110 protein-coding genes (2 of these 110 only partly in view) are annotated in these 112826 nt (G+C 64.4%); 46 read left to right on the top strand and 64 right to left on the bottom strand.

Features of this window, described 5'->3' with window-relative positions; translation table 11 throughout:
* Positions 1-722 carry the 3' portion of an aspartate/glutamate racemase family protein gene (locus tag EHH60_RS05935; RefSeq protein ID WP_124158540.1) on the top strand. It extends 28 nt beyond the left edge of the window, so 722 of the gene's 750 nt are visible here — the last part of the coding sequence; the start codon falls outside the window, past its left edge; the stop codon is at positions 720-722.
* Here EHH60_RS05935 and EHH60_RS05930 read toward each other — a convergent pair whose 3' ends face one another.
* Complete coding sequence (locus tag EHH60_RS05930; RefSeq protein ID WP_124158539.1) at positions 723-2111, bottom strand: amidase; 1389 nt, start codon at positions 2109-2111, stop codon at positions 723-725.
* Between the two features lie 88 nt (positions 2112-2199).
* Between EHH60_RS05930 and EHH60_RS05925 the strand changes: the two genes are divergently transcribed.
* From EHH60_RS05925 to EHH60_RS05910, 4 genes are read left to right on the top strand one after another with little or no spacing between them, the layout of a single operon-like run.
* Positions 2200-3294, top strand: a complete 1095-nt coding sequence (locus EHH60_RS05925; protein WP_124158538.1) for an ABC transporter ATP-binding protein — start codon at positions 2200-2202, stop codon at positions 3292-3294.
* 30 nt (positions 3295-3324) lie between these two features.
* The gene (locus EHH60_RS05920) at positions 3325-4371 is read left to right on the top strand and encodes an ABC transporter substrate-binding protein (protein WP_124158537.1); all 1047 of its coding nucleotides are present in this window, start codon (positions 3325-3327) and stop codon (positions 4369-4371) included.
* A gap of 19 nt (positions 4372-4390) precedes the next feature.
* Positions 4391-5254 (top strand): ABC transporter permease, encoded by an 864-nt coding sequence (locus EHH60_RS05915; protein WP_124158536.1) that lies wholly within the window; start codon positions 4391-4393, stop codon positions 5252-5254.
* Positions 5254-6069, top strand: coding sequence for an ABC transporter permease (locus tag EHH60_RS05910; protein ID WP_199751323.1), 816 nt, complete (start codon positions 5254-5256; stop codon positions 6067-6069). Before EHH60_RS05915 ends, EHH60_RS05910 begins: the two co-directional genes overlap by 1 nt.
* Here the strand turns inward: EHH60_RS05910 and EHH60_RS05905 are convergent, their stop codons facing one another.
* On the bottom strand, positions 6070-6405 hold the full coding sequence (locus EHH60_RS05905; protein WP_199751322.1) for a hydroxyisourate hydrolase: 336 nt from the start codon (positions 6403-6405) through the stop codon (positions 6070-6072).
* A gap of 26 nt (positions 6406-6431) precedes the next feature.
* Between EHH60_RS05905 and EHH60_RS37945 the strand changes: the two genes are divergently transcribed.
* Positions 6432-7394: an MFS transporter gene (locus tag EHH60_RS37945; RefSeq protein WP_124158534.1), complete on the top strand. Its 963-nt coding sequence runs from the start codon at positions 6432-6434 to the stop codon at positions 7392-7394.
* Between the two features lie 129 nt (positions 7395-7523).
* Here EHH60_RS37945 and EHH60_RS05895 read toward each other — a convergent pair whose 3' ends face one another.
* Positions 7524-7778, bottom strand: a complete 255-nt coding sequence (locus EHH60_RS05895; protein WP_124158533.1) for a hypothetical protein — start codon at positions 7776-7778, stop codon at positions 7524-7526.
* On the bottom strand, positions 7775-8629 hold the full coding sequence (locus tag EHH60_RS05890) for a helix-turn-helix domain-containing protein (protein WP_124158532.1): 855 nt from the start codon (positions 8627-8629) through the stop codon (positions 7775-7777). Before EHH60_RS05890 ends, EHH60_RS05895 begins: the two co-directional genes overlap by 4 nt.
* A 455-nt stretch (positions 8630-9084) precedes the next feature.
* Between EHH60_RS05890 and EHH60_RS05885 the strand changes: the two genes are divergently transcribed.
* The 6 genes from EHH60_RS05885 (at position 9085) to EHH60_RS05860 (ending at position 15667) form a co-directional block, all read left to right on the top strand.
* Positions 9085-10962, top strand: coding sequence for an ATP-binding protein (locus EHH60_RS05885; RefSeq protein WP_245454408.1), 1878 nt, complete (start codon positions 9085-9087; stop codon positions 10960-10962).
* On the top strand, positions 10959-11630 hold the full coding sequence (locus tag EHH60_RS05880) for a response regulator transcription factor (RefSeq protein ID WP_124158530.1): 672 nt from the start codon (positions 10959-10961) through the stop codon (positions 11628-11630). Before EHH60_RS05885 ends, EHH60_RS05880 begins: the two co-directional genes overlap by 4 nt.
* 106 nt (positions 11631-11736) lie before the next feature.
* Positions 11737-12114: a response regulator transcription factor gene (locus tag EHH60_RS05875; RefSeq protein WP_124158529.1), complete on the top strand. Its 378-nt coding sequence runs from the start codon at positions 11737-11739 to the stop codon at positions 12112-12114.
* A 120-nt stretch (positions 12115-12234) separates the two neighbouring features.
* On the top strand, positions 12235-14157 hold the full coding sequence (locus EHH60_RS05870) for an FUSC family protein (RefSeq protein ID WP_245454407.1): 1923 nt from the start codon (positions 12235-12237) through the stop codon (positions 14155-14157).
* The gene (locus tag EHH60_RS05865; protein WP_124158528.1) at positions 14154-14357 is read left to right on the top strand and encodes a DUF1656 domain-containing protein; all 204 of its coding nucleotides are present in this window, start codon (positions 14154-14156) and stop codon (positions 14355-14357) included. Before EHH60_RS05870 ends, EHH60_RS05865 begins: the two co-directional genes overlap by 4 nt.
* An 11-nt stretch (positions 14358-14368) precedes the next feature.
* On the top strand, positions 14369-15667 hold the full coding sequence (locus EHH60_RS05860) for an HlyD family secretion protein (RefSeq protein WP_124158527.1): 1299 nt from the start codon (positions 14369-14371) through the stop codon (positions 15665-15667).
* 343 nt (positions 15668-16010) lie between these two features.
* Here the strand turns inward: EHH60_RS05860 and EHH60_RS05855 are convergent, their stop codons facing one another.
* From EHH60_RS05855 to EHH60_RS05815, 9 genes are all read right to left on the bottom strand, one after another.
* Positions 16011-16946, bottom strand: a complete 936-nt coding sequence (locus EHH60_RS05855) for an acyltransferase domain-containing protein (RefSeq protein ID WP_124158526.1) — start codon at positions 16944-16946, stop codon at positions 16011-16013.
* 9 nt (positions 16947-16955) lie between these two features.
* Entirely contained in the window at positions 16956-17906 is a 951-nt protein-coding gene (locus EHH60_RS05850) for an AEC family transporter (protein ID WP_124159053.1), read from the bottom strand.
* Complete coding sequence (mdcB, locus tag EHH60_RS05845) at positions 17903-18784, bottom strand: triphosphoribosyl-dephospho-CoA synthase MdcB (protein ID WP_124158525.1); 882 nt, start codon at positions 18782-18784, stop codon at positions 17903-17905. The genes EHH60_RS05850 and mdcB overlap by 4 nt, the downstream gene beginning before the upstream one ends.
* A complete protein-coding gene (mdcG, locus tag EHH60_RS05840; RefSeq protein WP_124158524.1) occupies positions 18781-19461 on the bottom strand; it encodes a malonate decarboxylase holo-[acyl-carrier-protein] synthase in 681 nt (226 codons plus the stop codon). Before mdcG ends, mdcB begins: the two co-directional genes overlap by 4 nt.
* Positions 19436-20158: a biotin-independent malonate decarboxylase subunit gamma gene (gene mdcE, locus EHH60_RS05835; protein WP_124158523.1), complete on the bottom strand. Its 723-nt coding sequence runs from the start codon at positions 20156-20158 to the stop codon at positions 19436-19438. Before mdcE ends, mdcG begins: the two co-directional genes overlap by 26 nt.
* Positions 20145-21083 carry a biotin-independent malonate decarboxylase subunit beta gene (locus EHH60_RS05830; RefSeq protein WP_199751321.1) on the bottom strand — a complete coding sequence of 313 codons (939 nt, stop codon included), beginning with the start codon at positions 21081-21083 and terminating at the stop codon, positions 20145-20147. The genes mdcE and EHH60_RS05830 overlap by 14 nt, the downstream gene beginning before the upstream one ends.
* A complete protein-coding gene (gene mdcC, locus EHH60_RS05825) occupies positions 21080-21397 on the bottom strand; it encodes a malonate decarboxylase acyl carrier protein (RefSeq protein ID WP_124158522.1) in 318 nt (105 codons plus the stop codon). The genes EHH60_RS05830 and mdcC overlap by 4 nt, the downstream gene beginning before the upstream one ends.
* 9 nt (positions 21398-21406) lie before the next feature.
* Positions 21407-23053 (bottom strand): malonate decarboxylase subunit alpha, encoded by a 1647-nt coding sequence (gene mdcA / locus EHH60_RS05820; protein WP_124158521.1) that lies wholly within the window; start codon positions 23051-23053, stop codon positions 21407-21409.
* A 173-nt stretch (positions 23054-23226) separates the two neighbouring features.
* Positions 23227-24012 carry an alpha/beta hydrolase gene (locus EHH60_RS05815; RefSeq protein WP_124158520.1) on the bottom strand — a complete coding sequence of 262 codons (786 nt, stop codon included), beginning with the start codon at positions 24010-24012 and terminating at the stop codon, positions 23227-23229.
* Positions 24013-24741: 729 nt separating this feature from the next.
* On the opposite strand from EHH60_RS05815, the gene EHH60_RS37075 reads away from it, so the two are divergent.
* From EHH60_RS37075 to EHH60_RS05785, 5 genes are read left to right on the top strand one after another with little or no spacing between them, the layout of a single operon-like run.
* Complete coding sequence (locus EHH60_RS37075; RefSeq protein WP_158626716.1) at positions 24742-25269, top strand: hypothetical protein; 528 nt, start codon at positions 24742-24744, stop codon at positions 25267-25269.
* Between the two features lie 20 nt (positions 25270-25289).
* The gene (locus tag EHH60_RS05800; protein WP_124158518.1) at positions 25290-26462 is read left to right on the top strand and encodes an efflux RND transporter periplasmic adaptor subunit; all 1173 of its coding nucleotides are present in this window, start codon (positions 25290-25292) and stop codon (positions 26460-26462) included.
* Complete coding sequence (locus EHH60_RS05795) at positions 26459-29602, top strand: efflux RND transporter permease subunit (RefSeq protein ID WP_124158517.1); 3144 nt, start codon at positions 26459-26461, stop codon at positions 29600-29602. The genes EHH60_RS05800 and EHH60_RS05795 overlap by 4 nt, the downstream gene beginning before the upstream one ends.
* A complete protein-coding gene (locus tag EHH60_RS05790) occupies positions 29589-30047 on the top strand; it encodes a thioesterase family protein (protein ID WP_124158516.1) in 459 nt (152 codons plus the stop codon). The genes EHH60_RS05795 and EHH60_RS05790 overlap by 14 nt, the downstream gene beginning before the upstream one ends.
* Positions 30048-30104: 57 nt before the next feature.
* Positions 30105-31586 carry a sensor histidine kinase gene (locus EHH60_RS05785; RefSeq protein ID WP_124158515.1) on the top strand — a complete coding sequence of 494 codons (1482 nt, stop codon included), beginning with the start codon at positions 30105-30107 and terminating at the stop codon, positions 31584-31586.
* Between the two features lie 11 nt (positions 31587-31597).
* Here the strand turns inward: EHH60_RS05785 and EHH60_RS05780 are convergent, their stop codons facing one another.
* Positions 31598-33889, bottom strand: coding sequence for an FdhF/YdeP family oxidoreductase (locus EHH60_RS05780; protein ID WP_124158514.1), 2292 nt, complete (start codon positions 33887-33889; stop codon positions 31598-31600).
* Between the two features lie 250 nt (positions 33890-34139).
* Here EHH60_RS05780 and EHH60_RS05775 point away from each other — a divergent pair, with 250 nt between their 5' ends.
* Positions 34140-35387 (top strand): cupin domain-containing protein, encoded by a 1248-nt coding sequence (locus EHH60_RS05775; protein ID WP_124158513.1) that lies wholly within the window; start codon positions 34140-34142, stop codon positions 35385-35387.
* 102 nt (positions 35388-35489) lie between these two features.
* On the opposite strand, the gene cydB is transcribed toward EHH60_RS05775, so the two are convergent.
* The 12 genes from cydB to EHH60_RS05715 form a co-directional block, all read right to left on the bottom strand.
* Positions 35490-36476, bottom strand: a complete 987-nt coding sequence (gene cydB / locus EHH60_RS05770) for a cytochrome d ubiquinol oxidase subunit II (RefSeq protein ID WP_124158512.1) — start codon at positions 36474-36476, stop codon at positions 35490-35492.
* A 2-nt stretch (positions 36477-36478) separates the two neighbouring features.
* Positions 36479-37879 carry a cytochrome ubiquinol oxidase subunit I gene (locus EHH60_RS05765; protein WP_124158511.1) on the bottom strand — a complete coding sequence of 467 codons (1401 nt, stop codon included), beginning with the start codon at positions 37877-37879 and terminating at the stop codon, positions 36479-36481.
* 19 nt (positions 37880-37898) lie between these two features.
* Positions 37899-39437, bottom strand: coding sequence for a malate dehydrogenase (quinone) (gene mqo / locus EHH60_RS05760; protein ID WP_124158510.1), 1539 nt, complete (start codon positions 39435-39437; stop codon positions 37899-37901).
* Positions 39438-39487: 50 nt separating this feature from the next.
* Positions 39488-39892 carry a cupin domain-containing protein gene (locus EHH60_RS05755; protein WP_124158509.1) on the bottom strand — a complete coding sequence of 135 codons (405 nt, stop codon included), beginning with the start codon at positions 39890-39892 and terminating at the stop codon, positions 39488-39490.
* A gap of 14 nt (positions 39893-39906) precedes the next feature.
* A complete protein-coding gene (gene fumC, locus EHH60_RS05750; RefSeq protein ID WP_124158508.1) occupies positions 39907-41331 on the bottom strand; it encodes a class II fumarate hydratase in 1425 nt (474 codons plus the stop codon).
* Between the two features lie 141 nt (positions 41332-41472).
* Positions 41473-42147: a YoaK family protein gene (locus EHH60_RS05745; RefSeq protein WP_245454406.1), complete on the bottom strand. Its 675-nt coding sequence runs from the start codon at positions 42145-42147 to the stop codon at positions 41473-41475.
* Between the two features lie 22 nt (positions 42148-42169).
* Positions 42170-43006, bottom strand: a complete 837-nt coding sequence (gene fdhD, locus EHH60_RS05740) for a formate dehydrogenase accessory sulfurtransferase FdhD (protein ID WP_124158506.1) — start codon at positions 43004-43006, stop codon at positions 42170-42172.
* Positions 43003-43401 (bottom strand): HdeD family acid-resistance protein, encoded by a 399-nt coding sequence (locus tag EHH60_RS05735; RefSeq protein ID WP_245454405.1) that lies wholly within the window; start codon positions 43399-43401, stop codon positions 43003-43005. The genes fdhD and EHH60_RS05735 overlap by 4 nt, the downstream gene beginning before the upstream one ends.
* Before the next feature lie 183 nt (positions 43402-43584).
* Complete coding sequence (locus EHH60_RS05730; RefSeq protein WP_124158505.1) at positions 43585-44211, bottom strand: histidine kinase dimerization/phosphoacceptor domain -containing protein; 627 nt, start codon at positions 44209-44211, stop codon at positions 43585-43587.
* Between the two features lie 32 nt (positions 44212-44243).
* Positions 44244-44744 carry a Dps family protein gene (locus EHH60_RS05725; RefSeq protein WP_199751356.1) on the bottom strand — a complete coding sequence of 167 codons (501 nt, stop codon included), beginning with the start codon at positions 44742-44744 and terminating at the stop codon, positions 44244-44246.
* 110 nt (positions 44745-44854) lie between these two features.
* Positions 44855-45418: a cytochrome b gene (locus EHH60_RS05720; RefSeq protein WP_124158504.1), complete on the bottom strand. Its 564-nt coding sequence runs from the start codon at positions 45416-45418 to the stop codon at positions 44855-44857.
* A complete protein-coding gene (locus EHH60_RS05715) occupies positions 45415-46467 on the bottom strand; it encodes a catalase family peroxidase (protein WP_124158503.1) in 1053 nt (350 codons plus the stop codon). The genes EHH60_RS05720 and EHH60_RS05715 overlap by 4 nt, the downstream gene beginning before the upstream one ends.
* Positions 46468-46890: 423 nt before the next feature.
* Here EHH60_RS05715 and EHH60_RS05710 point away from each other — a divergent pair, with 423 nt between their 5' ends.
* Entirely contained in the window at positions 46891-47133 is a 243-nt protein-coding gene (locus EHH60_RS05710) for a hypothetical protein (RefSeq protein ID WP_124158502.1), read from the top strand.
* Positions 47134-47366: 233 nt separating this feature from the next.
* Positions 47367-47600 (top strand): hypothetical protein, encoded by a 234-nt coding sequence (locus tag EHH60_RS05705; protein ID WP_124158501.1) that lies wholly within the window; start codon positions 47367-47369, stop codon positions 47598-47600.
* Positions 47601-47920: 320 nt separating this feature from the next.
* On the opposite strand, the gene EHH60_RS37070 is transcribed toward EHH60_RS05705, so the two are convergent.
* From EHH60_RS37070 to EHH60_RS05670, 7 genes are all read right to left on the bottom strand, one after another.
* A complete protein-coding gene (locus EHH60_RS37070) occupies positions 47921-48631 on the bottom strand; it encodes a hypothetical protein (protein WP_158626715.1) in 711 nt (236 codons plus the stop codon).
* On the bottom strand, positions 48628-49914 hold the full coding sequence (locus tag EHH60_RS05695) for an efflux RND transporter periplasmic adaptor subunit (RefSeq protein WP_124158499.1): 1287 nt from the start codon (positions 49912-49914) through the stop codon (positions 48628-48630). Before EHH60_RS05695 ends, EHH60_RS37070 begins: the two co-directional genes overlap by 4 nt.
* Positions 49911-53093, bottom strand: a complete 3183-nt coding sequence (locus tag EHH60_RS05690) for an efflux RND transporter permease subunit (protein ID WP_124158498.1) — start codon at positions 53091-53093, stop codon at positions 49911-49913. Before EHH60_RS05690 ends, EHH60_RS05695 begins: the two co-directional genes overlap by 4 nt.
* Before the next feature lie 64 nt (positions 53094-53157).
* Positions 53158-54192, bottom strand: a complete 1035-nt coding sequence (gene rpoH, locus EHH60_RS05685) for an RNA polymerase sigma factor RpoH (RefSeq protein WP_124158497.1) — start codon at positions 54190-54192, stop codon at positions 53158-53160.
* A gap of 147 nt (positions 54193-54339) precedes the next feature.
* Entirely contained in the window at positions 54340-55764 is a 1425-nt protein-coding gene (locus EHH60_RS05680) for a sensor histidine kinase (protein ID WP_124158496.1), read from the bottom strand.
* 17 nt (positions 55765-55781) lie between these two features.
* Positions 55782-56459: a response regulator transcription factor gene (locus EHH60_RS05675; RefSeq protein ID WP_124158495.1), complete on the bottom strand. Its 678-nt coding sequence runs from the start codon at positions 56457-56459 to the stop codon at positions 55782-55784.
* A gap of 74 nt (positions 56460-56533) precedes the next feature.
* Entirely contained in the window at positions 56534-56713 is a 180-nt protein-coding gene (locus EHH60_RS05670) for a hypothetical protein (RefSeq protein ID WP_124158494.1), read from the bottom strand.
* A 231-nt stretch (positions 56714-56944) separates the two neighbouring features.
* On the opposite strand from EHH60_RS05670, the gene EHH60_RS05665 reads away from it, so the two are divergent.
* Complete coding sequence (locus EHH60_RS05665; protein ID WP_124158493.1) at positions 56945-57190, top strand: hypothetical protein; 246 nt, start codon at positions 56945-56947, stop codon at positions 57188-57190.
* A gap of 300 nt (positions 57191-57490) precedes the next feature.
* On the opposite strand, the gene EHH60_RS37420 is transcribed toward EHH60_RS05665, so the two are convergent.
* Positions 57491-57730 (bottom strand): hypothetical protein, encoded by a 240-nt coding sequence (locus EHH60_RS37420; protein WP_199751320.1) that lies wholly within the window; start codon positions 57728-57730, stop codon positions 57491-57493.
* A 316-nt stretch (positions 57731-58046) separates the two neighbouring features.
* On the opposite strand from EHH60_RS37420, the gene EHH60_RS05655 reads away from it, so the two are divergent.
* Positions 58047-58907: an alpha/beta hydrolase gene (locus EHH60_RS05655; RefSeq protein WP_502697394.1), complete on the top strand. Its 861-nt coding sequence runs from the start codon at positions 58047-58049 to the stop codon at positions 58905-58907.
* A 123-nt stretch (positions 58908-59030) separates the two neighbouring features.
* On the opposite strand, the gene EHH60_RS05650 is transcribed toward EHH60_RS05655, so the two are convergent.
* The 10 genes from EHH60_RS05650 to EHH60_RS05605 all read right to left on the bottom strand — a co-directional run bounded on the left by EHH60_RS05650 (position 59031) and on the right by EHH60_RS05605 (position 69950).
* Positions 59031-59363 (bottom strand): Rieske (2Fe-2S) protein, encoded by a 333-nt coding sequence (locus tag EHH60_RS05650; RefSeq protein ID WP_245454404.1) that lies wholly within the window; start codon positions 59361-59363, stop codon positions 59031-59033.
* Complete coding sequence (locus EHH60_RS05645) at positions 59356-60060, bottom strand: ABC transporter ATP-binding protein (protein WP_199751319.1); 705 nt, start codon at positions 60058-60060, stop codon at positions 59356-59358. Before EHH60_RS05645 ends, EHH60_RS05650 begins: the two co-directional genes overlap by 8 nt.
* The gene (locus EHH60_RS05640) at positions 60053-60835 is read right to left on the bottom strand and encodes an ABC transporter ATP-binding protein (RefSeq protein WP_199751318.1); all 783 of its coding nucleotides are present in this window, start codon (positions 60833-60835) and stop codon (positions 60053-60055) included. The genes EHH60_RS05645 and EHH60_RS05640 overlap by 8 nt, the downstream gene beginning before the upstream one ends.
* Positions 60835-61881, bottom strand: coding sequence for a branched-chain amino acid ABC transporter permease (locus EHH60_RS05635; protein ID WP_124158487.1), 1047 nt, complete (start codon positions 61879-61881; stop codon positions 60835-60837). The genes EHH60_RS05640 and EHH60_RS05635 overlap by 1 nt, the downstream gene beginning before the upstream one ends.
* The gene (locus EHH60_RS05630) at positions 61878-62750 is read right to left on the bottom strand and encodes a branched-chain amino acid ABC transporter permease (protein ID WP_199751317.1); all 873 of its coding nucleotides are present in this window, start codon (positions 62748-62750) and stop codon (positions 61878-61880) included. The genes EHH60_RS05635 and EHH60_RS05630 overlap by 4 nt, the downstream gene beginning before the upstream one ends.
* Positions 62751-63030: 280 nt before the next feature.
* Complete coding sequence (locus tag EHH60_RS05625; RefSeq protein WP_124158486.1) at positions 63031-64185, bottom strand: ABC transporter substrate-binding protein; 1155 nt, start codon at positions 64183-64185, stop codon at positions 63031-63033.
* A 71-nt stretch (positions 64186-64256) separates the two neighbouring features.
* Positions 64257-65444: a xanthine dehydrogenase family Fe-S subunit gene (locus EHH60_RS05620; RefSeq protein WP_124158485.1), complete on the bottom strand. Its 1188-nt coding sequence runs from the start codon at positions 65442-65444 to the stop codon at positions 64257-64259.
* Entirely contained in the window at positions 65441-66277 is an 837-nt protein-coding gene (locus EHH60_RS05615) for an FAD binding domain-containing protein (protein ID WP_124158484.1), read from the bottom strand. The genes EHH60_RS05620 and EHH60_RS05615 overlap by 4 nt, the downstream gene beginning before the upstream one ends.
* Positions 66274-68565: a xanthine dehydrogenase family protein molybdopterin-binding subunit gene (locus EHH60_RS05610; RefSeq protein ID WP_245454403.1), complete on the bottom strand. Its 2292-nt coding sequence runs from the start codon at positions 68563-68565 to the stop codon at positions 66274-66276. Before EHH60_RS05610 ends, EHH60_RS05615 begins: the two co-directional genes overlap by 4 nt.
* 107 nt (positions 68566-68672) lie before the next feature.
* Positions 68673-69950 (bottom strand): amidohydrolase/deacetylase family metallohydrolase, encoded by a 1278-nt coding sequence (locus EHH60_RS05605; RefSeq protein WP_124158482.1) that lies wholly within the window; start codon positions 69948-69950, stop codon positions 68673-68675.
* Between the two features lie 185 nt (positions 69951-70135).
* Here EHH60_RS05605 and EHH60_RS05600 point away from each other — a divergent pair, with 185 nt between their 5' ends.
* Both EHH60_RS05600 and EHH60_RS05595 read left to right on the top strand, forming a co-directional pair.
* Positions 70136-70630 carry a MarR family winged helix-turn-helix transcriptional regulator gene (locus EHH60_RS05600; protein ID WP_245454402.1) on the top strand — a complete coding sequence of 165 codons (495 nt, stop codon included), beginning with the start codon at positions 70136-70138 and terminating at the stop codon, positions 70628-70630.
* A 264-nt stretch (positions 70631-70894) separates the two neighbouring features.
* Entirely contained in the window at positions 70895-72313 is a 1419-nt protein-coding gene (locus tag EHH60_RS05595; protein ID WP_199751316.1) for a cytosine permease, read from the top strand.
* A gap of 27 nt (positions 72314-72340) precedes the next feature.
* Here EHH60_RS05595 and treZ read toward each other — a convergent pair whose 3' ends face one another.
* Positions 72341-74170: a malto-oligosyltrehalose trehalohydrolase gene (gene treZ, locus EHH60_RS05590; protein WP_245454401.1), complete on the bottom strand. Its 1830-nt coding sequence runs from the start codon at positions 74168-74170 to the stop codon at positions 72341-72343.
* Positions 74171-74356: 186 nt separating this feature from the next.
* On the opposite strand from treZ, the gene EHH60_RS05585 reads away from it, so the two are divergent.
* From EHH60_RS05585 to EHH60_RS05570, 4 genes are all read left to right on the top strand, one after another.
* Positions 74357-74632 carry a DUF3606 domain-containing protein gene (locus tag EHH60_RS05585; RefSeq protein ID WP_124158480.1) on the top strand — a complete coding sequence of 92 codons (276 nt, stop codon included), beginning with the start codon at positions 74357-74359 and terminating at the stop codon, positions 74630-74632.
* A 20-nt stretch (positions 74633-74652) separates the two neighbouring features.
* Positions 74653-76890, top strand: coding sequence for a glycogen debranching protein GlgX (gene glgX, locus EHH60_RS05580; protein WP_124158479.1), 2238 nt, complete (start codon positions 74653-74655; stop codon positions 76888-76890).
* Positions 76891-77090: 200 nt separating this feature from the next.
* Complete coding sequence (locus tag EHH60_RS05575) at positions 77091-77327, top strand: DUF3551 domain-containing protein (protein ID WP_124158478.1); 237 nt, start codon at positions 77091-77093, stop codon at positions 77325-77327.
* Between the two features lie 69 nt (positions 77328-77396).
* Positions 77397-78374, top strand: coding sequence for a patatin-like phospholipase family protein (locus EHH60_RS05570; RefSeq protein ID WP_124158477.1), 978 nt, complete (start codon positions 77397-77399; stop codon positions 78372-78374).
* 41 nt (positions 78375-78415) lie between these two features.
* Here EHH60_RS05570 and EHH60_RS05565 read toward each other — a convergent pair whose 3' ends face one another.
* From EHH60_RS05565 to EHH60_RS05550, 5 genes are all read right to left on the bottom strand, one after another.
* Positions 78416-79276: an SIR2 family NAD-dependent protein deacylase gene (locus tag EHH60_RS05565; protein ID WP_124158476.1), complete on the bottom strand. Its 861-nt coding sequence runs from the start codon at positions 79274-79276 to the stop codon at positions 78416-78418.
* Between the two features lie 50 nt (positions 79277-79326).
* Entirely contained in the window at positions 79327-79764 is a 438-nt protein-coding gene (locus tag EHH60_RS05560; protein ID WP_124158475.1) for an NUDIX hydrolase, read from the bottom strand.
* Positions 79765-79844: 80 nt separating this feature from the next.
* The gene (locus EHH60_RS05555) at positions 79845-80630 is read right to left on the bottom strand and encodes a succinate dehydrogenase iron-sulfur subunit (RefSeq protein ID WP_124158474.1); all 786 of its coding nucleotides are present in this window, start codon (positions 80628-80630) and stop codon (positions 79845-79847) included.
* Between the two features lie 14 nt (positions 80631-80644).
* Complete coding sequence (locus EHH60_RS37415) at positions 80645-80809, bottom strand: hypothetical protein (protein ID WP_199751315.1); 165 nt, start codon at positions 80807-80809, stop codon at positions 80645-80647.
* A complete protein-coding gene (locus EHH60_RS05550; protein WP_124159048.1) occupies positions 80781-81287 on the bottom strand; it encodes a DUF2243 domain-containing protein in 507 nt (168 codons plus the stop codon). Before EHH60_RS05550 ends, EHH60_RS37415 begins: the two co-directional genes overlap by 29 nt.
* 967 nt (positions 81288-82254) lie before the next feature.
* Here EHH60_RS05550 and EHH60_RS05540 point away from each other — a divergent pair.
* Complete coding sequence (locus tag EHH60_RS05540) at positions 82255-82437, top strand: hypothetical protein (protein WP_124158472.1); 183 nt, start codon at positions 82255-82257, stop codon at positions 82435-82437.
* 39 nt (positions 82438-82476) lie between these two features.
* On the opposite strand, the gene EHH60_RS05535 is transcribed toward EHH60_RS05540, so the two are convergent.
* The 4 genes from EHH60_RS05535 to EHH60_RS05520 all read right to left on the bottom strand — a co-directional run bounded on the left by EHH60_RS05535 (position 82477) and on the right by EHH60_RS05520 (position 86186).
* Positions 82477-82947, bottom strand: coding sequence for a metallophosphoesterase family protein (locus EHH60_RS05535; RefSeq protein ID WP_124158471.1), 471 nt, complete (start codon positions 82945-82947; stop codon positions 82477-82479).
* Between the two features lie 175 nt (positions 82948-83122).
* Positions 83123-84889: an SDR family oxidoreductase gene (locus tag EHH60_RS05530; protein WP_124159047.1), complete on the bottom strand. Its 1767-nt coding sequence runs from the start codon at positions 84887-84889 to the stop codon at positions 83123-83125.
* A 73-nt stretch (positions 84890-84962) separates the two neighbouring features.
* A complete protein-coding gene (locus EHH60_RS05525; protein WP_245454400.1) occupies positions 84963-85883 on the bottom strand; it encodes a hypothetical protein in 921 nt (306 codons plus the stop codon).
* Positions 85884-85898: 15 nt separating this feature from the next.
* Positions 85899-86186 (bottom strand): hypothetical protein, encoded by a 288-nt coding sequence (locus EHH60_RS05520; RefSeq protein ID WP_124158470.1) that lies wholly within the window; start codon positions 86184-86186, stop codon positions 85899-85901.
* Positions 86187-86512: 326 nt separating this feature from the next.
* On the opposite strand from EHH60_RS05520, the gene EHH60_RS05515 reads away from it, so the two are divergent.
* The 16 genes from EHH60_RS05515 (at position 86513) to EHH60_RS05440 (ending at position 102582) form a co-directional block, all read left to right on the top strand.
* Complete coding sequence (locus tag EHH60_RS05515; protein WP_124158469.1) at positions 86513-87613, top strand: inositol-3-phosphate synthase; 1101 nt, start codon at positions 86513-86515, stop codon at positions 87611-87613.
* Entirely contained in the window at positions 87613-88209 is a 597-nt protein-coding gene (locus EHH60_RS05510) for a histidine phosphatase family protein (RefSeq protein WP_124158468.1), read from the top strand. The genes EHH60_RS05515 and EHH60_RS05510 overlap by 1 nt, the downstream gene beginning before the upstream one ends.
* A complete protein-coding gene (locus EHH60_RS05505; protein WP_124158467.1) occupies positions 88206-89309 on the top strand; it encodes a CgeB family protein in 1104 nt (367 codons plus the stop codon). The genes EHH60_RS05510 and EHH60_RS05505 overlap by 4 nt, the downstream gene beginning before the upstream one ends.
* A 2-nt stretch (positions 89310-89311) precedes the next feature.
* Positions 89312-90112, top strand: coding sequence for a nucleotidyltransferase family protein (locus EHH60_RS05500; protein WP_124158466.1), 801 nt, complete (start codon positions 89312-89314; stop codon positions 90110-90112).
* Positions 90109-90876 (top strand): TIGR04290 family methyltransferase, encoded by a 768-nt coding sequence (locus tag EHH60_RS05495; RefSeq protein WP_124158465.1) that lies wholly within the window; start codon positions 90109-90111, stop codon positions 90874-90876. The genes EHH60_RS05500 and EHH60_RS05495 overlap by 4 nt, the downstream gene beginning before the upstream one ends.
* Positions 90873-91823 carry a glycoside hydrolase 5 family protein gene (locus tag EHH60_RS05490; RefSeq protein ID WP_124158464.1) on the top strand — a complete coding sequence of 317 codons (951 nt, stop codon included), beginning with the start codon at positions 90873-90875 and terminating at the stop codon, positions 91821-91823. Before EHH60_RS05495 ends, EHH60_RS05490 begins: the two co-directional genes overlap by 4 nt.
* The gene (locus tag EHH60_RS05485; RefSeq protein ID WP_124158463.1) at positions 91811-93016 is read left to right on the top strand and encodes a phosphopentomutase; all 1206 of its coding nucleotides are present in this window, start codon (positions 91811-91813) and stop codon (positions 93014-93016) included. The genes EHH60_RS05490 and EHH60_RS05485 overlap by 13 nt, the downstream gene beginning before the upstream one ends.
* 196 nt (positions 93017-93212) lie before the next feature.
* Positions 93213-94325: an NAD-dependent epimerase/dehydratase family protein gene (locus EHH60_RS05480; RefSeq protein ID WP_124158462.1), complete on the top strand. Its 1113-nt coding sequence runs from the start codon at positions 93213-93215 to the stop codon at positions 94323-94325.
* Positions 94325-95386, top strand: coding sequence for an SDR family NAD(P)-dependent oxidoreductase (locus EHH60_RS05475; protein WP_124158461.1), 1062 nt, complete (start codon positions 94325-94327; stop codon positions 95384-95386). The genes EHH60_RS05480 and EHH60_RS05475 overlap by 1 nt, the downstream gene beginning before the upstream one ends.
* On the top strand, positions 95383-96669 hold the full coding sequence (locus EHH60_RS05470) for a TIGR04295 family B12-binding domain-containing radical SAM protein (RefSeq protein WP_124158460.1): 1287 nt from the start codon (positions 95383-95385) through the stop codon (positions 96667-96669). Before EHH60_RS05475 ends, EHH60_RS05470 begins: the two co-directional genes overlap by 4 nt.
* The gene (locus tag EHH60_RS05465; RefSeq protein WP_124158459.1) at positions 96666-97778 is read left to right on the top strand and encodes a glycosyltransferase family 4 protein; all 1113 of its coding nucleotides are present in this window, start codon (positions 96666-96668) and stop codon (positions 97776-97778) included. The genes EHH60_RS05470 and EHH60_RS05465 overlap by 4 nt, the downstream gene beginning before the upstream one ends.
* Positions 97775-98908, top strand: coding sequence for a CgeB family protein (locus EHH60_RS05460; protein ID WP_124158458.1), 1134 nt, complete (start codon positions 97775-97777; stop codon positions 98906-98908). Before EHH60_RS05465 ends, EHH60_RS05460 begins: the two co-directional genes overlap by 4 nt.
* Positions 98905-99993, top strand: coding sequence for a CgeB family protein (locus tag EHH60_RS05455; protein WP_124158457.1), 1089 nt, complete (start codon positions 98905-98907; stop codon positions 99991-99993). Before EHH60_RS05460 ends, EHH60_RS05455 begins: the two co-directional genes overlap by 4 nt.
* A complete protein-coding gene (locus EHH60_RS05450; protein WP_124158456.1) occupies positions 99990-101114 on the top strand; it encodes a CgeB family protein in 1125 nt (374 codons plus the stop codon). The genes EHH60_RS05455 and EHH60_RS05450 overlap by 4 nt, the downstream gene beginning before the upstream one ends.
* An 11-nt stretch (positions 101115-101125) precedes the next feature.
* Positions 101126-102184 carry a UDP-glucuronic acid decarboxylase family protein gene (locus EHH60_RS05445; RefSeq protein ID WP_124158455.1) on the top strand — a complete coding sequence of 353 codons (1059 nt, stop codon included), beginning with the start codon at positions 101126-101128 and terminating at the stop codon, positions 102182-102184.
* A 194-nt stretch (positions 102185-102378) separates the two neighbouring features.
* The gene (locus tag EHH60_RS05440) at positions 102379-102582 is read left to right on the top strand and encodes a hypothetical protein (protein ID WP_245454399.1); all 204 of its coding nucleotides are present in this window, start codon (positions 102379-102381) and stop codon (positions 102580-102582) included.
* A 28-nt stretch (positions 102583-102610) separates the two neighbouring features.
* Here the strand turns inward: EHH60_RS05440 and EHH60_RS05435 are convergent, their stop codons facing one another.
* The 10 genes from EHH60_RS05435 to EHH60_RS05390 all read right to left on the bottom strand — a co-directional run bounded on the left by EHH60_RS05435 (position 102611) and on the right by EHH60_RS05390 (position 111776).
* Entirely contained in the window at positions 102611-103612 is a 1002-nt protein-coding gene (locus tag EHH60_RS05435) for a formate dehydrogenase subunit gamma (protein ID WP_124158453.1), read from the bottom strand.
* Positions 103613-103652: 40 nt separating this feature from the next.
* A complete protein-coding gene (fdh3B, locus tag EHH60_RS05430; RefSeq protein WP_027571966.1) occupies positions 103653-104249 on the bottom strand; it encodes a formate dehydrogenase FDH3 subunit beta in 597 nt (198 codons plus the stop codon).
* A 13-nt stretch (positions 104250-104262) separates the two neighbouring features.
* Positions 104263-107205, bottom strand: a complete 2943-nt coding sequence (locus tag EHH60_RS05425; RefSeq protein ID WP_124158452.1) for a formate dehydrogenase subunit alpha — start codon at positions 107203-107205, stop codon at positions 104263-104265.
* A gap of 14 nt (positions 107206-107219) precedes the next feature.
* On the bottom strand, positions 107220-107429 hold the full coding sequence (locus tag EHH60_RS05420) for a twin-arginine translocation signal domain-containing protein (protein ID WP_124158451.1): 210 nt from the start codon (positions 107427-107429) through the stop codon (positions 107220-107222).
* Between the two features lie 29 nt (positions 107430-107458).
* On the bottom strand, positions 107459-108238 hold the full coding sequence (locus EHH60_RS05415) for a molecular chaperone TorD family protein (RefSeq protein ID WP_124159045.1): 780 nt from the start codon (positions 108236-108238) through the stop codon (positions 107459-107461).
* Positions 108239-108369: 131 nt separating this feature from the next.
* Positions 108370-108987 (bottom strand): DUF3306 domain-containing protein, encoded by a 618-nt coding sequence (locus EHH60_RS05410; protein WP_124158450.1) that lies wholly within the window; start codon positions 108985-108987, stop codon positions 108370-108372.
* A complete protein-coding gene (locus EHH60_RS05405; protein WP_124158449.1) occupies positions 108984-109499 on the bottom strand; it encodes a DUF3305 domain-containing protein in 516 nt (171 codons plus the stop codon). The genes EHH60_RS05410 and EHH60_RS05405 overlap by 4 nt, the downstream gene beginning before the upstream one ends.
* Positions 109496-110503, bottom strand: coding sequence for a DUF6352 family protein (locus tag EHH60_RS05400; RefSeq protein WP_124158448.1), 1008 nt, complete (start codon positions 110501-110503; stop codon positions 109496-109498). The genes EHH60_RS05405 and EHH60_RS05400 overlap by 4 nt, the downstream gene beginning before the upstream one ends.
* Positions 110500-111039, bottom strand: a complete 540-nt coding sequence (locus EHH60_RS05395; protein WP_124158447.1) for a DUF6505 family protein — start codon at positions 111037-111039, stop codon at positions 110500-110502. Before EHH60_RS05395 ends, EHH60_RS05400 begins: the two co-directional genes overlap by 4 nt.
* A complete protein-coding gene (locus EHH60_RS05390; protein ID WP_245454398.1) occupies positions 111036-111776 on the bottom strand; it encodes a biotin/lipoate--protein ligase family protein in 741 nt (246 codons plus the stop codon). Before EHH60_RS05390 ends, EHH60_RS05395 begins: the two co-directional genes overlap by 4 nt.
* A 164-nt stretch (positions 111777-111940) precedes the next feature.
* Here EHH60_RS05390 and EHH60_RS05385 point away from each other — a divergent pair, with 164 nt between their 5' ends.
* Positions 111941-112826 carry the 5' end (the start) of a 4Fe-4S binding protein gene (locus tag EHH60_RS05385; protein WP_124158446.1) on the top strand. The gene runs 1085 nt beyond the window's last position, so the window shows 886 of its 1971 coding nt (coding positions 1-886); its start codon is at positions 111941-111943; its stop codon lies off the right edge, out of view.

Genomic DNA, 112826 nt, shown 5'->3' with positions numbered 1-112826 from the left:
CCAGTGCCGAGGTCACGCACCTGATGATGGATGTCGGGCAGCGCGCGGTCTCGCCCGGGACGGAGCTGATCCCTTGCACCGCGACCCGCGGCGTGCCCTATATCGCGACGCGCACAGAGGCGCAGATCGGCGGGGCGATAGCGCTGGAGATGCTGGCCGAGCAACACAGGACGGTCGATGCCGCGATCATCGCGGCCTTCGGCGATCCCGGCTTGTTCGCCGCGCGCGAGACCTTCGACATTCCCGTGGTCGGCATGGCGGAAGCGGCCATGCTGACTGCCTGCATGGCCGGGCGCCGCTTTGCCATCGTCACCTTCGCCCAGGCGCTTGGTCCCTGGTACGAGGAGTGCGTCCGCGCCCATGGACTTTGGGAGCGCTGCGCCGGCATCCGCATGCTCGATACGCCTTTTCAGGCGATCTCGGAGGTCGGCACCGAGAAGGAGGACGTGCTGGTTGATCTCGCCCAGCGCGCCATCGTCGAGGATGAGGCCGATGTGCTGATTTTTGCGGGCGCCCCGCTCTCCGGCCTCGCCGAGCGCGTCGCCGACCGGATTCCCGTTCCCGTGGTCGATCAGGTCGTCGCCTCTGTGAAGCAGGCCGAAGCGCTGGTTGCCTTGCACCTGCGCAAGGCAGCAGCGGGAACGTTCCGCCGGCCCGCCGCCAAACCGACCCTCGGTCTCGCCGCTGCGCTCGCCGCCCGGATCGAGCATCGCGACAGCTGATCAGAGAGGCGGCCGACGATGCGAAAAGCCCAATTCGTGCTCGAGAACACGGCCGAAGGCAAACAAGCGGAATTCGCATCCCGGGGGCGCGACGATCTGGATGCCGAAGGGCAGATCGCTCGCTTCTCGTCGTACTGGCATGGTCAGGACCGGAAAGCCGACCAGGGACACGATGAAAGTGACCGCGAGATAGTCGATCGCCGTCTCCAATGCCGCCCCGTCAATTGCGGTAACATCGCTGATCTCGTTCGGCCAGGGGAAGACGGATGCGGCCGGCGCAATCAGGAAATCGATACGGGTGAACAGCTCGCGAAAGCTGCGGTAGATGGCGGTGCGACGCCGTTCTGCATTGAGGTAGTCCTGCGCAGACAGTTTCGTGCCGGCCTCGATGTTCCAGATCACCGTCGGAGTGAGCTCCGCACGCCGGGTCCTCAGCAACTCGCCATAGCTGTTGGCGATATGCGCGGTGCGCAGCGTGCGGAAGGTTTCGACCGCGCCGATACAATCGGGCGAGGACGGCACGACGTCGGCAACCCTGGCCAGCGCCTCACATGCGGTGGTGAAGCGCGCGCGAACGTCGCGTGCGACCGGTGCAACACCGAAATGGGGTGTTACGGCGATCCTCGGACGTCCCGCGTTCGACCAATCGTCGCTGCCGATACCGATCGATACGGGGTCGCGCACGTCGCTTCCCTCGCATACGGACAGCGCGAGAGCGAGGTCATCGACACCGCGGGCCAGGAAACCGTGGGTGGCGAGCATGTCCCAGCCGAGCGGCCGGCGCGGCGACGGAATGCGGCCGGGCGTCGGCCGGATCGAGGTGACGTCGCAGAAGCTTGCGGGCGTGCGCACCGAGCCGCCGAAATCGGTGCCATGCGCCAGCGGCACCATGCCGGCCGCGACCGCGACGGCAGAGCCGCCGGACGATCCGCCGGAGGTCAGTGCGGAATCGTAGGGATTGCGCGTCGGCCCGCACAATCGGTTGGTGCAGACCGCGCCGAAGCCGAACTCCGGCGTGTTGGTCTTGCCCAGAATAATCGCACCGGCGCGGCGCAGCCTCGCGACCACCAGATCGTCCTCACCCGGGAGGTGATCGCGAAACAGCATCGATCCATAAGTTGTCTTAAGCCCGCGGGTGTCGGTGAGGTCTTTGATCCCGAGAGGCGCACCGTGCAGCGGACCGAGCGGCTCCGATGCCGCATCGCAAATCTGCGCGGCACGGCGAGCACCGTCCACATCGACCGTCACGAACGCCGCCAACTGACTGTCGAGACCCGCAATCCGCGCAAGATGCGCTTCAACGGCCTCACGCGAGGACAGTTCGCGCCTCGCAATCGCGCGGGCAAGCTCCGTGGTTGTGAGGTCGCAAACCGATCGATCAGTCTTCATCGGGCCACCATGCCAAAACCCGCGCCGAAAAGCGACAGGCGCGGGCACGAGACTTGCTTACTGCTCTGGGGCAACGGGAGGCAACACCATGGCTGATGCGCCAAGCGGGCGTTCGCTCGTCGTCGACGCGGTCACACACCGCTATCCGAGCGGCTCACTCGCGGTCGAGGACATCAATCTCGACATCAAGGGCGGCGAGATCATCGCCCTACTCGGTCCGTCCGGCTGCGGCAAGACAACGCTCCTGCGCATCATCGCGGGCTTCATCGCGCAGACGCAAGGGAGGATCATCATCGGCGACGACATCGTAGACATGCTGCCGCCGAATCGCCGCTCGGTCGGGATCGTGTTCCAGAACTACGCGCTGTTTCCTCACCTGTCGATCAGTGAGAACGTCGCTTACGGCCTCGCCGCCCGCGGCATCGACAAGGCGACGCGCCAGCGCGAGGCGCAGCGCCTGCTGGATCTGGTGCAGCTGCCCGCAATGGCCGAGCGGCTGCCGCGGCAGCTCTCCGGCGGCCAGCAGCAGCGCGTCGCGCTCGCCCGAGCGCTCGCGATCAAGCCGTCGATCCTGCTCCTCGACGAGCCCTTTGCCGCGCTCGACAAGAATCTGCGGCTCGACATGCAGATCGAGGTCAAGCGGCTGCAACGTGTTTCCGGCATCACCACGCTCATCGTCACTCACGATCAAGAAGAGGCGCTGTCGATGGCCGACCGGGTCGCCGTGCTGAGCCACGGCAATCTCGAACAGTTCGGCACACCATCCGACGTCTACGACCGGCCCCAGACCTTGTTCGTCAACACCTTCGTCGGTTCGACCAACCGCATGCCCGGCGTGGTGGTCTCGGCGGACCGTACTGCCGCCAAGATACGCCTCGACGCCGGCACGGAGATCATCGCGCGGCCCGTCGGCGGGGCGCTCAGCGAAGGTGGCCGCGTCACCGTCTGTATCCGTCCCGAGCATCTGCAATTCGTCGGCGACGAGACCGGCTTTGCCGGCGTCGTCGGCATGTCGCTGCCGCTGGGAGCCACTGTCGTGCACGAAGTCACCACTGCCGACGGCTCCGGCGTCAAGGTCTCCCAGGCGCGCATCGGCGAGACGCGCGCGCTAGAGAACGGTGCCGCGGTGCGTCTCGCACCGCTCGCGCCGTCGCTTGCCAACGCCTTTCCCGCAACGCTTTGAAATTCAGACATAGTCCAAATGGAGTTCGACATGATCCTCAACCGCCGAAGCCTGCTGACCACCGCCCTCACACTCGGCGCCGTGAAAGCGTTTCCCGGACTGAGCTTCGCCCAGGCCCGCCCACTGGTGTTTGCGACCTTCACCGGAAGTTGGGAGGAAGCGCACAAGGCGGTGCTGATACCGGCCTTTCGCAAGGCGAACGCGGACGCTGCGATCGTGCTCGACCCGATGCTCTCGGTCGACCAGATCGCGAAGGTCAACGCCGCCAAGGCCAATCCGCCGATCGACGTTATGCTGCATGATCCCGGTCCTGCTCTCGTCGCCATCGGCCAGGACCTGGTCGAGTCCTATCCCGTCGAGAAAAGCGCCTACTACAAGGACCTGATCGCCGAGGCGCAGGAGCCGATGGGTCCCGCCCCGTTCTTTCAGGTCGTCGGCCTCACCTACAATCCAGAAGCCGTCAAGACGCCACCGACGTCGTGGGCCGATCTCTGGAAGCCCGAGTTCAAGGGCCGCGTCGGCATCACCAACCTCAACTCGACACTCGGCACCGGATGGCTGGTCGAGATTGCCAAGATGCGCGGCGGCTCCGAAGCCAATGTCGATCCCGGCTTCAAGGCGTTGGAAGAGCTCAAGCCCAATCTCGCCGCGGTCGCCGCCAATCCTGGCGCGCTCGCGACCCTGTTCCAGCAGGGCCAGATCGATATCTCGCCAGGCAATTTCAACGCCATCCAGATCCTGAAAGCGCGCGGCGTGCCGGTCGAGTTCGTGGCGCCGAAGGAAGGCGCCATCGCCTTCAAGACCACGATCCACATCGTCAAGAACTCGCCCAACCGCGAGCTCGCCTTCAAGCTGATCGAGGCCGCGCTGACGCCCGAGGTGCAGACCACACTGATGAACCCGCCCTATCTGATCGTGCCGACCAATTCCAAGGTCACGATGGGCGGCGAGATTGCGCGCGTGCTGGCCAAGGACACCGCGGAGCTGAAGAAGAAGTTCGTGTTCCAGGACTGGAAGAAGATCAACGAGCAGCGCTCGGCCTGGATCGAGCGCTTCAACCGCGAAATCAAGATCTAAGACTTTGAAGGTTTGAATCATGGGTGCAGCACCGGCATCACGCGATGTGACGTCCTACGGGATGGGATTGGCAGCGCCGCTGGCGCTGTTCTTCCTCCTCTTCTTCGTCGCGCCGCTGCTGCAATTGTTCTGGCTCTCGCTGCACAACGACACGGCCGGGCTCCACTGGGGGCTCGGCCAGTACCTGCACTTCCTCACCGATCCATTCAGCCTGGGCGTGCTCGGCTCGACGCTGCTGCTGGGCGCCGAGGTAACCGCCGTCTGTCTCGTGCTCGGCTTTCCCATCGCGTGGCTCTATCAACGGGTCGGACCAAAGCTTCAGACCATCATCATCCTGATCGTGCTGCTGCCGCTTCTGACCAGCGTGGTCGTCCGCACCTTCGCCTGGATCGTCATCCTGGGGCGTCAAGGCATCATCAATGCGGCACTGCAATCGCTCGGGATCATCGATACGCCGTTGAAGCTGCTTTACACACAGTTTGGCGTCGTGATCGCTCTGGCACAGGTGCAGATGCCCTTGATGACCCTACCGCTGATCACGGCTCTCGGCCGCATCGATTCCAATCTCGACGATGCTTCCTGCTCGCTCGGCGCCGGAAGCTGGCGCACCTTTTTCAGGATCGTGCTGCCGCTGTCGCTCCCCGGCGTGATCGCCGGCTGCACGCTGACCTATGCCGCCGCGATCACCGCCTTCATCACCCAGTCGCTTGTCGGCGGCGGGCAGATGCTGTTCATGCCGATGTATCTGTATCAGCAAGCTTCCACGCTCCAGAACTGGCCGTTTGCGGCGGCGATCTCCATCATCTTCCTGCTCGCCGTGCTCGCGGTCGTCTCCGTCTTCACCACGCTCGGCCGCCTGTCGCGCGGCCATGGAGGGGCGTGATGAGCGGCCGCAGGCGCACCCTGGAGGCCCTGAGCTTCGAGCTGGTCATGACCGTGATCGCGCTGATCGCGCTGATCATCATCATCGCACCGTCGCTCGTGGTCCTGATCGTCTCCTTCACCAGCGGCTTCTCGCTGCGGTTTCCGCCGCCCGGCTATTCGCTGCGTTGGTATGTCGAGCTTTGGAATGCCTGGCAACTGCATTTTGCGGCCAAGAACAGCCTGATCGTGGCGCTGTGGGCGACGGGCCTATCGGTCGTGCTCGGGGTTGCGGCAGCGCTCGCGATTTCGCGGTCGCGGACGCTGTCGACACGTCTGCTCGATTCCCTCTTCATGTCGCCGCTGGTCTTGCCGGCGCTCGCCTTCGGTCTTGCTGCCCTAATGCTGTTCTCCCTCGTCGGCCTGCCGGTGTCACCGCTGACGCTGGTGATCGGACATACCGTGGTCTGCGTCCCCTATGTCGTGCGCAACACGGTCGCGGCCCTCGCCCAGCTCGAGCCGACCCTGCTCGAAAGCTCAGCCGTGCTTGGGGCAAGCCGTCTCTACACGTTCCGCCGCATCGTGCTGCCGCTGATCCGGCCCGGCATCATCGCGGGCGCCTTCATCGCCTTCATGTCGTCCTTCGACAACGTGCCGGTGTCGCTGTTCCTGCGCGATGCCGCGACCGACATGCTGCCGATCCGGATGTGGCAGGATCTCGAAGGCAAGCTCGACGTTACCATCGCCGCGCTCTCCGGCGTGCTGATCATGGCCACCGTCGCGTTGGTCGCGGTCATGGAGCGTGTGACCGGCCTGTCGCGGCGGCTGACGAACTGATCAGGCACCGCGAAACAGCGAGTAGCCCCAGCGCGTGAATTTCAGCGGCAGATGAAAATGCTCGTCAACATCCTTGATGCGGAAGCGGAACGGCGTCACCGTGAGAAAGCCGTCGCGCTCGCCAAAGAACTCGCCGAGATGAAACAGCACCTCGTACGCGCCTTCCGTTACACCGGCACCTTGCACAACGGCATGATCGAGCACGCCGTTGGCGCCGAGCCGCCCGTCGGCGATGCGCGCGGAGTCCGGATCGATCCGCCAGATCTCGACGCGCAGCCCCTGCGCCGGCCGCCCGCTCGCCACATCGACCGCGTGAATGGAAATACCGCCTGCCACAATGTTCCTCCCATGAGCAAGCCGCCATGGTAGACGGAAACGCGGCCGTTCGACCAGCACCCGCATTGTTGCCGGCCCTTGGCTCGATGACCTCGCTGCAGGCCCTCGTTGCGCTTGCCCTGTTCGCGCCTGGCGTGGTCGCGCCGCGCGCCCATATCGAGGTCTGGCAGCTCTCGATGTTCTCCTGCGCCGTATTCGCCGTCGGCATCCCCGCATCGTTCTGGGGCGGCGGCTTGATCGCGAGGGTCGGCTCGCTGCGGATCGCGAGCCTGTGCGCGGCGGCCATTGTGATCGGCATGGCGCTGGCCGCGCTCGGATCGACCGCCGCCCTGCTGGCCGCGGGTCTCTGCATCGGCCTCGCCATGGGGCCCGAGACGCCGGCGAGCGCCGCGCTGCTGGCGCGGCTCGTGACCGCCGAGCGTCGCGCCTTCGTGTTCTCGGTCCGCCAGACCGGTAACCAGATCGGCGCGATCTGCGGCTCGCTGGCCCTGCCCGCGATCGCCATCGCGTTCGCACCGGCAGAGGATGCGATCATGCCGCTGCAGCATGCGGGCCTCGCGGCACTCCACGGCGATAGCTTTCGCAAGGATCCGACTGTCTTGGATCCTGACATCGCCAAGCAGATCGAGCGAGGTCTCTCCTGGTCCGGTGTGGACGTTGCGGCAGCCTTGCTCGCGAGCACCGCGATCGCCAATGCCTTCCCAGCGTTCTTCACTGAGGTTGACCTGCTGCTGGCGCCGACTGTCCCGTGCGTCGCCTGGCCGCTGACGCAGCTCGGCCCTGATATGATCGGCGGAAAACCCGCAAGCCCGCGGGCCCACGCGGTGTTCACGCCGTTCGTCAATCATGCCCACCTGCCGGCGATTTCGATTCCGTGCGGAACGGATCGGTGCGGACTTTCATTCGGCCTTCAGATCATCGCCGCGCGCGGACAAGACCGCTCGCTGCTCGGAGCAGCGCAAGAGATTGAGACCATCCTGCGGGTGTAAATCCTGCCGTCATTGAGCGGCACGTCGACCTTGAACACCTGCTCGCCATGCGCATCTCGGATCGCTCGGCCATAGTGGGCCGGTCGAGCCGACTGCGGAACCGCTCGTCTCAGTCCAATGCCTTCTGTTTCAAGCCTGCGGGACCGCCGCCTCGATCGACCGGTCCACCAACGCAGAGTGTGCGATGCCTCCGACAATAGTCCTGCAGAAGTTCAGAGTGAAGCGACCGTAAAGAGCGCCTAACCCGGATCCCGAGGATGCAAAGCGATAGGAGGCACCAAGGACACGCGCGATCTCGAACAATCCCATGAGCTCATGGTACACCAGCGCCGACTGAATGGCGAGCAGCGGCAGCGACAGGGCCTGCATACCGATGCCGTTCATGACGCCCTCGCTTCTGGGCGCGGCAGCGGCAGGAATTGCGCACGATGAGCACTCCTCCATTGATATGGCGTATTGCCGGCGAAGCGCTTGAACACTGTCGTGAAATGAGCCTGCGTCTGAAACCCGACGGTCAAGGCGATGTCGACGAGCGAGACGTCAGCCCGCTGCAGCAATTCCTGGGCTCGCTCGATCCGCCGCTTCAGCAAATACTCGTGCGGCCGCATGCCGACGGCCGCCCGGAACTGCGCGGCGAAGTGCATCCGGCTCAGGCCGGCAACGGCGGCCAGATGCTGCAAGGTGACCTTCGCCTCCAGATTGTCGTCGATGTATTGCATGACGCGCTTGAGGCGCCATTTTTGCAGCGACCGCACCGCCCGGCAGGCGTGCCGTTCGCGGTCACTCTCGGCCGACTCGGACTGGCCTCGTCCGACCGTCGTCCCCCCGCTGGCCTTGCGGGTCAGAATGGCCAGGCGCAATGCGTCGACGAGAATGGCGGAATGGGGATTGTGCATGGCTTTGGTGGCCGCGAGTGCATCCGAGAGGCGCCTCATCACCGGGTCCGCGCCCTCCTCCGCACCCGTCTCCCGATCGGACTCTGCGGACGCGTGCGCAAGACGTTTCGCGGACACCCTGAAGCTCGGCCCGTGATTGGCAGATCCTCGCACGTCCGAAGCAGGCGGCTCGATGGCCAGCGCAACATCCAGATGCACGAGGGAGAGCATCACTGCCTCCTCGCCGGAGCGTGGCGAACGTCTCGATGGCCGCAGCCGCTGGCCGTCGATGGGCGAGACGTCGATTGCGGCGGCGACATGATCCTTGGCAATTTGCGAGTGTGATATCTGCAGCGACATCGTCGAACCTCCTTGTCCCGTTTCGCATCGGCAACGCCTGGCCGGCTTGTCCGAATGCGATGGGAGCAAAGTAGTTCGGCGATCCGCGCGCTCCATTCTACGCGCGGGTGCATGGATAAGGTCTCGGGTTAACCGCGTTATACGTAAGTATGATCGTGGGCGAGAGGGCGAGCGGAACACTTCGCCTGCATCTACCCGAGGCCTGCAGCTCCGCCCGCCTGCGGTAAGTTGACGCGCCCGCGACCGGCAAAATCACCGATAAGCCTCGTTCCGCTGGGGAATCTCCGTGCCGGCGCCCACGCCGGATCGACTATCGACGAGGTCTTCCAAGAGAGCACGAAAATCAGCAGACGGGATATTGTGGGCGCGATCAAATCGCGGCATCAACGAGGCTGCAATGAGAAGAAGCCCCGCCTGCGACGATGACGAACTTTGATCGGCCCACTGGTTCATCCATGAGCCGCGCCGGTTTGCGGTTCTGGTCCGCCGTCCTCGCCCTTGCGGTCTTCATGGTCGACGTGCTGACGCCGCTCGAGGGCGCGGTCGCGGTTCTTTACGTCGTTGCGATCCTGCTCGCAGCGAGGACGAACCGGCGCAACGACATCGTCGTCGCCGCGATCGGCTGTGCCGCCCTGACGATCACGGCGTATCTATTGTCGCATGATCACGAGCCCATCGGCTCGCCGGCCCTTCGTGCTTTGGTGAGCCTCGCGGCCATCGCCATCACCACGCTGCTCGCGCTCCAGAATCATGCCGCAACCAATCGCCTGGCGGCGCAGGCGCGCCTGCTCAACCTCTCGCATGACATGATTTTCGTCCGCGATCGCGCGGGCGTGATCAATTTCTGGAACAGGGCCGCGGAACAGACTTATGGCTGGTCGGCCGACGAGGCGCTTGGGCAGCTCGCCGACAAGCTTCTGCGAACCAGCTATTCCGACCGGAGGGAAGTCATCGAGGCCACCCTGCTCGACACGGGGCGATGGGAAGGCAGGGTTGAGCAGCGCACGAAGGCCGGCGCCACCCTCGCAGTCGATGCCCGCTGGGCCCTGCAACACGACCTTCTCGGCAAACCCGTTGGAGTGCTCGAAACGCACACCGACGTCACGGACCAGGTCGCGGCGCACAGCGCACTCGTGCAGAGCGAGCAGCGATACCGCCGAATGTTCGACGCAAGCCGGATCGGCGTCGTCGAGGAAGACTGGAGCGGACTGCGGACCGCGCTGGATTCGCTACCTCCCCGTGGCGCGGACCTGCGCGATTATCTGGCGCGACATCCCGATTTCGTCCGCTATGCCCGCGGACTTGCCAAAATCACCGACGTCAATCCTGCCCTGCAGAAGATGGCGGGGGCAAGCAGCTCTGCGGCCTTCATCCAGAACGTGGACAAGCTGCTGGGCGAGAACGATCGCAGTTTCCTCGACGCGCTGGTGGCATTCGCGGAAGGAGAGCGGTTCCACGAAGGGGAAACCGAGCTCGTGCGCCTCGACGGACGCAAGGTTCCCGTGCTGTTCACGATCACCTTTCCGCCTCAATCCGACGAAGATCATAACGTGCTCGTCTTCGTCGTCGACATTACCGAGCGCCGGCAGGCGCAGGATGCGCTGCTCGCGGCGCAAGCCGAGCTCGCTCATGCCGCGCGCGTTGCAACCCTCGGCGAGCTCAGCGCGTCGATTGCGCATGAGGTGAACCAGCCGCTCGCGGCAATCGTCACCAGCGGCGAAGCCGGCTTGCGGTGGCTGCGGCGCGACGTACCCGACCTCAAGGAGGTCACGACGTCGATCGGCCATGTCGTCGCTCAGGGGCGCCGCGCCAGCGAGATCGTGACCCGCATCCGCACCTTCCTGAAGAAGGCCCTGCCCCAGCGGGATATGCTGCAAATCGGCGAGATCATCGAAGAGGCGACTGCACTGGTCGCGCGCGAACTCGCCAAGGACAGGGTTACCCTCACCGTCGAATCGCAGCCCGGCCTGCCACCGATCCGCGGCGATCGGGTCCAGCTGCAACAGGTCCTGGTCAATCTTCTGATCAACGCCGGCCAGGCCATGGCAGGCCAGCCCGGTTCCCGCACGATCACGCTGCGCGCCGGCAGCGAGGACAGCGAAACCCTCACGATTACGGTACAGGATAGCGGCCCAGGCATCCAGCCGGAGGATCTGCCGCGCCTGTTTGATCCGTTCTTCACGACGAAGGATGGCGGAATGGGCATGGGGCTTGCGATCTGCCGAACCACGGTGGAAGCTCACGGCGGCCGATTGTCGGTGGCGAGCACCCTGGGAGCGGGAACGACATTCCACCTGACGTTGCCATTTAGCCAAGAGCACGCCTTGCCATGACACGACCAGACCAGGCGCAGCCGCCGGCCCGGCCTTCCAACGCAATCGTCATTGTCGTCGACGACGACGCAGCGATCCGCGCCTCGCTCGACAGCCTGTTCCGATCCGTCGGCCTCCAGACGCGCCTGTTCGGCTCGCCCGCCGAATTGCTTGCCGGCTCGCTGCCCGACGGTCCCGGCTGCATCGTGCTGGACGTCCGCCTTCCCGGTGTGAGCGGGCTCGATCTGCAGAGCCAGTTCGTCCGGCAGGGCATCAGCTATCCAATCATCTTCATGACCGGCCACGGGGACATTCCGATGTCGGTACGTGCCATGAAGGCCGGCGCCGTCGACTTCCTTTCCAAGCCGTTCCGCGACCAGGACATGCTAGATGCCGTGACCGCGGCGCTTGAGCGCGATGCGCAGCACCGTGCCGAAGCCGCGGCCAAGGAGGACATCCGCGCCCAGTACGAAACCCTGACGGCGCGCGAGCGTGAGGTGATGGGCCATGTCACCGCCGGCCTGATGAACAAGCAGGTGGCAGCCCTGATCGGCCTCAGCGAGATCACGGTCAAAATCCACCGAGGGAACGTCATGCGCAAGATGGGGGTTAGGTCACTGGCCGACCTCGTTCGCAAGGCCGAGGCGCTCGGAGTTTCCCAAACCCGCAGGACTACGGACCAAACCTGAGTATAATTTCGGCGGTCCGGCCACAGGGTGCATAAGGCGTCATGGGCCGCGCAACGGGAGATATCCTCCTTGCCTTGCGGAACACCGCCGTCAGGATTGTGCGCAAATGGCCAAGACTCCTGTGATTGCGATTGTGGAGGACGATGAAGGGGTTCGCGCTTCGCTTGCGAGCCTGGTGCGTTCGCTCGGCTACGAGGCCGATGCCTACGAGTCCGGCCTGGACTTCCTGCGGAATGCGCCGGGAGACGATCCGGCATGCATGATCACCGACGTGCAGATGCCGGTCATCACGGGCGATGAGTTGCAGGCTCAATTGATTGCCGCCGGCCGCCGCTTTCCGATCATCTTCATGACCGCATTTCCAAGCGAATCCGTGCGCCAGCGTGTGATGGCCGCGGGCGCGCATTGCTATCTCGGCAAGCCCTCCAGCGGCGATGAGATCATCCGCTGCCTCGAAGAGGCGCTGGCAGGCCACGCGCCCTAATCCGTCTATTAGTCCCTCGCGCAAGGCCCTCCTCCCCAACCACACGTGCATTCCGGCAACTGGGTTGATGGACCGGAAATACCGGCAGGCCCTGCAAATCTCATAGTCGGCCTCGACTTTATGGGCTTCGGCCGGGCGGCATGCTCTGCCGAGAACGGAAGGGGCAGGATTCCCGTGAACACCACCAGGGCTGCCGCGCCGTCTGCGCTGGTCTTCGCCGGCTTCCCGGCGAGTTCCTGGGCCTTTGCGCTGCGGGTATGGCTGGCGATGATGCTCGCACTCTATGCGAGCTTCTGGCTCGAGCTCGAATCCCCGTCGTCGGCGGCCTTGACCGTGGCGATCCTGGCCTTACCGACACGCGGTCAGGGCATGGAAAAGGCCGGCTACCGGCTACTCGCGACGGCGATCGGGGTCGCGGCATCGATTGCGATCGCCGGCGTGTTTTCTCAGACCGACGGCCTTCTGCTCGCCGTGCTCGGCATCTGGGTCGGGCTCTGCGTCTATTTCGCCACCATGCTGGACGGCAATCGTGCCTATGCAGCGGCGCTCTGCTGCATCACCGTCGCCCTGATCGCCATCCAGCAGATTGACACGCCGCTTCAGGTGTTTCCGACCGGCATCGCGCGCGGTGCCGCCATAGGCATCGGCGTCCTTGCGGTAGCGCTGGTCAACGATGTGCTGGCCGCGCCGGACTATCATCCGGTGCTGGCAGGCCGCATTGAGGCGCTTCACCGCCGGGTCACGGACCTCGAGCAAGGTATCGAGCATGCCTCCGCAGCGGCCGCGGCGATCCTGCTGCACGACATCGCGGCGGTGCGTCCGGAGATCGCCAGCCTTGCGACCGAATCGAGCATCGGAACGGCGAGATCCGCGGCCGCGCGTACCGCGTTGGTCGACCTCGTCAGCGCATTTTCTCTCGGCCGCATGCTCGCGGCGCTTCCCGCCACCTCCACCGCGTCGCCACACGCAGCTGAGCTGATAGCGGCTGCCCGATCCTGGCTCCGGGCCGAGGTCAGCCGAAAGAACGCGCAGGTGCGTAGCAGCCTCGATGCACTGCATGAAGGGAAGCGGCCGTATCATGCATGGCGCGCGCCGCTCTATCGCTCGCGCCGCATCGCGGCGGAAACCGCCGCACGATCCACGATCTCGTTTACGCTGATCGCGCTTTTCTTCGTGCTGACAGGCTGGCCCTCCACCGAGCTCTGCCTCACGCTCGTGGCGGCGATCATCGGCCTCGGCTCCACGACGCCTGCGCCACGCAGCTTCGCGATGGTGACGCTGACGGCGATGCCGATCGCCTGCGCGCTGGCAGGCATCCTGAAATACCTCGTTTTCAACGGTGTATCCGAATTTCAATTGCTGGCGATCGGCCTTGCGCCTGTCGTCATCGGTCTCGCGCTGCTGATCTCGTTGCCGAACCCGATGCTGTCGTCCCTCGGCCGCCTCATCCTGGTGTTCGCGATCGCCGTCCTCGCACCGACCAATCCGCAGAGCTACGACCCCGAGGTGTTCCTGGTGACGAGCTTCTTCGCCTGCCTGTCGGCGGTGCTCGTGTTCGCCGCGCAGTTGCAGCTGCCTCCATTGTCGGGCGAGCAGCGAGTTCGTCTGCTGCTGCGAGAGGCTGGGGGCGAGCTGCGCGACCTCGACCGCTGGCGAGCTCGAGATCTCGCGCCAGAGGAAGCAGCATTTCGCGACGCAGCGCGGATCGAACAGATCCTAACCGCAAACGCCGCCTCGGCTCTCAATGGTCAGATCGCGGCCAACGCGATGCGCTGTTTCGACCAGGCTGAGAGCTTGCGGCGCTGCTGCACCGAACTGCAGCGGCTGACACAGGATCCACTCGCCCGAGTGGTGCAGGACGCGCGAGAGGCCCTCGCGCACCGCGACGGTGCCGCGATCCTCGCTGCTGCCGAGGCGATACGCCAAATGGCATCGCGAAACAACCTGTCCGCCAATTCGGCTATCGCCGTGCTGGTTACGGCAAGCACCGTAATTGCACCATCGCAGTCTCCAACCGCCACCAGCCAAGGCAAACAGTCATGACGAACACTTATCGGGAGCTCGTCGTCGGTGGCGTGCTCATTGCCCCCATCGTCTCCTATGCCGCAATCGCGCTGGCAGCGTTCCTGATGCTTCGCCCGCTGCTGCGATTGATCGGCTTCGCGAAAGTCTTCAGCAACCCGTCGCTGGCCGAACTTTGCCTCTACGTCGCGATGTTCGGCACGCTCGCGCTGTTCTTCTAGGGAGAAGTGCCATGGAAGCTACCCTGCGTCGGGACGCCGCTCCCCTTCGTGGCGAACCAACAGCCAAAGCACCAGTCGATGCCACCACAGACGCCGTGAACGGTACAAACGCGCTGGAGACCGTGGCGCGTGACACCAGTGATCGCGCACCGGACAGCGTCAGACCTTCGGTATCGGCGACGCCCGCCGCGAGGCCACTGCGCGAATCGGTCGGCCGTTTCATGCGCCGTGCCGGCAAGCACCTTGCGACTCTCGGCATCGCGTTGGTCGCAATTCTCATAGCGGCTTCAACCTGGCAGCACTACGTCACTGCGCCCTGGACGCGGAACGGCACCGTCCGCGTCCAGGTCGCCAACGTGGCGCCGCAAGTAGCGGGCAAGATCGTGGAGCTTCGGGTCGCCGACAACCAGTTCGTCCACAAGGGCGACGTTCTATACGTGATCGATCCGTTCGACTTCGAGGTGGCCGTCCGGGTCGGCAAGTCTCTGGTCGACCAGCGGGCGGCGGACCTCGTGGTGAAGCAGGCCGAGTTCGATCGTCGGCAGCACCTGTCCGATCTTGCAACGACGCCCGAAGAACAGCAAATCTATGCAGGCAGCGCGGCGCAGGCGAAAGCTGCCTACGAGGCTGCGGCGCACCAGCTCGCGCAGGCGGAGCTGAACCTGAAGCGCACGAGCGTGGTCAGTCCCGTCGATGGCTACGTCACCAACCTCTTGTTGCGCGCGGGAGACTATGCCGTCACCGGCGTCAGCAACGTTTCCGTGATCGATTCCAACAGTTTCTGGATCGACGGCTACTTCGAGGAAACCAAGATGGCGCGGGTTTGCATTGGCGACCGCGCCGAAGCACAACTGATCGGCTATCCTAAGCCGATACTGGGACATGTGAAGACCGTGACGCGCGGGATCAGCGTGTCGAACGCCGCCGCTGGCACACAGGGCCTGCCCGCCGTGGACCCGATCTACACCTGGGTGCGGCTCGCGCAGCGCGTACCGGTACGCCTCGCCATCGACACTGTGCCTCCCGATGTGCCGCTCGTCTCCGGCATGACAGCGACAGTGACGATCCGGCAGCCCGCCGCGGGCGAAGGCCAAACCTGGCTCGACCGGTTCCGCGCGAACTTCGTCGATCCCCTCTCCGATCTGTTCGGCGCAGGCCGCCCGCCTCGCCCGGACTGCCTGCAGACGACATCGCAGCAGCGCCCCGAAGTGGAAGTACTTCCCTATATGCGCGAGCCCGCGGTTCCTCCGGCAGAGACGATCGCGCCCGGCCTGACCCCCGGCATCGATGCCTCGCCACGCCTGCACTGACACGCGCGCGCTGGCACAGAGCCACCCGGAACGCGTCGAGCGCCGGCATATTCTCGGGCGGCGGGCTGACGTCGGAACGCAAGAGCCCCATCTCGCGTGCTGCGCACGGGCCCGTCGTGAATCATGCGAAATGAGAAACGGCGGGGGTTCATGAAATACTCTCGCTGCGGGATCGGCGATGGTGTGCATGTTGAGTGACTGAGACCCCCAAGTCACGGCTCGAGCCTCCCTCCTCCCTAGGCGTACGAGCATTCTAGGGGCCGTCCTCCCCCAAGGGACGGCCCTTTTTTTCGACAGCACAAGTCCCAATCGAGGGCACCGTCCCGATCGGGACTTGCCGGCGCTAGAGGTTGACCTGACGCGTGAGCCAGGTGCGGACACCCTCAACGCTCCGGAAATCATCCAGCGCGTGCGCCGGAAGTCCGGGCGCGATGTCCGCAACCATGCCGCTCAGCGCATGTCCCGGCCCGAGCTCGAGAAACCCCGTCGCGCCCGCTTCGACGCAGGCTTGCAGGCAATCGGCCCATTGCACGGTCTGCGAGATCTGCGCTGCAAGTTTGTCGAGACCCGTCTCGCGCACGACGACCGGAGCGGCATCGATTCCGCTCAGAATGCGCGCACCGCTCCGCGGCGGGAATATCACCGATGCCTCGCGCAGGGCCTCACGAAACACGGCAGATGCCGGGGAGAGGCGTTGGCTGTGGGAGGCGACCTCGACCGGCAACGCGACGATCCTTGCATGCATAGCCCGCGCGTCTCGGGCAAACCCACTTAGCGCCTCACGACCGCCGCCGATGACAAAGGCATCGCCTGGATTGACGATGGCGACCGCAGTGCCATGACGCTCGCAAACGCGATCGACCTCGTCCCGGGAAAGACCGCGGACGAAGATCAGTCCGTCACCGGCGCGCGTTGCCGCATCCATGGCCTCCGCGCGGCGCGCCACCAGATTGAGCGTTGCGGTCGCATCGAACAAGCCGCCGACACCCCAAGCCGCGACCTCGCCGACACTATAGCCGGCGATGATGACGCCATGCGGAATGACATCTGCGAGCGCACACGCCGCAGCGAGCGGATGCAAGGTGCAGAGAATCTGGCCGGCACGGTTGCGGTGCAGAACCTCGTCGGCTTCGTCGCGAACGAACTCGCGTGGATCCCTGCCACCGAGCAATGCCGCCGCATGCGCAAACAGGGGCGCGGCCTCCGGTGCATCGCCCGTGAGGGCGAACATGTCGCGCTGCTGCCTGCCCTGCCCCGAACAAAGAATTGCCAATGTCATGATCGCGCCCTAGTGCGGAAAGAGCAGCGCAATCACAATCGCCAGCGTCGGGACGCTGAATGCGGTGCTGGCGATAACCATGGACCCCACCCTTGCGGAATCCAGCCGGTAGTTGACCGCGAACAGGATCCCGAAGAAGCCCGACGGAACGGCCGCGAGCAGAATGGCCGTCTTCGCTGCATCCTGCGAGATCGGAAGGACGACAATGACCGCAACGGCCAACAACGGGCGGACGATGTCCGAGGCCACCGTTGCAGCGCTGATCTTCCAATCCAGCCGAAACGATTGCGCCGACAGAATGGCTCCGGTGAGGAACAAGGCGACGCCGGAAGCCGAGCTTCCGATCAGGGCGAGGCTCGCATGAGCCAGCGCGTCGAGGCTCACATCCGACAATGAGAACACGATGCCGAGCGCGGGCGCGAGCACCACCGGCTTGGTGATCGCACGGCGGACTGCCGTCAAGATCTGCCGCGCCGCCATCTCTTCGCCACGAGCCTTGGCGGCACCCATTTCCGCGACGATCAGGGTCAATGGGCTGATGAGGATCGAGCCCGCCGCCAATGCAACGGCAACCGGAACGGTGCCGGTTGGACCCACGACTGAGGTCATGATCGGAAGACCCACCCCGGCGAGATTCGGGAAGCCAATCGTCAGCGCCTGCAGGGATGCCTCGGACTGGGAGAGCTTGGAGAGCCGACGGGCGGCGAAATACCAGCCAAGATAGAGCAGCAGCATCGTGACGCCGAGCACCAGGAAGAGCGAGGCCTGGTCGACCATCTCACGGCGCGACGCTGACGCGGTCGCGGCGAACAGCGAGGCGGGCAGCGCAAAATCCATCACCAGCGCGTTGAGAGCGTCGACATGAAGATTGTCGACGACATGAAGTTTGCCGGCGGCGTATCCCAGCAGCAGCACGAAGAAAACCGGCACGAGCGCCATCAGGATTGCATTGGACATCATCGGCATGGGCTTTCATGAGCATCGACAAAGAGCGTCATTGCAAGCAGATCGGCCGATCCACCCGGGCTGAGACGACGGGCGACGAAGCTGTCATGGATCGACTGCGCCCGCTTACGCCAGCCAGGCGCGCTGACGCCGCCAACGTCGATGAAGCGACGCGCCGCATCATGCGCAAAGCGAAGGCCGTCGAGCCCACCGCGATGCAGGAGGTTGGTGTCCTCCACAAAGGCGATCAGGGCAAAGCATGCCTCGACCCGGGCCGATTCCTTATCTTCCGGCACGGCACGCGTCGCTCTGCGCAGCGCCGGCAATCCGATCCGATAGACGCTGGGAAATCCCTTCGCGGCCTCGGTACACGCACCACCGGCGCGAAAGCGGCGCCGGGCCGCGCTGCCGTGGCTGTGCAACAGCACCGGACCGTCGATGATGCTCTCGCCCCACAGGCGCCTCACGACCTCACCAAGCGAAAGCTCAGCATCGACCAACCCGCCGGCCCTCGCACCGGCCGCCGCACACAGCAGGCCGAGTCCGAAGATCGCGCCGCGATGCGTGTTGACGCCTGAGGTCGCTGCAAACATCGCACGCTCGGCCTCGAGGCCGATGATCCGCAGCCGCCCCATGCCGCAACCACTCGCGCCCGCATCGGCCAGGCGCTGAAGATGAGGCTTGATGGCCGCGGCGCTGCGACGGAACGTGCCGGCATCCATATCAACGTGACTGCCATTGTCGATATGACTTACGAGTCCCGGCTTCGGCCATGTTTCCAGCTCCTCGACGAGGCAGCGGGCAGCGATGGCGCCGATCGCGGAAACATCGGGCCCGATGCGCGCCCGATGCTGAACCGACCTTTCGAAACCTCGTACAGCCGCGGTGATCATGATCCCCTCGCTCCCGAAACGAATCGATTCCTGTCGAGCAGGATCACGCTCTCGATGCTCTTCACCAGAAGCTCGCGCGCGCCGCCGTAGAGCTCACGCCAGTTCACGGCAGCACCATCGGCGCGCATCAGTTCACCATCGAGCCGCATCGGTGCTTCGATCTCGATCGCAGCCACATCGGCGACGAAGCGATTAATGTCGGTTTCATGGCGAAACTCGAACAGCACATCGAGGTCCGATCGGTCCGTCACATAGTCGAGCCCGGTTAACGATTGCCAGGCCAGGCTGCCAAAGACGCGCGCATCCACCGAGTGACGAAGCTCCAAGCGGTTGAGCCGATCGAGCGTGGGCCACCAATTCCGCGGCGCGTAGGCCCGCGCTTGCCGCAGCGACGGCGGCCTCGCGACCGAGACGACGTGGTGGATATCAGCCAGGAGGCAGATCCGCTTCTTACCGGCCGAAGGCGGCAAGGGCAGGCCCAGAGCAAGACCGGCGTCCTCGCCTGGCAGAGCGCGCCGCCTGATCGCCGGCCAGCCCATTTTGGACCAACGTGCGACCAACGCATCGGTTGCGAGATCGCCGCGCGCTTCCAGCATCGCGCGCCACCCCGCCGGGCTGACGAAGACGAGGTCATGACGACCCGGTGAAGGCTCACCGTGCTTGCAGGGCCAGGTCACGAACACGCTCCGCAATGTCAGCGGCCTTCAGCCGGCCACCACGCGCCTTACCAAGCGCATCCCGTTGGTCTCGCGCGGCCGGCATGTCGGCCAGCAGCGCCTCCAGCTGATCGGCGAGAGAGGAGTCATTGCTCCACGTCGTGTGAACCGCGCCCATCTGCACGAGATTGGACAGCCCCGGCGCGAACACCGGTGTGGACTTCGCCTTCTCCTCGAGCGCTTCCATCGACAGCTTGGTAACCTTCGCCATCGACGGCAGGTCCATCACTGCGGGGTGTGCGCCGGGCAATCCAACCAGCACGCGGGTTGCAAGTCCCGTCGCAAGCAGAGCGCCCGCCGCCGAGTGACCGTAGAGCAGGCCGATGGTCGGGCGGCCGTTGATGTCCGCGTGGATCAACACTTTCGCCAGATGCGCGAGGAATTCGTTCAGCCCGAGCAATTCGTCGCGCTTGCTCATGCGCTGGCTGTCGCTGTCGACGAGCACCAGGATCGGGCCAGAGGCCAGGCCGATCGACTCCAGGACATGGCCGGACAATCTGATCGCCTCGTCAACGCCCAGTGCGGTTCGATCCGCGACACCGAGGACGAGCATTTTGTCGCCGCGTCGCAGCGTCGCCGAGCCGAGCAGGACGCCTTTGTCGTTCCTGATCTCGTGGCCCTTGGGGAAGAGCGAGGCGAGAATGTCATCGAGCGTCACGGTTGGTCCTCCCGATCCTTTCGGCGAGCGTAATGAACTGATCGGACGGCAGCTCCGGAACCGATTCAGCATGCGCGATGCCTTCCGCCGCCCATATGTCGACGGCATCCAGGCAGGCACCGTAGCGGCTTAGCCGGTCGGCAAGCCGCTCCTGCTCTGCCTTCAAGCTGTCGAGGCCGAAAGGTCCGATCAGACCCAGCAGCTCCAGCGCGGCCTCGCGGAAATCCTGCACGTTGTCATCGGCAAAGACGTCGGCGGCGCCGAGCAGTCGGCGATGCTTACCGCCCATGGTGCGCCAGACCAGCGCGCGGTCGCGGGAGTCGAACTCCTCGACGCCGCGATTGGTCTCGATGACCTCGGGGCCGGACACCGCAATGCGCCCGGGTTCAGACACGGCGAGCGCCGAGCAGCAGCCTGCGGTCAACCCACCTCCGCCGTAGCATCCGGACCGGCCGCCGATCAGGCCAACCACCTTCACGCCGGCGCTGCGCGCCTCCATCACCGCCCGCATGATCTCGGCAATGGCGAGCTCGCCGGCATTGGCTTCCTGCAGCCGGACGCCGCCGGTGTCGAACAGGATCAGGACGGGGATCGATGCGATCTGGCGCGCCGCGCGGAGCAACCCGGTCAGCTTGGCGCCATGCACCTCGCCGAAGGCGCCGCCCATGAAACGTCCCTCCTGTGCGGCGACGAACACCGGCGAGCCATCCAGGCGGCCATGCCCGACGACGATGCCGTCGTCGAACTGCTCGGGCAGATCAAAAATCTTCAGATGCGGGCTGACCTCGCGCTGCTCCGGACCGATGAACTCGACGAAGCTGCCGGCGTCGAGCAGCAACTCCAACCGCGTGCGGGCCGAAGATTCGTAGAAGCTGGTGCTGCAGGCGCGCTCGGTCAGTGTGATGTCCTTGAATGGTGCCGTCATTGGCCGTTCTCCGTGATCGATCGCACCGCCTGCGCCAACCGAAGTGAGACCGTATCGGGGCGCGCGCCGCCGTCGTTGATCGAGAATCTCAGCCCGCCGGGCGAATAGCGGTCGACGAAATCGCCGATTACGGCGGTCCAGACCTCGCCGAAGCCGACCGCCGCGGTCCTGATCTCGATGGCGCATTCCGCATCCGGCAGGACGCGTTCCACCAGCACCTCCAGATTCCCCGAGGCGACAACGCCGACGATCGCGCTCTGCCTGGTGCCGCCGGCCCTGGTGCGAACGCTGTGCTCAAACCTAAGATCTTCCATGATCCGTCCTCACCAGTTCCTGAATTTCGACGGCGGCGTGTAGAGTCCGCCAGACCAGCGCACGAGGTCCTTGATCGAGCGCGCTGCGAGCAGGCTGCGATCCGCATCGAGCGGATTGATGCCGATATCCTCCGGGCGGCGGATCACCCCGCGTTCGCGCAAGTGCGCGACCATGCCGTGATCCCGCCGACGGCCGACATCGGTGTAGCCGGCAACGCCCCGGATGGCCTGCTCACGCTCCTGCGCGGTACGGCACAATAGGAGATTGGCTACGCCCTCCTCGGTGACGATGTGCGTGACGTCGTCGCCATAGATCATGATCGGCGCGAGCTCGAGCTCGAGCTTCTCCGCGAGCTCGATGGCATCGAGCTTCTCGACGAACAGCGGTACATTCTTGTCTCCGAACGTCTCGCCGATCTGAACGACCAGCTTGCGGCCGCGGCGCATCAGGGGAGAGCCGTCGGGATCGGACTCCGCCCCGGCCTTCAGCCAGGGCTCACTCGGATGACGCCGGCCGCGCGCATCCGCCCCCATGTTCGGTGCACCGCCGAACCCGGCGATGCGGGAGGTGGTGACGGTCGACGAATTTCCCTGCAGATCGATTTGCAAGGTGGAGCCGATGAACATGTCGCAGGCATAGAGCCCGGCGGTCTGGCAAAAGGCGCGGTTGGAGCGCAGCGAGCCGTCGGAGCCAGTGAAGTAGACGTCGGATCGGGCGCGGATGTAGTCGTCCATGCCGACCTCCGAGCCGAACGAGTGGATCTGCCGGACCCAGCCGGATTCGATCGCGGGAATGAGTGCGGGATGCGGGTTAAGAGCAAAATGGGTTGCGATCTTGCCTTTGAGACCGAGCCGCTCGCCGAAGGTCGGCAGCAGGAGCTCGATCGCGGCCGTACTGAAGCCGATGCCGTGATTGAGCCGCTGCACGCCATAGGGCGCATAGATACCCTTGATCGCAAGCATCGCGGTCAGGATCTGTCCCTCGGTGATCGCGGCCGGATCGCGCGTAAACAGCGGCTCGACGAAGAACGGCTTGTCGGACTTGACGACGAAGTGGACGCGATCCGCCGGGATGTCGACCCGCGGAACATGCTCGACGATCTCGTTGACCTGTGCGATCACGATGCCGTCCTTGAAGGCCGTTGCCTCCACCACGGTCGGCGTGTCCTCGGTGTTCGGACCGGTGTAGAGATTTCCGTCATGGTCGGCGCTGACGGCAGCGATCAGCGCGACGTGCGGCGTCAAGTCGATGAAGTAGCGTGCGAATAGTTCGAGATAGGTGTGGACTGCGCCCAGCTCGATCTTGCCGCCGAACAGCATGCGCGCGATGCGGGCCGATTGCGGCCCGGAATAGGCATAGTCCAGCCGCTTCGCGATGCCGCGGTCGAACAGATCCAGATGTTCTGGGAGAACGACGCCCGACTGCACCATGTGCAGATCGTTGACCCTGGAGAGATCGACCGCGAGCAGCGCACGACTGAGCAGATCGGCCTGCTTCTGGTTGTCGCCTTCCAGGCAGATCCGATCGCCCGGCCGAATCACAGCCTCGAGCAAGCGCGTGGCATTGCCTGCTTCTACGACTTTGCCGCGGGCAAGCACGGCTCCTGCAGCGATGCGAGCATCACGCCTAGCGCGGTTGTTCTGCCAGCTCGTCATGGCCTTTGCTCCTGGGCGCGTCTCACCGTCACGGTCCGGTCCGCTAATGGTGCTGATCGTCTCGATCAGGTTGATGGAACATTCCGGATGGGACAGTCAGGCCGGCGGGAGTGCTGCCTCTCCCGCCGATCCTCTGTTCACCGGCCGTGCGTTAGGACCGGCAAAATGCGGCGTCAGCGGGTGACCGGTTGATCGATGCTGCGCGCTGCGCGCGCGATGACAGCGGCCACTTCCTTGGGATGTGACTCGTAGACCGAGTGGCTCGCGCCCGGGATCACCGTGGTGTGGCTCTTGGCACGCTCGTAATACCAGCGCTCCAGATCGGGATTGATGATCTGGTCGTCGCCAGCAACGATGCCCCAGCTCGGCTTGGTCTTCCACGCAGCCGCCGTCAGTGGGGTGCTGAACACCTGTACCGCGGCCAGGACCTGAGAGCGTGCCACGAACTCGGCGCGCTCACGCGGCAGATCGGGCGCAAACAGTTTCGGGAATTGCACAGGATCGAGATAGGTGAACTTGTCCGGCGTGACCTTGATGACGCCTTCGGTCTTTCCAAGCACGCTCGGCGTCTTCTTGCCGAGCGCCGATTCATCCTCGCCGACGTCTGGGGCGTGCGCGGCGACGTAGACGAGGCCGGCTACTTTGGGATGGACGCCGGCCTCGGTGATGATCGAGCCGCCATAGCTGTGGCCGACGAGGAGTATCGGGCCATCCTGGAGATCGATAATCCGCTTCGCTGCCGTGACGTCGTCGGCGAACGACGTTTCCGGCTCCTGCACCATGGTCACGCGGAAGCCTTCCTTGCTCAGGATTTCGTAGACCGGCTTCCAGCCTGATGCATCGACCCAGGCGCCGTGGACCAGGACGATGTTCTTGACGGGTTCCGCACGCGCCGGGGCGATGCTCGCGAACAGGGAAAGGGCTGCAGCAAAGGCGAGACCTGCGTTGAGGTGTTTCATGTCGAGATCACTCGGGTTGGAACGATGCGATAATAAGTTGGCCGCTTGCCTGCGTATTTCAGCAAACAACGACCCTTCCCACTTCGCACGCCGGGAATTATCGGCCGCAGCTCTGATCCAGCTTACGCTCCGGTTTCTCTGATGGCACGATCTCGTGCGCATGCAAAGCAGCCGACGTTCGCAAGCGAAAGACGGCGCGTATCGGTCCTGTCAGTCGAGACCACGTTCGCTATCACACGAGAGGATCGACAATGACATCGAATTCACTCATCCGGATTTCAGCCGCCACTATAATCCTCCTGCAGGCGGCATCCCCGGCTCGTGCTGCGTCCTGCGAGGATTCGATCGGGCATGTCCAGGCACAGGCGGACGCCGCGATTGAGAAGAATGCCGGCGCACATGGCTGGAGCTCTGAGAGCCTTGACGCACTGCGCAGTCATCAGCCGACGCCGCGATCGGTGGCGCAGGCGGCAGGCGCGAGCGGAGTGCACCTTCGACTCGCGCTCGATGCCCTCGACCGCGCACGCGCCGCGAACCGTTCCAGCGACATCGCGACGTGCCGCCGGGAGCTGTCCGAGGCAAAGCGACTGCTTCGGAAGGGGCCCCAATGATCCCGGGGGCGGATGGCTTTCGATCGTGCGGCCAGACAGCGGGACGTGCATTCAGGGAATACCGGCACGCCAGCCGCTCCCTATCGTTCCGCACAAATGAAAGAACCCGGAGCAGCCCATGCGAGAACAGCTCTCATCGAACAGGTTCAGATGCCGCCGATTTGCATCGATGCATCTGGGTGTGGCGCTCGCAACTTGCCTGATATGGCTGATCCCGGCCGCGGCGAATGCGCAGATGACGCTGCCGACGACGTTGCCCCCTGTCGGCATGTCTGCAACCTCGCCGCTCAACCTGGGCGCCACGCGGCCTGAAGGCATTCCGCTGGGCTCAACCGAAATCGCCACGCCCGGCGTATCCCCGATCAATCCTTCGCAAGCAATGACGAACTGCTCCCAACCAGGGAATACCGGATCGTCGGGGGCCTTGTTTGACGGCGGCGAGCTCTCCGGAATCCCGTCACTCGGCTGCCCCGACGGCACGACAACCCAATCCGCCTTGCCTCCCTCGACATCGACGGTCGGACGCGTCGGGATTCCGCTCGGATCCACCGAGCTCGGCGGCGCCGGAATCAGTCCGTCCCTGCCGGTGCCCGGTCCTGCCTCCATGGGCAGCACGACTTCAGTCAGCGGTTCCGGCAATCCCTGAGATCGAGAAGGACCATCACCGTGAAACGGAACCTCACCATTGCACTGGTTGCTCTCGCCGTGATCCTGATAGGCGCACGCCTCTGGTTCTACGGCACCGACCACAGGCCGGCCGTGGCGGCCGCGCCGGTGCCCGCTGCCGTGCCGGTCGTCGCAGCCACCGTCACCGGCAAGGACGTTCCGATTTACCTGCGCGGCATCGGCACCGTGATCGCGTACAACACCGACGTCGTGCGCAGTCAGATTCAGGGGCAGATCGTCAAGATCGCCTTCACCGAGGGGCAGACCGTCAAGGCCGGCGACCTGCTCGCGCAGATTGATCCGCGTCCCTACGAGGCACAGATCGAGCAGCTGACGGCCAACCGCGACAGGGATCAGGCGCAGCTCGTGAACGCCGAGGCCAATCTGTCACGCTACAATCAGCTCGGCGACAAGGGCTACGCGACCCCGCAATTGATCGAGACGCAGACGGCGCAGGTGGCGCAGCTCAAGGCCGCCGTCAAGGCCGACCAGGCGCAGATCGATCAGGCCAACGTCCAGCTCAGCTACACGCGCCTGACGTCGGCCATTCCCGGCATTACGGGCGTCCGCCAGATCGATGTCGGCAACGTGATCCATCCGACCGACCCCAATGGCCTCGTCGTCGTCGCCCAGATCGAACCGATCTCGCTGCTGTTCACCCTGCCGCAGACCGACCTGCCCGTAATCCAGGAGCACGCTGCAAAGGGATCGCTGAAGGTTATTGCCTACAGCCAGGACAATAAGACGAAGCTCGACGAGGGCACGCTGCTGCTGGTCAACAACGAGATCGCAGGAACGACCGGCACGGTCCAGCTCAAGGCGGTGTTCCCGAATCGTGAGCACCGGCTGTGGCCGGGCCAGCTGGTGAACGCGCGCCTGTTGCTCGAGATCCAGAAGGACGCGCTCACTGTCGCGGGCTCGGCCGTGCAGCAGGGACCGAACGGCAGCTATGTCTACGTCGTAACCAAGGACCAGACGGCCGCCTTACGCCCCGTTCACATCGCGCAGATCAGCGATGGCCAGGCCCTCATCGACCAGGGTCTGAAGTCAGGTGACGTCGTCGTGGTCGACGGTCAGTATCGGTTGACGGAAGGCAGCCGCGTCCGCCAGCTGCATGGCAAGGCCGCGCAGGAAGCCGACCTGCAGAGCGCCGTGCAGGACGCGATCCCATGAATCTCTCCGCGCCTTTCATTCTGCGGCCGATTGCAACCGCGCTGCTGATGGCCGGCCTCCTGCTGTGCGGCCTTGCGGCCTATCCGCTGCTGCCGGTCGGCGCGCTGCCGAACGTCAATTACCCGACGATCCAGATCTCGGCGCAGTTGCCCGGCGCCGATCCCGGCACCATCGCTTCGTCGCTCGCCACGCCGCTCGAGCAGCAGCTTAGCCAGATCCCGGGTATCACCCAACTCACCTCGTCCAGTGCGCTCGGCGTGGCTCAGCTTACTGTGCAATTTGAGCTGTCGCGGACGGTGGACAGCGCGGCGGTGGACGTGCTGGCCGCGATCAACGCCGCGAGCCCCTTCCTGCCGCCGAACATCCCCTACCCGCCGACGATCAGGAAGGTGAATCCGGCGGAGACGCCGATCATGCTGATCGCGCTGACGTCGGACTCGCTGCCGCTGACCACGGTGGACGCCTACGCCGAAAATATCCTGCTGCCGAAGATTTCGCAGGTGCCCGGTGTCGGCCTCGTCGGCATCGGCGGTCAGCAGAAACCCGCGATCCGTGTTCGCGTCAATCCGCAGGCGCTCGCCGCCCGGGGCATCGGCCTCGAAGACGTCCGCAACGTCATCGCCGGCGCCAATGTCGACCTGCCGAAGGGCACGCTCAACAGCCCGCGCGTCACCTATACGCTGAACACAAACGATCAGCTGCTGAAGCCCTCTGCCTACGAAGACCTCATCATCGCGTATCGCAACGGCTCGCCGGTGCGGATCCGCGACATCGGCACGGCGATCGATGCACCCGAAAACGATCTTCTGGCCGGCTGGTACGGCAAGGAGCCCGCGATCATCCTCGCAGTCCAGCGCGTTCCCGGCGCCAATGTGATCGAGACCGTCGACCGGATCAAGAAGCTGCTGCCGCAGCTGCAGGCTTCCGTTCCGCCGGCGATCAAGGTGACGATTGCCGCCGATCGCACCGCCACGATTCGCGCCGCGGTTTCCGACGTTCAGTTCACGCTACTGCTGACGGTCGCCCTGGTGGTGATGGTCATATTCCTGTTCTTGCGGAATTTCTGGGCCACCGTCATCCCCGCGGTCACCGTTCCCCTGGCATTGGTCGGGACGTTCGCGGTCCTCTACGTGCTCGGCTACAGCCTCGACAACCTCTCGCTGATGGCCTTGTCGATCGCAGTCGGCTTCGTGGTCGACGACGCCGTGGTGGTCATCGAGAACATCGTCCGTCATCTCGAGCAGGGCATGACCCCGATGGAGGCGGCACTCAAGGGTTCCGCCGAGATCGGCTTCACGATTGTCTCCATCACCTTGTCGCTGATTGCGGTGTTCATCCCGCTGTTCCTGATGGGCGGCTATGTCGGCAAGCTGTTCCAGGAATTCGCCGTCACCATCACCGCCTCGCTGCTGCTGTCGCTGGTGATCTCGCTCACCCTGACGCCGATGATGTGTGCGCGCCTGCTGAAGGATGATACACGAAGGAAGCACGGCCGTATCTACCTGCTGTTCGAGCGCGCTTTCGATGCCCTGCTTGCACTCTACGCGCGGGGCTTGCGCGTGGTGCTGCGGCATCGCTTCGCAACGTTACTGGTCATGCTCTCGACCATCGCGTTGACCGGCTACCTCTATGTGATCATCCCGAAGGGATTCTTTCCGCAACAGGACACCGGGCAGATCGTGGGCATCACCGAGGCCGCCCAGGACATCTCCTTCCCCGCGATGTCCGAACGCCAGCGGGCGATCGTCGAAATCCTGTCGAAGGATCCGGCGATCCAGTCGGTGGCGAGCTATATCGGGCCGGGAGGTCCAACGGCGACGCTCAACCAGGGGCGCATCTTCATCGTGCTGAAGCCGAAGCCGGAACGCAAGGCAAGCGCCGACCAGATCATCGATCGGCTGCGCCCGCGGCTCGCCCATATCCAGGGCATCACGCTCTACATGCAGGCGGCGCAGGACATCACCATCGGCGCACGCCTTTCGAAGACGCAATATCAGTACACCCTGACGGATGCCGATTCCAACGAGCTTACCCACTGGTCGGCGATCTTCCTGGAGAAGCTGCGCGCGCTCGATCTCATCAGCGACGTCGCCAGCGACCAGGCCAACGCCGGCCCACGGCTGGAGGTCACCGTCAATCGCGAGGTCGCCTCCAGCTTCGGCATCCTGCCCACGGCGATCGACAATGCGCTCGACGACGCCTTCGGCCAGCGCATCGTCTCCACCATGTTCACCTCGCTGAACCAGTACCATGTCGTGATGGAGGTCGATCCGCGCTTCCAGTACGGGCCCGAAGCACTCAAGGACATCTACCTGAACTCGGCCACCGGCCAGCAGGTCCCGCTCAGCACGTTGGTTCACGCCGTCATCAAGCCCGCGCCGATCCTGATCAATCACCAGAGCCTGTTTCCGTCGGTGACGATCTCGTTCAACCTGAAGCCAGGCGTCGCGCTGGGCGATGCGGTGACGGCGATCCAGAATATCGAGAAGGACACCGGAAAGCCCACCTCGCTATCGACCTCGTTCCAGGGCAACGCCCAGGCGTTCCAGTCCTCCCTGTCGGGCACGCCGCTGTTGATCGGCGCGGCGCTGATCGTGATCTACATCATCCTCGGCGTTCTCTATGAGAGCCTGATCCATCCGATCACGATCCTGTCGACGCTGCCTTCGGCCGGCATCGGCGCGCTATTGCTGCTGCTCGCGGTCCACATGGATCTCAGCGTCATCGCCATCATCGGCATCATCCTGCTGATCGGCATCGTCAAGAAGAACGGCATCATGCTGGTCGATTTCGCGCTCGAGGTAGAGCGCCAGCACGGGCTCAGCCCTGAAGAGGCGATCTACCAGGCATGCACGCTGCGCTTCCGCCCTATACTGATGACGACGATGGCGGCACTGCTCGGCGGCGTGCCGCTGATGATCGGCTCCGGCACCGGCGCGGAGCTGCGCCAGCCGCTCGGCTACACGATCGTCGGCGGCCTGATGCTGTCACAGATCCTGACGCTCTACACCACGCCCGTCGTCTATCTCTATCTCGACCGGCTCGGCAACTGGCTCACCGGACGCAAGCCGCGAGCAGCCAAGACATCCACCCCATCCGCGACCGAGGCAGAGACGGAATTGAGCCATGAATCCGCTTGAGAATGTGACGACCGGCATGATCGCCGAAAAACTGGTGACCGTCACGCCCGAGATGACAGTCGGCCATGTGGTGCCGGGCATGCCTGAAGTCTACGGCACACCGATGATGATCCTGCACATGGAAATGGCTGCCGGATCGGCGGTTCAGCCGTTCCTTCCCGCAGGTCATGTCAGCGTCGGGATGATGGTCAATATCCGCCATCTGGCCGCGACGCCGGTCGGCCGCACGGCGCGGGCGACGGCACGGGTCGTCGCGATCGACGCCAGAAGCGTCCTGTTCGAGGTCGAGGCCTGGGAGGGCGACCGCAAGATCGGCGATGGCACCCACCGCCGTGGCGTCGTCAATGTCGCCGAGTTCGAGCAGCGATTCGGCGTCACGAGGCCAACCGCCGAGGTGACCCAGGATCGCATCCAGCAATCCCGATCGCAGTTTCGTGCGTTTTGACAAGACGCCTGCGAAAACGCAAAAGACCTCCCGTCCGCGGCGCGCTAGACCTTCCGGATGATGCTCGAACGCCTGGATGGCTCACCCCCCGTACAGCCCCAGCGATGGTGGCGGCGTTTGCTGCCGATCCGGACAATACAGGATCGGATTCTGCTGTGGGCTTGGGGTAGCCTTGTTCTGACGCTGCTGTCCTTTGCCTGTTCACTGCTTGGAGACAATTTCACGGCGATCGCTTTCGGTGCTTTTCTAGCCGCTTCGCTGACGCTCGTCGGCGCGATCATGGATATCACGGCCCTGAAGAAGACCAACGCCGAGCTGGAGCGGAGCGAGCAGCGCTACCGCCAGCTGTTCAGCCGCATGCCGATCGCATTCCGGCAGCTCGACGCCAGCAGACTCGTCGCACTGTTCCGAAAGCTGCGTGCCGAGGGCGTCAAGGACCTCGGCGCCTATTTCGACGGCCATCCCGAATTCCTTCGCACCTGCATGGATGCGCTCACGTTTCAGGAGGCCAACGAACGAGCCATCCAGATGTTCGGCGGAGGCGTCGAAAGCTTTGTAGGACGTTCCATGGCGGACACCTGGAGGGAACGGCCCGATACGTTCCGCCGGGCGATGGAGTCCCGCTACCGCGGCGAGACGAATTTCGAAGAAGAGACCAAGATGGTCACGTGGGACGGTCGAGTCGTCGACGTTCTCTTCACGACCGCGCGCGTCGGCCCTATCAATGATCTCGAAATAAGCCTGGTCGGCACGATCGACATCTCACAGCGTCTTCGCGCCCAGCAGAAGCTCCAGCAGGTACAGGCCGAGTTCGCACATGCCGCGCGGGTCTCGATGCTGGGCGAGCTCACCGCATCGATCGCACACGAAGTCAATCAGCCTCTCGCAGCCATCGCCACCAATGGCGCCGCCGGGCTGCGATGGCTGAATAGGCTCACTCCCGATATCGTCGAGATCCGCAAGACCATCGAACACATCATCGTAGATGCGCAGCGGGCGGCGAACATCGTGGCGCGCGTTCGCGGAATAGCTTCCCGGAGGCCCCCGGAATGGGCATCCCTGTCATTCGACGAAATCATTCGCGAAGCGCTTCTCTTCCTCCGCCATGAACTCGAATCCCGGATGGTGACGATCGTGCACCGGCCCGACCCGAGCGCGCCGCAGGTCCTCGGTGATCGCACGCAGCTCCAGCAGGTGATCGTCAATCTGGCCATCAACGCGATGCAGGCGATGACGCAGGCCGGATACGACGATCGCCGGATCGTTATCAGCACGGTCACGCCAGACCCGTCGACACTGTGCTGCTCCGTTGAGGACAACGGACCTGGTATTGCTGCCGAATATGTCGATCGGCTCTTCGACAGCTTCTTTACGACCAAGGAGACCGGAATGGGCATGGGACTGCCCATCTGCCGGTCGATCGTCGAAGCGCATGGAGGCCGGATCGGCGCGGAAGGCAATGGCGCGCACGGCGGAGCCCGTTTCTGGTTCACGCTGCCGGTCTCCGTCCGGGCAGACGCGCCGTGCTGCGATGTGTGACCGCGCGCCCGTCACTGGCTCTGGGCCGCAGCCGAGCGCACAAGGCGGATCGGAACGCCCTTGTATGACGGCGTGAAGCTGAGGGGATCGCGGGCATAGAGCGGGACCAGCGGATTGGTCTCCGGATAGTATGCGGCGCAGCAGCCGGTCGGGAACGAATAGGCCACCACGCGGAAGTTGCGTACGATCCGCTCGGCTCCATCGGTCGATACGGTGATCAGGTCGACGCGGTCGCCGTCGACCAGTCCCCGCTTCTTCAGCTCATACTCGTTGAGGAAGACCACGTCGCGCTGGCCGAACACGCCGCGATAGCGGTCGGACATCGAGTAGAGCGTGGTGTTGTACTGGTCGTGGCTGCGTATGGTGGTGAGCCAGAGGAAATCGGCATCGCTCTCCGGGTCTTCCCCGCACCCCGGAAACACCAGGAAGCTCGCCTTGCCCGACGGCGTCGCCCATATCCGCTCGCGCGCCGTCGAGGTGAGGTGGAAGCCGCCCGGGACGCGAATACGGGCATTGTAACCCTGGAAAATCGGGAACACCGCCTCGATCGCATCGCGGATTCGGTCGTAATCCGCAACGAATCCGTCCCAATCGACCACCGTGCGCTCGCCCAGCGTCGCCTTGGCGACGCCGGCAATGATCGCGACCTCGCTGCGCAGGTGTTCCGACGCAGGCTTGTTGCGGCCGCCGGATGCATGCACCATCGACATCGAGTCCTCCACCGTGATCGACTGCGGCCCTGACGTCTGGATATCGATCTCGGTGCGTCCGAGGCATGGCAGGATCAGGGCGGCGCGGCCATGGATCAGGTGGCTGCGGTTGAGCTTGGTCGAGACGTGGACGGTGAGATCGAGCTTGCCGAGTGCCGTCTGGGTCGCCTGCCAATCCGGAATGGCCGCGGCAAAATTGCCGCCCATCGCGAAGAAGGCTTTTACCTCGCCGCGGATCATGGCCTCCAGCGCGGTCACGACGTTATGTCCCGGCGCGGACGGCGGCTTGAAGCCGAAGCGTTGCTCCAGGCGCTCGAGAAAGTCTGGCTTGGGAACCTCGGTGATCCCGACGGTGCGATCGCCCTGCACGTTGGAATGACCTCGAACCGGGCAGACGCCGGCGCCTTCGCGCCCGACATTGCCGCGCAGCAGCGCGAGATTGGCGATCTGCTGCACGTTGTGCGCGCCGCGCCAGTGCTGGGTGATGCCCATGCCGTAGACGATGATGGCGCGCTCTGCCTTCATATAGGCGCCGGCGGCGTATTCCATGTCCTCGCGCGTCAGGCCGGACTGACGTTCGATGTCGGGCCATTGCGTACGCTTGAGGTCGTCGATCAGCGCTTCAACACCGACGGTGTGACCGCGAATGAAATCCCAGTCCAGGATCTCCGGTTGCTCGGCGGCGCGGGCGGCCTCGTCCGCCTCGACCAGGATCTTCATGATCCCTTTGAGGACAGCGACGTCGCCGCCGACCCGCACCTGGAAGAGCTTCGAGCTGATCGTCGTCGAGCTCAGCGTGATCATCTCGACCGGGCTCTGCGGCGCCTGGAATCGCTCCAGCGCACGTTCGCGGAACGGATTGAACGAGATGATCGATGCGCCCCGACGCGCCGCATTGCGCAGGCTGGTCATCATGCGAGGGCTGTTGGTGCCCGGATTCTGGCCGAAAATGAAGATGCAATCGGCCTTGTCGAAATCCTCCAGCAGCACGGTGCCCTTGCCGACCCCGAGCGAGTACGGCAGGCCGACGCTGGTCGCCTCATGGCACATGTTCGAGCAGTCGGGGAAATTGTTGGTACCGTATTCGCGCACGAAGAGCTGGTAGAGGAAAGCTGCCTCGTTCGAGGTCCGCCCGGAAGTGTAGAACTCCGCCATGTTCGGATCTGGCAGTGCCCTGAGCTCCCGTCCGATCATGTCGAACGCATCGCTCCATTCCACCGGGACATAGCGGTCGGATGCGGCATCATAGGCCATCGGATGCGTGAGCCGTCCGACCATTTCGAGATCATAATCATTCCAGCTGGCGAGCTCGGTGACGGTGTGCTCCGCGAAGAACTCCGGTGTGCAACGCCTTGACGTCGCCTCCCAGGCGATCGCCTTGCCGCCGTTCTCGCAGAATTCGAACGAAGAAGTGTGCTTCGGATCGGGCCATGCGCAGCCGGGACAATCAAAGCCCTGCGGCTGATTCATCCGGCTCAGCGTCGCCGCGCCCTTCAGCGGCACCCGCTGCACCAGAAGCGCCTCGCTGAGCGCCTTGAGTGCGCCCCAGCCGCCGGCAGGCTCACGGTAGGGACGAACCGATTTCTTGGTCATCTCGATGTCTCTCGATCTTGCGCTTCTCCGGGTCAGTTAACGATCACGCGGGCAGAGCCGTCTTTTCAGAACGAAGCCGAATTTCTCAATTGCACACGTTCGAACCCGGCTGGCTGGCGGCAGCAGCCAGTGCATTCCGGCAAAAAGAGCACCGTTCGCGGAAGCTGAAACGGCAGGCGGAAACTAGGTTGGGCGGTTGAAGCCCCGTCGTGACAGAGGGCTTTCGACATATTTTCAGGAGCGACCCAACATGTTCTCACGACGTGATTTGCTGGCCATGTCCGCGGCAGGCGCCGCCATGGTCGGCACAGGTGCGCAGGCCGCAAGCTTCGGCAATCCGGACGAGCCACCGCAAGGTGCCGTAAACGCCACGAGTCCGGGAAGCCTGACCGATCCCGGTCCCCAGAATCCCGCGCTGGCCAGGCAATTCCCATCGGTGCAGAGCCCGCCCGCGACCGATGTCGGCGGCCTGCCGATGGATTGGGCCTCCTTCAACAATGCGCCGAAGCGCATCCAGAACGGCGGCTGGGCCCGCCAGGTCACCGTTGCGGATTTCGCCATCTCCAAGGAGATATCCGGCGTCAACATGCGGCTGTCCGCCGGCGGCATCCGCGAGCTGCATTGGCATCAGGCCGCCGAATGGGCGATCATGACCTACGGCACCTGCCGCATCACGGTGCTCGACACCCAGGGACGCCCCTATGTCGCCGACGTCAAAGCCGGCGACCTCTGGTATTTTCCGTCGGGCGCGCCTCATTCGCTGCAGGGATTGGGGCCCGACGGCTGCGAGTTCGTGATCTGCTTCGATGACGGCCACGCCAATGAGTTCAACACGCTGCTGGTGACGGATTGGCTCGCCCATACCCCGCCCGAGGTCCTGGCGAAGAATTTCGGCGTCCCAGCCGAGGCCTTCGCAAAGATCCCGCTGCACAATCTCTGGATCTTCCAGGGGACGGTGCCCGGCGATCTCGCCGCCGATCGCGCCGCAGTCGCCAGGCACGCCGATGCGCCGCCCTACCCCTTCGTCCACTCGCTCGGCAGCTCGACGCCGGTCAAGGAGAGCTCTGCCGGAAGCATCCGCGTTGCCGACAGCAGCAACTTCAAGGTATCCACGACCGTCGCCGCGGCACTGGTGACGATGCCGCCTGGAGCGGTCCGGGAAATGCACTGGCACCCGAACGCCGACGAGTGGCAGTACTACATCAAGGGCAAGGCGCGGATGACGGTGTTCGACACCGGTCCGAACGCGCTGACGACGGATTTCGCGGCCGGCGACATCGGCTATGTCCGGCGCAATCTCGGCCACTATGTCGAGAATGTCGGCGATACCGAGCTGCAGTTCGTCGGCGTGTTCCGTGCGCCGCGCTACGAGGAGGTCTCGCTCACCAACTGGCTGACGCACACGCCGCCCAAGCTCGTCGCCCAGCATTTCAACATCGACGAGAAGCTGATCGCGAAATGGCCGGACAACAATCCCGGCATCATGCCCAAGTCCTGAAGGAAGCCGCTCAACGATCGCTCCTCAACGAGAAAGGCGCCGGCAACGGCGCCTTTCTTCTTGTCCGCTGCAGTTCCGCGGCAAGTTCGAGCCGTCTGGCCGTCAGTAGTGGTCGACCGCCGGGGCAGACTTGCCGCGGAAGACGCGGTAGCCGACCGCGACATAGAGCAGCATCAGCGGAAAGACGAACAGGCCGGCACCCCAGAACATGAATGCGAGACTTGCATGAGGCGCCGCGGCCTCGTCGATCGTCAGGACGAACGGGATCATATAGGGCCAGAAAGACAGGGCGAGCGTACCGAACGCCGCCGCGAAGATCAGTGCGACCATGTGAAATGGCCAGTAATCGTCGTGGCGCAGGACACTCGTGGCGAGCACGGCAGCGGCACCGGCCCCGATGAGCGGAAATAGGAACAGATAGGGCCGGTCGGTCCAGCGCTGCAGGATCGGAAGATGTTCGGCAAGCGCATAGGCGAAGACGACGATCAGGAACATCAGGACGCCGATCGCCAGCGGCGGGATCTGGCGCCGCGCGGCGTCCCGAACGAGGCCTTCGCACTTCCGCACCAGCCAGCAGGCGCCGAGCAGCGAATATCCGAAGCAGAGTCCAATCCCGCACAGGGCGGAAAAGGCGGTGAGCCAGCCGAACGTCCCGCCGACGTAGTCGCCGTTGGAGAATTGAAGTCCTTCGACGAGGGCGCCCACCATCGCGCCCTGCATGAAGCTGGCAACGAGCGAGCCCGCGACGAAGCTGACGTCCCAAATCCAGCGCGAACGGAGCGCCTTGCTGCGAAACTCGAACGCAACGCCGCGGAGGATCAATCCGAGCAGCATCACGATGACAGGGATATAGAAGGCTGACATCACCGTGGCATATGCCAGCGGAAACGCGCCCCACATGATCACGCCGGTAACGACCAGCCAGGTCTCGTTGCCATCCCAGACCGGAGCAACCGTGTGCAGCATCGTCTCCCGCTTCGCCTCGCTGTGCGCGAGGCCGCACAGCATCCCAACCCCGAGGTCGAAGCCATCCAGAAGGAGATAGATCAGGATGCTGGTGGCAAGAAGCGCAACCCAGAACGTCACCATGGCTATTCTCCCGCCTCGACGATTGTCGGCATTTTGTCGGCAAGCGACATCGGACGGTTGGGGACGGGAACCTCCAGCGATTTGCCGCCGAGTCCCGCCGGTCCGGCGCGCAGAAGCCGATAGATGTAGTAGGTTCCGAACGAGAAGATGAAGGCATAGACCGCGACGAAGAGGATCAGCGAAGCCGTGGCGGCCGACGCGGTCAGGAACGGCGTCGCGGCATCTGCCGTGCGTAGCACGCCATAGACCGTCCATGGCTGGCGGCCGACTTCCGCTGTGTACCAGCCCGTGAGGATGGCGATCCAAGGCAATGGAAAGCTGAGGAAGATGCCCCACAGCAGCAAGCGGCTGCGCTCGAGCCGATGTTTGAGCCCGAGCCAGGTCCCGAGCCAGGCAAGCCCCAGCATCACGAAGCCGCAGCCGACCATGATGCGAAAGGCAAAGAACGGGATTGCCACCGGCGGGCGGTCCTGCGGCGCGAAGCTGCTCAGGCCGACCTCCTTCGAGTTCAGGCTCATGCTCGCGATGATGCTGCCGAGAACCGGGATCGAGATCGCATATCTGTTCGATTCGGTGCTCGAGTCCGGGATCGCGATCAGCACCTCCGAAGCCGGTTGCTCGTCATGCCAGCGCGCTTCGATCGCGGCGAACTTGGCCGGCTGGTAGTCGTGAACGTAGTCGCCGACGAGATGCCCGATGAACAGCTGGACTGGAAGCAACACGGCCGCGAGCGCGAGGCCCATGCGCAACATGACGTGCGCCTCGGGCCGATAGGTCCGCCGCAGCACGTACCACGCGCCGGTCGCCGCAACGCAGAACGCGCCCGTCAGATAAGAGGCAAGCAGCATGTGCGGAAACCTGACCCAGACCACCCGGTTGAAGATGATCTGCGCCCAATCGTCAGGCACGAACTGGCCGTTTTGCAGGACATAGCCGGTCGGCACCTGCATCCAGCTGTTGTTGACCATGATCCAGAACGCAGACAGCGTGGTTCCGAGCGCGACCATCGCGGTCGAGAACAGATAGAACCAGGGCGGCACCCGAGGCCGTCCGAAGATGAGGATACCGAAGAAGCCCGCCTCCAGCATGAAGGCGGTGAATGTCTCGTAGGCCAGCAGCGGGCCCTGGATCGGCCCCGACATCTTGGACAGCACGCTCCAGTTCGTTCCGAACTGGAACGCCATCACGACGCCGGACACGACGCCCATGCCGAAGGCGACGCCGAAGATCTTGAGCCAGAACTCGAACAACGTCCGGTACACTGGCCTGCCGCTGTACTGGTGCATCGCTTCGAGCACGGTGAGCCAGGCGGCAAGCCCGATCGTGAACGCCGGGAAGATAATGTGGAACGAGATGGTGAAGGCAAACTGCAGCCGGGACAGGAGAAGCGCCGTCGGATCCATGGGAATGCCCCTTCTTCTCTCACGCTCGCGTCGCGGTCGCCGGTGCACATGCGGCCGGCTGCGGAATGTTTTCGACCTTGAGGACCTCCGCCGTTGCAGCGCGGATCTTGCGGCAGAAATCCGCGTCCTCGATCAGTGACACGCCATAGGACGGGATGATCTGCCTCAGCTTCGGCAGCCAAGCGCTTGCCGTCAGCTCACCGGCGAAACACTTCTCCAGCACGCTGATGGCGATGAACGCCGCGGTGGAGGCACCTGGCGAAGCGCCGAGCAGCGCAACCAGCGAATGATCGTTCGCGCCGACGAGTTCGGTTCCGAACTCAAGCAATCCGCCACGCTTGACGTCGGGCTTGATGATCTGGACGCGCTGGCCCGCGACCTGCAACTTCCAGTCCTTCGGATCGGCCATCGGGAAATATTCGTCGAGTGCCGCCAGACGATGGCTCTCGGACTGCAGCACCTGCCCGATCAGATACTCGGTGAGATCGAAATTGTCGCGTGCCACCGAAAGTAGCGGTTTGACGTTCGCGGGACGGATGGACTCGAAGAGGTCGAGCAGAGAGCCGTGCTTGAGGAACTTGCTAGAGAAGCCGGCATAGGGCCCAAATAGTAACGATCGCTGACCGCCGATCACGCGCGTGTCGAGATGCGGCACCGACATCGGCGGTGAGCCGACGGCGGCCTTGCCGTAGACCTTGGCGTGGTGACGTCGGTTGATCGCCGCATCGTCGCAGCGAAGCCAGATCCCGCTGACCGGGAAACCGCCATAGCCGCGTCCCTCTGGAATTCCGGACTTCTCGAGCAGAGGCAAGGCACCGCCGCCGGCGCCGATAAAGACGAACTTCGCGCGCACCGCCCGCGTCTCGCCGCTGTCGGTGTCGCGCACCTCGATGCGCCAGCGACCGTCCTGCTCGCGAACCAGATCGGTGACGCAGCTCTTGTAGTGCGCGGCGCAGCCCGGCTGGCCGACGAGATGATGGACCAGGAGATGAGTCAGTGCCCCGTAATCGACGTCGGTCCCCGTGATGATACGCGTGGCCGCCACGGGATCACCGCCGGTGCGGCCCTCCATCACCAACGGCGCCCACTCGGCGATCTTCGAGGGATCCTCGCTGTATTCCATGCCCTCATAACAGTGATGGGCGGCCATCGCCTTGAACCGCTTCCTGAGAAAGGCGACGTTGTCGGCACCGTGCACGAAGCTCATATGCGGCACGGGATGAATGAAGGATCGCGGATCGGCGATCGCGCCACGCCCAACGAGATAGGACCAGAACTGCCGCGACAGGTCGAACTCGACATTGACCTGGAGCGCCTTCGAGATATCGACGCTGCCATCGGGCCTCTCCGGCGTGTAGTTCATCTCGCAATTGGCCGCATGCCCGGTGCCCGCGTTGTTCCACGCATCCGAGCTTTCGAGCGCACAATCCTCGAGAGCCTCGAGCATCTGGATCGTGAGGGAGGGCTCCAACTCCTTGAGAAGAACCCCAAGGGTCGCGCTCATGATGCCTGCACCAATGAGGACGACGTCGCATTCGTGGTCGGAAGTTGCCTGCATGGCGCCCTCTTCGTTCAGTTGGAGTTCGCAGCTGTGCTCTGGATGGCTGATCAGGCCCGCGCCGGCTGCGGCGCCTTGGCGCGGAACGGCACTTCTGCTCCCGGCCGCAGCACCACGTAGGCGCGGCGCCAGGACGAATCGTCCGTCAACTTCCAGCTGTGGCCCGATCCTGCGGTGTCTTCGGCCAGCAGGACATTGCCGGGATGAATGAGGAAGTGATGACCGTCACGCGTCTGAAAATCGAGCGTTCCACTCAACGTGATTACGAGTTGGCGGACCGGCGCGGTGTGCCAGGAGAAGGCGCCGCCCGACTCGGTCTCCTGGAAGGAGACGCTGACGGCATCGATCTTGCCGCTCAGGAAGTCGCCGCGCTGGCCGGGCTCCAGCTCGACGAAACCCTCCTCGAAATGCGAATTGGCGTCCTGTCCAGTCCACAGACGTACACAGCGGATCATTACTTCTCTCCCCTTCAACCAGCCTTCGTACCAATCTTGATCTCGGCGACATAGGGTCTGACCATCTTCACGGGATCCACGATACGGTCAAATTCCGCCTCGGTGACGAAGCCGAGTTTCAGCGCTGCCGATTTCAGCGTGAGATCGTTCTCCATTGCGTAGTGCGCGATCTGCGACGCCCTGTCGTAACCGATCACTGGCGCCAGTGCGGTCACCAGCATCAAGGATCTCTCGACGTATTCCTGGATCTTCTTGCGATTGGGCTGGGTGCCTTCGACCAGGAACGTGCGGAAATTCGTGCAGCCGTCGGCCAGGATGGTGATGGACTGCGCGATGTTGTGGATGATCAGCGGCTTGTAGACGTTCATTTCGAGATAGCCGCCGGCGCCGCCGAACCCGACGGCGACATCGTTCGCCATCACCTGCACGGCGATCATCGTCAGCGCTTCCGCCTGTGTAGGATTGACCTTGCCCGGCATGATCGAGGAGCCGGGTTCGTTCTCGGGGATCAGCAATTCGGCAAACCCCGCACGCGGACCGCATGACATCAGGCGGATGTCGTTCGCGATCTTGTAGAGCGAGCCGGCGAGCGTCCGCAGCGTGCCGGACAGCTGCACCAGCGCGTCATGCGCACCCTGCACCGCGAACTTGTTCGGCGCGCTGACGAACGGCAGGCCCGTCAACTGCGCGATCTCGGCCGCAACGGCCTCCGCGAAGCCGGGCGCCGCGTTGATCCCGGTACCAACGGCCGTGCCACCGAGCGCGAGCCGGAAGACGCCCTTGAGCGCGTCGCCGATGCGCGTCAGATCGTCTGCGAGCATGCCGGCGTAACCGGACCACTCCTGCCCGAGCGTCAGCGGGGTGGCATCCTGCATGTGGGTGCGGCCAATCTTGACGATGCCGTCCCACTGGCTCGACTTTGCCGCGATCGCGTCATGCAGCGCTTCGACAGCAGGAACGAGGCGTTCCGTCACGTTCGTCGCGGCAGCGATGTACATGGCCGATGGGAAGCTGTCATTCGACGACTGCGACATGTTGACGTGATCGTTCGGATGAACCGGCAGCTTGCTGCCCAGCGGCGTGCCCGCGATCTGGCAGCACCGGTTCGAGATCACCTCGTTCACGTTCATGTTGAACTGCGTTCCGCTACCGGTCATCCAGACGTGAAGCGGAAACATGTCGTGGTGCTGACCCGCGAGAATCTCGTCGCAGACGTGGATGATCATCTCGTGAAGCTTGCCATCGAGACGACCGCCAGCGTAGTTGGCGTTCGCGGCCGCCTTCTTCAGGATCGCGTAGGACTGGATCATCTCGCGCGGCATGAGGTCTCTGCCGATGCTGAAATGTTCGAGCGAACGTTGCGTCTGCGCGCCCCAGAGCTTGTCCGCGGGAACGGACACTTCACCGAGGCTGTCTGTCTCTTTGCGGAGGTGGTTCATACCTGGTTCTCGTGGCGGTTGATCTCGGAACGCACCATCCCGGCGCGTGTAAATGATACGTTGCGCCCGGCAAGCCTGCTTTCGCGAACGAACGCCCCTTTGCCGATTGGCATGGCATAACGGTACACCGAGAAGAACCGCTCAGTTCTGACTGCGGCCGGATCGGCTCCGCAAGCATAGCACCAGAGCGCAGGCCGACAATGCGGTCGGCACCGCGAGACTGGCCGCCCCGAGCCGCGTCGTCGCATCGCCGCCGATGGCCGCGCCGCAAAGGAATATCAGGCAGAGTACGAGCATGGCCGCGCCGCCACGCAAGGCATCGCGATCGGACGCCGACACGAATTGATCGATTGCGCGCAACATGTTGCCCGTCACGGTGACGGAGAGATAGCTCCAGTGCTCGACCCGCCTGAAGCTGGCCGACTGCAGCGCGATACCGAAGGAGATTCCGAGGATCGCGATCGGATCAGGGATCCGATGCAACAATAACATCGCTGCCGCGAGGCAGACGATATGCCCAATGAGACAGCGCAACGGCACCTGGATGCGGATCGCCACCCAGGCGCCGAGAACAAAGCCGACGATCGGCAACAGATGGTGCGCCGCTTGCTGCCATTGCCCGGACAGCGCATCAATGCCAAGGAAGACGACGTTCCCGGTCTGCGAGCTCGCGAACACACCACCGAGCGAGAGCCAGGTGAAGGCATCGAGAAAACCGCCCGAGAACGTTAGCAAAGCCGCAACGAGGAGCGATCGTTCCGGAGCATAAGCGACGGCGCGCAGCTCGGCCGCGGCGTCCGGAGATGCGGCTTGCATCACCATGCTGATCGGCCCAAGGTCAGCCCTCCGCGCGCGGCGCAGCCTCGTCAGGCAGCAGAACGCGTCGCGGGTGCGTGAACACTCCGTATCCGTCGTCGCGGGCAATCGCCACAAGCGTGATGCCCGCTTCCTTCGCGGTCTGGATGGCGAGCGCGGTCGGAGCGGAGACGGCCACGACGACCGGCACGCCCATCATCGCCGCCTTCTGCACCATTTCGACCGAGACGCGGCTCGTCAGGAGCACGGCGCCCTCGCAGGCCGAATTGCCGTCGCGGAGGATCGCACCCGCGAGCTTGTCGAGAGCATTGTGGCGTCCGACGTCCTCCCTGACCGGGCCGATTCCGGTGCGAGGCGTCCAGAACGCCGCCGCATGAACGGATCGCGTGTGCTGATTCAATGTCTGGAGCGGAGACAGTGCCTGCATTGCGTTCAGCACATCCCGTGCGCGAAAGACGATGTTATGATCTTTCACCCGCGAGGGCGCCCGTCGCGCCTGTTCAAGGCTCTCGATGCCGCACAGCCCACACCCAACCGGACCGCTGATGGCGCGGCGGCGAGCGGCCAACGACGCCGCGCAGTCGCCATCGAGCCATATCCGCACCTCGACGCCCAGCTCGTTCGGGATTAGATCGATGCTCCTGATTTCGCTTCTTCGTCGGACGATGGCTTCGGTGAGGCTGAAGCCGATGCCGAAATCCTCGAGATCAGCGGGCGTTCCCATCATCACGGCATGGGTCGAGCCGTTATAGGTGAGCGCGATGGCGGTCTCCTCGGCAATCAACCGCGAGGTCGACCGCGTCTGACCGCTGCGCCAGGCGATCTCCGAGTGCCGTGTGAAAGTCGAACCCGTCATCATGGCTCACACCGCGTCGGCATGTGAAAACCCACCCAGATCCGCACCATCCCGGCGACAACGAGGAAGGCACACACCGCGAGAGACAGCGTGAACGAGGCCAAGACCGGATCATCGAGGATGAAGATTCCGGCCGCGCCGTAAACAACGCCGGCGAGCCGCCAGACCATAAATCCCCGCATGACGCGCACCGAGACGGCATGCACAATCTGGAAGATGCGCGCGACAGCCTTGGTGGCGCCAATGACCAGCATGGAGACGAGACTGGCAACCATCAGATTTGCGGACGCAATGCCACCGAGGACTAATTCACCCAGCGCAACGAACCAGCTCCATTTTCCGCTGGTCGCATGGATGGTTCTTCCAAGCGACGCCTTCGAGTTCGACATATCCGTCATGGCTTGACCCTTGCACGTCTGACCGCCCTCCCGGTCATGAATAGGCGCAAACGTACAGGCGAGCCCACGTGCCATCTTTCCCGAAAACGACGAAATTGTTGATCTGCACGATGCGGAGCGTTGGCGCCATGAGCTTGCATGGCACGAAGGGGACGTCTCACGTCGTCGCGAGTCGGGAGCACCCTAGGCCCCACGCGCGATCTCGACGACGGTTCTGGCTCCGTCGGGTCCGAAGCGAACATCCATCGTTCCATTCAGACGCGCAACGAGCATATCGACCATGGAACGGCTGAGTCGGGGCCCGCCTTGGTCGGTTGTCCCATTGTCGATGATGCAGCACGTGACCGAATTTGCCGTTCCCCAGACTTCGAGCCGGATGGTGCCGGTCCCCTTGAGAGAGATGTGGCGTGCCGAGGCGGTTATCAATTCGAAGACGATCATGCCCAGCAACCAGCAACGCTCGAAGCTTATGTTGAGCGGCTGGAGCAGCAGCGAAAGCGCGATGCCTTCATACGCGAGCCGTGAGCGGCTGATGGACCTGCACAATTGCTGGAGGTAGGACGCCAGATCGATGGTCGTAGCGAACTGGGGCATCTGTAATGCGTGGTGGAGGCACACATGGCTCTCCAGTCGATCCTGCACGGAAGCGAGCATCGCTCTCGCCTCCGTGCCGTCGCAGCGACCGGCAGCCTCCGACAGCAACTCGATCACGGACACGAGCTCGTCCTCGATATGATGGGCGGGCTGACGAAGCAACATGCGCTCCGCGTTCGCGCCGCTATCCGGCAAGAGCTCCGAGAGACTGCTCATCCTTCACCCGCCTCCCGGCCGAACGGCTCGCCTTACGAATTCGGACCGCTCCGCCCGGTCTCGTACAGGAACCAGATCCGCCGCTCCGTCTCGTCGATCCAGTTTTCCAGCAGGCTTGCGGTGGCGACATCGCCATATTCGTCGCAGAGCTCGTGGACCCGGCGCATTTCCCGTGTCAGCTGCTGATTGTCGCTGCGCAGCTCGGCCAGCATATCCAGCGGATCGACATAATCCGCGTCGTTGTCGAGAATGCGCTGCTCGCGGGCGATGTGACCGATCGATCGCAGCGTGGTGCCGCCGATCTTGCGCGCGCGCTCTGCGATATCGTCGGTCATGGCGAAGATCTGTTCGCCCTGCTCGTCGAGCAGGAGATGGTAGTCGCGGAAGTGACTGCCAGATACGTGCCAATGGAAATTCTTCGTCTTCAGGTACAGCGCGAAGACGTCCGCCAGCAATGCTCGGAGCGCGGCCGGAATGTCCCGGTTCGCATTGGCTCCCAGATCCGTCGGGCTTTGCAAGTCTGCTTTGGTCATGGTTGGTATCCTTGTTGGAAAGTGGATAGTTTCTAGCCCGAGGGCGGGCAGCAGGTCTTTCCGTGCCGAAGCATCGTTCCCGGATTGCACGTTCACAGGCGCGCCGAGACTCATTCGGTAGGCTTCATCCGCTGCCGCTCCGGCAGAGGCGAGATCGTCGCGAACACGCCATCGCGACGGACCAGGGCGTGGAACAGCGCCGCTGCCAGGTGCAGCAGCACAAGGGCGAAGAGCGCGAGGCCCAAATAGACGTGGACATCCCAAAGCAGCGTGTGTGCATGGTCGCTCTGCGGCAGCAACGCCGGAATCCGAATCCCGCTATACAGGACAACCGGGTAGGCCGCAGCCCAGAGCATGCCGAGACCAAGCAAGGGCATGACGATCATGAAGCCATAGAGCAGCAGATGCGACAATCGCGCTCCCAGCTTCATCGTCGCCGGAAGGTCGGCCGGCAATGGCGGTGCGCCGAAATGAAGCCGCAGCGCCAGCCTGACCAGGACGAGCACGAGGAGTGCGACGCCAAGCGTCTTGTGGATCAGGATGAGCGGCAGGTATTTCTGAGCCACGGTGGACACCATGCCTATACCGATGAAGAGCATGGCAATGATGCAGATCGCCATCAGCCAGTGCAGCAGCCGCTGGATCGGAGCGAAGCGTTGCGGGACATTGGTCATGGCTTGGTAACCTCGGTTCTCGGATAGTCGCTGGCTTCGGCTGCGCGAAGATCGTAGGATTTGCGGTAGACGGACGAGCGCGCCGCCGGGAAGGGATCGTCCGACACCCGGACTCCCTGCGGCAGCACGGTCGGATCGAAGTTGATGTCGCGGCACGGCCCATCCCGCTCGGGTTCAATTCGCTGTACGACCAGCGTTCCGACCTGCACCTTGCGCCGGTTCTGCGGCCAAGCCCTGCTGGGATCAGCCGTCGGATCGCCCGGCTCGGCCACAGTCGTGACCATGGTCCATCGTTGCGGCGCGGACTTCACCCGGGTCGTGATCTCCTGCTCGAGAAAATCCGGGCCGCGCTTCTCAAGCTCCGCATGGGCGATGGAAACAGGCTCTGCCGTGGGCACCAGCGACCACCGCACGGCATGCTCATCGCCCTTCGCGTTCGTGAAGACGAAGCTGCTGAGACTGTTGTACGCCTCCTCCGCATAGCTTCCGGTCCAGGGCGCCGTCTTGGCCCAGGCTGCGAAAGCGGCGAACTCCGGATTTGCGCTGATAAACGTCTTCATCGCCTCCCGATCCTTCTTACCGGCTGCAACCAGCAGGCCGTGAAACGCCTCGGGCGTGGAAACCGCAAAGAACGGCGGGTTGATCATCGCCATTCGCCACTCCTCTCCGTCCGCCGCCGATATCTGGAGTCCCATGCCGCGGACGCGCACGGTCGCATCCACCGCGTTCGGATCGGCCGTACCGAGGTTGAAACGGCCCAGAACCGGATAGCGGCCCTGCACGAACACCTTCGCGCGGGACAGCTCGACACCATTTCCGTTCGCTTCGAACATTCCGGTGAAGCAGATTCCCTTGGCGTGATTCCGCCGGTGCCCCAGCGGCGGGCCGCTCGGAGGCGTCAACGCTGCAATCATGCGATCCGGCGTAAGACGCCCCGGCGTGAGCCACCCGGCGGTATACGCAAAGGCGGCGGCGCTGCCGCCGACCACGGCGGCAATCAGAACGAGCCATCCAAGGCTCGAACGCTCGACTCTACCTGGCTGATTCATCTAGTCCTCTCGCAACGCGGCAGCCGTCCAGCGCTCTAAAGCGCGCAGCTCTCCGCTCAATCACAGGAAGCGAACTTAGCGGACCGTCGCCATTCCGATCTTCCCAAACGCACCGTCAATTTCGTGAAGGCACGGCGGGCCGCCTGTCCGATAAGATCGCCACCGATATCGCACGTGAAGTGGTTCTGGGCCTTCCCGGCATCACCCTCCCGACGTCGGGTCGCCGCGCGGTCGCGTGCGATCCTCGCCGGCAGGTACCTGGCGAAAGCCATCGTCTTCTCGCAACAGTGATGCACAATCACGGGCTTTGCGAACAGAGCGGCTTATATATCTCGGCACAGACTACAATTCTGGAAACGCCGTCAGCCGAGCAGCGATCTTCGCCAAGCGACTCTCCGCACGAGAAAGCAATGGAGAATCGCTATGAATGCATTCAAGATCCTGATCACCTCGGTGCTGATCTCAGCTGCGACAGTGTCGTCGGCCTCCGCCGCCTGGTCCTTCGCCGACCAGGAGCCCGCAACCTTTGCCTCGATGTATCCCGACCGCAACGTGCTGAATGGTGGCGCGTTGACCCCGGCAGGCCGTATGGGCCTCGAGCGCCCCGGTGGCGCGGCTCCCGTGTTTGGCGCGGTTCAGGTTCGCAATCACCACTGGCGCCGATGACAAGCCGAACCAGCAATCAAGTACAACTACCAGATCCAGATGACCATCGTTCATGCCTCGAACGGAGTACGACCGCGCGATGCGGCGTACCCGCGGCGTGGATATGCATGCATCCTTTCGTGCAACGACGAAAATGATCGTTCAATCGATACTGCCGATCCGGCGCGCGCATGCACATGTCTGACGCGCGAGCCTAGGCGTTCCCGGCGTCGCTTTGTCAAAGGAGATGTACGATGACTACACTGAAGCTGTTCTCGGCCGGGTTGATCGCTGCGTCCATGGTTGCTTCCCCGGCGATGGCGCGTGAAGGCAATACGAACGCGCGGCGGACGAATGTCGATGCCTACGCGTCGGCTCAACGTGTTCCGGTTACCTCCAAGCGCGGTTGCACGCGGGCTCCGGACGTCGGCGCCTATGCATCTGCCCCGTGGCGTCGCCCGCCCTGCGAGCCCAAGTCCGGCTATTGAGCGCACCGGCCGGACAACGCTGCTTCGGCAGACCGCAATTGTGCGTCCTGAACTGAAGCGGGTCGTTACGCGCCTCGGGGCCTTTTGGCTTACGCAGAAAAGAGGAATGGCAGCTCCTCATGCTGTCATTCCTCCAATTTGTTCGACAACTCTCGAGTCGATCGCTCTGTCACCGGCGCTGCACGGGCGATGGCTGTACCGATATCGGGAACGTTTACCGCCGCCAGGTAGAGCGGCGACGACCGTTTCGAGTGACGTATCCATCCTTCGCGATGGTCGCGACATGGCGATAGGGCGATTGGCGCTGCACGGCTGCCCCTTCAGCACCCCGGCGGCAAGATTGGCGAGACTCCGGGCGTCGGCGCCGCACCTGACGCGTTGGCCGGTAGCACCGTCGCAGGAGATGCGAGATTCATCGTCATGCTTTCCGCGCAGGTTGAAGTGTTGGGGCTGGGCGCGACGACAGCATTTGGATCAATGCCCGTTCCGACGTCGCCGCTGATCGCGGCCGGGATCGTACCCGGCGGCGGCCCGGCCTGCACTTGCGGGACCGAGAGCGGCAAACTCGCAGCGCTCGCCACCGCCCCGCCCGGCGTTGAGCTGCACGCCACCGTCACTCCGGTACCTGACGGCGCGGCCACGGAAATTGTCCCGATAGAGCTCCCGTTCTGTCCCATGACCGGTACGACTGGGACGACATTCCCCGCCGTCGGCGATCCCGTGCTCGATGTGGTCGGCATTGTCGGCATCGACGTCGCCGACATCGGAGACGTCGATGGTGGCGCACAGACGACGACCGTACCTGGCGTCGTCGGATCCGAGGCGAGCGGAACGGGTGCCAGCGTGGTATCGGGTGCACCTTGCACGGTCGTTGCGGAGAACGGACCCGGGCTATTGAGCGGTGAGGTGACGATCGCGCCCGGTACGGTCGGCAGGCTCATCGCCGTGCTGCCGGTTGTTGCGATCTGGGCTTTGCCCGCAGAGCAGCCGAGCACCACGGCGGCGAACGCCGCGCAAAGAATGCGGATCATGTCTGCCCCCCCTGGCTCACCTCATCCTTGCGAATGGAGACGTGGCTGCCCTCCGCCAGATTGACCGCCGGATTGAGCACGACCTGGTCGCCGGGCCGCACACCCTCGCGTACTTCGACCGACGTGCCGAAATCTCGTGCGATCGAGACCTTCTGCAAGTGAACGGTGCCGTTGCGCACGACTGCGACATGCAGGCCGTTCTGGTCGAAGACCAGCGCATCGGCCGGAATGGACATCGACGGCGTCTTGCGCGGGATCGACAGTTCGACCGTACAGTAGATGCCGGGGCTCAAGGCGCCGTCGGGATTGGGTACGTCGATCTCGGTCAGCAGCGTGCGGCTTCCCGGCTGCAACGCAGTCGCGATACGCGTGACCTTCCCTGGAAATACCCGATCTGGGATTTCGGGAACGTGAATTTCGGCCTCGACGCCCGGCGCGACGCCGAAGGCCTCGTCCTGCGGCACGAAGACTTGCGTTCGAATCACGTTTGAATGCATCAGCGTGAACATGAAGGTCGATCCGGCCTGGACGAGGCTGCCATTGTCCACGTTGCGTTGCGTGATCACACCGTCGAACGGTGCCATCACGCGCTGGTAGGCTTTCTCCTGCTGAAGGACACGAATCTGCGCCTCCTGCGCCGTGATGTTTGACTGGGCGACGCTCACGGCCGCCTGCTGGGCGCGCAGGGTGAGACGGTCGTTGTCGCCTTGCTGAGCCGTCAACCAGCCCTGCTTGACCAGATTGCTGTCCCGCGCATTGGTGACGTCGGCAAGCTCACGACTCGCCTGCGCCTGCTGTAACGCCGCCTGGTTCTGCGCGAGCGTCGCCTCCGCCTGCGCGATCTGCTGGTCGAGTTCCGGCGCGGTGATCTCCGCAAGGAGATCGCCCTTCTTCACGTGATCGCCGATGTCGACGTAGCGCTTCTCGATGTAGCCGCTGGCCCGTGCGAAGATGTTCGCCGCCTCGAATGCCGTCGTCGTCGCCGGAAGGGTGACCTTCGCGAACTCGGCGCTGGCGCGGACCGTCGCCACCCGAACCTCCGGAACGGCGGTCCTGATCTGCTCTGACGATACAGCCAGATCGCGTGCGGCCTGATAATGGCGCCAGCCGCCCACGCCGAGACCGCCGACAAGGAGCAGGAACATGGCGCCGCCGAGCCATACGCCGCCGTACCGGCGGCGCGGTCGTGCGTCCTTGCCTGGCAGCTCCACGATGCGGCCGCTTTCCGCATCGGCCCGATCACTCACGTCGTGGCTGTTGGTCCGCACGCGAACATCGCTCATTCCGGTGACTCCTCGAACACGCCGTGGTGAGGCTTGCCGTCGTTGCGCTTGCGCAGCCAGGCGAAGAGATAGGGCACGATCAGCAATGTCGTCGGCGTTGCGAACAGCAGCCCGCCGATGACGGCACGGGCGAGCGCCGCGTTCTGCTCCTCGCCCGGGCCTCCGATCGCCATCGGGATCATGCCCACGATCATCGCGGCAGCCGTCATCAACACGGGGCGGATTCGCGTACGACCCGCGCTCAGCGCGGCCTCGAACGCGGTGTGCCCGTTCAATTGCGCGTCACGCGCGAAGGTCACCAGCAGGATGGAGTTGGCCGATGCGACGCCGACGGCCATGATCGCGCCCATCAGCGAAGGCACGTTCAGGGTCGTCCCCGTGATGAACAGCATCGTCACGATACCGCATAAAGTCGCGGGCAGCGCCATGATGACGACAAAGGGGTCGCCGAAGTTCTGGTAGTTCACGACCATCAGCAGATAGACCAGGATGGCGGCAAACAGCAGCCCGATCCCGAGATCGCGGAACGATTGACGCATGCTCTGGATCTGCCCCAAAACCTCAATCGAATTTCCCGGCTGGAGCTGCTTTTGAAACGTCGAGGTGACCTTGTCGATATCGGCCGAGACGCTGCCGAGATCGCGCCCCTGCACGCTCGCATAGACGTCAAACACCGGCTGAACGTTTGCTTGGTTCAAATTGGTGGGCACGGTCCCTCGCTTGAAAGTCGCGACATTGCTGAGCAGGCCGGGCACCGTCTGCCCGCTTGCCGCCGACGAGGCCGACACCGGCGTGTTCCCCAGCGCGTTGAGCGAGTTGGCCCGGTACTCCGGCGTCTGAACGGCAAGATAATAGGGGATGCCCGACGTCGGATCGGTCCAGAAATTCGGCGAGACCTGGGCGGACGAGCTGAGGCTGACATTGATGTTGGTTGCCACCGTGCTGGCATTGAGCCCCAGCTGTGCGGCCCTTGTGCGGTCGATGTCGGCGTAGAATGCGGGAGCGTCGACCTCCTGTTGAAGATGCGCGTCGACGACTCCCGGAATGGCAGCCAGGCTCTTTTGCAGCTCCTTCGCCACGGACAGGTTGTTGGCGCCGTAACCGACGGTGCGGACGTCGATTTGCGCCGGCAGGCCGAAATTCAGGATCTGGGTGACGATATCCGCCGCCTGGAAATAGAAGACGTCCTCGGGGAATGCCGCCGGCAAGGCCTGGCGCAGCTTCCTGACGTAATCTGCGGTCGGCCTGTGGCCGTCCTTGAGCGATACGAGGATCGTGCCGTCGTTCACTCCTATCGTCGAACCGTCGGTGAAGGCCAGATTGTAGGGACGCGCCGGCAGACCGATATTGTCTACGATCAGCCCACGATCTCGGTCCGGAATGACTTCGCGGATCTTGTCCTCGACCGCCTGGAAGATGGCCTCGGTGCGCTCGATCCGGGTCCCCGCGCGCGCACGGACGTGGAGCTGGATCTGACCGCCGTCGATCAGGGGATAGAAGTCCCTGCCCACATAGACGAACATGACGGCCCCGAGCGCCAGCACGAGCGCGGCAGCGATCGGAACGATGCTGCGACTCCGGAGCAGGGTCGCCAGAAATTCGGAATAGCCGTCGCGCAGGCCCTCGAAGCCGCGCTCGAACGCGGCGGACGCGCGCGAAAACGTCCCGGACGAACGCTGGCCCTCACCATGGCGCTGCTCGCCCTTCAACAGCAGACCGATCGTGATCGGCGTGAGAGTCCGCGACAGCGCGTACGACGCCAGCATGGCAAACACCACCGCAAGGCCGAGCGGTGTGAAGAGGTATTTGGCCGGTCCTTCGAGGAATACGACAGAGGTGAAGACGCAACTGATGGCGAGCGTGGAGACGAGCGTCGGTACCGCGATTTCGGCCGCGCCGTGCAGCGTCGCTTGCGACAGTGGCATCCCCTCCTCGGTCCAGAGCCGATGCGTGTTCTCGATCGTCACCGTCGAATCGTCGACCAGGATGCCCACCGCGAGCGCCAGCCCACCCAGCGTCATCGTGTTGAGGGTCTCGCCAAGGAAATGCAGGACGATCAGCGAAGACAGCATCGCGAGCGGGATGGAGATCAGGACCACGAGCGTCGACCGCCACGATCCCAGAAATACCAGGATCATCAACGCCGTGAGACCTGCCGCGATCGCGCCTTCGCGCAGCACACCATCGACGGAGTGGGTAACGAAGATCGATTGGTCGAACAATTCGGTGATCTTCAGCCCGGCTGGCGCCGATGCCCGGATCGATTTCAGGGCCTGCTTGACCCCGTTGACGACGGCAAGCGTCGAGGCGTTACCGTTCTTGATCACGCTCAGCAGAACCGAACGGTGACCATCCTCGCGCACGATATTCTGCTGGACCTGCGATCCGTCCCGAACCTGAGCGACATCCTTCAGCAGGATCGTCGCGCCATTCGCGAACTTGACCGGGATCATGTTGAGATCCTTGATCGAGGCCGGCGTCGCGTTGGTTCGCACAGTGTACTGGGTATCGCCGATCTTCGCCGTTCCTGTCGGCAGCGTCAGGTTCTGGGTATTCACCGCATTGACGATGTCGAGCGGCGTCAATCCGCGCGACAACAGCTTGTTCGGGTCGATGTCGACCATGATCTGGCGATACTTGCCACCCGCAGGTGTCGGCAGCGTCACTCCTGGAACGGGAGCCAGTTGCTGCCGGATCCGGTAAATGCCAAAATCGTAAAGCTGCTGCTCGTTCAATTTGTTGGACTCGAGGCTGAGCTGCAGTACCGGCACGCTCGACGCATTGAACTGCACGATGACGGGCGGCTGAATGCCCGGCGGCATCAGAGCGCGGATGGCGTTCGTTGCCGATACGATCTGCGAGATCGCGAGATCCAGATTGACGTCCGGCTGGAAGTAGATCTTTTGAACCGACAAGCCATTGAGCGTCTGCGCTTCAATGTTCTTGATGCCGCTGACATTGGCGCTGATCGAATACTGGCTGTACGTGGAGACGCGCTGCTCCATCTCCGGGGTCGAGAGACCGGTATAGCTCCAGATGACCGTGACGACGGGGATGCGGATCTCGGGAAAGATGTCCGTCGGCATCGACCAGACCGAGATGCCGCCTAGAAACAGGATCAGCGCCGCGAGCACATAGAATGTGTGCGGAAACCGGAGCGCAAAGCGGACAATTCCCATGACGACGACTACCTGCAGCAGGTTGCGGGAGATCTCAGTTCAGATGACCACGCTGCTTGACCGTTCAAATGAAAACGAGTTCAGCATCGCGACCTCTCGATCGCTCGCGTCGAGGCGAACGCCTCGCGCTGGAGACACTGCCGGAACAATTGGGGGACGACTGAGACGGCGCCACGCGCCGTTCCTGTCCGCGGGCGGCCGCGGGCTCCTCGGTGGCACGGATGGCTGCACGCCTGACCTTTGCAAAGGCACGAATCTCGATCTGCCGGACGCGTTCGCTGGAGATCGAAAGCTCGCGGGCGAGTTGATCGAGTGTCGGGGGATGCTCCGCCAGCCGCCTTGCCTCCAGCACGCGCCGCTCGCGCGCCGTCAGGCCATTCAGCGCAATGCGCAAGGCATCGGTCCGATGTTCCATCTGATCCTGATCGGCAAGGATGGTCTCGGCGTCGCTCGCCTCGTCCACAAGCAAGGCCTCCCACTCGGTACCTTGTTCGTCGCCGCCGACCCGCGCATTCAGCGACAAGTCACCGTGCAGGCGGCAATCCATCTCCATCACCTCGCGCGCCGAAACTTCAAGCTTGGTGGCGATCGCCTCGGCGACATCGGGGGTAAGCCGCGCCATCCCGCCCTGGCCGACCCTTCTCATCTCGCCACGAAGCCGGAAGAACAGCTTCTTCTGAGCAGCCGTTGTTCCGATCTTGACCAGCGACCAGGAGCGCAGGATGTATTCGTGGATGGCGGCCTTGATCCACCACGTCGCATAGGTAGAAAATCGCGAGTTTCGGTCGGGCTCGAACCGGGACGCGGCAATCACCAGCCCGAGATTGGCCTCGGCCATGAGATCTGCGAATGGAAGGCCGTATCCCTTGTAGGTCCGCGCGACCTTGGCGGCGAGCCGGAGATGGCTCGTGATGAGCGCGTTCGCGGCATCGCCGTCCCTCGTCTCCTGCCAGCGACGCGCAAGCTGCTGCTCCTGCTCGCGTTCTAGCAGGTCGTATCGACCGATGACTGACGAATACGCATTGAACACAGCGGCCGCCGTACGCCTGCCCGGCTCGGCCGTATCGATCCTGTTCAAACCCGCGTGTCGCGTTGGCATGTTCTGCTCCCACATTCGAACCCGCAAGCGGAACGTAAGAAGCCTCCCACTGGCGGCGCCAGTAAACTGCACTTAACAAGCCTGAATTCGCTTTCAGATATCTCGCTGCTCTTTCCGCTTCGCACGTGTCGCACATGGCATCTGTGGTCACATCGGCGCGAGGCTCACGTGAAGCGAACGAGCCGGTGCGGACGCCGCGGCTTCGCGTGATGTCGCGCCCGTCGGGGCGAGGATCTCCACCCGTCCGCCGGGTGCCGGGCAAATGGTCAGGCAGAAGCCATGCAGCTTGACGATGGCTGCGACAAGACTCAGGCCCAGCCCCACTCCCGGCGTGTTGCGCATCTTGTCGGAGCGATAGAACCGGCGCAGCACCGCCTCGCGCTCCCCTTCGCCGATGCCGGGCCCGGTATCGATCACGCGCACGAGCGCGGTCCTGTCGTCCGACACCAGCGCGAGCGTCACTCTTCCGCCCGCAGGGGTAAATTTGACGGCATTGTCTACGAGATTGGCAACCGCCTCGAACAACAGGTCCCGATCACCCCGCACCTGCACCTTGAGGTCGATCTCGACGTCAATTTCGATATCCTTGTCTTCGGCGATGGGTTCGTAGACATCGCACACCTGCCGCAGAATCTCGTCGAGCGCGACGTCGCCGAAACCGGCCGTCCGGCTGCTGCTTTCGATTTCGGCCAGGCGCAGCAGCGCGGTGATGATTGCGAGCGACTGGTCGATTCCGGCCATTGCCTTGTCCACGATGTCCTGAAGGTCCTCCAGAGTGGCCGCGTGCGAGCGGCCGCGCTCCAGCGCCAGGCGGGCTCGCGTGAGCGGCGTCCTGAGATCGTGAGCAATATCGTTGCCCACGCCGGCCAGCGCGTTGATCGTAGTCTCCATTTCATCGAGCATGCCGTTGACGATCCTGGCCAGCCGCGCGAACGGATCGTCGGCGTTGGTCTGCGGGAGCCGTTCGCGGAGATCGCCGGCCACGATGCGCTGAACCCTCTGGTTCACCTGCTCCACGCGCCTCTGGGCGCGGACGCTCAGCCAGGCCCCGGCCAGCAGGCAGAGGCAGAATGCCGGCAGCAGACCGAGCAGCAGCGCCTGCCCGACGACGCTCGATATCTCGCGCGTCTCGTCGACGTTCCTCCCAATCACCAGGATATGACCGTTGCTCAGCCGCCTGCCCGCGGCCTTGACAACGGCATCGCGAGCCGCCGAGGGCCCGGTCCGCGCGAGCCGCACGCCCTGGACTGGTCCGCCGAGATCGAGCCGCGATGGCAATCGCCCGATGTTGCCGGCAAGCGGAGTCCCTGCGGCGTCGAACAACCCGGCATATTGCACGCCCCTTGAATCCTGCTTGAGATGATCGGAGATCGCGTCGATGAGGCGGCCGGGCGGCAGCTCGGCCATGAAGTTGAGCTGCGTTGCGATCATGCGGTCGGATCGCACGATCAGGTAGTCGTCGATCTTCCAGTAGATGAAGGCGAATAGCCCGACGACGAACAGCGCCAGCGTGGCCGCCATTGCCGCGGCGCAGAGGAACGTGTTGGAACGAATGAACTGAATCTGGCGCATCGATCCGCCGGACCGGTTTAGCGAACGCGCAGCACGAAGCCGGAGCCGCGAACGTTGTGGATGAGCGGCGTCTCGCCGGGGCCGTCGACCTTGTGACGAAGGCGCCCCATGTGCACATCGATGAGATTGGTGGTTGCCGGAACGAATTTGTAGTTCCAGACCTCCTCGAGCAGCATCGCACGTGTGAGCAGCTGATCGCTCCGGCGCATCATGTATTCGAGCAGACGGAATTCGCGCGGCAGCAGATCGATCTCGCGCTCGCCACGCCGCACGGTCCGCTCGATCAGGTCGAGTTCCAGCGGCCCGGCGCGCAACGTGGTCTCGCGGCTGTCGATCGGACGCCGCAGCAATGCCTCCACTCGCGCGACGAGCTCGATCAGCGCGAACGGCTTGGTGAGATAGTCGTCTCCTCCGACGCGCAATCCACGCACCCTGTCGTCGACCGCGCCGAGCGCACTCAGCACCAGAACGGGCGTCCTGACCTGGTCCTTGCGCAGGGCCTCGATGACGGTCAACCCGTCCATTCCGGGCAGCATGCGATCGACGATCAGGGCATCGGGAGAGGATTCTCGCGCCCGATCGAGACCGCCTATTCCGTCAGGCGCCCATCGCACCTCGAACCCGCGCTCGGTGAGTTCGGCGACGATCGCGTCGGCGGTCTCGGCGTCATCCTCGATCAGGAGTATCCGCGTCATTGTGCTGGTCCCACGTCCTGCGAGGCCTCGCGGCCGGCGGCGAAACATGGGCTCGGTGATCCGCGACGACATGTTCAATGCCCGCCCGGGCCGAACATGCGAGGCAGGACCGGCATGCGACGCACCGCGCTCTGGCAAGAGAAGTAGTTCTGCGGGGAATGAAGCTCCATTAAATTGCATGTCAGGGAGCCTGGAAGCGCGGCCACCGCGGGCGCCGGCGCGAAGGCGATCGAATGTGCTGTCGCGATGATCATCTCACATCTCCAAGCAGCAGGACGTTCCAGCAGATATGCCCTCAGCGAGGCTGCTGTTACGCGCCAAGATCGAGAACGTTGCGAGTTTGCACGATCGTGCTTGCCGGCAAGGCCGGGATCACGGTCCATTGAACGCGGGTGAGCATTTCGTGCGTTTTGTCGACGCGCGCTCGTCCGCACCTCCTTCGCAGGCCGGCTTGGACTGCCAGCTGTCATCAAAGGAGAAGCCAAATGACCACCCTCAAGCTCTTGTCGACCGGACTGATCGCAGTCGCCATGCTCGGCGGACCCGCCATGGCGCGGGAGCGCCATACCGACGTCCGCCCATCCGCCATGCAAGCCGATCCGGTTGCATCGTACGGCTCGGTCTATCAGGTCGGCCGCGCCTGCGTTCCAGCGCCGCGTGTCGGCGCGTTTGCGACGGCGCCATGGACTGGCAACAACGTTCCCTGTGAGCCGGGCACCGGCAGCTTCTGATCCCGACGACGTCGCGGCCGGCCGGGCGGCTCGCTCGGTCGCCGCCGCTCAGCGATGGGGACGGGCCTGACTCTGAGCCCGTCCCCGCCGGCGTCGGCGGATCACCTCGCCGATGCGCAGCGCCCCGCTCCTGAAATCGAATTCAGTGGGATTGCCGCGCGACCGTCCCATCTTCCTGTCGAGACGGGACTTGCTGACGGCACGAGGCTGAAGCGACGGCATCGGCCGCCGGGAATCCGAACACGAAAGGAGTTCCTCATGAAACGAGCATTGATGATCATGGCGACAGCGGCGCTTGCCTCAGCGCTGGCGGTCGGAACGGCCGAGGCACATGGCGGCGGTGGAGGTGGCCACGGCGGCGGTGGCTTCGGTGGCGGACATATGGGCTTTGGCGGCGGTCACATGGGTTTCGGTGGCGGCGCGCATTTCGGCGGTATGGGACATGCCGGCGGATTCGGCGGCGGAGCCCGATTCGGCGGCGAGCACCTCGGCTTCGGCGATCATGTCGCGACCCGCGGCCTCCGGCAGCACGCGTTTCACCGTTTTGACCGCTTCCGGTCTGGATATGGATTCTACGGCTATCCGGATTGCTATGACTGGTACGAGCTGAATCCGGGCCGACCGTTGCCGCTGAGCTGCAGCTAGGTCCGCACGCACGGCGCCGATCGATCCGGATCATGCGACCGCGCGGTCCGGATCGATCCAACACCGGCGGATGGCGCCTGTGCGTCATCTCGGAGGATGCTGGCACGCTGGATGCATCGAGTGAGGCAGGCCGTATTGCATCCAGGCACGGAATCGCCGATCCAAGTTGGACAAGCGCGCCACCGGGGGCGCAGGCGCAATGGAGAGTCTCTTGGCTGAGAACGCTCATTCGACAATTCGGTCGGCCGACCCCCGTGGGAGGTGGTCCGAGCTGTCCCAGGCAGAACGCGATGCCGCCTATGACAACAACGCGGCCGTCAAGAACAGCGCGGCCCTGATCGCCGAGCGCAACGAAGCCTCCGGCCGGCTGCGGGGCACGCTGAAATCCCACCTCGACCTGCCCTATGGTGAGCGAGCCAACAACAAGATCGACCTCTACCCCGCGGCCAGGCCGGATGCGCCCTGCCTGTTGTTCCTGCACGGCGGCTATTGGCAGCGCAATTCGCGAGAGCTGTTCGCCATGCTGGTCGAAGGCGTCGCGGCGCATGGCTGGTCGGTTGCCATACCCGGCTATTCGCTGGCGCCCGAGGTGTCCCTGACCGACATCGTCGGCGAAATCCCGCGCGCACTCGACTGGCTCGCCGCGCATGGCGCGTCCTATGGCATCGCCGGCCGGATCGTCCTGTCGGGCTGGTCCGCCGGCGCCCATCTCGTTGCGATGGCGCTCGATCATCCGCGCGTCCAGGCGGGACTGGCGATCTCTGGCGTCTATGATCTCGCACCGATCCGCGATACCGGGCTGAACAAAGCGCTGAAGCTGACGGATCAGGAAGTCGCGAGGCTGTCGCCGCTTCGCCTGCCCGTGACGCAGAAGCGGCTCGACATCGCCTATGGAAGCAACGAGCTGCCGGCCCTCGTGAACGATTCAATCGATTTCCACGAGAAGCGCGCGGCGGCGGGAGCGCCGGGCAAGCTCATCCCGGTCAAAGGCGCCGACCATTTCACCATTCTCGAGGCGCTGCGCCGGCCGGACGGCATTCTCGTGGACGCCGTTCGGCGACTGCTGGATTAAAACTGCGAAAACAACCCCATGCACAGTAGAGACCCCGTTGTTTTCAAATGCAAGTTTTTCGAAGGCCAATCGACACCGTCGTGACCGCTTTGACTCGTCGGGCAAAACAGGGGCATGATGTCATCATCGCGCCGGCTGCCGCTCCTGCATCTCTATCCAGATTCGCTCGCCCGTGATCCGCACCGGATAAAGCCGCAGCGGCGGGCTCGGCCATCCCGCGGTGATTGCCCCATCGCGCAAATCGAACGATGCCGCATGGCGCGGGCAATGAAGCCGCCCTGCCGTCACCCGCCCGAGAGCAAGATCGGCCTGTTCGTGCGGGCACGCACGTTCGCAGGCGACGACATGGCCCTCGTTCCAGATCACGAGCAGGTCGTGCCCGGCGATGCGGACGATCGCCTCGAGCTTCAGCCGGTCGAGATCGCAGACGGCAATCCACCCGGCCTCGTCATCCACCGAGATAGGCCTTGCGCACATGCTCGTTCGCGATCAGTTCGGTACCGGCGCCCGACAGCACGATACGACCGTTCTCGAGCAGATAGGCGTGATCGCACATCTCGAGCGCGGCGAAGGCGTTCTGCTCGACCAGCAGCACCGTGGTGCCGGCATCGCGGATGCCGCGGATGATCGCAAAGGTCTGCTCGACGATGTTGGGCGCGAGCCCGAGCGATGGTTCGTCGAACATGATCAGCCGCGGTCGCGACATCAGCGCGCGCCCGATCGCAAGCATCTGCTGCTCGCCACCGGACAGCGTCCCTGCCGCCTGCCGGCGCCGCTCGGCGAGCCGCGGAAATTCCGCGTAGATGCGGTCGCGGTCGGCCGCAATCTCACCCGAACCACGACGGAGGTAAGCTCCCATGTCGAGATTCTCCTCGACGCTCATGTGCGGAAACACGCGCCGCCCTTCCGGACAATGCGCGATTCCGCTGGCCAGCACGCGCGGGGGCCGCGCCCCGGTGATGTCGATCCCCTCGAACCACATCTGGCCCGACCGTGGCGGCACGAGGCCGGAGATCGCGCGCAGCGTCGTGCTCTTGCCGGCGCCGTTGGCACCGATCAGCGCGACCAGCTGGCCGGCCTTCACCTCGAGCGAGATGCCGCGCAGCGCGGTGACGCCGCCATAACCACAAACCATCTCGCGGATCTCAAGCACGTCCCGCTCCATGTCCGAGATAGGCCTCGATCACCGCCGGATCGTTGCGGATCACGTCTGGTGTCCCTTCCGCGATGATGCGGCCGTAATTGAGCACAACGATTCGATCCGAGACGGTCATCACCATCGGCATGTCGTGCTCGACCAGGAGGATCGTGATGCCGCGGTCGCGGATGCTGCGGATCAGCTCGACGAAGCGGTGGGTTTCCGAGGCGTTCATGCCGGACACCGGCTCGTCGAGCAGCAGCATCGACGGTTCCGCCGCGAGCGCCAGCGCGACACCGACGAGACGCTGCTCGCCGTAGGACAGTGAGCCCGCGGCATCGTGCGCGCGACGTTCGAGCCCAACCCATTCCAGCAGCTCGCCCGCCCGCTGCCGCAGCCTATGCTCCGAGGCGCGCGCGCCCGGCAGGCCGAGGATGGCATCGAGCAGCCGGACCCGGCCCTGGCGGTGCAGGCCGATCAGGAGATTGTCGTGGATGGTGTCGTTGGGGAAAACGCTGGTGCGCTGGAAGGTGCGGATCAGACCGAGATCGGCGATCTGATGCGGCTTCAAACCGGCGAGCGCAGTGTTGCGATAGGTCACTCGGCCCGCGCTCGGCGTCAGGAAGCCGGTCATGACGTTGAAGGCTGTGGTCTTGCCGGCGCCGTTCGGCCCGATCAGGCTGACGATCTCGCCCTCCCCGACTGTAAAACTCATGTCGGAGATTGCGACCAGGCCGCCAAAGCGGACCGCCACCTGATCGATCGCCATGGCAATGCTGCGCTCTGTCATCACGCCGGCTCCTTGGCAGCGGTCTCGGCCAGAGCGACCGGCGCCAGCGCCGTTCGCCCGTTGCGTCGTCGGCCAAATCGCTGCGCGAGCGACGGCACGATGCCGCGCGGGAGCACGAACAGGATGGCGATCAGCACGCCACCATAGGCGATCCACTGCGCTTCCGGCGCCATGACCGGCCGCAGCGCGACCGGGAGCAGCCCGAAGATCAGGCCGCCGACGACGGGCCCGGCCAGCGAGCCCTTGCCGCCGCTGATCACCATGATCACCATGGTGACGGTGTTGATGAAGGCGAACACTTCGGGATCGATGATCCGGATGTAGTGCGCATAGAGGCTGCCGGCCGCACCCGCGATCGCCGCCGAGATCACCGCCGCGATCGTCAGCGTCCTGGTCACGTCGATGCCGACGGAGACCGCCAGCGTCTCGTTCTCCATCAGCCCGCGCATCGCGCGGCCGAAATGCGAATGGACGAGGCGCGCAATGAGGAGATAGGCGATGAGCGCGACCACCAGCACGAGATAGTAGTTCTGCATCTTGGTGCGCAGCGTCAGCTCGCCAAAGCCTGGCAAAGGCAGCGCGATAGAGGGAATGTTGGTCAGCGCCAGCGGTCCCTGCGTCAACTCGACCCAGTTCAGCGCGACCAGCCGGACCACCTCGGCAAAGGAGATCGTCACGATGACGAAATAGGCGCCGCGGACGCGGAACGAGAGCAGCCCGACGAAATAGCCGCACAATCCAGCAACGATGATCGCCAGCACGAAGCCTGCAATCGGCGGCCAGGGTTCGTGAACCAGACGCACGCCCCCGGGCAGGCCGATATCGAAGCCGAGGGAGGTCAGCGCACTGACATAGGCGCCGATGCCGAAGAAGGCGATGTGTCCGAGGCTGAGCTGGCCGGTGAAGCCGAGCAGCAGGTTGAGGCTCATCGCCCCGATGACGAAGATCCCGGTCGTGATCAGCGCATTCAGGAGATAGGGATCGCGCAGCCAGAGCGGGACCGAGGCGAGCGCCGCGACGGCGAGAATGGTGATGATTGCCTTCATCCGACGCGCTCCGCGCGCGCAAACAGGCCGGTCGGCCGGAAGATCAGCACCGCGATGATGATCAGAAAGCCCATGGCATCGCGGTAGCCCGACGAGACGTAACCGGCACCGAGTTCTTCGGCGAGCGCCAGGATGAAACCGCCGATCACGGCGCCCGTGATGTTGCCGAGGCCCCCGAGGATGACGATCGCGAAGGCCTTCACCGCGGCGAGATCGCCCATCTGCGGGAAGATCACGTAGACCGGCCCGAGCAGCGCGCCCGCGGCGGCGGCCAGGCTGGAGCCGATCGCGAAGGTCGAGGTGTAGATCATGTCGACATTGACGCCCATCAGCGAAGCCGTGTCGTGGTCCTGGAACGTCGCCCGCATCGCGCGGCCGAGGCTGGTCTTGTTGATGAGCAGATACGTCACCAGGATCAACAGTGCCGCGGCAGCGAGAACGAACAGCCGCAGCCAGGACACCGACACCGGACCGAGCACGAGCGGCGCCTCCGGAAACGGCGTTGCCACCGATTTGGCGACGCCGCCCCAGATCCACAGCGTCCCCGACTGCATCGCAATCCAGGCGCCGATCATGACCAGCATCGTGGTGTCGATGTCCGAGCCGCGCAGCGGTCGCAGCAATGTCAGCTCGATGACCGCCCCGAGCAGCCATCCGGCCAGCACGGCCACGGGCAGCGCGAGAAAGAAGTTCAGCCCGAGCTGCTGCACCACGATGAACATGATGTAGGCCCCGAACGTGTAGAGCACACCATGCGTGAAGTTCACCACATTCATGATGCCGAAGATCAACGTGAGCCCGATGCCCAGCAGCGCATAGGTGCCGCCGAGCACGAGCATGTTGATCAGATGCTGGAGAAATTCGCTCAAGGCCGGTCCTGAATGTTGGATGACGGCGAGGGCCGCTACGTGCCGCCCTCGCCCGGGATTGACTGATGCTAAAGCGGAGTGGCTCTAGGTTGAGTCGATTGCCACAGGCTCGGTGCAACCTCTCCCGCTTGCGGGAGAGGTCGGCGCGGAGCGCCGGGTGAGGGTTCTATCTTCTTGGGGAATCCCACCGCGGAGACACCCTCTCCTCAACCCTCTCCCGCAAGCGGGAGAGGGAGCGCAGCTGCCTCGCGGCTCGCCACCCGGCCGAGCTTCATCATCTCTAGAGCGTCTTCATCTCGATCTTGCCGTCGGCGATCTCGATCAGATAGACGTTGGGCTGGCTCTGTCCGCTCTCCTTGCCCTCGGGGCCGGACTTGCGGAACACGATGTCGCCGTTGAGGCCCTTCACCTTGACGTCCCAGAGCGCGGCCTTGATCGCGGCAGGCTCGGCCTTGCCGGCCTTCTCGATCGCGGCGGCCGCGGCGCGGATGCCGTCATAGCCACGGAAGCTCTCGGTGCAGCCGGCGAAGTCGAAGCCGCGCTTCTTCCACTCCGTGATGAAGTAATTGGTCGCTTCCGGATTCGGCGTCTTGTCCGGGAACCAGGGCAGGAAGGTCGTCAGATGCATGGTGCCGTTGGCGGCAGCTCCCGCCTGGGCGATGATCTGGTCCGGATTTTGCGAGCCACCGGTGGTGATGATGCGCTTCTTCAGGCCGAGCGCAGCCGCCTGCTTGAAGATCAGCGTCAACTGATCGACCGCTGTCGTGACGATGACCGTCTCGGAATCGGAGCTCTTGATCTTGGAGAGCTGGGCGCTCATGTCCTGAGCACCCTGGTCCATGGTCTCGACCAGACCGATGGTGATGCCCTTGTCCTTCATCATCTTGCTGAAGTCCTCGGCGGTGCCGCGGCCCCAATCGTTGTTGATGACGAGGAAATCGACCTTCTTCAGTGCGAGCTTGTCGACGATGCCCTTGAACGCCGCAGCTTCCACCGCCGAGGGCGGCGAGATGCGGAAGATGAAGGGATTGCCCGTCGTCGTGATCTTGCCCGAGGACGAGGTCTCGACCACCATCGGCGTTTCATACTCCATCAGCTTCGGCATCACCGCGAGTGTCAGGCTCGAGCCCCAGGCGCCCATCAGCACCGGCACCTTGTCGCTGGTGATGAGCTTTTCGGCGACGGCGGCAGCTTCCGTCGGGTTGCTCTTGTTGTCCTCGATCACCAGCTCGATCTTCTTGCCGAGGATGCCACCCTTGGCGTTGATCTCGTCGGCGGCGATCTTGGCACCGTTGACGACGTAAGTGCCGGAGGCCGCGAACGCGCCGGTGAGCGGCTCGTTGACGCCGATCTTGATGGTCTGCGCCCCCGCGGCGCCGCCAAACAAGGCCGTCGCCAGTGCGATGGTAGGAACCAGTCCGAGTGCTCTTGTCATGTTGTCTCTCCACAACGCTGTTGATGTCTACGCAATCCAGGCTTCGTCACTTCCGGTGTGCGAGCACACCGTCAACCCGCCTCGCTCCGGCGGCCAAAGATGCGAGCGATCCGTGCGCGCAAAACGTCCGACGCAATCGACCAGAAGCTCAGCTCCGCCGACGTCCCCGGCCCTGACGGCACGCCGGACATCCGGCGATCGAGATTGGCGGCGAACTCCGCAACGAGGCGCTTGGCGAGATCGCGGACCAGGCCGGGACGGCCGACCTGGGCCAGCATTCCCGTGAGCGTGTAGCCGATCGACAATTCGACGGCCGTCGCTGCGCCGCCGTCCAGCGGAAGCAGGCGGTAACGGATCTCGCCTTGCGTCGCCGAGCGGCTGCGCGGGTCGGTGCCGATGCCGACGATGCGTCCGGAGAGCGTCGCTGGATCGCGCTCGACGCGCGCGGCGCCCTCGAAGGCCGCAGCGACCGGGCCGAGCTTGACGCGGATCGCCCCCTCCACGCGCTCCGGCGTCGGCGGCGAGCCCAGCGATACGCCCGGGAGGCAAGCGGCGATGACCGCGATATCGTCGAAGATCGCAAATACCTTCGCCGGCGGATACGGCAGCGTGAAGCGCTGGTCGAGCACGGTCGCCGGGGTGAAGTCGGGGATGCTGCAGGCCGCGATGTTCTCTGAAGCCGCAGCCAGCGCTTGTTGCGCAGGTCGCGACTCGCTGCGACCGGGCGCGGCGCGTCCCGACCCGACGGGGCCGAGACCGGTCCGGCCGGCACCTGCCAGCGGCGCGATGCTGCGCGCGCGCCTTGCCTCGATCACGGACTGCACCGCGCGCACGATTCCGACATAGCCGGTGCAGCGGCAGAGATTGCCGCTCATGCCGACGCGAATGCTGCGCTCGTCGGCGTCGGGAAGACGCAGCACCAGGTCGCGCGCGGAGACCAGCATGCCGGGCGTGCAATAGCCGCATTGCAGCGCATGCTCGCGGGTGAAGGCGGCGCGCAGCTCGGAAGTGACCTCGTCCTCGTCGAGCCCCTCGATCGTGGTGACGTCGGCGCCCTCGCAGGCCGCCGCATAGGTGATGCAGGAGCGCGCCGGCACACCGTCGAGCAGCACGGTGCAGGCGCCGCAGACGCCGTGCTCACAGCCGAGATGTGTGCCGGTAAGATCGAGCTTGTCGCGAACGAAATCGGCAAGGCTGGTGCGCGGCTCGGCGGGCACCTCCACCGCGCGGCGATTGACGTGGAGCGCGATCGTGCTCATGCCGCGGCCTCCTGGACGGCGCGCCTCAGCACGCTCACATGGATATGGCGCTGCGCGGCATCATCGATGCCGGCCTTGGCCAGAAGAGCGTCCGCAACGCGGACGTCGAAGCGCTGCTTGTAATCGGCTGCAATCCGGCCGCCGAACAGCTCCACGGCGTCGGTGATGACCAGGGGAGTCGTGTCGATCGCGCCGATCACGATGCGCGCCGAAGCCGCGGCGGGATCGATCAGGACCGCACCGATGGCATGGGCGAACTCGCCGGTCTTGCGGCAGCTCTTCGCATAACCCCAATGCGCCGTGGCCGATCGCGCCGGCACGTGCACCGCCTCCACGATCTCGCCCGTGTGCAGCGCAGATTCCAGGGCACCCAGCACGAACGCCTCGACAGGCATCGTGCGCGCACCGGCCAGGCCGCGCAACGTCACCCGCGCACCCAGGGCGGCAAGTGCCGAAATCCAGTCCGCCGCGGGATCGGCATGGCTGAGCGAGCCACCGATCGTGCCGCGGTTGCGCACGGCGCGATAGGCGATATTGGCCGCCACGCCGCGCATGGCGCCGCGGGTCACGTCGGCCGTGCGCCCGTCCTCGATATCGGCATGGGTGACCAGGGCACCGAGCACGAGTTCGCCACCGGAAATCTCGGCACGCTTGAGCTCGGCAAGGCCGGAAATATCCACGATCAGCTCCGGCTGCACCAGCCGCAGATTGAGCATCGGCCCGAGCGACTGGCCGCCGGCAATGATTTTTGCCGAGCCGCTGCGGGCTGCCAGCATCGAGAGTGCTGCCGTGAAATCTCGTGGGCGTTCATAGGCGAAGGGAGCGGGCTTCATGCCGCACTCCTTTCGGCCGCGCGGGCGGCCAGCATGGCCGCGACGATCCGATGGGGCGTGATCGGCGACTGCATCAGCTCGACGTCGAGCGGGCGCAGCGCGTCGTTGACGGCGTTGGCGATCGCGGCCGGCGGCGCGATCGCCCCGCCCTCGCCGATGCCCTTGACGCCGAACTGCGTGTAAGGCGACGGCGTCTCCATGTGATCCAGGCGCGCGGCGGGAACTTCGATTGGCCCGGGCAGCAGGTAGTCCGCGAGCGTCGTCGCCAGCGGCTGGCCGGAGGCGTCGAACGGCATTTCCTCGTAGAGCGCGGTGCCGATGCCTTGCGCCAGGCCGCCATAGATCTGGCCGTCGACGACGAGCGGATTGACCAGCACGCCGCCGTCCTCGACGATCACGTAGTCGAGGATCTCGACCTCGCCGAGATCAGGATCGACCGCGACCACCGCCGCATGAGCGGCGTAGCTGAAGGTGCCGCTGTCGCGCACCGGCTTGTAGCCCTGTGTCACTTCCAGCCCGCCGGGATCGACATCGGCGGGCAGATCCTGCGGGCGGCGGTACCAGGTGTGGGCGATCGCCTTCAGGCTGGCGCTGCCGTTGACACCGCGCACCTCACCATTCTGCAACACCACCGAAGCCGGATCGTGCTGCAACAGTTTGGCGCCGATGCGCAGGGCGCGTTCGCCGAGCTCGCGGCAGGCGGTCGCGACCGCACCGCCCGCCATCACCATCGAGCGCGAGCCCCAGGTGCCGGTCGAATAGGGCGTCATGGCGGTGTCGCCGAGGATGATGCGGATCTTCGCGACATCCACGCCGAGGATCTCGTGCGCGACCTGGGCGAGCGTCGTCTCCATGCCCTGCCCGTGCGAATGCACGCCGACGCGGAGTTCGAGGCCGCCGTCCGGCGTCAGCCGCGCAGAGGCCTGCTCGTGGCCCGGCACCATCGGAATGCCCCAGCCGGAATAGACGGACGTGCCGTGCGCGGCCTGCTCGCAATAGATGGAGACGCCGACGCCGATGCGGCGGCCGTCGGCCTCTCCCTTGCGCTGGCGGCCGCGAATAGCATCGATATCGATCTGTGCCAGCGCGCGGCGCATCGCTTCCGGATAGTCGCCGCTGTCGAAATGCTTCCTGGTGATGTTGTCGAACGGCATCTGCTCCGGCCGCACCAGATTGCGCAGCCGGACCTCGCCCGGCTCGAGCCCGGCCTCCGCCGCCACGAGATCGAGCATCAATTCCAGCGCGAAGCAGACGCCGGTGCGCGCCACGCCGCGATAGGGCAGGATCGGACATTTGTTGGTGGCGACCGAGAAGGTGCGGCAGCGATAGGCCGGCATCTTGTAGGGACCCGGCAGGATGCTGGCGACCTGCGCGGCTTCGAGGCAGGCGGAGAACGGATAGGACGAATAGGCGCCGGAATCCACCGTCGCCTCGCAATCGATGCCGCGTAGCGTGCCGTCGCGATCGGCATAGACGGTGATCTTGTAATGATGCTCGCGGCAATTGGAGCTGGCGACCAGATGCTCGCGGCGATCCTCGAGCCAGCGCACCGGATGTCGGCAGCGCATCGTCAGCCAGGACAGACAGACCTCTTCGGGCAGCAGAATGCCCTTGTGGCCGAAACCGCCGCCGACATCGGGCGAGATGACGCGGATCTGGCCCTCCTCCATGCCGAGGCACTCGGCAAGACCGCTGCGCGTGATGTGCGGCATCTGCGCCGCCGAATGCAGCGTCAGCTGGTCGAGTCTCGGATCGAACGTCGCGACGACGCCGCGGCCTTCGAGCGGCGACATGCATTGCCGCGCGGTCGAGATCTCGCGCGTCACCTTGATCGGCGCATCGAGCGCGCCGGAGATGTCGACCTCGTAATTGGTTTCGAGGAAGACATTGTCGCCCCAATGCTCGTGCACCAGCGCCGAGCCGGGCTCGCGCGCCTTCAGCATGTCGGTGACTGCGGGCAGCTCTTCCAGATCCAACGTCACGGAGGCAGCAATGTCCTCCGCTTCGGCGCGTGTCGGCGCAAGGCACATTGCGACGAGCTCGCCGACCTGCCGCACCTTGCCGGTGGCGAGCACCGGCTGCTCGGAAATCTTGAAGCCGGAAAGCCCCGACACCGCGCGGATCGGCTTGATGCCGGCTAGGTCCGCCGCCGTGAACACGCTGCCGCGATAGCGTTCAGGCACATGAATCCCGCGGATGCGTGCATGCGCCAGCGGGCTGCGCACGAAGGCGACATCCTGAAGGCCCGCGAGCCTGATGTCGCCGACATACTGTCCGCGGCCGCGCATCAGGCGATCGTCCTCCTTCCGAGGCAGCCGTGCGCCCACCCCCTTCCCGGACTTGCCAGAAGGAAATTCTCGCTCGTTGCGCACGCCGGCGTTCCCCTTCACCGCCCTTATGCCGCGACAGCTTGCGGCAGGATCGGCGCGACCGCATCGAAGCGCGTGCCGGCGCGCAGGCAGAAGGCCGGCTGCAGCAGGCGCTCGGCGATCACCTCGTTCTTCTCATTGTCCTTGAGGACAAAGCGGCCGCTCCGCTCCGAGAGCACGGAGACGTCTGCGTCCATGCCGGCCTTGAGCGCGCCGATCTCGGCGCTACGGCCGAGCATTTTGGCGGGATTGGAGGTGACCATCGGCACCACCTGCTCCAGTGTCAGGCCGAGCGCCATCATCGAGCTCATCGCCTGGACCAGGCTGAACTTGGCCTGGCCCGCGAAGGGATGGTTCTCCTCGTCCTCATGCTGGTCGGGAGTCCCGGCCGGCGCGGGCACGTGGGTGTTGTAGCCATGGATGTCGGCGCCGAGCGTGGTCGGAATGATGCCGGCGGCGATCGCCTTCTTAGCGAGCCGATAGGAGAAGTGGCTGCCGTGACCGACGTCGACCTTCAGGCCGCGGTCGAGCGCGGCCTGAATCACCGGGTGCACCTCACCTTCGCGATCGACGAAACCGCCGGGATGGCGCGTGAAGGGATGGGCGAGAATGTCGCCCTCGCGCAAGAGCGGAATGACGCGGGTGAGGATGGTGTCGGCATCCTCGCCATTGGCGCCGCTCTCGGGCAGACCCCAGAGCTGGCCGAAATGCACATAGACCGGCAGATCGGCGCGCTTGCCGATCTCCGCCGCCATCTCGATGACGCGAATGCCCCAGCGCGCGAAGCCGCCGATCTCGGCGTGAGCCTTGATGCCGCGCACGATGTCGAGATTGGCCGTCGCCGCCTTGACGGTCGCGTCGATGTCGACGCCGTCGGGGCTGTAGAGCTGCGGATAGAAATGCCCCTCGAGGCCGCCGACGAGATAGGCGGACAGGAAGGCATAGACGCGTGAGGCCGCGGGCTCTGCAATAAAATGGCGAAAGCCCGGCAGCGTCATGCAGGACGGACCGCCCTGGTCGACAAGCGTCGTCACCCCCGACTGCACGCCGACCATGTCGGGGTTCATGCCGAAGCGGCCGGAGACATATTGATAGACATGGGCGTGGGTGTCGATCAGCCCGGGCAGCACCAGCTTGCCGCCGACGTCGACGACCTCCCTGGCGCTGGTCGGCAGAATGTCGGACGCCACCGCTGCAATCTTGCCGTTGCGGATCGCGACATCCCTGATGCCATCGACGCCGGAGGCCGGACAGATCACGCGACCGCCTCGCAGCAGAAGGTCGAAGCTGGCAGTGACGGACATCGTGCGCTCTCCTCTTCTTGCACGGGCGACGGCTTCGCCCGAATTACGAAGCATGCTTCGTATTTTGACATTACGAAGCATGCTTCGTATTTTGACAAAAGCAAGCATCGTGCCATGATCGCGATGTGGCAGGCGCACTCGAATCGAGCTAAGCGCGGCAGGGTTTCGGCTTGGGGGAGTGTGCATTGCGGCAGGCGAAGACACGTCGCGGCGGGACGAGGCACCGCCCCTGGCCCTTGTCGGAACGGCCCGGCTATCTGATCCGCCGGCTGCACCAGATTCACGTCGCGCTGTTTCAGGAAGCCTGCGGCGAATTCGAGGTCACGCCGCTGCAATACAGCCTGCTTTCGGCGCTGGCGGTGCGTGAAACAGCCGATCAGACCACTTTGGCGGCCGATATCGCCCTCGATCGCACCACGGCGACCGGTGCCTTGAAGCGGCTCGCCGCTCGAAACCTGGTCGAGCGCGCGGTGAACAAGGACGATCGTCGGGCCCGGTTGTGCCGACTGACACCCGCCGGCGCCGCGCTGCTGGTCAAGATCGAGGGCGCGGCACGGCGGGCGCATCGCGCGACGCTCGGCGATTTGAGCCAGCGGGAACAGGCGCTTTTCATCGAGATGATGCAGCGCATCGTGGCCGGCAATCCCAGTCGCGACAGCGCCGCTGCCCTATTCGACTAGGAGCATCTGCTGCGCTTTTGGGTTGGGCTGCTCAATTTATCATCGTACCGCTGCCCGGCCGAGCAACATCGCCCGCCTCTCACGGCGCGGCGGACATGCCGAAGCGCACTCACGCGCAAGATCGGCCAGCGCTTGAAAACGCAGTCGCATCCGGCGCGACGCGCGTGACCTCCGGCGTCGGCGCTCGCCTGCCCGGCCGCTCCGCATTCCATGGCACGATTTATGCTGCGATGATGCGAAGCGTGCTTCGTATTGGGGGATGTCATGACGGATTCCGAACTTCGCGCTGATATTCACAGCATCGAGCCAATTCCCGACGCAGACCGGGACTCCTCCGGGCCGCAGCAGATGTGGATCTGGGCCGGCGCCAACATCGCGCCGGTGAACTGGGCGCTCGGCGCGCTCGGCATCATTCTCAAGCTCGGCTTGATGGAGACGATCGCGGTCATCGTGCTCGGCAACATCGTCGGCTGCGCGATCTTCGCGACCTTCACGGTGATGGGACACAAGACCGGCGTCAACCAGATGGTGCTGAGCCGGTCCGCCTTCGGCGTCCGCGGCGCCTACCTGCCGAGCATCCTGATGTTCCTGATGACGCTGGGCTGGATCGGCGTGAACACCTATTTTCCAGTCAAGGTCTCGATGGGCATCCTCGGCCAGTTCGGTATTCCCGACACCTGGCTGGTCGAGATGATCGTCATCACGCTGGTGATGGCGGTGCAGGTGCTGATCGGCGTCTACGGCTTCTATGCGATCCGCACCTTCGAGAAATACACGGTGCCGCCGACCATCGCCATCATGGTGCTGATGAGCGTGCTGGCCTGGACGCGGCCCGGCGTCGTCAACTGGAGCCTGACCACCTCGCTGCCGCCCGGCGCGCATCTTGCGATGCTGACGATGCTGATGACCGCAATCGGCGTCGGCTGGGGGATTTCCTGGGTCACCTGGGCCTCCGACTATTCGCGCTTCGTGCCGCGCTCCACGCCGTCGAAAGCCGTGTTCTGGTACAGCTATGTCGGCATGTTCGTGCCGACGGTGTGGCTCGGCATTCTCGGCGCGACCATTGCCTCGACGACCCTGGACACGGACCCCGCCAAGATGGTCAGCGCGGTGTTCGGCGGTCCCGTCAGCATCCTTGTCCTTTTGATGGTGCTTCACGGCCCGATCGCCACCAACATCCTCAACGTCTATTCGGCCACACTGGCGGCGCTGAGCGCGGGGCTGAAACTCTCGCGCTTCTGGCTCACCATCATCGTCGGCGTCGCCGGCTATCTGGTTACCCTCTACTTCATCTTCGCGCCGTCGTTCGCGAAGGCGTTCGATCATTGGATGATCAGCCTGCTGTTGTGGATGAGCCCGTGGGCCGGCGTGGTGCTCGCCGACTTCTTCATCAAGCGCAAGGGCACGATCGCGGTGGCCGAGCTCTACCGCTCGCCGGAGACCAGCGCCTATGGCGACATCAACTGGGCCGGCATGATCGCGTTCTTCGCCGGCCTCGTTGCCGGATGGCTGGTGCAGGACGGTCTCGTCAGCGCCCTGCAGGGACCGATCTCGATCAATCTGCTCGGCGGTGCCGATCTCAGCTGGCTGTTCGGAATCGGCGTTGCGGGCCTCGTCTACCTCGGGCTCGGTAGATTCGCGACCTCACCGTCACCGGTCGTCGCGAGCAGTGCCGGCAGGTAGCGGCAGGGCACGGATTGCCTCATGCAATCAGCCCTTCTGGCCAAGCCTCACGATCATGTCGCCGGGCGCAAGGGGGCCGGCGGCATGGGGATGCAATCGCCACAGGCTTTCGCCGTCGACCAGTGACGGCATCGGGAGTTCGTGGTCCGCGAAATTGGCGACGATCTGCAGAACGTCGCCCAGCTCGGTCTGCCAGCGCACATCCACGCCGCCTATGCGGGGGTCCGCGCCGAGCAATTGTCGCTGCGCCGAAACGAAGCCACGTTTGATCAGCGGCACGATCTTCTCACGCCGTATCGTCAACAACCGCGCTGTCAGCGCTCGAAACCTCGCGCCAGCGGCTGATTGGTCGATGCTCGTCCAGTCCAGCCTGGAGGCCAGGAAGGTTCCTTCGTCGCACGGGTCCGGGATCGCGGCGCGCGTTTCGGGGGTTGCGAAAGCCTTGAAGTGCGAAAACTCCCTGCGACGGCCGTCCCGTGTCAGTTCGGCCGCTTCACCCGTCCAGTCCGCAAAGAACAGGAAGGGCGTGTCGGCCGCGGCTTCCTCACCCATGAACAGCATTGGAATATGCGGACTCAGCAGAACCAGTGCCAGGGAGAGCTGCAGCTTGTCCGGACCGATCAATCCGGAAAGCCGCTCTCCGAAGGCGCGGTTGCCGACCTGGTCGTGGTTCTGGGCAAAGAAGATGGTCGCTTCGGGCTGCAGATGAGCACTTGGCTCGCCGCGCGGCGCCTGGTGCAGCGGAAAGACTTCGCCCTGATAGGCAAAGCCGTCGGTCAGGGATCGCGCGAGATGTTCGAGCGGCTTGTCCGCGAAGGCCCGGTAATAGCCTTCGTCCTCGCCCGTGAGCAGGACGTGGAGCGCGTTGTGAAAATCGTCGCCCCACTGCGCGTCGTAGTACCTCGCCCGTCCCTGCGAACGCGCGAGCAGGTGCGCCTGATTGGCCTCGTTCTCCAGCATCAGATGGACATGCCGGCCCACCAGCTGACTGCGCACGGTCTCGGCAAGCTCGATCAGGAAATGCCGCTCGGAATCGTCCTTCAGCGCGTGGACCGCATCGAGCCGCAGTCCGTCGAACCCATAGTCGCGCACCCACATCAGGGCGTTCTCGATCAGAAACCTTCGCACGAACGCGCCGTCGTGGCCTTCGAGGTTGACGGCAGGGCCCCAGCCAGTGGTGTGGCGCGCGGTGAAGAAGTTCTCGGCATAGACGTGCAGATAGTTCAGCTGCGGGCCGAAATGGTTATAGACGACGTCGAGATAGACCATGATGTCGAGGGCATGCGCCGCCCGCAGCAGCCGCTTGAGATCCTCCGGCCGGCCGTAGCGGGCATTCGGCGCGTTCAAGAGCACGCCGTCATAGCCCCAATTGTGCCGGCCGGGGACGTCGTTGAGCGGCATCAGCTCGATGGCGGTGATGCCGAGATCGCGCAGGTAAGGCAGCCTCTTCTCGACGCCGGCATAGGTCCCCTCCTCGCTGAAGGTGCCGACATGCAGCTCGTAGATAACGGCCTCCGCCCAGGGACGGCCCGGATAGAGAACCGGGTCCCTCAGTGCGGCGGTATCGATCACCTCGCTGGGCGCGCCGACGTCGTCCGGCTGGAAGAACGAGGCGGGATCGGGAACGACGAGGTTGTCGTCGATCCTGAACTGATAGCGCGTGCCGGCGCGCGCGGTTGGGCTCAGCAGCTGATACCAGCCATCGTCATCGCGCGGCATCCCGCGGGGCCGCTGGCCGAGCTCGAGCAGTTCGACCGATCGGGCCGTGGGCGCCCACAGGTTGAACGAGACCCCATGATCGACGATCTGGGGACCATGGCGCCGACCTTGCTCGGCCGTTCCCAGTCTGTGCGTCAAACCCGTCCCCTTTCGCCCGCATGCCCGGCGCGTCGGCATGCTTCAAGATGGCTTGCGCCGGTCCGGACCACAAAGCGGAGCCGAGCGCGTTCGTTCCTCGACCGCGTCGACGCCGGACATTTGCAGCACGCGGGGGGAACGGAATCAGCGGCGCGACGGTTACCGTCCTAGACAGGAGCTGTCGCCATGCGCCGCCCGAAACCGCAGACCATCCGTAACAAGCTCGACCTGACCGACCGCGCCCAGGTGCGCCTGCTCAAGAAGCGCCTCGGACTGACGGACGCGAAGCTGACCGCGATCGTCGCGCGGATCGGCAACTCGATTCCGGCGATCAGCAAGGAGGCAGCTCTGCAGAGAGCCAACGCGCCGTCCAAGCCGGCGGACGTGGCGTCCACCGCCGTGATCGCTTCGGCCGGTGAGCAAGCCACGACCGAGGTCGCGGCGACGGCGCCGGCATCCTGACGGACTTTTCGGGGGCAAAGATGGACCAACCGGTACATTCAGACGACGCCCTGACGCGGGCGGCCTCGAGCCTGCGCCGCACCCGGATCACCGAGGGCAGACCATTCCCGCTCGGCGCCACCTGGGATGGGCTCGGCGTCAACTTCGCGCTGTTCTCGGCCCATGCCACCAAGGTCGAACTCTGCCTGTTCGACGATACCGGCGAAACCGAGCTCGAGCGCATCGAGCTTCCCGAATATACCGACGAGGTCTGGCACGGCTATCTGCCCTCCGCCCGCCCCGGGACCGTTTACGGCTATCGCGTCCATGGCCCTTACGAGCCCGACGCCGGCCACCGCTTCAATCCCAACAAGCTCGTGCTCGATCCCTACGCCAGGCAGCTGGTCGGCCAGCTTCGCTGGGGACCGGAGCTCTTCGGCTACCGGCTCGACCATGCCGACAAGGATCTCTCCTACGACGAACGCGACAGCGCGCCCTTGATGCAGAAGTGCCGCGTGATCGATCCCGCCTTCACCTGGGGCGCATCGCGCAAGCCGGAAGTGCCTTGGGAGCGGACGATCGTCTACGAGATGCACGTCAAGGGTTTTACCCAATTGCATCCGCTGGTGCCGGAAGCCGACCGCGGCACGTTCTCGGGCCTGGCACATTCGGAAGTCCCAGCTTACTTGCGCTCGCTCGGCATCACCAGCGCCGAGCTACTGCCGATCCATGCCTTCGTCGACGACAGCTATCTGGTCGAGAAAGGCCTGCGCAACTATTGGGGCTACAACTCCATCGCCTTCTTCGCGTCCGATCCGCGTTACCTCAAGACGCCGTCCGCGAACGAGTTCAAGGCCATGGTCAATCAGTTTCACGCCCATGGCATCGAGATCATTCTCGACGTCGTCTACAATCACACCGCGGAAGGCAACGAGCTCGGCCCGACCCTGTCGTTCAAAGGCATCGACAATGCCAGCTACTACCGCCTGCTGCCGGACAAGAAGCGCTACTACATCAACGACACCGGCACGGGAAACACCGTCAATCTTTCGCATCAGCGCGTGCTGCAACTCGTCGCCGATTCCTTGCGTTACTGGGCGACCGAAATGCGGGTCGACGGCTTCCGTTTCGACCTCGCCACCATCCTGGCGCGCGAACCGTATGGCTTCGATGAAGGCGGCGGCTTCCTCGATGCATGCCGCCAGGATCCCGTGCTCTCCAGCGTCAAGCTGATCGCAGAACCCTGGGACATCGGGCCCGGTGGCTACCAGGTCGGCCAGTTTCCGCCTGGTTGGGCCGAGTGGAACGACAAGTTCAGGGACACGGTGCGCGCCTTCTGGAAAGGCGATCCGGGCACGCTGGCCGACTTTGCCAAGCGCGTATCGGGATCCGGCGACCTCTTCAACAAGCGCGGACGCCGGCCGTGGGCCAGCGTCAACTTTGTCACGGCCCACGACGGATTCAATCTGAACGATCTCGTCTCTTACAACGACAAGCACAACGAGGCCAATGGCGAGGACAATCGCGACGGTCACAGCACCAACCATTCCTGGAACTGCGGCGCCGAAGGACCGACCGACGATCCGGAAATCATTGCCCTGCGCGAGCGCCAGAAGCGAAATATGCTGGCGACGATGCTGCTCTCCCACGGCACGCCGATGCTGCTCGCCGGCGACGAGTTCGGACACACCCAGAACGGCAACAACAACGCCTACGCCCAGGACAACGAGACCACATGGCTCGACTGGATGGGCATCACCGCGAACGGCCGCAGCCTGCGCGAGTTCACGCGCAAGCTGGTTGCGACCCGCAAGGCGTTTCCCATCCTCTACCGCAGCCGCTTCCTGGTCGGCTCGCACAACGAGGAGCTCGACGTCAAGGACGTGACCTGGCTGTCGCCGTTGGGCGAGGAGATGACGACCGAGCAATGGGAGGATGGCAATGCCAAATGCTTCGGGATGCTGCTCGATGGCCGCGCGCAGGAGACCGGGATCAAGCGGCGTGGCTCGGATGCGACTATGCTGCTGGTCTACAACGCGCATCATGACGTCGTGAACTTCACCCTGCCGGAGGTCACCGACGGGCGCAGCTGGCTGGGCTTGATCGACACCAATCGGCCCGACGCGCCCATGGCCGAGTTCGAGTTCGGGCACGCCTACGCAGTGACGGCGCGCTCGCTCGTGGTGTTCGGCCTGGCGAACGACAGCATCGCGACGCGACGCCTCCGTCAGGGGCTCGGCGCACTACTGGACGTTGCCGATACACCTTTGCCAGGCTAGAGCAATCACCGTGCAGACGACATACATTGCTGGCAGATGGGCAAATCCGCGGACGTCGCCGGCCGTCGCCCTGGCCGCGATCCGCATCGAGCGGCTTCAGACAGGTTAACTGCTCGCCTCAAATGGCGAGCATGCGCGCGTGCGCACCATTGGAACACCGTATCACGAGCCGCGTTCAATGTCGAAATTGGAGATCCAGGATGAAATATCGATTGCTCACCGCGACCGCCGCTCTCGCGGTCATGGGCAGCTTCGCCTCCTCGACCGCCGCGATGGCGCAAGATCGCTACTGTCTGCAGGGCCGGATCTGGGGCTATCCAGGCAACTGCCAGTTCGCCAGTTACGCTCAGTGCATGGCAAGCGCATCGGGAACGAACGCCTATTGCGGCATCAACCCCCGCTACGCCTATGCGCGCCGTTACAGGGGATACCGGTGATCAGCCTGACTTCCAGGCTGTCAAGCGGAGGCTGTTTTGCCTGATCGCAGCGCTGAGCCGAGCGGCGCAATGGCAGCCGAACTCCCGCTCACCGCTGTCGTCTTCTCCGGTGGTCTCGGCCTCGGTGCGTATCATGCCGGTGTGTTCGAAGCGCTCAGCTCTCTTCGGTCGCCGATCGATTGGATAACCGGTTCATCGGCAGGCGCCATCACGGCGGCACTGATCGCGGGGAGCCCGAGCGCCGATCGGCTACGCAATCTACGGAGCTACTGGCATGGAGCAGATCGCGCGCCTGCGATACCAGACACCGGCCGCCATCTCCTCGCCTGGCTGAGCTCGATCAATACCCGCCTCCTTGGTCATACCGGCTTCTTCCATCCCCGCCTCCCGATCCCGGCATCTCACTTCGGCGGCCTCTACGATCTCGGTCCGACTCGCGAACGCCTTCAGCAGTTGATCGATTTCGGACGTCTGAACGGCGGCGATCCGCGCATCACGATCTGCGCCACGGACCTCGAGAGCGGCGACGCCGTGCTGTTCGACTCGTTGTCGGAGCGGATCGAAATGGATCATATCCTGGCCAGTTGCGGATTCCTCCCTGAATTCGCTCCAGTGCAGATCGCCGGCCGGTGGCTTGGCGATGGCGGGTTCTCGCTGAATGCGCCATTCGACCCGATTCTGGAGACTGCGCGCCCGCTCCGCCTCTATGTCATCGAACTCTTTCCGCGCGACGGCAAGGTCCCTGACGGGCTCGAGTCCGCGGCCGAACGCAAGAGCGACCTGACGTTCGGCAACCAGACCTTCCAGCGTCTTGGCTACGCCCTGGAAGCCCGTCAGCTCCGCGCCGAGCTTCAGGACCTCGACTACGACGACGAGATCTACCTCCTGAGCTACCGCCCGGGCCGAGAGGAAGCCGGACCTGAAAAATCCTTCGATCTGTCGGAGACAGCCATGGCGCAGCGCTGGCGAGCCGGCTTTCTGGACATGCAATATGCCGCAAGCCTGGGCCCGATCCCAAACGGGATCTGCAGCGTGCGGCGGCCATAGCGATGTCTCCGAATGGACGTGGAGCCGAGCCCCTTTAGGTCTCAGGTCTTTCGGTCGATGCGCTGACGAATGTCGCGCAGCAACTGCGTGAGACCGTCATCGGCGGCCATGCCGTCGGGCGGAGCGATGGTGGTGATGCCCCAGTTCGCGAGCACAGCCTCCTGCACCGGGTTGGGCTGTGCGACGAACACGAAGGATTTCGGGCGATCCTGGCTGTGCCCGGACTCGTCCCAGATCTGCCAAATGCGATGCAGCAGCAGCCGGATATTGGGATCGGACATGCTGTATCCGATGAACAGCAGCGTGCTTCCCAGCGCGTCAGCACGAAACCGAATATCGAGCGGGGAATTGAAGGCGAGCCGATTGAGAAAATCGGTCTCGGTCAGAACGAGCGAGGCATCATCGTCGAAGTCGCCATGGAATTTGATGATGTGGGTGACATCAGCGCCAGCGCTCGCGATCTCCTTGGCGTTGCTGATCTTCGCGTAGGGCTTTTTCAGGACATCGAAGGCGGTTTCGAGATTGCGGTCGTAGTTTGTCGTGTAGATGACCGGAAAATCCAGCTCGACGATCAGCCGGTGAAGCTCGGAGCTCGCGATCCTCTGGGGATCGACACGCCAGTTGCGGTCGAGCCAGCTGCGGAGCGGCCCGATTCCGCCGCGCTTGAGCCGGTAATACTCCGCGAGCATCTGATAGCCGCCGTGCATTCCGTCGATGACATTGCGTTCGAAACCGAGGTCGTCCAACAGATGCTCGATCAGAGACTGCCAGGACGGCAAGCCGACGGTCATCGAGACGCCGGCGCCGACGAACAGGATCGCGCGGCGTCGCTCGATCGCCGTTGCCAGGATTTCGTGAGGCGGTCGCTGCTCGGCTATCAGCCCTGTCGTTCGTTGGTCCATCCGGCTTGAATGACTGCGCGGGCGGAGGGTTCCTAAAGCACGGCCACCGCTCACGCGCTCAGCGGCGATGACACGCTCCACTCCGTTCGCGCCGCGAAGCGGGCGATCAGGCGCCGGAGCTGCGCCTTGTGCACCAGACGCGCCGCCGTCTTCGGCGAGACCCAGATGGCCTCCCGCTCTCCCTTCTCGGGCCACCAGCGCTCCCGCCCATTGACCTTCAGGGGGAAGACGTCGACGTTCATGGTCCGCTTGCGATCGCCCTTTCGCTTGCGATGCTTGAAGCTGCCCACCGCGCGCGTCGCCACGACGCCGACCAGGCCCGCCTCCTCATAGGCCTCGAGCGCAGCCGTCAGGTGCGGCTCCTTGTTGCGCATCGGCGACCCCTTCGGGACGCTCCACCTGCGCTTGCGCCGGGTCGTGATCAGCATCACCCGCAGTTCGGACTTGTCCAGACGAAACGGCAAAGCGGCAAACTGTTTCTTTCCCATCAAACGCCTCCAAACTCGCGGTTGATAAGCGAACGCCGCAGCCATGGTTCCTTTTCTGCGAGTTGGTAGCCCGACCGCGATCAGAACTTGCGTTCGACCATCTTGAGCCGCAGGGCTGAAATGGCTTCTCCGGGATTGAGACCTTTGGGGCAAGCTTTCGCGCAATTCAGGATGGTGTGGCAGCGATAGATCCTGAAGGGATCCTCGAGCATGTCGAGGCGTTCGCCCGTCGCTTCGTCCCGGCTGTCGTTGATCCAGCGTGCCGCCTGGATCAAAGCTGCCGGGCCCAGGAAACGCTCGGAATTCCACCAATAGCTCGGGCACGACGTCGAGCAGCAGGCGCAGAGGATACATTCATAGAGCCCGTCAAGCTTTGCCCGATCCTCATGGCTTTGCCGCCACTCCTTCTGCGGCGTGGGGGATGTGGTCTGGAGCCATGGCTCGATGAGCACAAGTTGCGCATAGAAGTTCGTCAGGTCCGGCACCAGATCCTTCACCACCGGCTGATGCGGCAAGGGAAGCACGCGGAGCGGCTCGCCTTCCGGAACATCCTCGTTCATGGATTTGGTGCAGGCCAGGGTGTTCTGGCCGGCGATATTCATCGAGCAGGATCCGCAAACGCCCTCCCGGCAGGACCGCCTGAACGTCAGGGTCGCGTCGATGTTGTTCTTGATCCAGATCAGGCCGTCCAGCACCATCGGCCCGCAATCGGTCTGATCGACGAAGTAGGTGTCGAGCCTGGGATTGCGGCCATCGTCGGGATTCCAGCGATAGATCTGAAATTCGCGCAAGGCCTTGCCGGCCGGCTTTGGCCAGACCGATCCCTGCTCGATGCGGGAGTTTCTCGGCAGCCTGAACTCGACCATGATCGCCTCCTCCGTCAAGCTGGCCCAAAGCAGCGCAACTGCAGGAGATCATCCAAGGAGAGGCCGAAGAGGACGACGCGAAACGCCGGCGCCACCGCGAGCACGAGCAGCAACACAAAGGCCACATAGACCAGAGCCGGCGGCGTGCTTCTAACGAGCCTGTAGGTTGCCTTGCGCATGCACTCCCTCCCGCACGCCCGCTCGCACCATGGCCGCGCCCATGACGATCATCGCAGCCCCCCACAGCAGGAATCCGATATCCCAGTAGATGCGCTGGGCGTCAGGCACCGTCTCATTCACCTGATGCAATCCGAGGATCTGGTGATCGACCACGCCTTCGAGCAGATTGAAGATGCCCCATCCGATCAGGATCGTACCGAGACAATGCCAGCGAGACCACCCTAACTCGCTCCTGTGCGCCCGCTGCCACAGCAGATAAAGCCCGGCGAGCACGAGAACGTAGGCGGCGCTGTGGAAGATGCCGTCCCAGGTCGTGTTGAGCCTGATGTTCTCGATGGAGTTGAGCGGATACCAGCCGCTCAACATATGATGCCACTGCAGCAGCTGGTGAAACGCGATGCCGTCGAAGAACGCGCCCAGGCCAAGCCCGAGAATAACGCCTGCGGACGTCGGGAATTTGTCTTGCCCGTCTTGCATTTCGGCGAACTCGTGCGCGGCTCGGCACTTCTGACGCCAATACAAGCCATCCCGCACGCAGGCGTTCCTGTGGTGATCCATCCCGCTCAGATCGAGCTTGCGGTCGGCGCGCCAATTCACCGGGACTAAACATGGGTTATGCTGTCGAGGCGCGAGGATCTCGACTGGACGCCGGACGAGCCGGCGTCCTGATCATCCGCTAGCATCCCTTGCAGATGCTCTTGATCTTTCGATCGGCCTCGGAATCCTGCGAACTCTCTGACCGGATCTGAGCGTCGCCCGGCAAGGAGGGACCTGGGGTGACCGTGCCGTCAATACGTCCTATGTTGGTGCCCCCCGCCGGATTGCCGGGCCGTCCCACGGTGATCGATCCCCGCGGGCCGGATCCACCGCCGGATTGCGCGGTTCCGGCCGCATTGGTTCCAGGAGGCGACGAAGGGCCGCCGTTGCCTCCGACGGCAGCGGCACCTGTGCTTCCTCCGGCACCGCCGCCCGAAGCTCCACCGCCTCCCTGTCCCGATGCGGGTCCGATGGAAACACTTGCCAGCATGACGACCAGCACGAGGTTCGGCACGCTCATTGCCCCTCTCCTGTCGCATCTGTTCTGCCGAAGCATCATCGATCCTGCTGATAGTCCTGGTTGGTCGTGTTCTGCTTGATGTTGCCGTGACGTCCCTGGGTGTCGAAATTCTCGCGGCCCGGCACTCGTTCTTCCACCTCTGTCGCCGGATCCGAACCAGGTCCTTTATTGCTCCGCTGCTCTTCGGGTACGGAAGGCATTCTTGACATTTCTCGCTCCTCTGTCGGTCTTCGACATGAGAAATGAGCAGGCGCCGCGGTCGTTCCCGCGCCGATTGCCGCGGCGCGAGCCCATGCAACGGCCACGGGGAACGAGCTGCCGCTGCCCGGGTTGATCAGAAGACCGAGCGCCGCCACAGATCATCGTGCGAACTCACCAGGAAAACACATGCCAAAGGCCACCGAGAACGATCCTCGAGAGACACCACTCGACGATCCGCGCCAGCAGACGGACATGCCTACTCACCGGCAAACGAATGAGCCCTGGCAAGGCAATCCCGAGGCGGACCAGATCGATCCGAAACGGCCGCCGCTGGACCTGGAGCGTTGGCACAAATCAAATACGCATTAGGCAGCAGCCACAATTATGGCAGCGCCTGTGTCTCTCGCGTCAAACCCTGTCGAGATGATGAATGACGGGCCGTAGCGGCCCGCCCGGATTGAGCTCGAGCGTCACCAGCGTAATCGGCAGCTTGAAGCGTCGCTTCCCCGCACTTCCCGGATTCAAATAGAGCACGCCTCCGGCGGTCTCGATCCGCACGCGGTGGGAATGGCCGGACACCACGACGTCAACCCCGAGCTCCGCAGGATTGACCGCCAGTTCCTTTAAATCGTGCAGGACGTAGAAGCCGCGGCCAGCAAGGCGCAGCGTTCGAGTTTCAGGAAAACGTTCAGCCCAAGCACCGCGATCGACGTTTCCTCTGATCGCGGTGACCGGCGCGATCCGGCAAAGTCCGTCCATGACAGCCTGGGCGCCGATGTCGCCGGCGTGAATGATGTGCGAGACGCCGGCGAGGCAACGCTCCGCCTCCGGCCTCAGCAGTCCATGCGTATCGGAGATCACCCCAATCCTGAACATCATGTCGGCTCATGCTTCAACGCAACACGTCCAGCGAGCAGGCGTCTCGCAATCTCCGTCAGCGGCAAGCAGTACTTCGTGATGGTCGACGGTGGCCATAGCCATTCGGCACGAAGCTCGGCGACTACGTTCGGGCTTACGCGTTGCCGGAGCGGCAGCAGTAGTCGAGCCGCGCGCCTCAGACGCGGCGCCGCCGCAGTCGCGCCCGAGGTCCGGACGCGCGGCCGGCCTTCGATATCGCGAGAGCCAGACAACCAGCGATCCCGAGCACCAACAGCCCCTTGCTGAGCACGCCGGCCGGCGGAATTTGCTTGCGCGCCAGCCAACCGCCGTCAACCGATGTGCCCTGCGGACCAGCTTCGATCAAGGTGCCATCGTTTCTCGGTTCCGGACGCGCGCGCGACAGCAGCCATCCGAATGCAGCTCCCAGGATGTTCTCGGTGATCTCAGGAGCAATCGCATAGGCCAGCTGGCCGGCGCGCGCCGGCCACCCCACCGCCACCTCGTCACGCGGCGCGCGAACGAGGTGCACGAACGCCTGGGCCACGTCCTCGGATTGATAAAGCAGCGGACCCGGATCGAGCCTTCGTCCGGACCTGTTGGCGCCGTGGACGAAGCCAGGTGTATCAACCATGGCCGGAAAGACGCCGCAGACATGAATATTTGGATGGGCACGGAGCTCCTGACGCAGACTCGCCGTGAAGCCGCGCAGGCCGAACTTGCTGGCGGTATAGGCTGCGGCAAAGGGCGTGGGCGCCCACCCGCCAAGCGAGATGTTGTTGATCAAGACACCTCGCTTCTGGCGGAGGAAAATTGGGAGCACCGCGTAGGCGCCATGCATGGTACCAAGCAGATTGACCTCGATCGTCCGGCGATGAAGCGCGATGTCCGCGTCCTGATAGGCCCCGAACACACCTGTGCCAGCGTTGTTGATCCAGACGTCGATGCCGCCGAATGCATCTTCGGCCTCTCCGGCCAATTGCTGCACCGCCTGCGCATCCGTGACGTCGGTCGGCACGGCCAACGCCCGGCCTCCGAGCGCCTCGCATTCGCTGGCAAGCCGCGCCAGGACTTCACCGCGACGTGCCGCGAGGACCACACTTGCGCCCTTGCGGGCAAAGGCCACCGCCGCGGCACGGCCGATTCCACTGGAGGCGCCGGTGATAACGACGCGCGTGCCGACCATCCCCTCCTGCTCACGTCCCGACACGTGGGGAAGTAGCCAGCGCAGGGATCGCCGCAAACGCGCGATTCCCTGTGTTTCGAACCAGTCTCCATGCGCGAAGATCACCCGCTCCGGAGCCAGCTTCACGAGCCGCTCGGCTGCCGCCCGCGCCGAACGACCGCCGAGGCGCAGCAACAGCCGCAGATAGACAGGAGCCTTCCCGTCCGGCTTGGCAATCCCGAGCAGGTTTGCCGCGGCCGCATTCGACGCGCTGAGGTGATGGGGATCGAGGTTCTGCACGAGATCGGTCAGAACCAGTGTCCGGCTCCGCCTGTCGAACAGCTCGACCTCCGAAAACATCGGAGCACTCACCGATACCGTTTCGAGATCGGCACTCCATTCGTCCGGTGTCCTGTCGCCGAGCTCGCGATCGATACGGAGGCCAGCCGAGCGAACCTGCCTGCGCGCTGCAAGTCCCCGTGCGGCAAAGATCGCAACCTGCGGCAGCTCCCTTTGCCAGCCGGGCAGAAACATCCAGTGCGCAACGTTCGGCGCAAGCAGATATCTTATCGCACCCAGCTGTTCCAGCTCATGGCGAAGGGACGGCGAATATCGCACCGGCGAATGCAGCACGAGCTCGCCGTTCGACAAGCGGATAACGGTCATGCGAACGGGCAGTTGCAGGCCGGCGGCGCTGATCGGCTTGTCGTCGAAGATCCAGATATCGTCTGTCACCCGCGACAGGCCGGCAGCCGACAAAGCGGCATCGGAATCTTGCATGAGCGTCTTCCCTTGCGAGCACCTCTGCTCAAACCGCGGGAGCAACGCTCGTTCCTCATCGAGATTCCGGAAATCACATCGCCGCGATCGCTTGGCCCGCTTCAAGGCGCGCCCGCAGTGCGTCGCGCAACTCGGCGATGACGTTGCTCCAATCGCCCGGGCTCTTTTGGTGAAACAGCCGCAGGCTCGGATACCACAACGAGCGCACGCCGGATCGGGGCCAGCGCCAGTCGCAATCGGCGTGCAGCAAGACCCAGGCCTCGCATCCGAGCGCGCCCGCAAGATGCGCAATCATGGTGTCGACGCAAACGAGGAGATCGAGCTGCCCCAGGCGATGGCCTAGCGCCACGATATCAGGCGTACTGATGTCCCGCGCACCGATCCCGTCGAGCTCTTCGGCGCGTGCCCCGCGCTGCAGAGAGCAAAGTGTGACGCCCTCCATGGCGAGATGACCCAACAGTGCGACGGGAATGACGCGCCGCTTGTCCCAGTCGCCGACCTCCCAGACCAGGCCGACAGCGAGATCTCGCCCGGCTGGCGCGGTGAACGAGGGCGCCGGGGGCAACGTTACATAGGGCGCGGCCATCCCGACCTGCTCCATTCTCGCTCTGATCGCGTGTGGCACCTCCATGATCTCGATGTCGACCTCGAAATCGATCTCGGGCGCACCATCATGAAGCGGAATGGCCCGGTCGACACCTGCGGCCCCTGCGGCGAGCGGCAACAGTTCGGCCTGGCACCACAAGGTGACGCTGCGCGCGATGTCACGAAGCGGCCGCATGAACCGCAGAAACTGAATCGTGTCACCGAGCCCGTGGTAGCAGCGGACCATCACGTGTCTGCCGCTCAAATCCTCGCCGCGCCAAATCCGCTGAAGATGCCTCGGGCCGCTATGCTTGGGTGGATACGCGACCTGCATGAGGTCACGATCGTTGATCGCCCAGGCGCGCGCGAAGTCACCCGCCCGCATCGCCTCGACCCAGCCGCTCGTCACCGCGCGGTCGCCGAGCTAACGCCGCACGAACTTGTGGAAGCGGCTCAGCTTGCCGTCCTTGGTCCGGTCCTGGTGCAGGAACGCAATGCCGGCCTCGTCGAACTTCTCGAAAAATTCGTCCCAGCCAATGCGGTCGAGCCCCTCGTCCGGCGGATCGAAATCGATGCGCAGGATGCCGGCATGCCCATTCTCTTCCGTCGCCTTCACAGTCGCAGGCTTGCCGCCCCGCTCCTCGGTCCATTTTCGGATCACATCGTGATTGGTCGTTTGTTGTCCTTCGGTGGTCTCTGTCCTCGACGCCATGTTGCACCTCACATGCTGGCACGGCCGCGCGATGAGCATCCCCGTCACGCCGCCCATTGGCCAACAAACGCGCCCCGGCCGGATTTGTTCTTTCGAGCTCCAAGCGCACTCGTACGCCCAGCATCATCTTCTTCATCTTCATCATGAAGGCTCTTCGTTCCCTGGGCACGGCTTGGGATTCTATCCCAGGTTAAACTGCTCGCATTTTTTCGGCTCGAAATCGCTCGCGACGCGACGCTCGCATTCCTTCCCAGGAACGAACATACCCTCCGCACGTTCGCCGACGTACTTACCGACGCCGCGTGTTTCCCGGAGGGCCTCATTCCATGCATTCTCGTCTTCAAGACAGGCGCCGCGTGCGCGTCGGACTCGTCGGCGTCGGCAATTGCGCGAGCTCCTTCGTCCAGGGCCTCACCTATTACCGGAATGCCAAGTCCAACGAGCCGGTCCCGGGACTGATGAACGCCGATCTCGGCGGCTACCATATCAGCGACATCCAGATCGCATCCGCCTTCGACGTCAATGCCAGCAAGGTCGGGCGCGATGTCGCCGAGGCGATCTTCGCAAAGCCAAACAACACGCACCGCTTCTCCGACGTCGCGCCCACCGGAATCATCGTGCAGCGCGGACCGGTGATGGACGGCATCGGGCACTATCTCACGGAGGATGTTCCGGTTGCCGACGTTCCTGAGGCCGATGTTTCCGAGGTGCTGGCAATGTCACGCACGGACGTTCTGGTGTCGTATCTGCCGGTGGGCTCGCAGCAGGCCAGCGAATGGTACGCGGCGCGCGCCATCGAAGCGGGCTGCGGCTACGTCAATTGCATTCCCGTCTTCATTGCCTCCAACCCGGAGTGGCGGCGCCGCTTCGAGGAGGCCGGCCTGCCGATCGTAGGGGATGATATCAAGAGTCAGGTCGGCGCCACCATCCTGCATCGCGTGCTCGCCAACCTGTTCCGCGATCGCGGGGTGCGGCTCGATCGCACCTACCAGCTCAATGTCGGCGGCAACACCGATTTCAAGAACATGCTCGAACGGGAACGGCTGGCCTCCAAGAAGATTTCCAAGACCCAGGCCGTGACCAGTCAGTTTGACGTCCCGATGGACCCCGACAACATCCACGTCGGGCCGAGCGATCACGTGCCGTGGCTCACCGACCGCAAGCTCGCCTTCATCCGCCTGGAGGGAACGACGTTCGGCGGCGTGCCCTTGAGCGCCGAGGTCAAGCTCGAGGTCTGGGATTCCCCGAACTCGGCGGGCGTCGTGATCGACGCGGTCCGCTGCGCCAAGCTCGCGATGGACCGTGGCCAGGGCGGAGCGCTGACCGGCCCCTCCAGCTATTTCATGAAGTCACCGCCGCAGCAGTTCACTGATGAGGAGGCCGGACGGCGGACGCGGGCCTTCATCGACGACAAGGCGCATGCGTGATGGCCAGGATCATTCATCTCGTCCGGCATGGTCATCATGCCCTGCTCGGTCGCATTCTGTGCGGCCGGATGAAGGGCGTCGAGCTTGACGATCTCGGTTGCGCGGAAATGGCTCGCTGTGCCGAGACCGTCGCGCGCCGGCCAACTCTCATTCAATCCAGCCCGCAGCGGCGGAGCATACAGTCGGCCTGCATTCTCGCAGCGCATTTCAGACTGCCGGTCGAGATCGTCCCCGCCCTCGACGAGCTCGACTATGGCGAATGGACCGGACGATCGTTTGACGATCTCGCACCGGATCCACGATGGTCGCGCTGGAATGGGCGACGCGGCGCGAGCCGACCGCCCGGCGGCGAGAGCATGCGGTCGCTTCAAAATCGCATCGTTGCCCATCTGGAGCAACTGCGTGGTGATCGCAATCTCGGCACCGTCGTCGCCGTCAGCCACGCCGAGCCGATCCGCGCCGCGCTGCTGCACTATTCGCGCATGCCGCTCGACGAGTTTCTCTCGATCGAGATCGATCCTGCGAGCGTCAGCACGCTCCGCGCCGACAGCCGCGGCATGAAGATCACCGGGATCAACCAGCGGGTGCCGGCGTGAAGATCGTCATCTTCGGCCTGACAATCTCCTCATCCTGGGGCAACGGGCACGCCACCTTGTGGCGCGGCCTGTGCAAGCATCTCGCACGGTCGGGACACAGTGTCGTCTTCTTCGAGCGCGACGTTCCCTACTATGCCGGCGCCCGGGATCTCCACGAACTGCCCGGCGGCAAGCTCCGGCTGTTCTCGGACTGGAACGATGTGCGTCAGGCTGCAGGCGCTGACATCCGTGATGCCGACGTTGCAATTGTGACCTCCTATTGCCCCGACGCGATTGCGGCGACCGACCTGATCCTCTCGGAAGGTCGCGCTGTTCCCGTGTTCTACGACCTTGACACTCCGATCACGCTCGCAAGGCTCCTGGCCGGCGAAGCCGTTCCCTATATCGGCCCGCGCGGCCTGCGCGATTTCGAGCTGGTGCTCAGTTTTACCGGCGGACCTCGCATCGCGGATGAGTTCCGCGACAGGCTCGGCGCGCGCGATACCCGGCCGCTCTATGGCCATGTCGACACCGACATCCATCGGCCGGTCGCGCCCCAGCCGCATTATCGCGCCGACCTGTCCTATCTCGGCACCTACTCCGAGGACCGCCAGCGCACGCTCGAGACGCTTTTCGTCGCGCCCGCGCGGGCGCGCAATGATCTCCGCTTCCTGATCGGTGGGGCGCAGTATCCCGAGACATTTCCATGGTCGCCAAACATCTATTTTGTGCGGCACCTGCCGCCGCCTGAGCACGCAGCGTTCTTTGCCTCATCGCGGCTGACGCTCAATGTCACGCGCCGGGCCATGGCGGACATGGGCTGGTGCCCGTCCGGCCGGCTGTTCGAGGCGGCGGCCTGCGGCGTCCCGCTGCTGAGTGACGACTGGCCCGGAATTGCGGACTTCTTCGCGCCCGGAGAGGAGATCCTGATCGCACGCGAGGAGCAAGACGCGCTCGCCGCGCTCGCGATGCCCGATGCCGAGCTCCGGCGTATGGCCCAGTGCGCCTATGAGCGCACCATGGATCAGCATACGTCCGACAAGCGTGCGCGCGAACTGGTCGTACTGCTCGAGCAGATCGCATCGCGCCGCGTGAGCCGGCAACAACCCGAGGAGGCCTGATCATGTGGGGCATCGTTCCGGCCGCGGGCCGCGGCAGCCGTATCCAGCCGCTCGCCTTCTCCAAGGAATTGTTGCCGGTCGGCAGCCGGCGTGACGACGGTATAGACCGCCCCTGCGCCGTCTCCGAATATCTCCTGGAGCGCCTCATCCTCGGCGGTGCCGACAAGATCTGCTTCGTGATCTCGCCGGGCAAATCCGACATCCTCGAATATTTCGGCGACCATTATGGCACCGCCGAGCTCGCCTATGTCGTGCAACCCGATGCAGCGGGACTGTGCGACGCCGTGTTCAGGGCAAGCACAGTCGTCGGGCAGCACGAGGATGTCATCGTCGGCCTACCCGATACCGTGTGGTTTCCCAAGGCGGCCCTGCAATCCCTGCCGGATGCGGACCTCTCGTTCCTGCTATTCCCGGTCGAGCACCCCGAATTCTTCGATGCGGTGGTGCTCGATGGCGAGCACGTGACGGAGATCCAGGTCAAGCAGCCGGATGCAGCCTCGCGCTGGATCTGGGGCGCATTCAAAATGTCGGCGCGCGGCTTCCGCGAGCTCCAGTCGCTTTGGAACGCACGCGAACGCCGGGATGAATATTTCGGGACCTTGGTCAACGCGTATCTTTCGGCCGGTGGCCGCGGCATCGGCATCAAGGCCGGCGAATCCTACGTCGATGTCGGCACCATCGACGGCTATCGCACCGCGATGGCCCTGCTCGCTGATAGCGCCGAGGGCCGTTCGAAGTTGCGGACCCGCGCGTCATCGGACGGCGCTCGCCCGGTCACAGTGAACCACGGAGCGATTGCATGACCAGAGGTGTCCTCTCCCGCGAGGAAATCCGCCAGCGTGTCGATGCCCTGGGGCCGTGGTTTCACAATCTCAACCTGAAGGGCGTGCCGACCGCGCCGTCGCACTTTCTCGGCGACTATCCCAATGTGAAGTGGCAGCGCTTCTCCGGGATCATCCCGGATCGACTCGAAGGCAAGACCGTGCTCGACATCGGCTGCAATGCCGGCTTCTACGCCATGGAGATGAAGCGGCGTGGTGCCGAACGCGTGCTCGGTCTCGACACCGACGAAGAGTATCTGGCCCAGGCCCGCTTCGCGGCCGAGGTGAATGGGCTCAGAATCGAGTTCCGCAAGATGTCGGCCTACGATGTCGGGCAGCTCCGCGAGAAGTTCGACCTCGTGATCTTCATGGGCGTGCTCTACCACCTGCGGCATCCGCTGCTCGCGCTCGACCTGATCCATGAGCACGTGGCCGGCGATCTCCTGCTGTTCCAGTCGATGCAGCGCGGCGACAGCCGCGTCGACCCCATCGAGAAGAACTACGATTTCTGGACCACCGACCAGTTCGATGCATCGGGCTACCCGAAGCTGCACTTCATCGAGCACAAATATGCCGACGACCCCACCAATTGGTGGGTACCCAATCGCGCCTGCGTCGAGGCCATGCTGCGCAGCGCGGGTTTTGCCATCGCGGCCCATCCGGAGGATGAAGTCTATCTGTGCAAGCGCACGGGGCGGCCGCAGGCTGACGGGCCGGTCTATCCGTCACGGGAGGTGGGCCGATGATCGAGGCTGCCAAGATCTGGAACGAGCCCAACAACAAGTCGCATTGGGACCTCCTGATCGACCCGGACTGGGCAATGTTCGCAGGTCTCGCGCTCGCGGCCGCCAAGACCATCCGCAGCGCGCATCCGACCTTGCCGCGTGTGCTCGGCGGTATCTCCCCCATCGATCCCTCCTTCATGCGCAACATGCAGGCGCGCGGCGTGCTCGATCACGTCGACGCTGTCGCAGTCCACGGCTTTCCGCTCGACTGGAATCTATGGCAGATCGGAGAATGGCCGGCCAAGATCGATGAAATCAAGGCCGTCACCTCGCTCCCGGTCTGGGTGACCGAGGTCGGAGTCTCCTCGTTCGGCGCCGAGGAGGTGCAGGCCTGGGGCCTGTCGCGCACCGCCGAGCTTCTGATCGGCCGCGCGCCGCGCATCCACTGGTACAGCCTCTACGATCTTCCCTCAAGCTGGGAGGCGACCACGCGGCACAAGGAGGCGGAAGGGTCCTCCTACTACCGGCATTTTCACATGGGCCTGCTGCGCGAGGATGGAGCGCCGAAAGCCGCGGCGGAGCTGTTCGGCCAATATGCCGCCGACATGGGTCTCTGCCAGTGGTTTCATTTCGAGGACCATCGTCTCGATGACGCCGTGCGCTGGATGCGACGGTTCGGCGTGAAGCACCTGCGGACCGGCCTGTCATGGGCCGACAGCTTCCGCCCCAACGCACTGGACTGGTTCGATCGCCAGATGGATGCGCTGGCCGAGTTCGATGTCACCGTGACGTTCTGCTTCACGCCGGAACACCGCGGTCTCGAACCGCATCACACCAGTCCGCCGCACGACGTGAACGAGTTCGCCGATTTCTGCGCGCAGATGATCGAGCGCTATTGCACGAAGACCGGTGTCGCCGATTCCATTGGCGCCTCCCCGCCGATCAGGGAGCCGACATGCGTGCCCTGATCCTGGTGATGGATTCCGTCGGAATCGGCGCGGCGCCCGACGCTGCCAACTATGGCGACGCAGGTGCCGATACCGTCGGCCACATCGCCGATGCGTGTTCGGCCGGGCACGCCAACAGCCCGCAGCGGGAGGGGCCGCTGCAGCTTCCCAATCTCGTGGCGCTGGGCCTGGGCGAGGCCTGCCGTCTTGCTACCGGCCGCGTCCCGCCCGGGCTCGACGGTCGGGTTCAACATGCGCAGTATGGATGCGCCAGCGAGATATCCAGGGGCAAGGACACGCCGTCGGGTCATTGGGAGATTGCGGGCGTGCCTGTCACGTTCGACTGGGGCTATTTTCCAAAGATCCAACCTTGCTTCCCTCGCGATCTCGTGGAGACGCTGTGCGAACAGGCCGGATTGCCCGGCATCCTCGGCAATTGCCACGCTTCCGGCACCGAGATCATCGCCGAATTCGGCGAGCGCCACATCCGAAGCGCCGAGCCGATCTGCTACACTTCGGCCGACAGCGTGTTCCAGATCGCGGCTCACGAAGAGACGTTTGGGCTCGAGCGACTCTACGACGTCTGTACGATTGCGAGGCGGCTGGTCGATCCCTTGAACATCGGGCGCGTCATCGCGCGTCCGTTCGTCGGATCAAACGCGCACAACTTCAAGCGCACCTCGCACCGGCGCGACTTCTCCGTTCCTCCGCCCGAACGAACCATCCTCGACCTTGCGGACATCTCCGGCCGCGACATCGTCACGATCGGGAAGATCGACGACATCTTCGCCCATCGCAGCACCGGGCGAAACCTGCGTGGCGACGGCAATGCGGCACTTTTCGATGCCACGCTCGACGGGCTCGCAAGCCTTGCAGAGGGCGGGCTGTTGTTCGCAAACTTCATCGATTTCGACACGCTCTTCGGCCACCGTCGCGACGTCGCGGGCTACGCAGCGGGGCTCGAAGCTTTCGACGCCCGCCTTCCCGAACTGCTGAGCCGCCTGCGAGGCGACGATCTCCTGATCATCACCGCCGATCATGGCTGCGATCCGACCTGGAGCGGCACCGATCACACGCGCGAGCAGGTCCCGATCCTGACGTGGACCGCGCAATCAAGGTCTCCAGTTGGCCGTCGCGCCGGGTTCGCCGATATCGGTGCAACCGTAGCAAGACATCTCCATCTGCCGGCGCCGCTTCATGGCGCGCATTTCTAGGCGCGATTCACCTGGGTTATTGATCCAGGTTAAAGAACTTTTCGTTTGTACGTTTCGCAGGAACGAACATTCCTTGCACCGCTTCTAACTCCCAGACGTGACTGGCGCGCCGGTCGCCCGACCAAGCCAAAGCGCGCTTCAACTCTCATCATCGATCGATCCGAACGGATCGGTCCCATGCGGCGCGGAGCGATGAATGACGCGAGTATTGATTACTGGAGGCGCGGGATTCATCGGCTCGCATACGGCTGACGTACTGCTTGCGGCCGGGTACGACGTCCGCCTTCTCGACAATCTCTCGCCACAGGTCCACGGCGGCAACCGTCAGCGGCCTGCCTATCTCGCCGACGACGCGGAACTCGTCGTCGGCGATGTCAACGATGCACTCGCCGTCGAGCAGGCCTTGCACGGCGCCGACATGGTCCTGCATCTCGCCTCCGCCGTCGGCGTCGGCCAGAGCATGTACGACATCGAGCCCTATGTCAGAACGAACGAGCTTGGCACCGCCGTGCTGCTCCAGGCGCTGGCCCAGCGCCCGGTCGCGCGGCTGGTGGTGGCATCCTCGATGAGCATCTACGGCGAGGGCCTCTATCGCGAGCGCGGCGGGAGCGTCGTCGCGTGCGACGAACGGCCGGTCGAGCAGCTCCGCAAAGGCGAGTGGGAGTTGCGGGATACCGCGGGCCATCCGCTCGATCCCGTGCCCACCCCCGAAACGAAGCAGCCGTCGCTGAGCTCGATCTACGCGCTGAACAAGTATGCCCAGGAGCGCATGTGCCTGATCACAGGCAAGGCGTACGGCATTCCGACCGTCGGCTTGCGCTTCTTCAACGTGTTCGGTCCGCGCCAGGCGCTGTCCAATCCCTATACCGGCGTGCTGGCCATCTTCGCTGCACGGCTGCTCAACGGCCGGCCGCCGCTCGTCTTCGAAGACGGCCTGCAGCGGCGCGACTTCGTCCACGTGCACGATGTCGCCCGCGCCTGCCGCATGGCGCTCGAATCCGACCACAGCCAGGACGTCTTCAACGTCGGCTCGGGTCGGAGCCGCACCATTCTCTCGGTGGCCGAGGATCTGGCCGAGGTGATGGGGCGGCGCGAGATCGTCCCCGAGATCACGCGGAAATACCGCGCCGGCGACATCCGGCACTGTTTCGCCGACATCGGCAAATCACGCGACCTGCTCGGCTTCGAGCCGCATGTCGCGTTCAAGGATGGTCTCGAAGGGCTCGCCGAGTACCTCGCCGACCAGATCGCCGATGATCAGGCGGAGCGGGCTACCCGGGAGCTGCTGCAACGAGGGCTGGTCGCGTGATGAGCGAACGAGACAACAGACACGTCCTGGTCACCGGCGGCTGCGGTTTCATCGGCTGCAATCTCGCCGACCGCCTCGCCGAGCGGGGCGATCGCGTTCTGGTGCTGGACAATCTCGCCCGCGCCGGCGTACGCGAGAACGCACAATGGCTGAAATCCCGGCACGGCGACCGCGTCACGATCACGGTGGCTGATATCCGCGACCCGATTCCGGTGATCGACGCCGTGCGCGAGGCGCGCGCCGTGCTGCACCTCGCAGCCCAGGTCGCCGTCACCGACAGCGTCAGCGATCCCTCGGCCGATTTCGAGATCAACGCGCGCGGCACGCTGAACGTGCTCGAAGCCGTTCGCCTGCACAATAACGCGGCGCCGGTGATCTTCGCCTCGACCAACAAGGTCTATGGGCGCCTGATCGAGGACAGCGAGATCGCACTCTCTGGCCGACGCTACACGCCGGTCAGCGATCTGCTCGCCGGCGGCGTTTCGGAGAACGCACCGTTGGATTTCTACAGCCCCTATGGATGCTCCAAGGGCACGGCCGATCAATACGTCCATGACTATGCAAGGGTGTTTGGGCTGCAGACCGTGGTGATGCGGATGAGCTGCATCTACGGGCCTCGGCAATTCGGCACCGAGGACCAGGGCTGGATCGCGCACTTCCTGCTCAGCGCCATCCGCGGCAAGGCGCTGACGATCTACGGCGACGGCAAGCAGGTCCGCGACGCGCTGCACGTGTCGGACGCGGTGAGCGCCTGGCTCTCCGCACTCGACCACATCGCTCTCGCCCGAGGACGCGTCTTCAATCTCGGCGGCGGTCCGGCCAATGCGGTCAGCCTGCTCGAGCTGATCGACCGCATCGCCGATCTGACGGGCCGCAATGTTGCCTATCGCTTTGCCGATTGGCGACCGGGCGATCAGCCCTGGTACGTGACGGACACCCGCGCGCTGGCCACCGCGCTCGGCTGGACGCCGCAAATGTCCCTCGCCGACGGACTGCGCTCGCTCCACACTTGGCTCGACAGCCGCTTCGGATCACTCGGCAGAAGCGAGGCCCTGGCATGACGCGGATCGCCCTCGTCAACCCGAACTGGGATTTTACCGGAAGCATCTATTTCGGCTGCCGCTCCCCTCACCTTCCGATCGAGCTCGGCATCTCCGAGCACTATCTGAAAGCGGCCGGGCACAAGACGCTGCTGCTCGATGCGCACATGTTCGATCTGTCGCTGCGCGAGATCGAGGCCGAACTGCGCGCCTTTGGTCCCGATCAGATCGTCTTCACGACGGCGCCGACATACCTGTTCTGGCGCTGCGCACCGCCGGAGCTTCGGGTGCCGCAGCAGCTCGCGCGCGTCGTACGCGACCTTGCGCCAACCCTGATTGCGGTAGGCCCACATGGCTCGACCACGCCGAAGACGGCCTTGAAGAAGCTCGGCGTCGACATCGTCGTGATGGGCGAGTGCGAGGCGTCCCTGCTGCGGCTCGCCAATGGCGAGCGGGATTTTCCGGGCCTGTGCTTCGTGGACGGCGCTTCGCTCCGGGTCAATGGCGGCCCACAGGCGGTCGCGTTCAGCAATCAGCCAGCGCTCGATTGGCCGGACGAAATGATCCGGCGCCACCATCATCATCATCACCGCTTCGAGGCCGAGCCCGCGGCGCCGGGCGCCGAGGTGGAGGCCTCGCGCGGCTGCCCCTACAACTGCACGTTCTGCGCCAAGGAGAATTTCCGCAACGCCTATCGCAAGCGGCCCCCAGCCGTCATTCTCGACGAGATCGATCGCCTGCGCGACCACGGCATCGAATATGTCTACTTCATCGACGAGATCTTTCTTCCCAATCGCGAACTGCTGGAAGGATTGACGACCCGCGGGCTGAAGCTCGGCGTGCAGACGCGGATCGATCTATGGAAACCCGACATGCTCGCCCTGCTCGGGCGCGCCGGCTGCGTCTCGATCGAAGCCGGCATCGAGAGCCTGACGGTGGAAGGGCGCGCCGCGCTCGCCAAGAACTGCAAGATGACGACGGATCAGCTCGCCGACCGGCTGGTCGAAGCCCGCCGCCACGTCCCCTTCGTGCAGGCCAATCTGATCGAGGTGCCCGAGGACGACGATCCCATCGTGCAGCGCTGGCGCCGCACCATGCAGGATGCCGGGGTCTGGGCCAACGATCCGGTGCCGCTCTATCCGTATCCCGGCTCTCCCGACTACCGCAAGCTCTGGGGCGAGCCCGACGATGTCGCCTGGGAGCGCGCGCACCGGCACTATCTGGCGATGTTCGACCAGTTCAGCGACGTGCAGAACGATCGCCCGGTCCCGCTCGACAGCCTCGAACTCCAGGTGGCCTCATGAACCGTGGCGCCGACATCAGGATCATGATGACGACCGACACGGTCGGTGGCGTCTGGACCTATTCCTGCGCCCTCGCGTCAAATCTTGCGGCGTCCGGTGCCGAGGTCACGCTCGTCACGCTGGGGCCGCGGGCGCGGGTCGATCAGCGCGATATGCTGCGTGACACCCGGGTGCACCTGATCGAAACGGATCTGGCACTCGAATGGCAGGATCCGGAAGGGCGGAACGTGCCCGAGGCAGAGCGCGTGCTCTCCAATCTCGAAGCCACGTTGATCCCCGATATCGTCCATCTGAATAGCTTTCGCGAAGCAACCCTTGCCTGGCACGCCCCGACGGTTCTGGTGGCGCATTCCTGCGTCAATTCCTGGGCGCTGGCCTGCCACGATACGGGCTGGCTCAGCGAGCCGAGATGGCGCCGCTACAGCGAACGGGTCGCTGCGGCGCTCGACATGGTGCAGGCCTGGGTGTGTCCAAGCAGAGCCTTTTACGACGACATGACGGCGATCTACCAGCCGCGATCGCGCGGGGCAGTGATCTGGAACGGAATTGCGCCTCGCGATCCTGCGGGACGGAAGCAGGATCTGATCTTCGCGGCCGGACGGCTGTGGGACCGCGCCAAGAACATCGAAGCTCTTGCCGCCGCCGCGCCCGGGCTGGATTGGCCGGTCGAGGTGGCCGGTCCCATCGATGCACGTCTGTCGACGGGTGTCACCTGGCTCGGCGAATTGCCGCACGAAGCCATGGCCGCGCGCTTGCAGCACTCGGCGATCTTCGTCAGCCCCGCCTTCTATGAACCGTTCGGCCTCTCGGTGCTGGAAGCAGCTGCCGCGGGTTGCGCTCTTGTCCTTTCCGACATCCCGACGTTCCGCGAGTTGTGGCGCGGGGCTGCGTTGTTCTTCGATCCGGCCGATAGCGATGCGCTGCATCGGGCCCTCGCGGAGCTTTGCGCCGATGATACGGGTCGAGCACGGCTGCAACGCGCCGCCTATGAGCAATCCCTGACCTATTCGCTGACGCGCATGACGAGTGCCTATCTTGGTCTCTACCAGGACCTGATCGCATCGCGCCGGACGAGCGCGGCGGCCAGCGAGATCGAGGTGCGCGCATGAAATGCGTCCTGTTCTATCATGCGTTCACCTCCTGCTGGAACAATGGCAATGCGCATTTCCTGCGTGGCTATGCGCGCGAGTTCCAGGCGCTCGGGCACGAGGTCGTCGTGTACGAGCCCATCGACGGCTGGAGCCGGCTGAACGCCATCCGCGAAGGCGGCAGTCATGATGCGATGGAGGACATTCCCACCCTCTTTCCCGGCATCGACATCCGGCGCTATGACACCAGCCTCGATCTCGAGCGGGCGCTGGACGGCGCCGATCTCGTCATCGTGCATGAATGGAATTCGCCAGATCTCATCGCGCAGATCGGATGCAGGCGCGCGCAAGGCGCCCGCTTCACCCTGCTGTTCCACGACACTCATCACCGCGCCGTCAGCGCGCCTGAGGAGCTTGCCCAATTCGATCTCGATGGATTCGACGGCGTGCTCGCCTTCGGCGAAGTGCTTCGGCAGATCTATTTGAAGCTCGGCTGGGCCGACCGAGCCTTCACCTGGCATGAGGCAGCCGATGTCGCGCTGTATCATCCGCTGCCGCAGGTCGAGCGGACCGACGATCTGGTCTGGATCGGCAATTGGGGGGACGGCGAGCGCAGCGCCGAGCTCAACGAATTCCTGGTTGAGCCCGCGGCGGAGCTGAATCTCCGCACGAGCGTTTATGGCGTGCGCTATTCGGACGATGCGCTCCGCACCATCAGGAGCGCAGGCATCCGCTATGGCGGCTGGCTGCCGGCACACCGCGCTCCCATCGCGTTCGCCGGCGCACGCACGACCATCCATGTGCCGCGCGGGCCTTACGTACGCCTGCTTCCTGGCATTCCGACCATCCGCGTGTTCGAGGCGCTGGCCTGCGGCATTCCCCTGGTTTCGGCGCCCTGGTCGGATGCGGAAGGCATGTTCCCCGATGGCGCCTATCTCAGCGTCGCCGACGGCACGCAGATGAAGCGTGCGCTTCGCTCCGTGCGCGAGGATCGAGACATGTCTGCCGCGATGGTGAACGCGGGGCTGAAGACGATCCGGGATCACCACACCTGCCGCCATCGCGCCGAGCAGCTCGTCGGCATCGTCGCCGACATCCGCGAGTCCGGCCGCCCGTCACAGCCTCAGCACCATATCGGAGCCGTCGCATGAAGATCTGCTTCTTCGGATCCAGCCTCGTCTCGTCCTACTGGAACGGCGCCGCCACCTATTATCGCGGCATGCTGAAGGAGATTGCGTCGCTCGGCCACGACGTCACCTTCTACGAACCCGACGCCTTCGCGCGCCAGGCGCATCGGGACATCGACGACCCGGATTGGGCCAGAGTGATCGTCTATCCCGCGACCCCGGACGGCTGGCGCCGCTCGCTCGCTGAAGCGGCACGATCGGCCGACATGCTGGTCAAGGCCAGCGGCGTCGGCGTCTTTGATCTGGAGCTGGAGAACGCAGTGGCCGAGCTGCCGTCGCGGCTGATCCGGATCTATTGGGACGTCGATGCTCCCGCCACACTCGAGACCATGGACAGCGATCCACAGCATCATCTGCGGCGCGCGATCCCGTCCTACGATATGGTCCTGACCTATGGCGGCGGCGACGGCGTCGTGTCCGCCTATCGGTCAATGGGCGCGCGGGATTGCGTGCCGATCTACAATGCGCTCGATCCGGCCACGCATTTTCCGGCGCCGCCCAATCCGCGCTTCGCCTGCGATCTCAGCCTGCTGGCGAACCGCCTGCCGGATCGCGAGCAGCGCGTCGAGCGTTTCTTCCTCGACGTTGCACGCCGGCTGCCCGGCAAGGCCTTCGTGCTCGGCGGCTCCGGCTGGGACGACAAGGATGCCCCCGCCAATCTGCGCAAGGTCGGCCATGTCGGCACCGCCGATCACAACGCGTTTTTCGGCTCCGCTCTCGCCACACTGAACGTCAATCGCGACAGCATGGCGCGCTACGGCTTCTCACCGCCAACGCGTGTGTTCGAAGCGATCGGCGCCGGCGCCTGCCTGATCACCGATCAGTGGGCCGGCATCGATCATTTTCTCGAACCGGGCCGCGAGGTTCTGGTCGCCGCTGACGGAGCCGAGATCGCCGGGCACCTCGCGGCGCTGAATCCAGAGCGGGCCCGCTCGATCGCCCGCCGCGCCCGCACGCGCATCCTGAGCCAACACACCTACCGGCAACGCGCCCGCCAGTTCAACGATCTCTTCGTCGCCCGCAGCTCGCGAATCGAGGCAGCAGAATGAACCTCTCCATCGTCGTCATCGGACTTTCGGTCACTTCGTCCTGGGGCAATGGTCACGCTACGACCTACCGCGCCCTGATCGAAGCCCTGGCGCGACGAGGCCACCGGGTCACGTTCCTGGAGCGGGACGTGCCCTGGTATCGGGATCACCGTGACCTGACCAAGCCCTCTGGCTGGACTGTCGAGCTCTACCAATCCTTGAAGGATATTCCGCGCCGTTTCGGCAAGCTGATCCGCGATGTCGATCTGGTGATCGTCGGCTCCTACGTTCCTGACGGCATCGCGATTGCCGAATGGACGACGACCCATGCGAGAGGCGTCACGGCATTTTACGACATCGACACGCCGGTCACACTGGCGCGGCTCGAAGAGGGCCTCGACTATCTCTCCGCCACAATGATCCCGCGCTTCGATCTCTATCTGTCCTTCACCGGCGGACCGGTGCCGGGCATGATCGAGCAGAGCTACGGCAGTCCGCTCGCGCGTGTCCTTTATTGCAGCGCGAATGCGGAGATTGACCCACCGAAGCAGGCGCAGCCGAAATGGGCTCTCGGCTATCTCGGGACCTACAGCGATGACCGGCAGCCGGTTCTCGACGAGTTGCTGCTTACACCGGCGCGCACGATGCCCTCGGAGCAGTTCGTCGTCGCCGGCGCGCAATATCCCGAACATATCGCCTGGCCCGCCAACGTCGCCCGGATCGAGCACCTCTCGCCGGAACGGCATCCGACGTTCTATACCGCGCAACGCTTCACCCTGAACGCCACCCGCGCAGACATGAAAGCGCTGGGCTTCTCCCCGAGCGTCCGGTTGTTCGAGGCCGCAGCCTGCGGCACGCCCGTGATCTCGGACCGATGGCCCGGGATCGAGACGATTTTCGCGCCGTCGCGGGAAATCCTGCTGGCATCCAGCCCGCGCGAAGTCGTCGAGATCCTGCGCGACATGCCGGAGGAGCATCGGCGCACGATCGCTCACAACGCACGGCGGCGAGTTCTCGCCGATCACACCCCCGACCATCGCGCCCGGCAGCTGGAGACCTACTACGCCGAGGCATCCGCGCGGCGCCTCCGCAAGACGGCGTCCCTTCCCCTCGCCCGCCCCATGCAGGTCGCCCAACTCTGAAAGGCCATATCATGACGCTCCAGACCCGCATCCACGCCTCCCGCCGCTCGCCGACGGTCCTGGTCGCCGGCGGCGCCGGCTTCATCGGATCGCATCTCTGCGACGCGCTCCTGCAACGCGGCAATGTGGTCGTTTGCCTCGACAATTTGTTCACGGGGAGCACTGACAACGTCCGGCCGCTGCTCAATCACCCGAACTTCCGCTTCGTCGAGCATGACGTCCGCGATCCCATCGAGATCGATGGCGATATCGATCGGATCTACAGCCTCGCCTGCCCGGCGTCGCCCCGGCACTATCAGACCGATCCGGTCGGGACCATGAAGACCTGCGTGCTCGGCTCGATCAACCTGCTCGAGCTCGCGCGGCAGAAGCGCGCCCGGATCCTTCAGGCCTCCACCAGCGAGGTCTACGGCGATCCGGAAGTGCATCCGCAGCCGGAATCCTATCTCGGCAACGTCAACCCGATCGGACCGCGGGCCTGCTACGACGAGGGCAAGCGCGCCGCGGAGACGCTGATGTTCGACTACCGGCGCACGCAGGGGACCGAGATCAAGGTCGCCCGCATCTTCAACACCTATGGCCCTCGCATGCTCGAGAATGACGGGCGCGTCGTCTCCAACTTCATCGTGCAGGCCTTGCGCGGAGAGCCAATCACGATCTACGGCCAAGGCACGCAAACCCGCAGCTTCTGCTTCGTCGACGATCTCGTGCGGGGGCTTCAGCTCTTGATGGAGAGCCCCGCTTCTGTCACCGGTCCATGCAATCTCGGCAATCCGCACGAGGTCACGATCGAGGCGATCGCTCGTGAAGTTCTGGCATGCACCGAATCGGCTTCCCCGCTTCGCTTCGAAGCGCTGCCAAAGGACGATCCCAAGCGGCGCAAGCCCGTGATCGATGCAGCGGAGAAGATTCTGGGATGGCGTCCGCGGGTGGCCCTAAAAGACGGTCTTCAAGCGACCATCGCCTATTTTGCGCTCCGCCTCGCGGGGGAGTCGCCCGCATTGGTGCCGGCCATCGCCCCGCGCAAGACGCGACACCCGGCACGCGGCAGGCTCACTCTGTCCGATTAACCGTGATGGCACATCGTTGGGGCGAGGTCCCGCGTAGCGGATGGCTTGCATGTTGATGGCGCAAGTGCTGGCTGCTTGCAGAACAGGCTCCGTTTCAACGCTTGTGGAACCGATCGCTGTGAAGTGGCTCACATCCGGCCGGACAATCTGGATGTATTCGTCGTGCCGGGTGGAGATGGCAGACGGAGATACGCATGAAACCCCTCATGCTCTCGCTTATTGCAGCCATGCTTCTCGCCGGTGCGGCCAGCAACGTGTTCAGGTCGCATGCAGTGTTCCATTCCGGTCAGCACGGCATGGCATCCATTCAAGACATGCAGACGGGCCAGGCGAACGGGCTACCCGAGCAGGATCTGCAGGACCGCTCCGTCCTGTTTGCGAAAGAGCCGGCTCAGTAGGTCGGAGCGCCCGCTTTGCTGATCCGACCTATTCGGCCGCCGCGGTTGCGGGTTGCGGTTGTCCGTCGTTCGGTCCGGTCCGCGCCTTCTGCTCGTCGAGCCAGAGGCTATGGTGCTCGCGAGCCCAGTTGACGTCGACCTCGCCAGAGCCCATGGCCTCGAACGCACCTTCCATCCCGATGGTGCCGATATAGATGTGCGCGATCATCGCCGCGACGAACAGGACCGCCACGATCGAGTGGACGATCTGGGCCATTTGCATGCCCTCGATTCCCGTGCCGTAGAACGGGAACATCAGCGCATATCCGGACGCTGCGACGAGCCCGCCGCCGATCACGACGATCCAGTAGATCATCTTCTGGCCGCCATTGAAGCGGTAGGCCGGCGGATGATCATGTCCGATCAGGCCGCCGCCGCGCTTCGCCCATTCGATATCCACCTTGCTCGGAATATTGCCGCCGATCCACATCAGGAAGATCAGGACGACGCCGATGGTGAACGGGAAGCTCAGATAGTTGTGAGCGTACTTAGCCCATTGCGACCATTCCGAGAAAGCCTCGAATCCGATCAAAGGCAACAGCAACGGTCGACCGAACGTGATGTTCAGCCCGGAAATGGCCAGGACAATGAAGCAGCTTGCCGTCATCCAGTGCACGAACCGCTCGAATCCGTTGAAGCGCACGATGGTGCGGCCCGACCGTCCGGCTTCGAGCCGCACCATCCCCACGGTCAGATAGAAGATCACGATGCCTGCGATCATGCCGAGGATGGCAATGCCGCCGATCCACCGCAGCGTCACGTTGCGGAATTCCCGCCATTCCCGTCCCTGCGGCTGCTCGAGAACGCCGGAGCGCTGATCGGGAATGCTGACGCGGCCCTGAATCCGGTTGAGCTCCTGCAGAAGCTGCTGCTCCTTGACCGCGCTCGCCGTCGGGTTGACCTGCTGAGCACTCGCGGGCACTACCGTCATCAAGAGAAGCAGCGCCCAGGCGCCCAACGCCAGACGAATGGACCTTCCAAACGACGTCATCACGTCCTCCCCGGTCTTGCGCGCCCTTCGGCTGCCCACGTCAGGACTCGATTGTCTCGCGATATGCGGTCTTCCAGCCCCATGCGCCCGAGCCATAGCCGCGCTTCATGACGCGCTCCTTGTAGATCTGCGCAATGATCTCGCCGTCGCCCGCAAGCAACGACTTGGTCGAGCACATTTCGGCACATAGCGGCAGCTTTCCCTCGGCCAGCCGGTTCGCACCGTATTTCTCGTACTCCTCCTTGCTGCCGTCGGCCTCAGGGCCGCCGGCGCAATAGGTGCATTTGTCCATCTTGCCGCGTGAGCCGAAGTTCCCGACCTTCGGATATTGCGGCGCGCCGAACGGGCACGCATAGAAGCAATAGCCGCAACCGATGCAGAGGTCCTTGGAGTGCAGCACCACGGCATCTGCGGTGGTGTAGAAACAGTTCACCGGGCACACCGCCGCACAGGGCGCGTCGGTGCAGTGCATGCAGGCCATCGAAATAGAGCGCTCGCCCGGCTTGCCGTCGTTGATGGTGACGACGCGGCGCCGGTTGATGCCCCAAGGCACCTCATGCTCGTTCTTGCAGGCGGTGACGCAGGCGTTGCACTCGATGCAGCGATCAGCGTCGCAGAGAAATTTCATCCGAGCCATGTGCGTGCTCCTCTCAGGCTGCGACGATCTGACAAAGCGTGACCTTCGGCTCCTGCATGCCCGTCGCAGGATCGTAGCCGTAGCTCGTGATCGTGTTGGCGCTCTCGCCGAGCACGATCGGATCGGTTCCGGCGGGATAGTTCTTGCGCAGGTCGTTGCCACCGAACCAGCCGCCGAAATGGAACGGCATCCAGGCGACGCCCTTGCCGACGCGTTCGGTCACCAGCGCCTTCATCCTGGCACGTGAATTGTTCTCGGCACCGCTCACCCAGACCCAGCCGCCGTCCTTGATGCCGCGATCGGCGGCATCGGCCGGGCTGATCTCGATGAACATGTCCTGCTGCAATTCCGCGAGCCATGGATTGGTGCGGGTTTCCTCGCCGCCGCCTTCGTATTCGACGAGACGGCCCGAGGAAAGGATCAGCGGAAACTGCTTTGCGATCCCCTTTTCCACCGCCGCCTTCTGCACCGAGAAGCCGATATTGGGCAGGCGGAACTGCTTGGCATCGGGCAAGGTCGGATATTTCTCGACGAGATCGACGCGCGGCGTGTAGATCGGTTCGCGGTGCACCGGAATCGGGTCCGGCAGGCCGAACGCATTCATGCGTGCCTTGCCGTTGCCGAAGGGCACGCAACCGTGCTTCAGCGCGACGCGCTGGATGCCGCCGGAGAGGTCGAGCGCCCAGGACACCGCGTCCGGATTGGCCGGATTGACTCTCTGGATCGTCGCCATTTCAGCCTCGGTGAGATCCTGGTCCCAGCCGAGCTTCTTCAGGCTCGCCAGCGTGAACTCGGGATAACCGTCCTCGATCTCCGAGCCCTTGGAAAAGGATTTGTCGGCGAGCAGGCTCACCTTCCGCGTCGCGCCGTCCGGCAGCTTTTCCTCGCGTTCGATGCCGAAGCGCGGACGGAACGCGCCACCGCCATCCATCACGTGCAGATTGTTGTTGTAGAGCAGCGGCGAGCCGGGATGCTTCACCTCGGGCGAGCCCCAGCACGGCCAAGGCAGGCCGTAATAGTCACCGCCGACCTCCGGATCGTCCTTGGGTGCACGCAACGTCACCAGGTCGAACTTGTGCTGGTTCTTCATGTGCGCCTTGATGCGTTCCGGCGACTGCCCGCAATAACCGGTCGACCAGCTGCCGCGGTTGATCTCGCGCAGCACATCCTCGGCGACCGGGAGATCGTTCTCGACCTTGATGTTCTTGAACATCTTGTCGGCGAAGCCGAACTTCTTCGCCAACAAATAGATGATCTCGAGGTCGTCCTTGGACTCGAAGATCGGCTTGACGATCTGTTCGCCCCACTGCATCGAGCGATTGGAGGCGACGCGCGATCCCTTGCATTCGAACTGCGTGGCCACAGGCAGGATATAGACGCCATCCTTGCGTCCCGCCTCGACCGCCAGAGACGCCCAGGTGGTCGGGTGCGGATCGGCGATCACCAGCAGCTCCAGCGCCTTCAGGCCCTTCAGCGACTCCGGAATGCGGGTGATGCTGTTGCTGGCGTGGCCTTGCACGAATACGGCCTTGACATTGTCCTTCTGTGCGACATCGGCCTTCGGCAACAACGCAGCATCGAACCACCGCGTCAGCGGGATGCCTGGCGTCTCCATCAGCTTCTTCTCGTCGAAGCGGGAGACGAGATAATCGTAATCAACCTCCCAGACCCGAGACCAGTGCTTCCAGGCGCCCTCCGCAAGGCCGTAGTAGAACGGCAACGTCACGATATCGAGGCCGACGTCGGTCGCGCCCTGCACGTTGTCATGGCCGCGCAGGATGTTGGCGCCGGCGCCGGCTTTTCCGACGTTGCCGGTCATCAGCAGCGCGATGCAGCTCGCCCGCACATTGGCGGTGCCAACCGTGTGCTGGGTCTGGCCCATGCACCAGATGATGGTCGCGGGCTTGACCGTCGCGAACATCTTGGCGACGCGCTCGAGCTGCGCGGCGGGCACGCCGGTGACGCGCTCGACCTCCTGCGGGTTCCACTTCTCGACCTCCTTGCGCAGGTCGTCGAAACCGTAGACGCGCTGGGCGATGAATTCCTTGTCTTCCCAGCCATTCTTCAGGATGTGCCACATCATGCCGTAGAGCACGGGAATGTCGGTGCCGGGACGGATCCGGACATATTCGGTGGCATGCGCCGCGGTGCGAGTCAGGCGCGGATCGAAAACGATGAAGTTCGCCTTGTTGAGCTCCTTGGATTCCAGCAGGTGCTGCATGCTGACGGGATGCGCTTCCGCGGCGTTGCTGCCGATGAACAGCATCGTCTTGGAGTTGCGCATATCGTTGATGCTGTTCGTCATCGCGCCGTAGCCCCAGGTATTGGCGACGCCGGTGACGGTGGTGGAGTGGCAGATCCGCGCCTGATGATCGGTGTTGTTGGTGCCCCAGAACGCGCCGAGTTTGCGGAACAGGTAGGCTCCTTCGTTCGTCATCTTGGCCGAGCCGAGCCAGTAGACGGAATCACTGCCCGACTTCTCGCGAACCTGGAGCAGCTTGTCGCCGATCTCGTTCACCGCCGTGTCCCACGACACGCGCGTCCACTGCCCGTTCACCAGCTTCATCGGATAGCGCAGGCGGCGGTCGCTGTGCACGAGCTCGCGCACCGAAGCGCCCTTGGCGCAATGCGAGCCGCGATTGATCGGCGAATCCCAGCTCGGCTCCTGCCCGATCCAGACGCCATTGAGCACTTCCGCCGTCACGGTGCAGCCTACGGCGCAATGCGTGCAGACGCTCTTCTTGACGGTGGCGCCGGCCGCGAGCGGGCCGGCAGCGGCCGCTTCCGTCCTGCGCACGTTGACGACGGGCATGGTCCCCAACGCTGCGAGAGCGCCGCCGGCCAGGCCGGACTTGCGCAGGAACGTGCGGCGATCAAGTCCCCCGCCCTGGCCCGCAAGGGATTCGGCGACGGAACCTCGGCGATCGGAACGCTGGTGTGTTCGCTTGATAAGCACAGGCAGCCTCCCTCTCAGGCCGGATAACGATTGACGCGGTAGAACGTCTTCACGTGGTCGGATTCCTTGTAGCGCGCCTTGCGCTTCTCATCGTTGCTTTCGCTGTCCGCCTGCGCGGACCCGACCAACGGTGTCGCCAGGGTCGCGCCGACACCGGCCGTGCCCAAGCCGACCTTGCGAAGGAAATCGCGGCGTCCGACCTTTGCTTTCGTCTCGTCACTCATCGCAGCTCTCCCGCACCAACGCGCCTCGGTCAGTTGGCGAATGTGAATGCTTCCGTCTCGATCTCGATGAAGGTACGACCGAGCACGCCGACCGCCCGATAGAAACGGGCATCGCCGGCGCTCTCGATGTCGGCGAACAGCCGCCCCATCCACGGCGACACATGCCTTTCGAAAAAGGCGCGTTGCGTCTCGGGCGAGGCGTCGAAGCCGCCATCGGCAAGGCCCGACATGATCTCGCACAGGATGGCGGCGTGATCCTCGGGTTCGGAATTGTTGGCAACCCGCTCGATACCGAGCGCCGTCAGGTCACCGCGCAGGCGCGACAAAGGCCGTTCATTGAGAAAGCCGGTGAGATAGTAAGAGGCATAGGGCAGCAATTCGCCGCGGCCGAGCCCAACGAACAGATCGAAATACTCGCGCTCGACCTCCGCCGCGACAGCGCTCGCGGCGGCGTCGGCCAGCGCGGCATGCGCCCGGCCAAGCGGCGTCGCGTCGCCAGTCAATGCCGCAAGTTGCTCAAGCAATCGTTTCGACGGCGGCGCGGACAGCAACGTTGCCAGCAGCGCATATTCCCGCCCGCGCGCAGCATCGACGGGATCGATGAGCTCCGCTGGGACGGCTTGCTCACTGTAAAGATCGGGCCGCAGATCGTTCCGAGAAACGCCCGTGGCGGTTTCGACCGCAACCACCCGTTGTGCGGGCACGCGGGTCCAATTCGACACGGAGGGCTGGCTGATGCCTATTTTGCGCGCAAGCTGAGCAACGCCGCCTGCGGCGTCGATCGCGCGATCAAGCCCGTCATCACGCACGTGGACCTCCCATCCAAGTCCCGTCTGCTTGATTATCGCTTTTGTTACAAAGCAATAGACAGCGTAATCCCGGTTCCACGGACCGTCAATCGCCTGCCATAGCGCGGGCCTATAGCCTTTGGTCGTGCTGCTCAATGCGGCAGTGCACCGCCGTGCGTACGGGGCTTGATGGGCTCGGCAGATTCCGCAGATCTCCCAGCCGCTTTTGGTTGCACTGCAACGGGAACGGCCAGGGCCAGGTGCTCCGTCTCATGCGATGGTTCAACGACATTGGAAATCGATGTCTCATCGGCTTGATGCAATTCCGCCGAAGAATCCGCTGTTTCGATCGACGCCTCGGAGAGAGACTGGGCCGCCTCGCGCACTCCGCCGACAATGCGATCGACCAGTGCGGCGAGCTCTTCCGAGGAGCAATCCAGTGGTCCAAAACCCGGCATCGCAGTCGGATCGTTGAAGTCCCATGCATTCTCCGCAAGCCCCACGAAGTCGCGAATGGCGGGATCGCTCGTCCAGGCGCGGCGAAGAGCCGCACGGCTCAACTCCCGAGGAATCCCCTTGCTGAGGAAGGCTGTAATGTCGGTCGCAGCATTGATGTCGTCGATCGACGGCAGACTGGAGAGATCGAACTCACGCTCGTCGTCCGTGACCTCGGACGGCGGCGTAGGCTGCGCCGCGGCAGGCCTTGCAGACTCCGCTTGCGATTCGCGCTTGCGGCGGGACCAACGTGCAAGGAACTCCTCCTCACTCATTCCTGTCCGCCTTCATGTTCGCGCCGTGCCAGCGCCTCCGGGTCGGCGCGGCGCCGCTTGCGCTTGACGAATTCGCGCTCGACATGGTGCTCCGCCACGAAGCTTTCAATCGCTTTGCGTAGCACCTCCGGCATCGGCACGGCCTCGACGAGATTGTCGGCGGCTTCGGTAAAGCCTTCGCCCTCAGCGGGGTCGGCGGTCGCCGCGGTGACGGCAAAGGGCCAGGCGCCTTCCGAGGGCGACAGCACAGTCCAGATGCTGGGACTGCCGGAAGCGAGATTGTCGCGATAGCGCGCCGTCTCGGACGGATAGAGATCGACGGTAGCGCGTCCGGCATAAAACAAGGTCGAGCCGTCCTGCTCGCGAAGCACGGTCCAGGGTTGTGTCGCCGGCTCGTCCGGCAGGACGGCAATTCCGCGCCAGATGAAATCGGCCCACGGCGAGTCGGCTTTGCGCCGCTCGACCACGACACCGACAGCAATCGAGAGGGAGGGAAACGCCGCGGGGCTCATGTCGCCATCTCCAGGCGCTTCACCGGCAACCCGGTCAGCAGATTCTGCGGCTTCATCCGGAGCTTCTGATCCGCCGTCATCGACAGGATCAGGTAGACCGGTTCACCCCCAACATCGTCAAGAGCACGGCTCGAATCCGCAAATGTCAGGCGGAACAGCGCGAGCACACGGTCAGCGTCGCGCTCGCCGAGTTCGTCGCCGTGCCACAGACGGTCGCCGAGCCTCGTGGCGTCGGCATCAAGCCCGACATACCAGGTGAGCTTTGCCTCGTGCAGGGCGCGAAGCGGCTCGATCACGACCTCGATGCCGAGCAGATGGGAGACCCAGCGCGTCATCGCCTGCGCCAGGGCAACCGGTCCGCGGCCGCCGGCCGTAAGGTCGAGGGCCATGTCGAACTGGTCGCTGCGCTGCCAATAGGCCCCGGTATTCTCCTCGTTCAACACCTCGACCACGGTATCGGAAGTCGCGCCCAGCATCGACATGAGAGAGAGCACGGGGGTCGGGCTCCGGCCACCGACGACCTCCTCGTCACCGAGCAACAGGGCGTGCTCATGCGGCAGGATGCGCTGGGTCCGGAAGAACAATTCGGCCGCGCGCAGCACGAACGGGTCGTCGCAGCCATGGAGCGCGTTCCGCAGGATGACGTGCACGAGCTGGTTGACGAACAGCGGCGGCAAATCGTTCGCGCCTGACCGCACCGATGCGAGATAGGCGGCTTCGAGCGTCGGGTGCCGCAACAGAAGATCGCGGAACGCCAGCACGAACTGCCAATTCTCCCGGGCATCCGCATCGACTATCCCGGCGATTTCGCCGGCGCTGACCGCCTGGCGCGGGTCGGCGAGCAATTCGCGGTGCAGCCGGCGTTCGACCGGGCATGCGTCGTCCGGCGGCATCAGCTCGGGACGGGCAAAATAGGCCTTGAGGAATTCGTCTGTGACGCGGAGCCCGCCGCCCTCGTCGCGATCGAGCAGATGATGACCGCAGGCGATCCAGAAATCGTTCATCTGATGGTCGGCTCCCGGCCGAGATCCGCAAGCCTGAGATCGCCGTCAGGCTGCACGTCGTCCTCCATTTCCATGAACGAGAACGCCTTGCTGTGCCCCTGCCCTTCCCGCAGTTGCAGCCGGCGGAAGGACTCGCGGACTTCGCCGTCGCTCGAGCTGCGGTGCACTGCAATGAGAGAGCTGATCGGATGGCTGCAGAGCGACTGCGCGAAAGCAACCTCCTCCTCCGCGGCCGTCTTCGCCGCCGTCATGTCCGGCGCGCCGAAGCGATCGACGAGTTGCCTGGCGAGGAGATCGACCAGGCTGCGATAATCGTCTTCGGATGCCGGAACGATCTGCGCCAGCGTCGACCAGCCCCAGGACTGCACCCCGAGGAAGCCGCCGCGAAACGCCGCGCGCGCCTTGCCCTCGAGCCTGGCAGCGTCGTGATCCCAGAAGCGGAAAGCGCCTGAGACGGCCCATTCGCCGGGTTCCGCCGCCACGTCGAACACGAAGGTGTCGGAGGGATCGAGCGCGATGGTGCGCAGGAGCTTCACAGGCGCGGTCCTCCGAGGGCCGGATCAAGCCAGGACGGCGTCGCGAGCGCCTGCACGAGGTCGCTTCGTTGGATCGTATCCGTCCCGATGCGGCGCGTCAGGACATCGCCGCAATCGTCAATGCGCTGAACTGTCTGCCTTTCGCGCGGCATCCGAGCGAGATACTCGCGCCCGACGCTGTCAAAGCCGTCAACCCGCCAGCCATCCAGCGCCAGCATCAGGTGGCGGGCAAAGCTCTCCGTGATCTGCGCAGCGCCCGCCTCGCCAAAGCCTTCCTGGTCGAGTGCCGAGGCCAGCGGGTGGACGCCTGGATCGTCATCGTTCATGGCAACCGTCCGGATCATGGCGCCGAAAACCAACCAGGGCGGCGGCGCATGCTCGTCAGCTGCGAATGGCCACCCCATCCGTCCGCCGCCGACCAGCCCCCCGTCGATCCTGACCGCATCCGGCCAGCCGATCGTGATCGGCTTGCGCGGCGGCGCATAGGCGCGAAGCGCATCGGTGAGCGCGATCATGCCGGCGTAGAACGCGCGCCGCGCGCTGCGCAAGGGCTCAGCCGGCTCCAGCACCACGGCGAACTCTGCGAGGTCGAAGCGGCCGACATAGACAAGTGTTCCGGCGCCGCTCTCCGCTGCAATGCGGCATGCATGGGCAAAAGCGTCGCCGCTCTCGCGCAACCGCACCAATGTGAACGGCGGCGGCAGGTGGATCGGTTCCGCCAGGGAAACATGGCTCACTGGGGTCGACGGCAGGCCGTCCTCCGCTTTCCTTTTCTTCCCGATGGATAATGTCTATACGAGGCGAAGGGCCGGCGCGAGTCCGTCGTCGGCGTCCGAATGGCGGAGGGGTTAACCTGGAGCAGCCCGCGAAGACCGTCCTGATCTGCTCGTGCGAAGACACGATGTCCCTCGACGTGGCCGCGGTCCGGCGCGGATGCCCGAACAGCGAGGTCAAGGGCTTTCGCCACCTCTGCGGTGCGGAGCTTGACCACTTCCGCAAGATCGCCGCAGCAGAAGGCGTGTTGACGGTCGCCTGCACGCAGCAGGCGGCGCAGTTCTCGGAGGAGGCCGGCGAACGTGCTGATGCGATCAGCTTCGTCAACATCCGCGAGACGGCCGGCTGGTCGCGCGACGGCGCCCGCGCCGGGGCGAAAATGGCCGCCCTGCTCGCATCCGCCTCCATCCCCGCCCCGGACTATCCGCTCGTCACCTTGTCGAGCGAGGGCGTGATCCTGATCTACGGACGCGACGAGGCCGCGATCGAAGCCGGCCGGCTGCTTGCCGATCACCTCGACGTCACGGTGATGCTGAAGCAGCTCGATGATACGGTGCCGCCAGCTGCAACGGTCTTCCCGATCGTGAAGGGTACGATCCGCTCCGCAAAGGGACACTTCGGCGCGTTCGAGCTGGCGATCGACGACTATGCGCGTCCCCGCCCCTCCTCGCGCGATCGTTACATACTTGACCCGCCGCGAAACGGAGTCACCTCGCGCTGCGATATCGTCCTCGATCTTTCCGGCGATATGCCGCTGTTTCCTGCCCACGATTTGCGCGACGGCTATCTGCGCGCCGACACGAAAGATCCCGCTGCAGTGCTGCGCGCCGTGCTGACCGCACGCGATCTCATCGGTAGCTTCGACAAGCCTAGATATGTCGAGGTTGCGCCTGCGCTCTGCGCCCATTCGCGCTCGAAGCGCACCGGCTGCCACCGCTGCCTCGATCTCTGCCCGACCGGGGCGATCACGCCCGCCGGCGATCATGTCGCGATCGATCCGAACGTCTGCGCGG

It is taken from the genome of Bradyrhizobium sp. RP6 (assembly GCF_003837805.1).
Lineage (GTDB): Bacteria > Pseudomonadota > Alphaproteobacteria > Rhizobiales > Xanthobacteraceae > Bradyrhizobium.
The sequence above is the reverse complement of the archived record's forward strand: the minus strand, read 5'-3'. Positions and strand labels throughout refer to the sequence as shown.

Excerpts from the sequence above, each read along its gene's own strand:
- cydB (WP_124158512.1), bottom strand. The coding sequence starts at position 36,476 with ATGGTGACGTTCTGGGTTGCGCTTCTTGCCACCAGCATCCTGATCTAT.
- EHH60_RS05710 (WP_124158502.1), top strand. The coding sequence starts at position 46,891 with ATGAATGCATTCAAGATCCTGATCACCTCGGTGCTGATCTCAGCTGCG.
- EHH60_RS05615 (WP_124158484.1), bottom strand. The coding sequence starts at position 66,277 with ATGAAGCCCGCTCCCTTCGCCTATGAACGCCCACGAGATTTCACGGCA.
- mqo (WP_124158510.1), bottom strand. The coding sequence starts at position 39,437 with ATGCAGGCAACTTCCGACCACGAATGCGACGTCGTCCTCATTGGTGCA.
- EHH60_RS05665 (WP_124158493.1), top strand. The coding sequence starts at position 56,945 with ATGACCACCCTCAAGCTCTTGTCGACCGGACTGATCGCAGTCGCCATG.
- EHH60_RS05850 (WP_124159053.1), bottom strand. The coding sequence starts at position 17,906 with ATGATGTCCAATGCAATCCTGATGGCGCTCGTGCCGGTTTTCTTCGTG.
- EHH60_RS05705 (WP_124158501.1), top strand. The coding sequence starts at position 47,367 with ATGACTACACTGAAGCTGTTCTCGGCCGGGTTGATCGCTGCGTCCATG.
- EHH60_RS05920 (WP_124158537.1), top strand. The coding sequence starts at position 3,325 with ATGATCCTCAACCGCCGAAGCCTGCTGACCACCGCCCTCACACTCGGC.
- EHH60_RS05540 (WP_124158472.1), top strand. The coding sequence starts at position 82,255 with ATGCCAAAGGCCACCGAGAACGATCCTCGAGAGACACCACTCGACGAT.
- EHH60_RS05455 (WP_124158457.1), top strand. The coding sequence starts at position 98,905 with ATGAAGATCTGCTTCTTCGGATCCAGCCTCGTCTCGTCCTACTGGAAC.
- mdcB (WP_124158525.1), bottom strand. The coding sequence starts at position 18,784 with ATGATCACCGCGGCTGTACGAGGTTTCGAAAGGTCGGTTCAGCATCGG.
- EHH60_RS05715 (WP_124158503.1), bottom strand. The coding sequence starts at position 46,467 with ATGAATCAGCCAGGTAGAGTCGAGCGTTCGAGCCTTGGATGGCTCGTT.
- EHH60_RS05475 (WP_124158461.1), top strand. The coding sequence starts at position 94,325 with ATGAGCGAACGAGACAACAGACACGTCCTGGTCACCGGCGGCTGCGGT.
- EHH60_RS05860 (WP_124158527.1), top strand. The coding sequence starts at position 14,369 with ATGGAAGCTACCCTGCGTCGGGACGCCGCTCCCCTTCGTGGCGAACCA.
- fdhD (WP_124158506.1), bottom strand. The coding sequence starts at position 43,006 with ATGATGACGGGTTCGACTTTCACACGGCACTCGGAGATCGCCTGGCGC.
- EHH60_RS05775 (WP_124158513.1), top strand. The coding sequence starts at position 34,140 with ATGTTCTCACGACGTGATTTGCTGGCCATGTCCGCGGCAGGCGCCGCC.
- EHH60_RS05585 (WP_124158480.1), top strand. The coding sequence starts at position 74,357 with ATGCGCCGCCCGAAACCGCAGACCATCCGTAACAAGCTCGACCTGACC.
- EHH60_RS05625 (WP_124158486.1), bottom strand. The coding sequence starts at position 64,185 with ATGACAAGAGCACTCGGACTGGTTCCTACCATCGCACTGGCGACGGCC.
- EHH60_RS05565 (WP_124158476.1), bottom strand. The coding sequence starts at position 79,276 with ATGGACCAACGAACGACAGGGCTGATAGCCGAGCAGCGACCGCCTCAC.
- EHH60_RS37945 (WP_124158534.1), top strand. The coding sequence starts at position 6,432 with ATGGTAGACGGAAACGCGGCCGTTCGACCAGCACCCGCATTGTTGCCG.
- EHH60_RS05870 (WP_245454407.1), top strand. The coding sequence starts at position 12,235 with ATGGGCTTCGGCCGGGCGGCATGCTCTGCCGAGAACGGAAGGGGCAGG.
- EHH60_RS05500 (WP_124158466.1), top strand. The coding sequence starts at position 89,312 with ATGTGGGGCATCGTTCCGGCCGCGGGCCGCGGCAGCCGTATCCAGCCG.
- EHH60_RS05875 (WP_124158529.1), top strand. The coding sequence starts at position 11,737 with ATGGCCAAGACTCCTGTGATTGCGATTGTGGAGGACGATGAAGGGGTT.
- EHH60_RS05720 (WP_124158504.1), bottom strand. The coding sequence starts at position 45,418 with ATGACCAATGTCCCGCAACGCTTCGCTCCGATCCAGCGGCTGCTGCAC.
- EHH60_RS05560 (WP_124158475.1), bottom strand. The coding sequence starts at position 79,764 with ATGGGAAAGAAACAGTTTGCCGCTTTGCCGTTTCGTCTGGACAAGTCC.
- glgX (WP_124158479.1), top strand. The coding sequence starts at position 74,653 with ATGGACCAACCGGTACATTCAGACGACGCCCTGACGCGGGCGGCCTCG.
- EHH60_RS05465 (WP_124158459.1), top strand. The coding sequence starts at position 96,666 with ATGAACCGTGGCGCCGACATCAGGATCATGATGACGACCGACACGGTC.
- EHH60_RS05640 (WP_199751318.1), bottom strand. The coding sequence starts at position 60,835 with ATGACAGAGCGCAGCATTGCCATGGCGATCGATCAGGTGGCGGTCCGC.
- EHH60_RS05485 (WP_124158463.1), top strand. The coding sequence starts at position 91,811 with ATGCGTGCCCTGATCCTGGTGATGGATTCCGTCGGAATCGGCGCGGCG.
- rpoH (WP_124158497.1), bottom strand. The coding sequence starts at position 54,192 with ATGCCAACGCGACACGCGGGTTTGAACAGGATCGATACGGCCGAGCCG.
- EHH60_RS05755 (WP_124158509.1), bottom strand. The coding sequence starts at position 39,892 with ATGATCCGCTGTGTACGTCTGTGGACTGGACAGGACGCCAATTCGCAT.
- EHH60_RS05695 (WP_124158499.1), bottom strand. The coding sequence starts at position 49,914 with ATGAGCGATGTTCGCGTGCGGACCAACAGCCACGACGTGAGTGATCGG.
- EHH60_RS05460 (WP_124158458.1), top strand. The coding sequence starts at position 97,775 with ATGAAATGCGTCCTGTTCTATCATGCGTTCACCTCCTGCTGGAACAAT.
- EHH60_RS05915 (WP_124158536.1), top strand. The coding sequence starts at position 4,391 with ATGGGTGCAGCACCGGCATCACGCGATGTGACGTCCTACGGGATGGGA.
- EHH60_RS05635 (WP_124158487.1), bottom strand. The coding sequence starts at position 61,881 with ATGAAGGCAATCATCACCATTCTCGCCGTCGCGGCGCTCGCCTCGGTC.
- EHH60_RS05405 (WP_124158449.1), bottom strand. The coding sequence starts at position 109,499 with ATGAGCCCCGCGGCGTTTCCCTCCCTCTCGATTGCTGTCGGTGTCGTG.
- EHH60_RS05865 (WP_124158528.1), top strand. The coding sequence starts at position 14,154 with ATGACGAACACTTATCGGGAGCTCGTCGTCGGTGGCGTGCTCATTGCC.
- EHH60_RS05735 (WP_245454405.1), bottom strand. The coding sequence starts at position 43,401 with ATGACGGATATGTCGAACTCGAAGGCGTCGCTTGGAAGAACCATCCAT.
- EHH60_RS05435 (WP_124158453.1), bottom strand. The coding sequence starts at position 103,612 with ATGACGTCGTTTGGAAGGTCCATTCGTCTGGCGTTGGGCGCCTGGGCG.
- EHH60_RS05510 (WP_124158468.1), top strand. The coding sequence starts at position 87,613 with ATGGCCAGGATCATTCATCTCGTCCGGCATGGTCATCATGCCCTGCTC.
- EHH60_RS05880 (WP_124158530.1), top strand. The coding sequence starts at position 10,959 with ATGACACGACCAGACCAGGCGCAGCCGCCGGCCCGGCCTTCCAACGCA.
- EHH60_RS05535 (WP_124158471.1), bottom strand. The coding sequence starts at position 82,947 with ATGATGTTCAGGATTGGGGTGATCTCCGATACGCATGGACTGCTGAGG.
- EHH60_RS05515 (WP_124158469.1), top strand. The coding sequence starts at position 86,513 with ATGCATTCTCGTCTTCAAGACAGGCGCCGCGTGCGCGTCGGACTCGTC.
- EHH60_RS05890 (WP_124158532.1), bottom strand. The coding sequence starts at position 8,629 with ATGTCGCTGCAGATATCACACTCGCAAATTGCCAAGGATCATGTCGCC.
- EHH60_RS05910 (WP_199751323.1), top strand. The coding sequence starts at position 5,254 with ATGAGCGGCCGCAGGCGCACCCTGGAGGCCCTGAGCTTCGAGCTGGTC.
- EHH60_RS05765 (WP_124158511.1), bottom strand. The coding sequence starts at position 37,879 with ATGGATCCGACGGCGCTTCTCCTGTCCCGGCTGCAGTTTGCCTTCACC.
- EHH60_RS05930 (WP_124158539.1), bottom strand. The coding sequence starts at position 2,111 with ATGAAGACTGATCGATCGGTTTGCGACCTCACAACCACGGAGCTTGCC.
- EHH60_RS37075 (WP_158626716.1), top strand. The coding sequence starts at position 24,742 with ATGCGAGAACAGCTCTCATCGAACAGGTTCAGATGCCGCCGATTTGCA.
- EHH60_RS05575 (WP_124158478.1), top strand. The coding sequence starts at position 77,091 with ATGAAATATCGATTGCTCACCGCGACCGCCGCTCTCGCGGTCATGGGC.
- EHH60_RS05675 (WP_124158495.1), bottom strand. The coding sequence starts at position 56,459 with ATGACGCGGATACTCCTGATCGAGGATGACGCCGAGACCGCCGACGCG.
- EHH60_RS05885 (WP_245454408.1), top strand. The coding sequence starts at position 9,085 with ATGAGCCGCGCCGGTTTGCGGTTCTGGTCCGCCGTCCTCGCCCTTGCG.
- EHH60_RS05670 (WP_124158494.1), bottom strand. The coding sequence starts at position 56,713 with ATGATCATCGCGACAGCACATTCGATCGCCTTCGCGCCGGCGCCCGCG.
- EHH60_RS05605 (WP_124158482.1), bottom strand. The coding sequence starts at position 69,950 with ATGTCCGTCACTGCCAGCTTCGACCTTCTGCTGCGAGGCGGTCGCGTG.
- EHH60_RS05445 (WP_124158455.1), top strand. The coding sequence starts at position 101,126 with ATGACGCTCCAGACCCGCATCCACGCCTCCCGCCGCTCGCCGACGGTC.
- mdcC (WP_124158522.1), bottom strand. The coding sequence starts at position 21,397 with ATGGAAGATCTTAGGTTTGAGCACAGCGTTCGCACCAGGGCCGGCGGC.
- EHH60_RS05440 (WP_245454399.1), top strand. The coding sequence starts at position 102,379 with ATGAAACCCCTCATGCTCTCGCTTATTGCAGCCATGCTTCTCGCCGGT.
- EHH60_RS05795 (WP_124158517.1), top strand. The coding sequence starts at position 26,459 with ATGAATCTCTCCGCGCCTTTCATTCTGCGGCCGATTGCAACCGCGCTG.
- EHH60_RS05470 (WP_124158460.1), top strand. The coding sequence starts at position 95,383 with ATGACGCGGATCGCCCTCGTCAACCCGAACTGGGATTTTACCGGAAGC.
- EHH60_RS05925 (WP_124158538.1), top strand. The coding sequence starts at position 2,200 with ATGGCTGATGCGCCAAGCGGGCGTTCGCTCGTCGTCGACGCGGTCACA.
- EHH60_RS05815 (WP_124158520.1), bottom strand. The coding sequence starts at position 24,012 with ATGAAACACCTCAACGCAGGTCTCGCCTTTGCTGCAGCCCTTTCCCTG.
- fumC (WP_124158508.1), bottom strand. The coding sequence starts at position 41,331 with ATGAACCACCTCCGCAAAGAGACAGACAGCCTCGGTGAAGTGTCCGTT.
- EHH60_RS05495 (WP_124158465.1), top strand. The coding sequence starts at position 90,109 with ATGACCAGAGGTGTCCTCTCCCGCGAGGAAATCCGCCAGCGTGTCGAT.
- EHH60_RS05490 (WP_124158464.1), top strand. The coding sequence starts at position 90,873 with ATGATCGAGGCTGCCAAGATCTGGAACGAGCCCAACAACAAGTCGCAT.
- EHH60_RS05830 (WP_199751321.1), bottom strand. The coding sequence starts at position 21,083 with ATGACGGCACCATTCAAGGACATCACACTGACCGAGCGCGCCTGCAGC.
- EHH60_RS05855 (WP_124158526.1), bottom strand. The coding sequence starts at position 16,946 with ATGACATTGGCAATTCTTTGTTCGGGGCAGGGCAGGCAGCAGCGCGAC.
- mdcA (WP_124158521.1), bottom strand. The coding sequence starts at position 23,053 with ATGACGAGCTGGCAGAACAACCGCGCTAGGCGTGATGCTCGCATCGCT.
- EHH60_RS05680 (WP_124158496.1), bottom strand. The coding sequence starts at position 55,764 with ATGCGCCAGATTCAGTTCATTCGTTCCAACACGTTCCTCTGCGCCGCG.
- EHH60_RS05895 (WP_124158533.1), bottom strand. The coding sequence starts at position 7,778 with ATGAACGGCATCGGTATGCAGGCCCTGTCGCTGCCGCTGCTCGCCATT.
- EHH60_RS05480 (WP_124158462.1), top strand. The coding sequence starts at position 93,213 with ATGACGCGAGTATTGATTACTGGAGGCGCGGGATTCATCGGCTCGCAT.
- EHH60_RS05780 (WP_124158514.1), bottom strand. The coding sequence starts at position 33,889 with ATGACCAAGAAATCGGTTCGTCCCTACCGTGAGCCTGCCGGCGGCTGG.
- EHH60_RS05450 (WP_124158456.1), top strand. The coding sequence starts at position 99,990 with ATGAACCTCTCCATCGTCGTCATCGGACTTTCGGTCACTTCGTCCTGG.
- EHH60_RS05620 (WP_124158485.1), bottom strand. The coding sequence starts at position 65,444 with ATGAGCACGATCGCGCTCCACGTCAATCGCCGCGCGGTGGAGGTGCCC.
- EHH60_RS05555 (WP_124158474.1), bottom strand. The coding sequence starts at position 80,630 with ATGGTCGAGTTCAGGCTGCCGAGAAACTCCCGCATCGAGCAGGGATCG.
- EHH60_RS05595 (WP_199751316.1), top strand. The coding sequence starts at position 70,895 with ATGACGGATTCCGAACTTCGCGCTGATATTCACAGCATCGAGCCAATT.
- EHH60_RS05410 (WP_124158450.1), bottom strand. The coding sequence starts at position 108,987 with ATGAGTGAGGAGGAGTTCCTTGCACGTTGGTCCCGCCGCAAGCGCGAA.
- EHH60_RS05550 (WP_124159048.1), bottom strand. The coding sequence starts at position 81,287 with ATGCAAGACGGGCAAGACAAATTCCCGACGTCCGCAGGCGTTATTCTC.
- EHH60_RS05530 (WP_124159047.1), bottom strand. The coding sequence starts at position 84,889 with ATGCAAGATTCCGATGCCGCTTTGTCGGCTGCCGGCCTGTCGCGGGTG.
- EHH60_RS05420 (WP_124158451.1), bottom strand. The coding sequence starts at position 107,429 with ATGAGTGACGAGACGAAAGCAAAGGTCGGACGCCGCGATTTCCTTCGC.
- EHH60_RS05570 (WP_124158477.1), top strand. The coding sequence starts at position 77,397 with ATGGCAGCCGAACTCCCGCTCACCGCTGTCGTCTTCTCCGGTGGTCTC.
- EHH60_RS05745 (WP_245454406.1), bottom strand. The coding sequence starts at position 42,147 with ATGCAAGCCGCATCTCCGGACGCCGCGGCCGAGCTGCGCGCCGTCGCT.
- EHH60_RS05790 (WP_124158516.1), top strand. The coding sequence starts at position 29,589 with ATGAATCCGCTTGAGAATGTGACGACCGGCATGATCGCCGAAAAACTG.
- EHH60_RS05690 (WP_124158498.1), bottom strand. The coding sequence starts at position 53,093 with ATGGGAATTGTCCGCTTTGCGCTCCGGTTTCCGCACACATTCTATGTG.
- EHH60_RS05785 (WP_124158515.1), top strand. The coding sequence starts at position 30,105 with ATGATGCTCGAACGCCTGGATGGCTCACCCCCCGTACAGCCCCAGCGA.
- EHH60_RS05520 (WP_124158470.1), bottom strand. The coding sequence starts at position 86,186 with ATGGCGTCGAGGACAGAGACCACCGAAGGACAACAAACGACCAATCAC.
- fdh3B (WP_027571966.1), bottom strand. The coding sequence starts at position 104,249 with ATGGCTCGGATGAAATTTCTCTGCGACGCTGATCGCTGCATCGAGTGC.
- EHH60_RS05400 (WP_124158448.1), bottom strand. The coding sequence starts at position 110,503 with ATGAACGATTTCTGGATCGCCTGCGGTCATCATCTGCTCGATCGCGAC.
- EHH60_RS37070 (WP_158626715.1), bottom strand. The coding sequence starts at position 48,631 with ATGATCCGCATTCTTTGCGCGGCGTTCGCCGCCGTGGTGCTCGGCTGC.
- EHH60_RS05610 (WP_245454403.1), bottom strand. The coding sequence starts at position 68,565 with ATGCGCGGCCGCGGACAGTATGTCGGCGACATCAGGCTCGCGGGCCTT.
- EHH60_RS05730 (WP_124158505.1), bottom strand. The coding sequence starts at position 44,211 with ATGAGCAGTCTCTCGGAGCTCTTGCCGGATAGCGGCGCGAACGCGGAG.
- EHH60_RS37415 (WP_199751315.1), bottom strand. The coding sequence starts at position 80,809 with ATGCGCAAGGCAACCTACAGGCTCGTTAGAAGCACGCCGCCGGCTCTG.
- EHH60_RS05725 (WP_199751356.1), bottom strand. The coding sequence starts at position 44,744 with ATGACCAAAGCAGACTTGCAAAGCCCGACGGATCTGGGAGCCAATGCG.